87 protein-coding genes and 2 tRNA genes (1 of these 89 cut by a window edge) are annotated in these 93,066 nt (G+C 60.8%); 15 read left to right on the forward strand and 74 right to left on the reverse strand.

Annotation, left to right across the window (positions count from 1 at the left end):
* The 24 genes from era to pyrR all read right to left on the reverse strand — a co-directional run.
* Positions 1-751, reverse strand: the 5' portion of a protein-coding gene (era, locus tag AAAX77_RS01835) for a GTPase Era (protein WP_349104510.1). The gene continues 317 nt to the left of window position 1, outside the view; only the first 751 of its 1,068 coding nucleotides appear in the window; it begins with the start codon at positions 749-751; its stop codon lies beyond the left edge, outside the window.
* A 12-nt stretch (positions 752-763) separates the two neighbouring features.
* Positions 764-1,141, reverse strand: coding sequence for a diacylglycerol kinase family protein (locus AAAX77_RS01840; protein ID WP_035138512.1), 378 nt, complete (start codon positions 1,139-1,141; stop codon positions 764-766).
* A gap of 9 nt (positions 1,142-1,150) precedes the next feature.
* Positions 1,151-1,660, reverse strand: coding sequence for an rRNA maturation RNase YbeY (gene ybeY, locus AAAX77_RS01845; RefSeq protein ID WP_349104511.1), 510 nt, complete (start codon positions 1,658-1,660; stop codon positions 1,151-1,153).
* Positions 1,657-2,643 carry a PhoH family protein gene (locus AAAX77_RS01850; RefSeq protein ID WP_349104512.1) on the reverse strand — a complete coding sequence of 329 codons (987 nt, stop codon included), beginning with the start codon at positions 2,641-2,643 and terminating at the stop codon, positions 1,657-1,659. The genes ybeY and AAAX77_RS01850 overlap by 4 nt, the downstream gene beginning before the upstream one ends.
* Positions 2,624-3,916: a MiaB/RimO family radical SAM methylthiotransferase gene (locus tag AAAX77_RS01855; protein ID WP_349104514.1), complete on the reverse strand. Its 1,293-nt coding sequence runs from the start codon at positions 3,914-3,916 to the stop codon at positions 2,624-2,626. Before AAAX77_RS01855 ends, AAAX77_RS01850 begins: the two co-directional genes overlap by 20 nt.
* Before the next feature lie 9 nt (positions 3,917-3,925).
* On the reverse strand, positions 3,926-5,074 hold the full coding sequence (gene dnaJ, locus AAAX77_RS01860; protein ID WP_349104515.1) for a molecular chaperone DnaJ: 1,149 nt from the start codon (positions 5,072-5,074) through the stop codon (positions 3,926-3,928).
* Between the two features lie 81 nt (positions 5,075-5,155).
* Complete coding sequence (locus tag AAAX77_RS01865; protein WP_349104517.1) at positions 5,156-6,259, reverse strand: DnaJ domain-containing protein; 1,104 nt, start codon at positions 6,257-6,259, stop codon at positions 5,156-5,158.
* A gap of 58 nt (positions 6,260-6,317) precedes the next feature.
* Complete coding sequence (hemW, locus tag AAAX77_RS01870; protein ID WP_349104519.1) at positions 6,318-7,550, reverse strand: radical SAM family heme chaperone HemW; 1,233 nt, start codon at positions 7,548-7,550, stop codon at positions 6,318-6,320.
* Positions 7,551-7,552: 2 nt separating this feature from the next.
* The gene (gene dusB / locus AAAX77_RS01875; RefSeq protein ID WP_349104521.1) at positions 7,553-8,596 is read right to left on the reverse strand and encodes a tRNA dihydrouridine synthase DusB; all 1,044 of its coding nucleotides are present in this window, start codon (positions 8,594-8,596) and stop codon (positions 7,553-7,555) included.
* A gap of 4 nt (positions 8,597-8,600) precedes the next feature.
* Positions 8,601-10,412, reverse strand: coding sequence for a translation elongation factor 4 (gene lepA, locus AAAX77_RS01880; protein WP_349104523.1), 1,812 nt, complete (start codon positions 10,410-10,412; stop codon positions 8,601-8,603).
* Positions 10,413-10,508: 96 nt separating this feature from the next.
* Complete coding sequence (rpsT, locus tag AAAX77_RS01885) at positions 10,509-10,775, reverse strand: 30S ribosomal protein S20 (RefSeq protein ID WP_022094714.1); 267 nt, start codon at positions 10,773-10,775, stop codon at positions 10,509-10,511.
* A 133-nt stretch (positions 10,776-10,908) separates the two neighbouring features.
* Positions 10,909-11,871: a DNA polymerase III subunit delta gene (holA, locus tag AAAX77_RS01890; protein ID WP_349104524.1), complete on the reverse strand. Its 963-nt coding sequence runs from the start codon at positions 11,869-11,871 to the stop codon at positions 10,909-10,911.
* A 78-nt stretch (positions 11,872-11,949) separates the two neighbouring features.
* Positions 11,950-14,253, reverse strand: coding sequence for a DNA internalization-related competence protein ComEC/Rec2 (locus tag AAAX77_RS01895; protein ID WP_349104526.1), 2,304 nt, complete (start codon positions 14,251-14,253; stop codon positions 11,950-11,952).
* Complete coding sequence (locus AAAX77_RS01900) at positions 14,250-14,927, reverse strand: helix-hairpin-helix domain-containing protein (RefSeq protein ID WP_349104528.1); 678 nt, start codon at positions 14,925-14,927, stop codon at positions 14,250-14,252. The genes AAAX77_RS01895 and AAAX77_RS01900 overlap by 4 nt, the downstream gene beginning before the upstream one ends.
* A 249-nt stretch (positions 14,928-15,176) precedes the next feature.
* Entirely contained in the window at positions 15,177-16,421 is a 1,245-nt protein-coding gene (thiI, locus tag AAAX77_RS01905) for a tRNA uracil 4-sulfurtransferase ThiI (RefSeq protein WP_342996325.1), read from the reverse strand.
* Positions 16,422-16,703: a DNA-directed RNA polymerase subunit omega gene (locus AAAX77_RS01910; protein ID WP_035138532.1), complete on the reverse strand. Its 282-nt coding sequence runs from the start codon at positions 16,701-16,703 to the stop codon at positions 16,422-16,424. It lies immediately after the preceding gene.
* A gap of 5 nt (positions 16,704-16,708) precedes the next feature.
* A complete protein-coding gene (gene gmk, locus AAAX77_RS01915; RefSeq protein WP_006236131.1) occupies positions 16,709-17,278 on the reverse strand; it encodes a guanylate kinase in 570 nt (189 codons plus the stop codon).
* On the reverse strand, positions 17,279-17,587 hold the full coding sequence (gene mihF, locus AAAX77_RS01920; protein WP_006236130.1) for an integration host factor, actinobacterial type: 309 nt from the start codon (positions 17,585-17,587) through the stop codon (positions 17,279-17,281).
* A gap of 239 nt (positions 17,588-17,826) precedes the next feature.
* Positions 17,827-18,543 carry an orotidine-5'-phosphate decarboxylase gene (gene pyrF, locus AAAX77_RS01925; RefSeq protein ID WP_035138533.1) on the reverse strand — a complete coding sequence of 239 codons (717 nt, stop codon included), beginning with the start codon at positions 18,541-18,543 and terminating at the stop codon, positions 17,827-17,829.
* Positions 18,537-19,445 carry a dihydroorotate dehydrogenase gene (locus AAAX77_RS01930; protein ID WP_055309933.1) on the reverse strand — a complete coding sequence of 303 codons (909 nt, stop codon included), beginning with the start codon at positions 19,443-19,445 and terminating at the stop codon, positions 18,537-18,539. Before AAAX77_RS01930 ends, pyrF begins: the two co-directional genes overlap by 7 nt.
* A 14-nt stretch (positions 19,446-19,459) precedes the next feature.
* Positions 19,460-20,227: a dihydroorotate dehydrogenase electron transfer subunit gene (locus tag AAAX77_RS01935; protein WP_349104586.1), complete on the reverse strand. Its 768-nt coding sequence runs from the start codon at positions 20,225-20,227 to the stop codon at positions 19,460-19,462.
* Between the two features lie 116 nt (positions 20,228-20,343).
* Positions 20,344-21,633 carry a dihydroorotase gene (locus AAAX77_RS01940; RefSeq protein WP_349104529.1) on the reverse strand — a complete coding sequence of 430 codons (1,290 nt, stop codon included), beginning with the start codon at positions 21,631-21,633 and terminating at the stop codon, positions 20,344-20,346.
* Positions 21,617-22,561 (reverse strand): aspartate carbamoyltransferase catalytic subunit, encoded by a 945-nt coding sequence (locus AAAX77_RS01945; protein WP_055309882.1) that lies wholly within the window; start codon positions 22,559-22,561, stop codon positions 21,617-21,619. Before AAAX77_RS01945 ends, AAAX77_RS01940 begins: the two co-directional genes overlap by 17 nt.
* Before the next feature lie 4 nt (positions 22,562-22,565).
* Positions 22,566-23,150, reverse strand: a complete 585-nt coding sequence (gene pyrR, locus AAAX77_RS01950) for a bifunctional pyr operon transcriptional regulator/uracil phosphoribosyltransferase PyrR (RefSeq protein WP_117770320.1) — start codon at positions 23,148-23,150, stop codon at positions 22,566-22,568.
* Between the two features lie 452 nt (positions 23,151-23,602).
* Between pyrR and rpmB the strand changes: the two genes are divergently transcribed.
* Positions 23,603-23,791, forward strand: a complete 189-nt coding sequence (rpmB, locus tag AAAX77_RS01955; protein WP_022094725.1) for a 50S ribosomal protein L28 — start codon at positions 23,603-23,605, stop codon at positions 23,789-23,791.
* A gap of 195 nt (positions 23,792-23,986) precedes the next feature.
* On the opposite strand, the gene AAAX77_RS01960 is transcribed toward rpmB, so the two are convergent.
* Positions 23,987-24,763 carry a transposase gene (locus tag AAAX77_RS01960; protein WP_349104531.1) on the reverse strand — a complete coding sequence of 259 codons (777 nt, stop codon included), beginning with the start codon at positions 24,761-24,763 and terminating at the stop codon, positions 23,987-23,989.
* A 331-nt stretch (positions 24,764-25,094) separates the two neighbouring features.
* Between AAAX77_RS01960 and adhE the strand changes: the two genes are divergently transcribed.
* Positions 25,095-27,743 (forward strand): bifunctional acetaldehyde-CoA/alcohol dehydrogenase, encoded by a 2,649-nt coding sequence (adhE, locus tag AAAX77_RS01965; protein ID WP_349104533.1) that lies wholly within the window; start codon positions 25,095-25,097, stop codon positions 27,741-27,743.
* A gap of 88 nt (positions 27,744-27,831) precedes the next feature.
* Positions 27,832-28,596, forward strand: a complete 765-nt coding sequence (locus tag AAAX77_RS01970) for an aminoglycoside phosphotransferase family protein (protein ID WP_006236119.1) — start codon at positions 27,832-27,834, stop codon at positions 28,594-28,596.
* Between the two features lie 178 nt (positions 28,597-28,774).
* Here the strand turns inward: AAAX77_RS01970 and AAAX77_RS01975 are convergent, their stop codons facing one another.
* From AAAX77_RS01975 to rpsP, 26 genes are all read right to left on the reverse strand, one after another.
* Complete coding sequence (locus tag AAAX77_RS01975) at positions 28,775-30,496, reverse strand: proline--tRNA ligase (protein ID WP_349104535.1); 1,722 nt, start codon at positions 30,494-30,496, stop codon at positions 28,775-28,777.
* Positions 30,497-31,579, reverse strand: a complete 1,083-nt coding sequence (gene ispG / locus AAAX77_RS01980; protein ID WP_349104537.1) for a flavodoxin-dependent (E)-4-hydroxy-3-methylbut-2-enyl-diphosphate synthase — start codon at positions 31,577-31,579, stop codon at positions 30,497-30,499.
* Positions 31,580-31,592: 13 nt separating this feature from the next.
* Positions 31,593-32,954, reverse strand: a complete 1,362-nt coding sequence (locus AAAX77_RS01985) for a M50 family metallopeptidase (protein WP_349104538.1) — start codon at positions 32,952-32,954, stop codon at positions 31,593-31,595.
* A 25-nt stretch (positions 32,955-32,979) separates the two neighbouring features.
* The gene (gene dxr / locus AAAX77_RS01990; RefSeq protein ID WP_316366182.1) at positions 32,980-34,167 is read right to left on the reverse strand and encodes a 1-deoxy-D-xylulose-5-phosphate reductoisomerase; all 1,188 of its coding nucleotides are present in this window, start codon (positions 34,165-34,167) and stop codon (positions 32,980-32,982) included.
* Complete coding sequence (locus tag AAAX77_RS01995; protein ID WP_349104540.1) at positions 34,167-35,066, reverse strand: phosphatidate cytidylyltransferase; 900 nt, start codon at positions 35,064-35,066, stop codon at positions 34,167-34,169. The genes dxr and AAAX77_RS01995 overlap by 1 nt, the downstream gene beginning before the upstream one ends.
* 2 nt (positions 35,067-35,068) lie before the next feature.
* Entirely contained in the window at positions 35,069-35,863 is a 795-nt protein-coding gene (locus AAAX77_RS02000; RefSeq protein ID WP_349104541.1) for an isoprenyl transferase, read from the reverse strand.
* A 1-nt stretch (position 35,864) separates the two neighbouring features.
* A complete protein-coding gene (frr, locus tag AAAX77_RS02005; RefSeq protein ID WP_006236112.1) occupies positions 35,865-36,401 on the reverse strand; it encodes a ribosome recycling factor in 537 nt (178 codons plus the stop codon).
* 2 nt (positions 36,402-36,403) lie between these two features.
* Positions 36,404-37,126, reverse strand: coding sequence for a UMP kinase (gene pyrH / locus AAAX77_RS02010; RefSeq protein ID WP_349104543.1), 723 nt, complete (start codon positions 37,124-37,126; stop codon positions 36,404-36,406).
* Between the two features lie 118 nt (positions 37,127-37,244).
* Positions 37,245-38,114 carry a translation elongation factor Ts gene (tsf, locus tag AAAX77_RS02015; protein ID WP_022094736.1) on the reverse strand — a complete coding sequence of 290 codons (870 nt, stop codon included), beginning with the start codon at positions 38,112-38,114 and terminating at the stop codon, positions 37,245-37,247.
* A 45-nt stretch (positions 38,115-38,159) separates the two neighbouring features.
* Positions 38,160-38,888, reverse strand: coding sequence for a 30S ribosomal protein S2 (gene rpsB / locus AAAX77_RS02020; RefSeq protein WP_349104545.1), 729 nt, complete (start codon positions 38,886-38,888; stop codon positions 38,160-38,162).
* 219 nt (positions 38,889-39,107) lie between these two features.
* Positions 39,108-40,028: a tyrosine recombinase gene (locus AAAX77_RS02025; protein WP_349104588.1), complete on the reverse strand. Its 921-nt coding sequence runs from the start codon at positions 40,026-40,028 to the stop codon at positions 39,108-39,110.
* Positions 40,025-41,362: a methylenetetrahydrofolate--tRNA-(uracil(54)-C(5))-methyltransferase (FADH(2)-oxidizing) TrmFO gene (trmFO, locus tag AAAX77_RS02030; RefSeq protein ID WP_349104547.1), complete on the reverse strand. Its 1,338-nt coding sequence runs from the start codon at positions 41,360-41,362 to the stop codon at positions 40,025-40,027. The genes AAAX77_RS02025 and trmFO overlap by 4 nt, the downstream gene beginning before the upstream one ends.
* Before the next feature lie 14 nt (positions 41,363-41,376).
* Positions 41,377-42,312 carry a DNA-processing protein DprA gene (locus AAAX77_RS02035; protein WP_349104549.1) on the reverse strand — a complete coding sequence of 312 codons (936 nt, stop codon included), beginning with the start codon at positions 42,310-42,312 and terminating at the stop codon, positions 41,377-41,379.
* Complete coding sequence (locus tag AAAX77_RS02040) at positions 42,309-43,832, reverse strand: YifB family Mg chelatase-like AAA ATPase (RefSeq protein WP_349104550.1); 1,524 nt, start codon at positions 43,830-43,832, stop codon at positions 42,309-42,311. Before AAAX77_RS02040 ends, AAAX77_RS02035 begins: the two co-directional genes overlap by 4 nt.
* Positions 43,832-44,317 carry a YraN family protein gene (locus tag AAAX77_RS02045; RefSeq protein WP_238022474.1) on the reverse strand — a complete coding sequence of 162 codons (486 nt, stop codon included), beginning with the start codon at positions 44,315-44,317 and terminating at the stop codon, positions 43,832-43,834. The genes AAAX77_RS02040 and AAAX77_RS02045 overlap by 1 nt, the downstream gene beginning before the upstream one ends.
* Before the next feature lie 189 nt (positions 44,318-44,506).
* Positions 44,507-45,295, reverse strand: a complete 789-nt coding sequence (locus AAAX77_RS02050) for a ribonuclease HII (RefSeq protein ID WP_349104552.1) — start codon at positions 45,293-45,295, stop codon at positions 44,507-44,509.
* A 93-nt stretch (positions 45,296-45,388) separates the two neighbouring features.
* Positions 45,389-45,730 carry a 50S ribosomal protein L19 gene (gene rplS / locus AAAX77_RS02055; protein ID WP_006236098.1) on the reverse strand — a complete coding sequence of 114 codons (342 nt, stop codon included), beginning with the start codon at positions 45,728-45,730 and terminating at the stop codon, positions 45,389-45,391.
* Positions 45,731-45,940: 210 nt separating this feature from the next.
* Positions 45,941-48,691, reverse strand: coding sequence for a pyruvate, phosphate dikinase (ppdK, locus tag AAAX77_RS02060; protein WP_349104554.1), 2,751 nt, complete (start codon positions 48,689-48,691; stop codon positions 45,941-45,943).
* 249 nt (positions 48,692-48,940) lie between these two features.
* On the reverse strand, positions 48,941-49,807 hold the full coding sequence (locus tag AAAX77_RS02065) for a pyruvate, water dikinase regulatory protein (protein ID WP_349104555.1): 867 nt from the start codon (positions 49,805-49,807) through the stop codon (positions 48,941-48,943).
* A gap of 34 nt (positions 49,808-49,841) precedes the next feature.
* Positions 49,842-51,938 carry a glycine--tRNA ligase subunit beta gene (gene glyS, locus AAAX77_RS02070; protein ID WP_349104556.1) on the reverse strand — a complete coding sequence of 699 codons (2,097 nt, stop codon included), beginning with the start codon at positions 51,936-51,938 and terminating at the stop codon, positions 49,842-49,844.
* Between the two features lie 3 nt (positions 51,939-51,941).
* Entirely contained in the window at positions 51,942-52,853 is a 912-nt protein-coding gene (locus AAAX77_RS02075; RefSeq protein WP_006236091.1) for a glycine--tRNA ligase subunit alpha, read from the reverse strand.
* Positions 52,854-52,912: 59 nt separating this feature from the next.
* On the reverse strand, positions 52,913-53,476 hold the full coding sequence (gene lepB, locus AAAX77_RS02080) for a signal peptidase I (protein ID WP_349104558.1): 564 nt from the start codon (positions 53,474-53,476) through the stop codon (positions 52,913-52,915).
* 2 nt (positions 53,477-53,478) lie between these two features.
* Positions 53,479-54,237, reverse strand: a complete 759-nt coding sequence (gene trmD / locus AAAX77_RS02085) for a tRNA (guanosine(37)-N1)-methyltransferase TrmD (RefSeq protein WP_117654832.1) — start codon at positions 54,235-54,237, stop codon at positions 53,479-53,481.
* A gap of 10 nt (positions 54,238-54,247) precedes the next feature.
* Positions 54,248-54,739, reverse strand: coding sequence for a ribosome maturation factor RimM (gene rimM, locus AAAX77_RS02090; RefSeq protein WP_226812527.1), 492 nt, complete (start codon positions 54,737-54,739; stop codon positions 54,248-54,250).
* A gap of 34 nt (positions 54,740-54,773) precedes the next feature.
* Positions 54,774-55,019 carry a KH domain-containing protein gene (locus AAAX77_RS02095; RefSeq protein WP_171021534.1) on the reverse strand — a complete coding sequence of 82 codons (246 nt, stop codon included), beginning with the start codon at positions 55,017-55,019 and terminating at the stop codon, positions 54,774-54,776.
* Positions 55,020-55,061: 42 nt separating this feature from the next.
* Positions 55,062-55,403 carry a 30S ribosomal protein S16 gene (rpsP, locus tag AAAX77_RS02100; RefSeq protein ID WP_022094749.1) on the reverse strand — a complete coding sequence of 114 codons (342 nt, stop codon included), beginning with the start codon at positions 55,401-55,403 and terminating at the stop codon, positions 55,062-55,064.
* 201 nt (positions 55,404-55,604) lie between these two features.
* Here rpsP and dinB point away from each other — a divergent pair, with 201 nt between their 5' ends.
* Positions 55,605-56,858, forward strand: coding sequence for a DNA polymerase IV (gene dinB / locus AAAX77_RS02105; RefSeq protein WP_349104560.1), 1,254 nt, complete (start codon positions 55,605-55,607; stop codon positions 56,856-56,858).
* A 97-nt stretch (positions 56,859-56,955) separates the two neighbouring features.
* On the opposite strand, the gene rsfS is transcribed toward dinB, so the two are convergent.
* From rsfS to AAAX77_RS02200, 19 genes are all read right to left on the reverse strand, one after another.
* Positions 56,956-57,411: a ribosome silencing factor gene (gene rsfS / locus AAAX77_RS02110; RefSeq protein ID WP_035138582.1), complete on the reverse strand. Its 456-nt coding sequence runs from the start codon at positions 57,409-57,411 to the stop codon at positions 56,956-56,958.
* A 27-nt stretch (positions 57,412-57,438) separates the two neighbouring features.
* Positions 57,439-57,972 (reverse strand): bis(5'-nucleosyl)-tetraphosphatase (symmetrical) YqeK, encoded by a 534-nt coding sequence (yqeK, locus tag AAAX77_RS02115; RefSeq protein ID WP_193221482.1) that lies wholly within the window; start codon positions 57,970-57,972, stop codon positions 57,439-57,441.
* A gap of 87 nt (positions 57,973-58,059) precedes the next feature.
* Positions 58,060-58,737 (reverse strand): nicotinate-nucleotide adenylyltransferase, encoded by a 678-nt coding sequence (nadD, locus tag AAAX77_RS02120; RefSeq protein WP_055285119.1) that lies wholly within the window; start codon positions 58,735-58,737, stop codon positions 58,060-58,062.
* A 3-nt stretch (positions 58,738-58,740) separates the two neighbouring features.
* Entirely contained in the window at positions 58,741-60,216 is a 1,476-nt protein-coding gene (obgE, locus tag AAAX77_RS02125; RefSeq protein ID WP_349104561.1) for a GTPase ObgE, read from the reverse strand.
* 85 nt (positions 60,217-60,301) lie between these two features.
* Positions 60,302-60,559: a 50S ribosomal protein L27 gene (rpmA, locus tag AAAX77_RS02130; RefSeq protein WP_006236075.1), complete on the reverse strand. Its 258-nt coding sequence runs from the start codon at positions 60,557-60,559 to the stop codon at positions 60,302-60,304.
* Between the two features lie 33 nt (positions 60,560-60,592).
* On the reverse strand, positions 60,593-60,967 hold the full coding sequence (gene rplU, locus AAAX77_RS02135; RefSeq protein WP_035138585.1) for a 50S ribosomal protein L21: 375 nt from the start codon (positions 60,965-60,967) through the stop codon (positions 60,593-60,595).
* 67 nt (positions 60,968-61,034) lie between these two features.
* Positions 61,035-61,847: a TIGR03936 family radical SAM-associated protein gene (locus AAAX77_RS02140; protein WP_349104563.1), complete on the reverse strand. Its 813-nt coding sequence runs from the start codon at positions 61,845-61,847 to the stop codon at positions 61,035-61,037.
* Positions 61,844-63,721, reverse strand: a complete 1,878-nt coding sequence (locus tag AAAX77_RS02145; protein WP_349104564.1) for a TIGR03960 family B12-binding radical SAM protein — start codon at positions 63,719-63,721, stop codon at positions 61,844-61,846. The genes AAAX77_RS02140 and AAAX77_RS02145 overlap by 4 nt, the downstream gene beginning before the upstream one ends.
* 10 nt (positions 63,722-63,731) lie before the next feature.
* Entirely contained in the window at positions 63,732-64,661 is a 930-nt protein-coding gene (locus AAAX77_RS02150) for a hypothetical protein (RefSeq protein WP_349104565.1), read from the reverse strand.
* An 18-nt stretch (positions 64,662-64,679) separates the two neighbouring features.
* Positions 64,680-65,906 (reverse strand): FtsW/RodA/SpoVE family cell cycle protein, encoded by a 1,227-nt coding sequence (locus AAAX77_RS02155; RefSeq protein WP_006236069.1) that lies wholly within the window; start codon positions 65,904-65,906, stop codon positions 64,680-64,682.
* 9 nt (positions 65,907-65,915) lie between these two features.
* Complete coding sequence (gene mrdA, locus AAAX77_RS02160; RefSeq protein WP_349104566.1) at positions 65,916-67,985, reverse strand: penicillin-binding protein 2; 2,070 nt, start codon at positions 67,983-67,985, stop codon at positions 65,916-65,918.
* A gap of 13 nt (positions 67,986-67,998) precedes the next feature.
* Entirely contained in the window at positions 67,999-68,565 is a 567-nt protein-coding gene (locus AAAX77_RS02165; protein ID WP_022094761.1) for a rod shape-determining protein MreD, read from the reverse strand.
* Positions 68,566-68,576: 11 nt separating this feature from the next.
* Complete coding sequence (mreC, locus tag AAAX77_RS02170; protein WP_349104590.1) at positions 68,577-69,518, reverse strand: rod shape-determining protein MreC; 942 nt, start codon at positions 69,516-69,518, stop codon at positions 68,577-68,579.
* Between the two features lie 78 nt (positions 69,519-69,596).
* Positions 69,597-70,628, reverse strand: coding sequence for a rod shape-determining protein (locus AAAX77_RS02175; protein ID WP_006236061.1), 1,032 nt, complete (start codon positions 70,626-70,628; stop codon positions 69,597-69,599).
* 127 nt (positions 70,629-70,755) lie between these two features.
* Positions 70,756-72,060 carry a tetratricopeptide repeat protein gene (locus tag AAAX77_RS02180; RefSeq protein WP_349104568.1) on the reverse strand — a complete coding sequence of 435 codons (1,305 nt, stop codon included), beginning with the start codon at positions 72,058-72,060 and terminating at the stop codon, positions 70,756-70,758.
* 11 nt (positions 72,061-72,071) lie between these two features.
* On the reverse strand, positions 72,072-72,614 hold the full coding sequence (locus AAAX77_RS02185; protein WP_006236059.1) for a peptidylprolyl isomerase: 543 nt from the start codon (positions 72,612-72,614) through the stop codon (positions 72,072-72,074).
* 107 nt (positions 72,615-72,721) lie between these two features.
* Positions 72,722-73,864 carry a zinc ribbon domain-containing protein gene (locus tag AAAX77_RS02190; RefSeq protein WP_349104569.1) on the reverse strand — a complete coding sequence of 381 codons (1,143 nt, stop codon included), beginning with the start codon at positions 73,862-73,864 and terminating at the stop codon, positions 72,722-72,724.
* Between the two features lie 103 nt (positions 73,865-73,967).
* Positions 73,968-76,691: an HAD-IC family P-type ATPase gene (locus AAAX77_RS02195; protein ID WP_349104570.1), complete on the reverse strand. Its 2,724-nt coding sequence runs from the start codon at positions 76,689-76,691 to the stop codon at positions 73,968-73,970.
* Positions 76,692-76,767: 76 nt separating this feature from the next.
* A tRNA-Arg gene (locus AAAX77_RS02200) sits at positions 76,768-76,844 on the reverse strand.
* A gap of 202 nt (positions 76,845-77,046) precedes the next feature.
* Between AAAX77_RS02200 and aroF the strand changes: the two genes are divergently transcribed.
* From aroF to aroQ, 8 genes are all read left to right on the forward strand, one after another.
* Complete coding sequence (aroF, locus tag AAAX77_RS02205) at positions 77,047-78,069, forward strand: 3-deoxy-7-phosphoheptulonate synthase (protein ID WP_022094767.1); 1,023 nt, start codon at positions 77,047-77,049, stop codon at positions 78,067-78,069.
* Positions 78,070-78,072: 3 nt separating this feature from the next.
* Positions 78,073-78,987 carry a prephenate dehydrogenase/arogenate dehydrogenase family protein gene (locus tag AAAX77_RS02210; protein WP_349104571.1) on the forward strand — a complete coding sequence of 305 codons (915 nt, stop codon included), beginning with the start codon at positions 78,073-78,075 and terminating at the stop codon, positions 78,985-78,987.
* 36 nt (positions 78,988-79,023) lie between these two features.
* Positions 79,024-80,130: a 3-dehydroquinate synthase gene (gene aroB / locus AAAX77_RS02215; RefSeq protein WP_260698862.1), complete on the forward strand. Its 1,107-nt coding sequence runs from the start codon at positions 79,024-79,026 to the stop codon at positions 80,128-80,130.
* A complete protein-coding gene (aroA, locus tag AAAX77_RS02220) occupies positions 80,124-81,443 on the forward strand; it encodes a 3-phosphoshikimate 1-carboxyvinyltransferase (RefSeq protein ID WP_349104573.1) in 1,320 nt (439 codons plus the stop codon). The genes aroB and aroA overlap by 7 nt, the downstream gene beginning before the upstream one ends.
* A 1-nt stretch (position 81,444) precedes the next feature.
* Positions 81,445-82,542 carry a chorismate synthase gene (aroC, locus tag AAAX77_RS02225; RefSeq protein WP_349104575.1) on the forward strand — a complete coding sequence of 366 codons (1,098 nt, stop codon included), beginning with the start codon at positions 81,445-81,447 and terminating at the stop codon, positions 82,540-82,542.
* Between the two features lie 39 nt (positions 82,543-82,581).
* Positions 82,582-83,727, forward strand: coding sequence for a prephenate dehydratase (gene pheA / locus AAAX77_RS02230; protein WP_349104576.1), 1,146 nt, complete (start codon positions 82,582-82,584; stop codon positions 83,725-83,727).
* Positions 83,728-84,978 carry a shikimate kinase gene (locus tag AAAX77_RS02235; RefSeq protein WP_349104577.1) on the forward strand — a complete coding sequence of 417 codons (1,251 nt, stop codon included), beginning with the start codon at positions 83,728-83,730 and terminating at the stop codon, positions 84,976-84,978. It begins immediately after the preceding gene.
* A gap of 64 nt (positions 84,979-85,042) precedes the next feature.
* Positions 85,043-85,480 carry a type II 3-dehydroquinate dehydratase gene (aroQ, locus tag AAAX77_RS02240; protein ID WP_349104578.1) on the forward strand — a complete coding sequence of 146 codons (438 nt, stop codon included), beginning with the start codon at positions 85,043-85,045 and terminating at the stop codon, positions 85,478-85,480.
* A gap of 61 nt (positions 85,481-85,541) precedes the next feature.
* Here aroQ and AAAX77_RS02245 read toward each other — a convergent pair whose 3' ends face one another.
* The 4 genes from AAAX77_RS02245 to AAAX77_RS02260 form a co-directional block, all read right to left on the reverse strand.
* On the reverse strand, positions 85,542-86,528 hold the full coding sequence (locus tag AAAX77_RS02245; protein ID WP_349104580.1) for an acyltransferase: 987 nt from the start codon (positions 86,526-86,528) through the stop codon (positions 85,542-85,544).
* A 75-nt stretch (positions 86,529-86,603) separates the two neighbouring features.
* Positions 86,604-86,680 (reverse strand) — tRNA-Arg (locus AAAX77_RS02250).
* Positions 86,681-86,734: 54 nt separating this feature from the next.
* Complete coding sequence (locus AAAX77_RS02255) at positions 86,735-87,502, reverse strand: ABC transporter ATP-binding protein (protein ID WP_349104581.1); 768 nt, start codon at positions 87,500-87,502, stop codon at positions 86,735-86,737.
* An 11-nt stretch (positions 87,503-87,513) separates the two neighbouring features.
* Positions 87,514-88,359, reverse strand: a complete 846-nt coding sequence (locus tag AAAX77_RS02260; RefSeq protein ID WP_022094778.1) for an ABC transporter permease — start codon at positions 88,357-88,359, stop codon at positions 87,514-87,516.
* Between the two features lie 160 nt (positions 88,360-88,519).
* Between AAAX77_RS02260 and AAAX77_RS02265 the strand changes: the two genes are divergently transcribed.
* The 3 genes from AAAX77_RS02265 to AAAX77_RS02275 are packed head-to-tail and all read left to right on the forward strand — an operon-like array spanning position 88,520 to position 92,852.
* On the forward strand, positions 88,520-89,482 hold the full coding sequence (locus AAAX77_RS02265; RefSeq protein ID WP_349104582.1) for a glycosyltransferase family 2 protein: 963 nt from the start codon (positions 88,520-88,522) through the stop codon (positions 89,480-89,482).
* A 6-nt stretch (positions 89,483-89,488) separates the two neighbouring features.
* On the forward strand, positions 89,489-90,457 hold the full coding sequence (locus tag AAAX77_RS02270; protein WP_349104583.1) for a glycosyltransferase family 2 protein: 969 nt from the start codon (positions 89,489-89,491) through the stop codon (positions 90,455-90,457).
* The gene (locus tag AAAX77_RS02275) at positions 90,441-92,852 is read left to right on the forward strand and encodes a YfhO family protein (protein WP_349104584.1); all 2,412 of its coding nucleotides are present in this window, start codon (positions 90,441-90,443) and stop codon (positions 92,850-92,852) included. The genes AAAX77_RS02270 and AAAX77_RS02275 overlap by 17 nt, the downstream gene beginning before the upstream one ends.
* The last annotated feature ends 214 nt before the right edge of the window (positions 92,853-93,066 follow it).

Genomic DNA, 93,066 nt, shown 5'->3' on the forward strand with positions numbered 1-93,066 from the left:
CGGCCACAAGGGTCTCGTCGGAAGCGTCGGTACCCATGTCCTCGGGGAACCAACGCGGACCCTCGGGCAAAAAGTGCGCAACGGTATCGATAAAGGCATCGACGTTGAAGTTCTTGACCGACGACGTCACGATCTCGTCGTCATATTCCATGAGCTCGTGGGCGGCCTTGAGCTGTTCCATAACCTGGGCGGGATCGGCCTCATCGGCCTTGGTGAGCACCAGGACCTTTTTGGAACGAGCGTTCTTGACGCGCTCGGCAACCCAAGCGTCTCCCCTGCCGATCGGCTTGGTGGCATCAATCAAAAACGCGACGACATCGACATCGTTCAACTCGAACAGCGCGCTCTTGTTGAGCTCGGATCCCAGACCGTCCTTGGGCTTATGAATACCCGGGGTATCGACAAAGACCAGCTGGTAGCCGGGACGGTTGACGACGGCGCGCATGCGGCGACGGGTCGTCTGGGCCACCGGCGAGGTGATGGCGACCTTTTTGCCATAGCAGGCATTAAGCAATGTGGATTTGCCTGCGTTGGGGCGTCCGACCAGGGCCACGAAGCCGCTGCGGAAACCAGGCTCAACGTCGCCAAAGCCCATAGGACCGTCGTCCTCGTCGCACAGGGCGTCGAGCTCCTCATCGCTCATGCCCTCAAACAGGTCGAACTCCTCGACATCCTCGAGCCCCTCGGTATCCACCGCGTCCAAAGTCTCGTCGTCCAGGATCTCATCGGTAGGCTGCATATTGTCGGACATGGGAATCCCTTTCTAAATAAAGCCGAGCGCGTGGGCAAATACCAGCACGCCCACAATCGCGGCGGTGATGGAAAGAATGTAAACAGAGGCGGCGGCGATGTCCTTCGCACGCTTGGCCAGCGGATGGAGCTCCTGGGTCGCTAGGTCGACGATAGCCTCCATAGCGGTGTTGCACAGCTCGCCGTGAATCACCAGGCCACAACAGATGATAATCGTGGCCCACTCGGCAATGTCGAGGCCCACGATACAGCCGGCAATGACGGTGCACACGCCCGCCACGAGCATGACCTTAATGTTGCGCTCGGTCTTGACGGCGGTGACGAAGCCCTCCATGGCGTAGGAAAACGACTTTAAGAAGGACGGATGGTCCTTGTTAGATCCGGGAATCATAGACGGCTCCTAGTCGTGGGCGTGGTTGGTGATGGGGCCGACGTGGACTAGCTTGGGGTCCTCGCCGCGCTCGAGCGCCAGATCGCACAGGATGGCGTCCTCGCGGGCCTCCATGACCTCGGCCTCGTCGTCCTCGATATGGTCATAGCCCAGCAGGTGCAGCATGCCGTGTACGAGCATCAGACGACACTCGTCAGCGGGGCTATTGCCAAAACCGGGGGCCTGACGGGCAATAACCTGCGGGGCCAAGATGATATCGCCGAGCTCGAGCGTCTCGTCGGCGGGAATATCCTCGTCAAAGGCCGAGTCGCATTCAAACGAGAGCACATCGGTGGTGCAGTCGATACCGCGCCACTCGTGGTTGAGCTCGTGCATCTCGTCCTCGTCGACATACGAAAGGGAAATCTCGACTTCACGCTCAACGCCCTCGGCGGCAAGCACAACCTCGCAGATGTGCTCCACCTCCTGCGCGTCGAGCAGCGTATCGAGCTCGGCATCGTTGCTGATCAATACACTCAACGGGACTCCTTTCGGTCACGTACGCGCTTCTCGCGCACATCATCATAAGTATCGTATGCCTCGACGATACGTCCCACCAAGGCATGGCGCACCACGTCGGCACGCTCGAGGTGCGAAAATGCGACATCATCGACACGGCCCAAAATCTTCTCGACATCCGCCAAGCCGCCACGACGACCCACCAGGTCGCGCTGGCTCAGGTCGCCGGTAATCACGAACTTGGAGTTGAACCCAAGGCGTGTCAGGAACATCTTCATCTGCTCGGGCGTGGTATTTTGCGCCTCGTCGAGCACCACGAAGGCATCACTCAGCGTGCGGCCGCGCATGTAGGCAAGCGGGGCGATCTCGATCACGCCGCGCTCCATAAGCTCATCGGTGCGCTCGCGATCCATCATGTCAAAAAGGGCGTCGTAAAGCGGACGCATGTAGGGATCGATCTTTTCCTCGAGGGTGCCGGGCAAAAAGCCCAGGTTCTCCCCCGCCTCGACAACCGGACGCGTCAAGATCAGACGGCCCACCTCGTGACGCTTGAGCGCGGCAACGGCGAGCGCCATGGCCAGATAGGTCTTACCGGTGCCGGCAGGACCCAGGCCAAACGTGATGGTATGCGTGCGGATGGCATCCACATAGCGCTTTTGCCGGAGCGTCTTGGGGCGAATGACGCGGCCGCGATACGAAAGCAGCACGTCATCGCGAAGCGACGTAGCCTCGTGCTCACCGTCGCGCAAGACGGCCAGGCAGCGAGAGACATCGTCGGCAGAAAGCGTGCGCCCGGCGGCCGCCTCGCGAAAGGCGTGCTCGAAAAAGCGCGCCACGAGTTCGACCTCGTCCGGGTCGCCGCTCACGGAGATGCTATCGCCACGGGCGACCACATGAGCGCGAACCAAGCTCTCGAGCGCACGAAGGACGCCGTCGCCGGCGCCCAAAACGCACGAGGGATCAATCCCCTCGGGAACGGTAAGTCTAATCTTCGAGGCTTCCATGAACCTCCCTGCGTGCATGGACCAAGCCGGAATCATCGACTCCGATGATAGCAACATCGAGCAGGCACGGGGCTGTAAGTCCACAGGTATCGTCAAGACGGGCATGATGGAACGAGCCGAGCGTCAGGTTGTCGCCATACTCGAGCACGGCACGCTCGACCGTGCCCACGCGACGGCGAGCGTCGGCAATAGCGAGCTCCTGTGCAGCGGCCCGCATACGGCGGCTGCGCTCGGCCATAACCTCGGGCGGAACCTGGTCGGGCATGTCGGCAGCAAGGGTACCGGGACGCTTGCTGTAGCGGAACACGTGCATACGCGAGAAACCCACACGGCGGCACAGCGCCAGCGACTCCTCGAACTCCTCGTCCGTCTCGCCAGGGAAGCCGACAATAACGTCGCAAGAAAGTGACGCCTGCGGCAGATTGGCGCGAATCATACGCACCGTGTCCTCAAAGGCCTCCGCACTATAGGGACGGCCCATGCGATGCAGGGTCGCCGTGCAGCCGGACTGCACGGGCAGGTGCAAAAACGGGGCGATACGCTGCGGAAAGCGCGCCATAACCTTAAGCAGGCGCTCAGAGATATCCATGGGCTCGACCGAGGAAATGCGCACATGCGGGATAGACGTGCGCTCCATGATGGCCTCGAGCAGCTCATCGATTTCGACATGCTCGTCGGTCGCGCTCTTGCCATCGTAGGCGCCCAGGTTCACACCGGTCAGCACCACCTCGGGCACGCCGGCCTCCTGGGCCTCGCAAACTTGCTCGAGCACGGACTCAACGGGCACGGAGCGCTCGGGGCCGCGTGCCTTCCACACAATGCAATAGGTGCAGCGATGGTTGCAGCCGTCCTGAATCTTCACGCCCAGGCGAGAGCGACCGAGCGCATCGACCACCTCGCCATCGCTGCAGGCGGGAACGCTATCGGACTCAACGCCCAACACCTCGCAGACACGTTCGGCGACATCGATCTTGGACGGCTCGGCGATCACGCGATCCGAAAGCTCCAACAGCTCCTCGGGATGTAAATTGACCACGCAACCAGTCACAAGCACATAGGGCTCGTTAGGATGGGCCAGCGCATGACGGACGGCCTTACGGGTCTTGGCCTCGGCCTCGCCCGTAACGGCACAGGTGTTAATGACGATCAGATCGGCATCCTGGGGATCCACAATAGCAAAGCCCAGACGCATAAGATCGGCAGTGATACGGTCAGACTCAACCCGGTTGACGCGGCAGCCGAGGTTGACGACGGAAATATGGGGTGCGAGCACGCGGGCTCCTTAATCGAGGATATCGTCGAGGGCACTCTTGATACGGTCGGTCACCGACTTCTTACCAGAAGCGACGTCATCGCCCATCTCATCGGCAAAAGCACGGAGCAGTTCGCGTTGCTTATTGGAAAGATTGGTGGGAACGACCACGCGCAGTTGCACGATCAGGCGGCCACGCGAACCGCCACCGCCAATGCGCGGCATGCCGTAATTATTGACGCTCACGGTGTCGCCGTACTGGGCGCCGGCGGGAACCGTCACCTTAACGACCTCGTCGGGCATAATGCCCTCGACCTCGATCTCGCAGCCGAGCGCAGCCTGCGCAATCGAGATATCGCTCACCAGGTACAGGTCGTCACCGTTGCGCTTAAAGCGCTCATGGTCGGCAACGCGCACGTTGACAATCAGGTCGCCCGAAGGATCGCCGCGAAGGCCGGCCTCCCCAAAGCCGCTCACACGCAGCTGGCGACCGGTCGAAACGCCGGCGGAAATATCGATGTCGATCTTTTCGTGCGAAGGCGTGCGGCCCTGGCCGTCACAGGTCTCGCAGGGATGATCGATGACCGTGCCCTCGCCGTGGCAGTCGGGGCAAGGCGAAGAGGACTGGACCTGGCCCAAAAAAGAGCGCTGGACCGTGGTGACATAGCCCGTGCCGTGGCAGCGGCTGCACTGTTTTTCGGTCGCACCGTCAGCCTTGCCCGTACCGTTGCAATCCTCGCAGGGAGCAAGGCGGTCATAGCTGATCGTCTTTTTGCAGCCGAGCGCCGCCTCCTCGAGCGTCACCGAAAGCGAGATGGCCATGTCACGTCCGCGACGACGCTCACGACGGCTGCGGGCGCCACCGCCGGCACCGCCGCCAAAGAACGACGAGAACAAGTCGTCCATGCCCATACCACCAAAGATATCGTTGATATCGACGTAGCCCGAACCACCAGGGCCGTCGGCGGTGCCGTAACGGTCGTAGTTAGCACGCTTCTGCTCGTCGGAAAGAACGGAATAGGCCTCGTTGAGCTCCTTGAACTTGGCCTCGGCCTCGGGGTCGTCCGAAACATCCGGATGTACGGTACGGGCCTTCTTTAGAAACGCGCGCTTAATCGTCCGCGCGTCGGCATCCTTGTCGACGCCAAGTACCTCGTAGTAATCCCTATTATCCGACACGACCGAATCCTTCCGACTTTCATTATTGTCACAGTGCGTCCTATACCCAAGCTGGGCCGACCGCAAACAGAGGGTTTGATGTTATTGCATTTGGTACGGCGAAAGCATGGCCCGTTGCGAGCAGCTCGCAAACCAAACCGACACGAGCGCGAACATGAAGCCGTTGGCAAAACCGTTGGCAAACTGCATCGCGCCGCGCTTCCACCACAGCAGGCTGCGATGAAGCACACCGTCCGAAAGCACCATGAACAGGCCCATGGCAAACGGAATAAAGCACATCACGGCAAAGGCCGAGAACACGCCCGAGATGGCCGAGAGTACCAAAAACGGCGCCACAATGCCCATCAGGTAAAAACCGGTACGAGCTTTGCCTTCCAAGCGCTCGGCCTCAACATGGGCGCGGCCGACCAGATCGCCACCCGGGGCACCGTTAGTGCCGGCATGACCCATGCCGCTAATGCGGACCTCGTCGCCATCGTGCGTGCCGGCAGGAAACTCAATCGTCTGCTCGGAGGTTACGCGAGTACGACCGCTGCCACCGCAATCGGGGCAGGGGTCGGCCACGACCTTACCGGAACCGCCGCACTCGGGGCAGACCGACTGGAACGTGCCTGCACCAAACAGGAAGGACAGGTCGACGTCGATGTGGCCGCGACCACCGCAGCTCGGGCAGGTATGGGCATGCTCAGACGAAACGGAGCCCGATCCACCGCAATGACCGCAGGTATCGAAGCGCGTGTAGCGGACGGTCTTGCGGGCACCGCCCTTGGCCTCCTTGGCGTCGAGCTTAATATCGACGACCACGTTGGCGCCGTTCTCGGGATTATAGGCAGCCTGCCCGCGACGCGGCTGGCCCCAGGCTCCACCAAAGGGAAAACCACCCTCAAAAGGATTGCCGTACCCGGCGCCGCCGGCATAGCCGCCACCGTAGGGCGAGGCCGAAGGTGCACCCGCAAAGGGATTGCCAGAGCGCATAGCGTCGTAGCGCGCACGTTTTTGCTCATCCGAAAGCACGGCGTAGGCCTCGGAAACCTCTTTAAACTTTTCCTCGGCATCCGGCTCTTTGTTGACGTCCGGATGGAGCTTGCGGGCCTTTTGCTGAAAGGCCTTTTGAATATCACGCGAGGTGGCGTCCTTGGAGACACCCAGAATCTCGTAGTAATCTTTTTCGTTCATCGTCGCCATGCGCGGCAACCTCCTGCTCACAGCAGCGTATATATTCCGGTAATTCTACCCGAGCGGCCTAGGCTAGATCCCAAAACAGCTCGAACAGAACATTTCCATCGAGCCAGCCCAGGTGTGTCGGCGCCAGACGAGCTCGAACATGGCCCGCGAGGACATCTGCCGAAGTGAAGGGTCCCTCATGGACCTCGAGCGTCTCGGGAACCCAAGTGGCAAGACCCAATTCGAGCGCGCGATCGCAGGCAGCTGCCAGCTCGCCCGTTGGGATGACGCAACCCGCACGAACCAACAGGTCGGACACAATACCGCGCGTCATGCGACAAGCGAGCATCAGGTCTTCAGCCGCAGCCTCACGCTGCGACAGATATTCGGCCTCGAACGCCGTCGCGCCATCGTCACGTTGCACCAGTCGCACGCGGTACGCATCGCCGCGAGCAGACACGCCGGGAAACAGCCCGGCCAAGCGATCAAAATCCTCGGCGTCGAGCATACCGGCGGCAGAGCGACCCAGGCCCAAATAGCCCTGGCCGGTCCAGTAGGCAATGTTATGGGCGCACTCATGGCCGTCGAGCGCGTAGCTCGCCACCTCATACGGGTGATAGCCAGCGGCACCCAGGAGCTCGCGTGCCACGTCCATGCACGAAGCTTGAAAATCCTCATCAGGCTCGAGCGACTCGTCGCGGCACGCCATGCGATAGAGGGGCGTCCCCTCCTCGAGCGTGAGCGGGTAAACCGACACATGATGCGGAGCCGCCGCCAGCACGCCATCGAGCGTGCGCTTCCAACTCACTGCGGTCTGCCCGGGAAGTCCACACATAAGGTCGCACGACACGTCAAGCCCAGCGTTCTTGACCATCGCGATAGCGGCGAGCGCCCGATCGGCATCGTGAATACGGCCGATGGCCGCAAGTTCGGTGTTATCGAGCGTTTGCACGCCCAGAGAGACGCGTGTGACACCAACCTTGGCAAGCGCAGCGGCAAGCTCGGCGGTCAGCGACTCAGGATTAGCCTCGCAGGTAAACTCAACGGGGGCGCACGACGCACGAATACGCCGCGCCAGCTCCACCAAGCGCTCCCCCGCCAGCGACGGCGTACCGCCGCCAACATAGACGGTGCGGATCTGGTCAAGGGCCCCAGCTTTGCCAAAAGCATCGAGGCGCGCGAACAACTGCTCAAAATAGGCATCGAGCGCAGCGGTCAGGTCGTACGGAGCAAAACTGCGCGAGTCAAAGTCGCAGTACCGGCACTTTAGGGCGCAAAACGGCACATGCACGTACAGCGCGGTAACGGCCACCCTTAAGCCTCCAGCGGATGAGGGGGCACCGATTCACCGGCGGCAAGGGCAGCCTCGCAGGCCACCACATCGTGCTCGATCTCATCGACCAGCGCCATGAACTCCTCATACGTGGAGCAGCGCACCACATGGGCACGCCAAGCGGCGGCATGGGGCATGCCTTTTAAGTACCAGCTTGCGTACGTGCGGGCACGCGACATGAGCGGCAGGAGCTCATGCGTCAGCGTTAGGTGTTCACGCAGGGCGTCCAGGCGCTCGACGGAGCTGCGCGCCGGCACCGGCGTGCCATCGAGCGCAAGGGCGCGAGCATCACCGAACACCCACGGATTGCCGTAGATGCCGCGCGCGATAAACACCGCGCTGGCACTCGAGCCTTGCAGATGCTCAGTAGCGTCCTCGGCCGAGAACACATCGCCCGAACCGATAACGGGAATCTCGACGGCGTCGGCCACCTCATCGACGACCGACCAATCGGCCTGGCCCGTGTAGAGCTGCGTGGCGCAACGACCGTGCACGGCGACTGCGGCGGCACCGGCGCCTTCGAGCATCTGGGCAAACGTCGCGGCATTACGGTCCTCGGCATAAAAACCCTTGCGGATCTTTACGGTCACGGGCACGTGCGCCGCGCCCACCGTGGCCTCAACGATCTTCTCCGCAAGGTCGGGCGTGCGCATGAGCGCCGAGCCCTCGCCCTTGGTAACAACCTTGCGGGCAGGACAGGCCATGTTGATATCGATGAGCGACAGGCGATCGCCCACACGCTCCTCGACGGCGGCGACGGCACTCGCAAACTGATCGGGCTTGGAGCCAAAGAGCTGCACGCAAATCTGCTGCTCCTCGTCGGCCGGCAGCACCAGGCGCCACGTCTTGTTGCTGGCATAGGCAAGGCCTGCAACGCTCACCATCTCGCTGTAGGCAAGGTTGGCACCGCGGCGGCGGCACATGATGCGATAGGCGGGGTCGGTCACGCCCGCCATGGGAGCCATAAGGAACGGCTGCTCGGCATAGGCGCCCAGCAGCCGCTTGCTGTATTCAGAAAGCGCCATAGACCTACTCGTCCACCTTGAGGATCGCCATAAAGGCCTCCTGCGGGACCTCGACTGAGCCGATGGCCTTCATGCGCTTCTTGCCCTCTTTCTGCTTCTCGAGCAGTTTGCGCTTACGCGAGATATCGCCGCCGTAGCACTTTGCAAGAACGTCCTTGCGACGCGCTTTGACGGTGGAACGGGCAATGATCTTGTTGCCGATAGCACCCTGGATGGGCACCTCGAACAGCTGACGAGGAATAATCTCCTTGAGCTTGTCGCATAGGCCGCGGGCAAGACCGTAGGCCTTGTCCTTGTGGACGATAAACGACAGCGCGTCCACCTCGTCGCCCGAAAGCAAGATATCGAGCTTGACGAGCTCGGAGGGACGATACTCGTTGAACTCGTAGTCGAGCGAGGCATAGCCCTTGGTACGGCTCTTGAGCTGGTCAAAGAAGTCCAAGATGAGCTCGGCGAGCGGCATATCAAAGCGCATCTCGACCGACTTGCTCGTGAAATGAATCATGTCGGTAGTAATGCCGCGGTGCTCGATAGCGAGCTGCATGACGGCACCCGTATACTCGGGCGGGCAGATAATCTTGGCCTTGAGGTAGGGCTCCTCGATGCGCTCGATGCGCGTAGCCTCGGGCAGATCCTGCGGGCTGCGGACATCAATCATCTCGCCGTCAGTCTTGTAGACGTGATAGTCCACCGAGGGGCTCGTAGCAATGAGGTCAAGATTGAACTCACGCTCCAGGCGCTCCTTGACGACCTCCATATGCAGCAGGCCCAGGAAGCCCACGCGGAAACCAAAGCCGAGCGCCACCGAGGTCTCGGGCTCCCACACCAACGACGGGTCGTTGACGTGCAGCTTATCGAGCGCGTCACGCAGGTTCTCGTAGTCCTTGTTATCGATCGGGAACAGGCCCGTATAAACCATGGGCTTGGCCTCGCGGTAGCCGGGAAGCGGCTCGGGGCAGGGATTCGACGCCCACGTGAGGGTATCGCCCACGCGAACGGCCTCGGGGTCCTTCAGGCCCGTGACCACGTATCCGACCTCGCCGACCGTGAGCGCGTCGACCGGGGTCTCGGCGGGACGCTTGACGCCCACGCCATCGACCAAAAAGTCGCCCTTTGCCTGCATCATGCGCAGGGTATCGCCCTTTTTGATGGAACCGTCAAAGACGCGGACCGTGGCGACGACGCCACGATACTCGTCGAAGTATGAATCCAGAATGAGTGCCTTGAGCGGCGCGTTCGCATCGCCCTTGGGCGGAGAGATCAAAAAGACAATGGACTCCAGCAGATCGTGGATGCCCTCGCCGGTCTTGCCCGAGACACACACGGCATCATCGGCAGGGATCGCCAGGTCATCCTCAATCTCGGTCTTAACCTCGTCGGGATGAGCCGAGGGCAGGTCGATCTTGTTGATGGCCGGCACAATGTCCAGATTGGCGTTCATGGCGAGCGTCGCGTTAGAGACGGTCTGCGCCTCAACGCCCTGCGTGGCGTCGACAACGAGCACCGCGCCCTCACAGGCTGCCAGCGAGCGCGAGACCTCATAGGTAAAGTCCACGTGGCCCGGCGTATCGATCAGATTGAACTGATACGTCTCGCCATCGTCGGCGTCATAGGACACGCGAACGGCATTGGACTTGATCGTGATGCCGCGCTCGCGCTCGATATCCATGGTGTCGAGCAGCTGCGACTCCATGTCGCGCTCGTCGACGGTATGGGTGAGCTCGAGAATGCGGTCACTGATCGTGGACTTGCCATGGTCGATATGCGCAACAATCGAGAAGTTGCGGATGTGGGAAATGTCAATTGAAGTATTCATGCGGACTATCTTACCCGAGCGGTACAAAAAATGGAGCCTGTTCCATAAAACAGGCTCCATTTATGCGCGTAATCTGTGTGGTGTGAAATTTACAACTTAAGCGTTGATGCTGTTCACGAGCTTGGCAAGACCGGACTTGCGGTTGGAAGCCTGGTTCTTGTGGATAACATGCTTGGCGGCAGCCATGTCGAGACGCTTGGTGACGGTCTTGAGGGCAGCCTGGGCCTTCTCGGCGTCGCCCTCGGCGACGGCGGACTGGACGTGCTTGGTCAGCGTCTTGAGCTCGGACTTGACAGCCTTGTTACGCATGCGAGCTGCCTCATTGGTGCGGATACGCTTCTTCTGAGACTTGATGTTTGCCACTTCTGGAGTTCCTTTCGAGTTCCTTGCAAAAAATGTATGACACCTCTGAGACACGGTGAGGTCATGCAAGCGCCTACTATAGCACGCTCCCCCTCAAAGGGATAGAACGAATTTGTCAAATAGGCAGGTATCATCACGATTTTCTCAAGATGTTCGTAATCCAGAGCAAAAGCGCGGTCTCAGAATCGGCCGAACCCTTGAGCGCGAGCTCTACATCGACCGCCCCCTCGAGCGCCGCGACGAGCTCTGCCATCGAAAAGCGACGTGCCCAGGTCAAGTGATTCTTGACCTGCCAGGACTGGAGCTTGAGCGTTGCGGCCAGCTCACGACCCTGTCCGCGCGCATCGAGCCCCTTGGCGACGATAAGCTCGCGGATGCGGCCGCACAGCAACGTGTAAGTCCACACGTAGCTCTTGGCGGGCAATAGATTGAAAAGCTCGAGCGAGCGTCGCATGTCACGTGCCGAGACCGCATTGAGAAAGTCCCAGGGCTGGACCTCGGCCGTACGTACAATCCAGCGCTCCACATCGGCAAGCTCAATTTGGGGCGCCTCGACCATCTGGACAAGCTTAGCCAAGTCGTTATCGAGCATGCGCGTGTTTTCACCCGAACGCGAGACGAGCTCCTCGGCGGCCGCCGTCGAGATCGACTTGCCGTGCTGCGTCGCCATCTGTTGCACGCGGCGCGGTAGCTCCCAGCGTTTGGTGCCGGAGCAATCGATCACGGCCTTCTTGTCGATTTTGGCGATCGCCTTATACAGGCGCGTGTTCTTGGCAAGCGAGTCGGCGATGATGAGGCAGACCGTCGTGGGGCTGGGACTCGCCAAATACTCGACAAGCGGCTCCGAGACCGCCTTAGCAAGCTTTGAGCAGCCATCAAGGATTACCAAGCGAAACTCGCTGCCCATCGGAAAGGTGTTAAGCGATCCGATAATCGACTCGATATCGGGGTCTTTGGTCATATCGCGCTCGTCGAGGTTGAACTCGACCATTCCCGACTTTTCCAGACGCGCCTTCATACGCGAGACGGCGTGATCGCGCTTGACGCCGTCGGTACCGACGATCAGATATGCCGGCAGCAGACCGGTTTCGGACATTACGCTCCCCTCCCGCAGGCCTTCGTATTCGTTCCGTGCCATTCTAGCCCAGGGGCCCACCACACGCCAACGACGTCGTCACGGTCGCTGGCATCGCATCGCAAAGCCCTTTGCGGTCGGGCTGATGGTGATATCACCGTGTTCGATGGTGCATGCGAACGCACCGCCCGCTTCCTGAACGGTATCGATGCAGGCATCCGACGGATGACCGTATCGATTCCCCTTGCCGGCGCTCGCGAGGGAAAGCTCGGGTCTCAGGACGTCCAGCAACTCACCATCGACTGAAACCTTGGAGCCGTGATGCCCAAGTTTAAGGACATCGATATCCCCCACCTCCTGCACGAATTCCCGTTCTTGGTCGAGCTCGGCATCACCAGTGAGGAGCATACGCAGGCTCTTGCCTTCCTGAACATAAGAGAGTAGCAGGACAAGCGAGTCCTCATTTCCCTCGCCATCTACGGACTCGAACGGCCACATCACGCGGGCACAAAATGAGCCGATGTCGACCGTATCCCCACGGCGCACCTGCCGATACTCAACGCCAGGTCGATTCAATACCTCGGCAGGAGCATCCTCCAACGCATCCGCCGCCACGGCAATCGTTCCGACCGAAAACTGTTCGAGCACGGCAGGTAGACCACCCCAGTGATCCTCATCCCAATGCGTCACAAAGACGGCATCGATATGGTGCACGTTATTGCGAACCAACGCCGCTACCACGCGCCCATCGAGCCCGCAGTCGACAAGTGCTAATGCGTCGCCCTGGCGGATAAGAATCGCATCCGCCTGGCCCACATCGAGCACCGTCACCGAAGGCGGAGCGAATCGATCCCAGTAGACGTACGGAATCGCAGCCAAGAGCACCAGGCATGCAAGCCCCACCGCCATAGGACGTGCACGGGGACGCGGCCACCAGACCAACAGAACCGCCAGCAAACACGGCACTAGGTAAATCCACATGCTTTCGGGCGGCACACTCACAGATGCACCAGGCACGGCGGCAAACAGCTGCTCGAAGAACAGCGCGCAACGGGCGGCAATCATGGGCACAACGAGCGCCCAAGTCCGCAACGGTCCCACGAGCGAAAAGGGAACCAGCACGATGGACACAGCAAGCAGTACGCTCACCACCGGACCGATGACCGCATTTGCCAACGGAGCAATGAGCGAGAACGTACCGAAGGCGGGAATGGTAATGGGAAGAGTCGCCACTTGCGAGCACAGCGTGACGGAAAGCATGCTGGCAACGCCCGATGGCACACCCAGCTCACCCAAAGCGTAGGTCGCATAGGGGCAAAAGCACAGAATGGCAAAGACGCTGGCACATGAAAGCTGAAAGCCCATATCGAACAGCACCGTCGGTCGCAGTAGCACAAAGATGGACATGGTTACGAAGAGTGCCGATGCGCCGTGCCGGCGACGCTCCGCGCCGTTTACGACAAGCGTCGCGAACACCATGCAGCACGCGCGCACGGCCGAGGGAGACGCGCCCGTAAAGGCAGCGTAGCCCATAAGCGTTATCGCCAATATCGCCCGGTGAAGACCACGTGAGCACCGAGTCTTTTGCAATACACCCTCGATTACAAACCCCACGATAGCCAAATGGCTGCCCGAGACGGCGATAAGATGCGCCGTTCCCGTCACCGAAAACCAGTCGCCCGCCGGCTGGGCGCGCAGCTCGGCCGAACGACCGCAGATGACACCGGCTATGAGCGCACGCGCCGGGTCGGTCGCAGGCGCGATGGACGCAAGCAGCCCATTTCGCAGCCGAAGCAGCGGCCCCGGAGAGCACTCGTCGACCGACACAATCCGAACGGCTTGAACCTTGCGCACCTCGCCTCGGAGCACGCGCGATCGTCCATATGCATCGTTCTCAAAACGTGAAACGCGACCGATAACACGCGCGTGCGCCCCGACCTTGAGCTCGAGGTCGCACGATAGGCGAACCGTTGCCAAGTTCTTACCGTCCGCACGTGCCTCGCAGGTATAGGAATACACGTCGTCGTTTATGGATGGATCGCCCTGCACGACAAACTCGAGGCCGCTTGCCGCTCGAGCGTCGAGCGCCTTCGAGGCGTTGAGCGCGCCCGCAGCCCACCACGCCGAGACGACCGCTCCCGCCACGAGACCGACGGACGCGGCATACAGCCACCGCTTCCAAGGAGCAAGCGGTGCACAAAATTGAGCCAGCACAACGAATACCGCCGCCGCAACGGGAATGGCCCATAGCAGCCCGACCGCCGGCGCCTGCTCCCTCAGCAGCACATCAGCGGCCACGTTGAGCACCAAGGCGCAGCTCATGCACACGCCGGCACACAGGGCCATCGTCCACGGCATCAGGGGCCGCGGAGGCATCACATGCTCGCGCTCGGTCGCACTCATACGCAGATGCAATCTTTGATTTTGGCAAGCTTCTTCTCGCCGATTCCCGACACACGCATCAGATCGTCAACCGAGGCAAAAGCACCGTTCTTTGTCCGCTCATCGATAATCGACTGCGCCATGGAGGGACCGATGCCCGAGAGCGTCTGCAGCTCTGCCGCGCTTGCCGTATTGATGTTGACTAGGCCCGTTGCGCCACTCACGCCCAATGATGCGGAAGCCCCACCATCAACACCGGCTTCCGCAATGGACGCCTGCTGCTCCCCCACCGTTGGAACGTGGATTTTTTGTCCATCAGTGACCTTGGATGCCCGGTTAAGCCCCGTAACGTCTGCCTCGGGCGTAAGCCCGCCGGCGGCATCAATCGCCTGAGCCACCCGCGCGCCGTCCTTGAGACGATATACACCGGGCGACACAACGGCGCCGTCGACATCGACATAGACCTCTGCCGCGGCAGAAGCCTTAGCCGAAGAACCTTCGGATGTCTTTCCGCTCGAGGCATCACCGGATCCCGGCTCCACCAACGAGCCTGAACCGTCAGTGCGCTCAAACGACACGCCACCGGCACCGCCGCCAAGGTTCGCCATCGCCAGTCCACTCGCCATCGCAATGACGACCAGTATCGCCATCACCACTGCCTTATGACCGAACAGCTTGTCCGCCAAGCGGTCCATCCGTTTGACTCGTTCGTGTTGTTCGCGCTGCGCCATAGCAAAACCTCCCAACACCATCGTGTCAGGAAAGGAGCTCCACAACAGCCACGCTCCAAAACCGGTTTTAACGGTCAAACCAAAAACCGACCAAAACCTTGCACAAATCTGTCCATTTATTCAGGCACACGTCAGCAAATGAACACTTAGCCGCAAAATGCCCAGATAGCAAAAGGCCGACGATGCAGGCGCATCGTCGGCCTATGCACAAATTTACTCGTGATCTTGGTAAATCTCACGCGGAGCAAGCTCCGAATGTTTGCGTTTTAAGGTCTTAGGGGCCTTATACGTGTTGCTGGAGAAGTCAATGTACTCGGTCTGCTTAAGCAGACGCTCGATCATCTCCTCGTGGTCGAACAGCTCCCAGGCCTCGTGCACGGCATCGAGTTTGGCGTGCGTCTCGGGACGACGCGGCATAAACAGCGTGCAGCAGTCGGGCGCCGCCTCGGTGGAAATATCGAACGTGCCGATCTCCTGAGCGCGCGCAATGATCTCCTGCTTGTCGGACCCGATGAGCGGACGGAACACGGGAATCTTCACGGCCTCGTTGACGGCCATGATATTCTCGAGCGTCTGGGAGGCAACCTGACCGAGCGACTCGCCGGTCACGATGGCCTTGGCGCCCTCGATATGCGCGATACGCTCGGCAACCGAATACATGATGCGGCGATACATGATCACGCGCAGGTTGCTGGGACAGGTGACCGAAATCTCACGCTGGCAGTCGCCAAACGGCACCACGTACAGGCGGCCGATCTGGACACCCGGCTCAAGCGCACGAATGATGTCCTGCACCAAATACTCGCTCGTGTCGGGCGTCTGCGGACGACCTGAGAAATGTACCGGCACGCACACCGCGCCGCGACGCGCGAGCATCCAGGTTGCCACCGGAGAATCAATACCCGACGACAGCAGCGTCACGACCTTGCCGGCAGAACCCACCGGCAGACCGCCCACGCCGCGCTCGGAGCGCGCGTACACATAAACGCTACCCTGGACCACCAGTACGTGCACCATCGCATCGGGGTCGTGCATTTGAACCTTTTTATCGGGGAAGGCCTCGCACAGCACCTCGCCCACCTGACGATTGATGTCAATCGAGGTGAGCTCATAATCGGTATTGGAGCGCTTGGCGTGCACCTTAAACGAATCGAAGGAACCAAACTCGCGCAGCGCCTTCACGGCGGCGGCACAGTACTCCTGAGGGTCGCGATTGGTGTGATACGCCAAAGACACACGAGCAACGCCGGGAACGGTGCGAATGACACGCGCCGCCTCGTCGGCCTGATGCTCGTTAAAGGTCACGAGGATATAACCGGAAATTCGAGACACGGCATTCACGGAAAAGGCGGCCAAGGCCGCCTTGATGTTATCCATGAGGATATGCTCAAAATGTGCGCGGTTCTTACCCTTCAGTCCAACCTCGTGATAGTGGACCAGGCAGACGCGAGCCGCCATTTAGGCTTCAGCAACCTTGTGGCCGAGCGCCTTCTCGTAACGGGCCTCGTCGTAAGAGATGTCGCCGTCGACAATCTCGTCCATAGCCATCGAGATGGTGTCGGCACCGGAAAGCCCGATGGTGATGTCATCGACATCCTGGACGGCAAGCACGCGGTTGTGCTGGCCACGCAGCATGCTATTGATATCGCAGGCGCGCTTGGAGGCAAGCGAAGCGAGCAGGAAGCGGTTGTGATCGGTCTTCTCCAGAAGATCGTCAATGCAAGGCTTTACAACGGACACGGACCTCAGATCCTTTCATGCATATCGAGAACGCGAACGAGCTCATCGGTCGCGCGGTCGAGATCGTCATTAACCACGACGTCGTCGTAGCGGTCGGCAAGGGCAAGCTCATCGGCGGCGTTTGCCATACGCAGCTCAATCGTCTCGGGCGTCTCGGTACCGCGACCGACTAGACGCTCGCGGAGCACCTCAAGCGAAGGCGGCTTGATAAAGATCAGCACGGCCTCGGGGAAACGCTCCTTCACCTGCAGGGCGCCCTGGACATCGATCTCCAAAATCAGAGATGCGCCAGAGGCGAGCTTGGATGTGACCTCGCTCACCAACGTGCCGTAGCAGTTACCGTGGACCTCGGCCCACTCAACAAACTCACCGTTTGCCACGCGGCGGTCGAACTCCTCGCGCGTCAGAAAAAAGTAGTTGACGCCGTCGACCTCACCTTTGCGTGGTGCTCGCGTGGTAGCCGAAACCGTCAGGCCCAGGTTCGAGCGGCGCTCGCGCACACGAGTGACGAGCGTACCCTTCCCTGCGCCTGACGGTCCAGAAATCACAAAGAGCTTGGAATCCTGAGCGCTCACTTATTTGGTCAGCTGCTCGAGGAGCTGCTCGCGCTGACGGACGCCGAGGCCCTGGACGCGACGGGTAGCGGAGATACCGAGCTCCTCCATGATCTTGGCGGCCTTGGCCTTGCCATAACCAGGAAGAGACTCGATGAGGGTGGAAACCTTCATGCGGGAAGCGATGGGGTCATCGGAGTTGAGCACGGACTCGAGGGACTTCTCGCCCTTCTTGATCTGCTCGCGAAGCTCAGCGCGGGCGTGACGTGCGGCAGCAGCCTTCTCAAGAGCCTGCTTACGCTGCTCATCGGTAAGCTGAGGGAGTGCCATTCGTACCTCCAAATAGTTGGGTTATATCTGATTCAATAATTGGCATTTTAGCACGTAGAACGTACAAAATGCCCAATCGCGGCTCCATAGGTTAGACGATACCCGCAAAAAGTGCAATATACTGCGCCCAAAGTTAAGCCCCTGACCTGCGATTCCACACAAAGGATGGGAAAGTTTACGCAGGCACAGGGGCTATTTTGTGCTAATGAGATCCAAAAGTGGTGACTTAGGGGAATCTTTTACGCGACGTTTTCGACCAGCTCGGCGACGATGGCGTCAAAGGCGGCAACCGGATCGTCGGCGCCGGTGATGGGACGGCCCACCACAATGTGGCTTGCGCCGCGCTCGATAGCCTGGGAAGGCGTCGCCACGCGGGACTGGTCACCAAGGGCGGCACCCACCGGACGCACGCCCGGAGTCACGATCAGGGCATCAGGACCCAGCAGCTCACGCATGTCGTGAGCCTCCATCGGCGAGCACACGATGCCATCGATGCCGTTGGCCTGAGCGAGCTTTGCCAGGCGGGCGGCCTCCTCGGCCACGGGCGACTCGACGCCGATCTCGCTCAAGGCATCCTGATTCATGCTCGTGAGCACGGTGATGGCGACGAGCTTGGCGCGGTCCTCGCGCGCCTCCTCGGCACCCTCGCGGCAGGCAGCGAGCATGGCGCCCGAACCCAAGCCGTGAACCGAGAGCAGGTCGGCACCGGCAAGCGAGGCCGAACGGGCGGCACCGCGAACCTGATGCGGAATATCATGGAACTTAAGGTCAAGGAAGACCTTAAAGCCCAGGTCCTTGAACGTCTTGACGATCTCAGGACCCTCGGCGTAATAGAGCGTCATGCCAACCTTGAGCCAGGCGGCATGGCCCGAAAGCTCGTGGGCAAGCTCGAGCGCACGCTCACGATCGCAGTCGAGAGCGACGATAACGCGGTCGCGGGCATCGGTCTCTAGCATTCGAAAGCACCTACCAGTTCGTTGATGTCCTTCACGCCCTGGGACTCCGCCCAGGCCTCGAGCTCGTGCGCGATCTTGAGCGAAGCGCACGGATCGACGAAGTTGGCCATGCCGACCGACACGCAGGTGGCGCCAGCCAGGATAAACTCGGCCGCATCTTCGCCCGTCATGACACCGCCGACACCGTTGATGGGGATATCGACGGCCTGAGCGACCTCCCAGACCATGCGAACGGCGATGTGGTGGCACAGCGGGCCCGAAAGGCCGCCCTTGGGCTTGGCCACACGGGATTTGCGGGTATGGACGTCGATGGCCATGCCCTGGATGGAGTTAATGACCGAAAGGCCGTCGGCGCCGGCGGCCTCGAGAGCCTTGGCAATCTCGGCAACGTTAACCGGAGCCATCTTTACGAACAGCGGCTTATCGGTCACCTTACGGCAGGCAGCCATAACGGCAGAGGCGCCCTCGGGCGAGGAGCCCATGGCGGCACCGCCGGCGGCAATATTGGGGCAGCTGACGTTGATCTCGTAGCCGGCAGCCCAGGGGCACAGCTCGACATACATCTCGAGCGCGCGGACAAACTCCTCGACGGAGTGACCGGCGACCTGACAGATGACCTGACAACCGTCCTTGGAGAGCTGCTCGAGCCACGGACCGGACTCGCGGGCAAAAGCGGCCACGCCGGGGTTCTGAAGGCCCACGGAGTTAATCATACCGCCGGGAATCTCGGCCATGCGGGGCGCGGGGTTGCCGGGCCAGGGCTCGGCAGCGCAACCCTTGGTGGTGATGGCGCCCAGCTGGGAAACATCAAAGAAGTTCTGGAACTGCCAACCGTAGCCAAAGGTACCGGCTGCGGTGTTGATGGGGTTCTGCATCTTGACGCCGCCGAAATCGACGGCCATGTTCACGGTACCCACTAGAAGACCACCACCTTGGAAGCATCGAACACGGGGCCGCACATGCAGGCGCCCTTCATACCGTCGACCGTCTCTACATTGCAAGTGTTGCAGGCGCCAAAGCCACAGCTCATCATGCGCTCGAGCGACACCTCGCAGTACGCACCGGCCTCGGCGGCAGCGGCGGCGACCTTCTTCATCATGACGGCGGGACCGCAGCTGGCGACGTAGTCATAACCGCCCTCGCCGAGCAGCTCGGCGGCAGGATCGGTGCAGAAGCCGTGCGTGCCCAACGAGCCGTCGTCGGTGCATACGTCGACCGTATCGCACAGCGAGCGGAACTCATCGATGCCCACGGCCTTGGAAGCGGTACCAAAGCCCAGGCACACGTCGACATCCACGCCCTGCCCGGCAAGCATGCCGGCGAGGCAGAGCACGGGCGGAACGCCGATGCCGCCCGCCACGAGCAGCGCCTTCCTAGTGCCCTCGGGAACAAGCCAGCCGCGGCCGCCAGGGCCCAACAGGTTGGACTTGGAGCCGGGGGCCATCTGCGACAGACGACGGGTGTCGTCACCCACGACGGCGTACCACAGCTCGACGGTACCGGCCTGGGCGTCGGCGCGATAGAAGCTCAGGGGCACGCGAAGCAGCGAGGACGCATCGCCGGGCACGGCAATGTTCACAAACTGACCGGGCTTGAGCGCACTTGCAAGCTTGGGGGCCGAGATGACGAGCGAGAAGATGCCGTCGGCGATCTCCTGGTTCGAGACGACCTCGAAGTCGTGCATGCGTGCAGTGGAAGGTGTGGGCATAGACGCTCCAATCCCCCATGCGGTTGCATGGTCAAAACGAACAGAAAGCGCGGCACCGCAAGGGCACCGCGCACAAAAGCGATAAGGCTATGCTAGCAGATGCAGCCGTCGGCGAGCGTCTGCTTACCGCCGACAAACACATCGGTGGCACGACCGGTAAGCGTGCGGCCGGCAAAACCGGAGTTCTCGGCGCGCGACTCGTAACCGTCCTCGCCGACCGTCCAGGTGGCAGAGGGGTCGAATACGGTCAGGTCGGCAACGGAGCCCACCTTGACCTGAACCTGGTCGAGGCCCAGGATCTCACGCGGCTTGATGGCCATGAGCTCGACCATACGGCCCATGCTCATCTTGCCCGTGTTGACCAGCTCGGTGAGCACGAGCGACAGCGAGGTCTCGAGACCGATCATGCCAAAGGGCGCAAGCTCGAACTCGCGGGCCTTCTCCCACGGGGTGTGGGGAGCGTGATCGGTGACGATAACGTCGACGGTGCCGTCGATGACGCCCTGACGGATGGCCTCGGCATCCTCCTCGGTACGCAGCGGCGGATTGACCTTGAGCGAGGTGTTGTAGGTCTCGTCCAGGTCGTTCTCGGTCAGGAACATGTGGTGCGGGGTAGCCTCGCAGGTAACCTGAACGCCAGCGGCCTTACCGGCACGCACGATCTCCAGGCCATGGGCGGTGGAGATGTGCTGGATGTGCAGCTTGGCACCAGTCAGCTTGGCGATCTCGATGTCACGGGCGATCTGGAGCTCCTCGCCGGCAGCCGGCCAACCCTCGAGAGCCAGACGGGTCGAGACCTTGCCCTCGTTGATCTGGCCGTGGCCGACCAGGTCCTCGTCCTGGCAGTGGCTCATAAAGACCTTGCCGAACATCTTGCCGTAGTCCATGCAACGACGGAGCATACCCGCGCCCTGCACGCCGCGACCGTCGTCGGTGAAGGCGACGGCGCCGTGGGCGACCATATCGCCCATCTCGGACATGGCCTCGCCCTTAAGACCGCGGGTCATGGCACCCGACGGATAAACGCGGCAGTGACCGACCTCGGCAGCGCGGGACTTGACGAACTCCACGACGGTGCCGTTATCGGTGGCGGGATCGGTGTTGGGCATGGCGCACACGCCGGTAAAGCCGCCCTTGGCAGCTGCGCGGGTGCCGCTCTCGATGTCCTCTTTGACCTCGTAGCCGGGCTCGCGAAGGTGAACGTGCATATCCACCAGGCCAGGGACGAGGTACTTGCCGGAAAGGTCGCGGACCTCGGCTCCCTCGACGGCGAGATTCTCGCCGACCTCGGCGATCTTGTCGCCGTCAATCAGGACGTCAACGACACCGTCAAGCTCGACGGACGGGTCGACGACGTGGGCATTCTTAAGAAGCAAGGCCATTATCGGCACCTCCAAGCAGCAGATACAGGATAGCCATACGCACGCAGATACCGGCGTAGACCTGCTCCAGGATGACGGAGCGTTGCGGGTGGTCGGCCATATAGGAGTCGAACTCGACGCCGCGGTTGATGGGGCCCGGGTGGCAGATGATCGCATCGGGCTTCATAAGCTTCTCGCGGTCCTTGGTCAGGCCGAAGAGCTTGTGGTACTCACGAATGGTCGGGAACGGTGCGCCCTCGAGGCGCTCCTGCTGCACGCGCAGCATGTAGACGACGTCCAGCTCGGGCAGGACGGAATCGAGGTCGCTCGTCACGTGGTCGCAGCCCAAGACCTCGGGCGACGGCGGCAGCAGCGTGCCGGGGGCGACGGCGTAGGTCTCGCAGCCCATGATCTTAAGGGCGGGGATCAGCGAGCCGCAAACGCGGGAGTGGGCGATATCGCCGACGACGGCGACCTTCAGACCGTGGAAGTCACCCTTGTGCTCCCAGATGGTGTACAGGTCGAGCAGGGCCTGCGTAGGATGGTTGTGCTTGCCGTCACCGGCGCAGATGACGCTTGCGGGCGAGTTCTGAGTGACGATGTAGGGAGCGCCGGCGTGCTTATCGCGCACGACAATGCAGTCGATCTTGTAGGCGTTGAGGGTCTCGACGGTGTCGACGAGGCTCTCGCCCTTGACCGTGGAGGTCGAGGAGCCGCCAAAGTTGAGGCTGTCGGCCGAAAGACGCTTCTCGGCGAGCTCGAAGGAGCTGCGGGTGCGCGTCGAGGGCTCGTTGAACATATTGACGATGGTCTTGCCCTTGAGCGTGGGGACCTTCTTGATCGCACGCTCGTTGACCTCGGAGAACGCCTTGGCGGTCTCGAGGATGAGCTTGATGTCCTCTTCGGAGTACTCGGTAATGTCGATCAGGTGCTTATGGTTGAACGCCACGGTACTACTCACCTCCCAGCGGCGCGGAGCCCACGTGGGAACCCGGCGCGACGTCGTTAATCTCGACGGCGGTGTGGCCGTCGACTTCTTTCATATATAGGTGCACGTTCTCCTCATGCGACGAGGGAACGTTCTTGCCGACAAAGTCCGGCGAGATGGGGAGCTCGCGGTGACCGCGGTCAACGAGAACTGCCAGCTCAATACGGCTCGGACGGCCCAGGTCCATGACGGCGTCCAGAGCAGCGCGGATGGTACGACCCGTGTACAGGATGTCGTCCACCAGCACGACGCGCTTGCCGTCGACGCTAAAGGGAATGTTGGTGGCGTGGATCGCGGGAGCGAAATTGGTCGCATAGTCATCGCGGTAGAAGCTGATGTCCAGGCTGCCGAGCGGAACTTCGACGCCCTCGATCTCCTTGATCTCCTCGGCGAGCTTCTTTGCCAGAAGGTCGCCGCGCGTGACGATGCCGACCAGAGCGAGGTCTTCACAGCCCTCGTTGCGCTCGAGAATCTCGTGCGCGATGCGGGTCATCGCTCGATTGACGGCGGTCTCGTCCATGATGACCGCCTTGGGGGAAGTCGTGCCCATCGATCTCCTTCCTCACATGTCTTGACTGCTGACACAGTCAAAAAAATAGATGCCCGACCGCTTAAAGCGGACCAGACACCCACAGGAAAGGCTGCTCGCATGGCAGCTATGTAATTCCATGTGGGTATCTCGTACCCCTTTAATGGTCAAGGGATAGTGTAGCCAACCTCGAGCTTAATTGCGAGCATAAATACTGAGCAATCCGTAAACGGAGCCCAATGCTCCATAAACCTATATATATTTGTGGGACGAGCTTGAAAACACACGCACGAGCTGGCATAATCCCCTCTGCTGCACGCAAATCGGATCTACGTCCAGGGCCGTGGCGTGGGCACTATCGCCAAAAGAGGAATATCTCTGTGTAGATTGCGCACAGGGAGCGACTTCTGTGCTATAGTTCAGGCTTGTTTGTTAACGCGACATGTTCGTTTGTCGCCCAAGGAGGGTCAGTTATGTCCAAAGTTTGCGAAGTTTGCGGTAAGCACCCCGTTGCCGGTCGCTCCATCAGCCACTCTCACCGCGTCACCAACCGTAAGTTCCGCCCCAACATCCAGCGCGTCTACGTCGTCGTCGATGGTCACCGTCGCAAGATGAACGTTTGCTCCACCTGCCTCAAGTCTGGCAAGGTTGCGCGCTCCTAAATAAGGTCTTACCAACAAGTACCTCGGACTCTCCGGGTCAAAGACCTCGCGTTCACATAGAACTTACCAAAGGCGCCCTCCCCTACGGAGGACGCCTTTTTGCACTCATTGGGGACAGACTTACATGAGTGTTTTCACGCATTGGGGACAGACGTGACGTACACATGCGGCGCCATGATCAAGTCCTGCCCAGCCTCACGCAGCCTCCCTCCAGCCCACAGTGGCCTTGGTCACGCTTGTAGCGCCAATGCCGGTGATACGGGCAATTTGCTTGACCGTGAGATGTGCCCGCCTGAGCCTCAGCAGACAGGCATCGCGATCGGGGCGTGGCAGGGCCTTGAGCAGCGCAGGATCTATGCTCGGCAGGACTTCGTGCGCAATGGAAAGGGCCTCCTCATCGGGGATCCGCCGGCGTGGAAGAACCTCCACTGACCAAGTGCGCCCGGCAACTTCCTCGAGATGCTCGCAATAGCAACGGGAGCCTCCGACGATATCGAGCATAGGGGCCGCATCGCAGATGTCAAAGGGATCGTAGCCCAGCTGGTATGCCCTAAAGCTTGACCAGCGGTATGCTTCGAGAGAGTCGATCGCACCTTTCACAGGATTGAGATGGATATAATCGAGTAGCTGCACCGCCTGTGTGTCCGACTCAACCGCAACACGCGAATAGCGATTGTCAAACAGATGGCCCGTTCTTCCCGTTTTCCCATTGAAATACTTAGCATACGCCGTCAGTGCGCACTGCATTGCCTTTGAAAGGTTGTCATATGGGTCATCAACCATCAAATGGAAGTGGTTGTCCATAAGGCACCAAGCCAACACTGCCACTTTATGGCGTGCAAACCTGTCCGAGATGTCCGATAAGAAACGATATCGGTCAGAGTCATCTTCAAAAATAATCTGTTTGGAGTTGCCACGGTCAAAGACGTGGTAATAGCCGGTGAGCGAAACGGCGCGGGCACATCGGGGCATAATCTCTCCTTTCAAAACTGAACAGGCAACACCTAAAAGGAGAGAAGGAACGCGAAATGCTGAGCCTGTGACCTATTTATATCCAATGATCGGCAAAAACAGGTTCAGAACGGCAAAATGGCAAAACGATGTCTGTCCCAAATGAGTGAAAGCACTCATGTAAGTCTGTCCCCAATAAGTGAGGCAATGCACTGGCAGATAGTTGTTGTTAAAACGCTTCAGTTTATTGAAGCGTTTTAGTGTGCCTTTTACAGGAATCTTACCGTTCGCCGAATAATTTCTTGCTATCATGCAAGGCGTAGGGTAAATCTCCGATCGCAAGGAGACACAAATGGTGAAAAAGTCACCGGAAAACACTACTCCCGCAATTGTGGACAACGTAGAGGCGCTTGAGGCTAAGCTCGCTCAGATGCGAGAGGCCCAGGCGCTTTTTGCTACGTACACGCAGGAGCAGGTCGACAAGATCTTCTATGAGGCCGCCATGGCCGCCAACAAGGCTCGTATCCCGTTGGCGAAGATGGCCATCGAGGAGACCGGCCGCGGCGTTCTTGAGGACAAGGTCATCAAGAACCACTACGCCGCAGAGTACATCTACAACGCTTACAAGAACACCAAGACCTGTGGTGTCCTGGAGCGCGACGAGGCTTACGGCATCACCAAGATCGCCGAGCCCATCGGCATCGTGGGCGCCGTCATCCCGACGACCAACCCCACCTCCACCGCGATCTTCAAGACGCTGATCTGCCTGAAGACCCGCAACGCCATCATCATCTCCCCGCACCCGGCAGCCGCCAAGTGCACCATCGCCGCCGCCAAGCTCGTGCTTGACGCCGCCGTCAAGGCCGGCGCCCCCGAGGGCATCATCGGCTGGGTCGATGTCCCCTCCATCGAGCTGACCAACATGGTCATGCGCGACGTCGACATCATCCTCGCCACCGGTGGCCCGGGCATGGTCAAGGCCGCTTACTCCTCGGGCAAGCCCGCCCTAGGCGTTGGCGCCGGTAACACCCCGGTCGTCATCGACGACACCGCCGACGTGCTGCTCGCCGTCAACTCCATCATCCACTCCAAGACCTTCGACAACGGCATGATCTGCGCTTCCGAGCAGTCCGTGACTGTCATCGACAGCATCTATGACCAGGTTAAGGCCGAGTTCCAGAAGCGCGGCTGCTACTTCGTCAAGCAGGGTGCCGACATGGAGGCCCTGCGTGCCGCCATGTTCAAGAACGGCGCTCTCGATCACCGCATCCCCGGCATGGCTGCTGCCAAGATCGCCGAGCTCGCCGGCATCGAGGTTCCCGCCAAGACCAAGATCCTGATCGCCGAGGTCACCTCCACCGACCCCGCCAAGGAGGAGTTCTCCCACGAGAAGCTCTCCCCGGTCCTGGCCATGTACCACGCCAAGGACTTCCAGGAGGCCGTCGACAAGGCCGAGCACCTCGTGCTCGCCGGTGGCCCGGGCCACACCGCCTCTCTGTACGTGCACCCCGCCCAGGCCGAGAAGATCAGCCTGTTCGAGCACGTCATGAAGGCCTGCCGTATCGTCATCAACACCCCGTCCTCGCACGGCGGCATCGGTGACCTGTACAACTTTGGCATGAAGCCGTCTCTGACCCTGGGCTGCGGCTCCTGGGGCGGCAACTCCGTCTCCGAGAACGTTGGGGTGAAGCACTTGATCAACGTTAAGACTGTGGCCGAGCGCCGTGAGAACATGCTGTGGTTCCGCGCTCCCGAGAAGGTCTACTTCAAGAAGGGTTCCACGCCCGTCGCCCTCGACGAGCTGGGCAACGTCATGGGCAAGAAGCGCGCCTTCATCGTCACCGACCAGTTCCTCTTCAAGAATGGCAACACCCGCGCCATCGAGGCCAAGCTCGACGAGATGGGCATCGCCCACGACTGCTTCTACGACGTCGAGCCCGATCCGTCGCTGCAGTGCGCACGTCGCGGCGCCAAGCAGATGGCCCTCTTTGAGCCGGACGTCATCATCGCCGTCGGCGGTGGCTCCGCTATGGACGCCGGCAAGATCATGTGGATGATGTACGAGCACCCCGAGTGCAAGTTTGAGGACATGGCCATGGACTTCATGGACATCCGCAAGCGTATCTTCACCTTCCCCGAGATGGGCAAGAAGGCCTACTTCGTCGCCGTCCCGACCTCTTCGGGTACCGGCTCCGAGTGCACGCCGTTCGCCATCATCACCGACAAGGAGACCGGCATCAAGTGGCCGCTCGCCGACTACGCGCTGCTCCCCAACATGGCTATCGTCGACGCCGACAACTGCATGACCGCACCGCGCGGCCTGACCGCTGCCTCCGGCATCGACGTCATGACCCACGCCATCGAGTCCTACGTCTCCATCATGGCTTCCGACTACACCAAGGGCCTCTCCGAGCGCGCTGCCAAGCTCGTCTTTGAGAACCTGCCCTCCAGCTTCACGAATGGCGCCAAGGACCCGCACGCCCGCGAGGAGATGCACAACGCCTCCTGCATGGCCGGTATGGCCTTCGCCAATGCCTTCCTGGGCCTCAACCACTCCATGGCCCACAAGCTCGGCGCCTTCCATCACCTGCCCCACGGCCTCGCCAACGCCGTCATCCTGACCCGCGTCATGCGCTACAACGCCGCCGAGGCTCCCGTCAAGATGGGTACCTTCTCCCAGTATCCTTACCCCAACGCGCTGCACAACTACGCCGAGATGGCCAAGTACTGCGGCATCGAGGGCAAGGACGACAAGGAGGTCTTCGAGAACTTCATCACGAAGCTCGAGGAGCTCAAGGACTTCATCGGCGTCAAGAAGACCATCGCCGACTACGGTGTCGACGAGCAGTACTTCCTCGACACCCTCGACGAGATGACCGAGCAGGCATTCAACGACCAGTGCACCGGCGCTAACCCGCGCTACCCGCTCATGAGCGAGATCAAGGAGCTCTACCTGGACGCCTACTACGGCCGCGAGCCCCAGGATTACGCCGTCTGCTAGTTTTAGCACGGTTTTTAACGGCGGGGGTGCACGGGTGTTTCACACACCCCCGCCGTCGCTTCTATCGCATCGTTGAAAGGATGCAACCATGCTGCTACCCGATTCCAAGACCGAGCTCGTCCGCCGTGGCAACAAGGTCGTTTACGACCTGGGCGACAAGATCGTCAAGGTCTTTAACGAGACCAAGCCTGTCTCCGACGTGTTCAACGAGGCTTTGAATCTTGCCCGCATCAATGAGTGCGGCATCCGCAGCCCCAAGGCTCTCGAGGTTTCCCAGCTCGAGAACGCCAACGGCTGGGCGCTCGTGACCGAGAAGGTTCCGGGCACCACCCTTGCCGAGAAGATGACTGCCGAGCCCCAGCGCTTTGGTGAGTACCTCGAGATGTTCGTCGACCTCCAGATCGAGATCCACGGCTACACCTCCCCGCTGCTCAACCGTCAGCGCGACAAGTTCGCCCGCATGATCGACAGCCTTGATCAGCTCAATGCCACCACGCGCTACAACCTTCAGGAGCGTCTGGACGGCATGACCAAGGAGTTCAAGGTCTGCCACGGCGACTTCAACCCCTCCAACGTCATCGTCGGCGACGACGGTCAGCTCTATGTGTGCGACTGGGCACACGCCACCCAGGGCTCCCCTGCTGCCGACGTTGCCACCACCTACCTGCTCTTTGCCCTCAACAGCAAGGACCAGGCCGAGGCCTACCTGGAGCTCTACTGCGACCGTGCCGACATGCCCATGCAGGTCGTGCGTCAGTGGACGAGCATCGTCGCCGCTTCCGAGCTCGCTCGTAAGCGCAACGTGAACGATGAGTTCCTGAAGAACTGGATCGATGTCGTCGATTATCAGTAATATCTGAGCGATTTATTTCGCATCGGAGGCACAATGGAAAACCCCGCAGCTCGCATGGGCTGTGGGGTTTTCCTTTTAGATATCGAGGATGCTACAAGCTAATAGAACGGCCCCGCATCTCCCCGATTGGAGAAATGCGGGGCCGTCCCACATATCGAACTACAAGCGAAATCGTCGATTAACGGCGGGCTGCCTTAACAAGCTCGGCAACCTTGGCAACGACCTCGTCGATCGCCACGTCCTCGCGCTCGCCCGTAGCACGGTCCTTGAGCTCCACAGTACCATTCTTGAGGCCACGCTTACCCAGAACGACCTGATACGGGAAACCCATAAGGTCGTTATCGGCAAACTTAAAGCCGGGACGCTCGTCGCGGTCGTCGACGACGACCTCGATGCCCTCGGCGCACAGGCCATCAACGATCTGCTCGCAGACGGTAGCGCACTCCTCCTTCTTGGGATCGAGCGGAATCACCGCGACCTCGTACGGGGCAACGGAGACCGGCCAGACGATGCCGTGCTCGTCGTTGTGCTGCTCCACGACGGCAGCAAGCGAGCGGGACACGCCCACGCCGTAGCAACCCATGATGAGCGGCTTCTCTTTGCCGTCCTCGTCCATAAAGGTGGCACCCATGGCCTCGGAATACTTGGTGCCCAGCTGGAAGACCTGGGAGACCTCGATGCCGCGAGCAGCAGAGAGCGGCTTGCCGCAGTGCGGGCAGGGATCGCCGGCAACGACGGTGACCAGGTCGGCCCACTCGTCGACGGTAAAGTCGCGTTCGGGACAGGCCCCGGTAAAGTGATAATCGACCTCGTTGGCACCGCAGGCCCACTGCTTGGACTCGCGCAGGCTCTCGTCGCACACCAGATGGATGCCCTCGGGCAGGTTGACCGGTCCGATAAAGCCCTTGTGCAGGCCGTTCGCCTGAAGCTCCTCGTCGGTCATCATGCGATAGCCCTTGCCAAAGACATGCTCGGCCTTGCAGTCATTGAGCTCGTGGTCGCCCGGGACAATGGCCACGACCGGCTTGCCCTCAGCGTCGATGAGTGCCAGCGACTTTCGCGTACCGTTCTCGGGGAAGCCGAAGAACTTTGCAACGGCCTCGATGGTGCCCATACCCGGAGTCTCAACCTTGGTAAGCGTACCGTCGCCGGGGCCCTCGGTCACAACGACCTTGGTGCTTGCAGCCTCGTCATCGGCAGCAAAGCCGCAATCGTCGCAGTAGACCAGCGAAGCCTCGCCGGCGTCGGCCAGAGCCATGTACTCGACGGAAGTGTCGCCGCCGATCTCGCCGGAGTCGGCGACAACGGGCAGAGCCTTGATATAGCAGCGCTCGCAGATGTTAGCGTAGGCCTGCTTCATCTTGTCGTACTCCTCCTGCAGGCTCTCCTGCGTGGCGGAGAAGCTGTAGGCGTCCTTCATGATGAACTCGCGACCGCGCATCAGGCCAAAGCGGGGGCGGAACTCGTCGCGGAACTTATCCTGGATGTGGTAGAGGTTAACGGGCAGCTGCTTGTAGGAGCGCAGCTCATTGCGAACCAGGGCCGTAACGGTCTCCTCGTGCGTGGGGCCCAGGACGAACTCGCGACCATGACGGTCGTCAAAGCGCACAAGCTCCTTGCCATAGGCGTCGATGCGGCCGGACTCACGCCACAACTCGGCGTCGACCATGATAGGCATCATAAGCTCCTGGGCACCGGCGGCATCCATCTCGTCGCGCACGATGTTCTCGATCTTGCGAATCGAGCGCCATGCGAGCGGCAGGTAGGAATACAGACCGGCGGCCTCCTTGCGGATCATGCCGGCACGGAGCAGCAGGCGGTGGCTGGCGAGCTCAGCGTCCGCCGGATCCTCTTTAAGCGTCGGCGCATAGAGCTTAGACATATACATTGCTCGGGTCATTTATTTCTCCTCAATAAGCTTGTCGACCTCTGCCATAAGCGCGTCGACAATTTGATCCTCAGCTACTTTACCAATGATCTGGCCATGCGAAAAGAGCAGGGCCTGACCTCGTCCACAGGCCACGCCTAGGTCGGCGTCGGAAGCCTCGCCGGGGCCATTAACGGCACATCCCATGACGGCAATCGAAAGCGGCGCGGCATAGTTCTTAAGCCGCTCGGTTACTTCCTCGGCGATGGGAATGAGGTTAACCTGGCAGCGGGCGCACGTGGGGCACGAGACAATCTCGGGGCCACGGCGACGCAGGCCCAGCGACTGCAGAATACCCCAGGCAACCGGCGGCTCCTCGACCGGATCGGCCGTGAGCGAGACGCGCATAGTGTCGCCGATGCCCTCGGACAGCAGAATACCCAGTCCCACCGAGCTCTTAATGGTGCCCTGCAGCTTGGTACCGGCCTCCGTCACGCCCAGGTGAAGCGGAACGTGGGGAATCTCGCGCGACAGGGCGCGATAGGTATCAAGCGTCGTCTGTACGCTATGGGCCTTGGCGGAAAGCACGATGTTGGTAAAGCCGCGGTCCTCAAAGTGCTGCACAAAGCGCTCGCTCGACATCACGAGCTTCTCGGGCTGCGTGAGGTCGTCGCGCTCGGCGATGTCCTGCTCAAGCGAACCGGCGTTGACACCGATGCGAATCGCACAACCCGCGGCACCCGCAGCATCGATCACCGCGTCAACCTTAGCCCAATCGCCGATATTGCCGGGATTGATGCGCAGCTTGGCAGCACCGGCCTCAACGGCACCAATGGCGAGCTTATGGTTAAAGTGAATATCAGCGACAATCGGCACCGGAGACTCGGCACAGATGGTGCGGAAACCCTCAAGCGCGGCCTCAGTGGGCACGCTCACACGCACGATATCGCAGCCAGCCTGCGCCAACGCGCACACTTGCGCAAGCGTTGCCTGGGCATCAGCGGTATCGGTGCAGGTCATGGACTGGACCACGACCGGCGCGCCGCCGCCGATCTGCACGCCGCCCACATGCACGGGGCGCGTCAGCTCGCGCGGCAAAGAATGGGATAGAGACAATCCAAACACTCCCCTACAGAATAAATCGAAGGATGTCGGAACGAAGCATATAGACAAACAGCAGTGCGAAGAGCGCGATGCCCACATAGCTCACAATCGTCTGGACCTTGAGCGGCAGCTCGCGACCCGCAATCTTTTGAATGATCTCGATGACCAGCTTGCCGCCGTCGAGCGGGGGGATGGGCAGCAAGTTCATAAAACCCAACGAGAACGAAATGAGGGCGGCAAACGAAAGGAACGTGGCAGGGCCGGCAGCAGCAGCCTGTGAGGACATAACGCTAATACCCACGATCGAAGAGGACTGATCGAGGATCTCCATCGTATGCTGCGGCTGGAGCAGGCGCATCACGCCCTCCGCTGTCTGCACGACATAGGAGAACGAAAGTCGAGCCGACGTGATGGGGTCTAAACGGACCACCTGCGTAGAGGCATACACACCTAGGCGCTCGTCCTCTTTGAGCGCAACCGCGGTCGAATGCTGCTTGCCGTCACGCTCGTACTCGATGGCGATATCGTCCTTACCGGCAGCCTTACCGATGGCATCGTAAACGTCCATCCAGGTAGAGCACGATACTCCGTTAACCGAAAGGATCGCGTCGCCGCCCTCGATACCCGCCTTGGCGGCAATAGACCCCTCGTCAACCTGACCGATCACGTTGGTATCCATCGGCACGGTGACACCCGCAATGGAATAGATACTCATAAGCAGCAAAAAGCCCGTCAGGATATTGACGAGAATGCCCGCGAGCAGCATAAAGGCGCGCTTGAGAAAACCCTGGCCCAGATAGGTATGCGAACGCTCTTGCGCAAGGAACTCGGCTTCGCCGCACGGCAGCTCCCACACATCGCCCTCGGTAGTCGCATGCTCTCGATCGAAACGGCGGCCGTCAAAGGTGGTGTAGCCCGCCACGTCTCGCGGCAGCGTCTGATACTTGGTGGGATAGTAGCTCGGCGAGGGCTTCTCCCCTTCCTCATACCAAGGCGCGATAGAGCCCCAACCCAAGAGCAAGGCGCATGCCTCAAGCACATCCTCCTCGGATAGCTCGAGCTCGGCGGCAAGGTCGGCCACGGTCACGCGACCATGACGATAGATAGCCGCGAGCACGCGATCAGCGCACGAGACGTCGGTCGGATCCATACCGCAGATGGCAGCGTAGCCACCCAGCAGCAGCGGGGTCACGCCAAACTTGGTTCCAATGCGACGCGACGTGTAATGGATGTCAAAGCGGCACGGCAGGCCCAAAAAGAACTCGGTCACACGGACGCCGCAGGCACGCGCCGCCAAAAAGTGGCCGCCCTCGTGCAAAAACACGAGGACGGAAAGCATCAGCAGGCCCCAAAAGACAGATGAGAGAACGCTCAGAACAGTATCCATAAAACGAAAAAGCAATCCTTATGGGTTAGGAACGGGTTGCGGCGAGCACCTGCGCAGCCTTTTCACGCGCCCACGCATCGATGTCGCGAAGCTGCTCAAACGAATCGACCGCCTGCATATCGTGGGCATCCATGCAGGATTCTACAATGCGATCGATATCGGTAAAGCTGCAGCCATCGTGCAGGAAGGCATCGACGGCGACCTCGTTGGCGGCATTGAGCACGCACGGCATGGTGCCACCCGTCTTGCCAGCACGTTCGGCCAGTGCCAGACAGCGAAAGGTATCCATGTCGGCAGCATCAAACGTGAGCTGCCCCAGCTCGCGGAAATCGATACGAGGCGCCGGGGTATCCCAACGCTCGGGATACGAGAACGCGAACTGGATGGGAATACGCATGTCGGAAGCACCGAGATGCGCCATCACGGAGCCGTCGGCAAACTCGACCATAGAGTGAATCTTGGACTGACGCTGCACGACCACGTTAATGAAATCGAGGTCGCAGTTAAACAGATGCATGGCCTCAATGCGCTCCAGGCCCTTGTTCATGAGGGTGGCGGAGTCGATGGTGATCTTGGCACCCATGGCCCACGTGGGATGTGCGAGGGCATCGGCACGCGTCACGCGATTGAGCTCGTCGCGCGTGCGGCCAAAGAACGGACCGCCCGAGCAGGTAAGCCAAATACAATGAGCCTCGCGCGGGTCCTCCCCCAGATAGCACTGGTAGATGGCGGAGTGCTCAGAGTCGACTGGAATAAGCTGGCCCGGTTGTGCCAACGGCATAAGCAAGTCGCCACCGACGACGAGGGACTCCTTGTTGGCAAGGGCAAGGCGCTTATTAGAGGTCAAGGCCGCATGGCTCGCCTCGAGACCGGCAGCGCCCACAATAGCAACGAGCACGCAGTCGACATCGTCGCGACGCGCGAGCTCGCAAACCGCCTGCGCGCCAACGCCGAGCTTCGTTCCCTCGGGCAACTCCTGCAGCACAGCGTCCGCACCGTGGGCGGCGTCGGCCACGGCAACCGCCGGAACCGAGAACTCGCGGGCAGCGGCAACGAGCTCAGAGGTGCTGGAATTAACGGACAGCGCCGTCACCTGCAGGCGATCAGCATGCTGACGGCACACATCGAGTGCCTGGGTGCCGATAGAGCCCGTACAACCCAGGATGGCAACACGGAGGCGTCCATCGGGGCCATACGTCGTCTGGAATGACATTACAGCACGCCTCCGATCATCAAAAGCAGCTGAGCGGTAATGCAGCCAAAGATAAGCGAGTCGCTACGGTCGAGCATGCCGCCATGGCCCGGGATAAGGTTGCCGGAATCCTTGACGCCCACGCCACGCTTGATGCGCGACTCGATAAGGTCGCCGATAACGCCCAGGACGGACACGACCACGCCGCACAGCAGCGCATAGGGCAGGCTGAGCTTGTAGAAGTGCGTCGCCCACAGAATGAGCCAAATCAAAACCGAGCCCAGGATGCCGCCGACAAACCCCTCCCAGCTCTTTTTGGGAGAGATCTTGGGAACCATCTTGTGCTTACCGATACGGCTGCCCACGATGTAGGCAAACGAATCGGAGACCCAAAGGGACGCGCAAACGCCCACCGAAAGCAGGGCGCCGGCAAAACCGGGCACGGCATCGCGCAGCAGCACGATAGCCGACAGCATAAAGCCAGTGTAGATGGGACCCATGAGCGTAACGGCCACATCAGAGATGCGGGTACGCGGCGACCAGACATACCAAATGCCCACAGCGAGCATCAGGGCAAAAAGCAGGGCATTCAGCAACATCGAATCGCCCAACGCCGACAGCGGAAAGAGTACGGCGGCAGCGATACCCATGCGCTCGTTAGCCATCTTGCCATCGAGCCTCGTCATACGGAAAAACTCATAACAGCACAGACCGCTCATGACGGAAACAAAGATGGCCGTGGGCACGATACCCAAAACCAGGCACAGAATAAAGACGACGGCATAGACGATACCGGCGGCGGCACGGGTAATAAAGCCCGACAGCCACGAACCGGTGCCGCTCTTCGCTGCGGGCGCTCCCACAGCGGCAGCTTTGCGCGCAGGCGTCTTGGGAGCAGATGCCTTGGGACGATCGGACACGATTAAGCCTCCTCGGTCTTGCTCAGTCCACCAAACCTACGGTCACGGCCCTGATAGGCCAAAATGGCGTCGACAAGGCCCCAACGATCAAAGTCAGGCCAATAGGTATCGGTGACATAGAACTCGGAATAAGCCACCTGCCACAGCAGATAGTTCGAAAGGCGCAGCTCACCAGAGGTGCGAATCACAAGCTCAGGATCGGGAAGACCGGCGGTATAGAGGTGGGAGGCCACCATGTCGTCATCAATTGCGCCAGGATCGATCTTACCGGCGGCAGCGTCGAGTGCGATCTGACGGACAGCGCGGGTAATCTCGGCACGCGCGCCGTAGTTGACGGCAAGCGCCAGCGTCATCCCGGTGTGATCGGCGCACTCGACAAGACCGCGTTCAAAAACATCGCGGGTCTTCTTGGGCAGCGCGGAAATGTCACCCAAAAAGACAACGCGCACGTTTTCGCGCTTCAGAAGCGGCAGCTCGTCGATAAACGTCTTGGCAAACAGATGCATCAAGACGTTGACCTCATGCTGCGGACGGTTCCAGTTTTCGGTAGAAAACGCATAGGCCGAAAGCACGTCGACGCCCAGACGCACGCAGGCAGTAATAATCTCGCGAAGGGAGACGATACCCGCCTTGTGGCCCTCAGTGCGCGCAAGACCGCGCGACGTGGCCCAACGACCGTTGCCGTCCATGATGCACGAGATATGGTGCGGAATGTTATTGAGGTCAAGGTCGGAAAAACCGACGCCCGCAGGGGCGTCGGCAAAGTACTCGACCAGTTTATGCTCGTCGTATTGCACCTTAGATCTCCATGACCTCGGCTTCTTTTTCCTTCAGAAGCTCCTCGACCTTGGCGACATACTCATCAGTGTGCTTCTGGACCTTGGCCTGCTCGCGACGGACATCGTCCTCGGTGAGCTCCTCATCGCGCTCGAGCTTGTTGTTGAAGTCGCGACGGATGTTACGGATAGACACCTTGGCCTGCTCGGCGTACTCGCGGCACTCCTTGACGAGCTCGCGACGGCGCTCCTCAGTGGGAGCCGGGAACGGAAGACGAACGACGGTGCCATCGGAGTTGGGGGTAATACCCAGATCGGAAGCGCCGATGGCCTTGACGATAGCATTGATGAGTGCCTTGTCCCACGGCTCGATGAGCAGCATGTGGGCCTCGGGGGTCTTGACGGCGGCAACCTGCGTGACCGGCGTGGGAACACCGTAATAATCGACAGTGATGTCGGACAGAATGTTGGCATTGGCGCGGCCGGTACGGACCTTGGAGAAGTTATGCTTGAGGGACTCGAGCGACTTGTCCATATGGGCGGTGATGTTCTCTGCCATGCTTAATCCTCCTGATAGACGAGCGTGCCGACGGGCTCACCCGAAAGCGCGCGCTTGACGGTGTCCTCGCCATCGATGTTGAGGACCAAAATCGGCATACGGTTGTCCTGGCACAGTGCCGTAGCCGTGGAATCCATAACCTGCAGACCGCGGACGAGAACCTCGTGATAGGTAATCTTGTCAAAACGGACGGCATCGGCGCACTTGACGGGATCCTTATCGTAGATGCCGTCAACCTTGGTTGCTTTAATCAGAATCTCGGCGCCGATCTCACACGCGCGAAGAGCCGCGGCGGTGTCGGTCGTAAAGTACGGATTGCCCGAACCGGCGGCAAAAATAACGACGTTGCCCTTGGAAAGGTGGTTGATGGCGCGACGGCGAATATAGGGCTCGCAGATCTCGTTCATCTGGATAGCGCTCATAACGCGGCAGGGAACATCGTTATGCTCGAAGGCATCCTGCAGGGCGAGCGCGTTCATAACGGTTGCCAGCATGCCCATGTAGTCGGCCTGAGCACGCTCCATGCCACCGGCAGCGCCTGCCATGCCGCGGAAAATATTGCCGCCGCCGACAACGACGCCGACCTCATGGCCAGCGGCGAGCAGCTCCTTGACCTGCTTGGCAAGATGGTCGGTAACCTTGGGGTCGATGCCATATTGGCCGTCGCCCATCAGTGCTTCGCCGGAAAGCTTAAGAAGCACGCGTTTATATCGGATGTCGGACAAAGCGATCCTCCTTTAGATTGAACTCTCAACATTCTATCAAAGGCTCTAAGAAGAGCCATGAAAAAGCAGGCTGTGAGTAAAACCCACAGCCTGCTCATTACCAGCTACAAGAGCTTATTTACTCGCCACGGACCAGACGGTCAAAGGCAACGACGGTAATGGTGTCGCCGAGCTCCTTGGAGACCTGCTCAGCGTACTTCTTGATGGTGAGGGAGCTGTCCTTGATGAACTCCTGCTCGGTGAGCACGGACTGCTTGTAGAACTTCTCCAGACGGCCGACAGCCATCTTCTCCTGGATAGCCTCGGGCTTACCGGACTCGGCAGCCTGAGCCATGTAGATCTGCTTCTCGTGCTCGACGGTCTCGGCCGGAACCTGATCGCGAGTAGCGCAGATCGGGGCGACGGCGGCAACCTGAAGGGCAACGTCGTGAGCGAAGGTCTTGAAGGATTCAGCCTGAGCGGTCTCAGCCTTCTCGAAGGCGAACTCGACGAGGACGCCGATCTTACCACCCATGTGGATGTAAGAAGCGAGCGCGCCGTTCTCAGCCTTGCGGGCAGCGAAGCGGGAGATCTTCATGTTCTCGCCCATGATGTGAATCATCTCGGTGAGCTCGGAGGAAACGGTCTCCTCGCCCATCGGCTTCTCGAGCAGAGCGTCGACGTCAGCAGGCTCGGTGGTAGCGACAACCTCAGCGACCTTGGAAGCAAAGCCGGTGAACTTGGCGTTGGAGCCAACGAAGTCGGTCTCGCAGGAGAGCTCGAGCAGAGCGCCGGTCTTGCCATCCTCGGAGACGAACGCGGCGACAGCGCCCTCGTTGGTCTCACGGCCAGCCTTCTTGGCAGCCTTGGCAAGGCCGTTCTTACGCAGAACGTCGACAGCGGCGTCCATGTCGCCGTCAGCCTCGACGAGAGCCTTCTTGCACTCCATCATCGGGGAGTCGGTCATCTCGCGGAGCTGCTTGACCATAGCGGCGGTAATCTGGGCCATTGTGGTTCCTTTCAAAGAGATGAAAAAGAATTAACTAAGACTGATTTACTCGGCCTTGGGCTCAGCGGCCATCTCGGCCTCGGAGACCTGCTCCTTGCCGGAGCCAGCGAGGCAGGCGTCAGCCATGAGCTCGCACATAAGGGTGACAGCGGAGATAGCGTCATCGTTGCAGGGGATGCCGTACTCGACCTCGTCGGGATCGGAGTTGGTGTCGATCAAAGCGACGACGGGGATGTTCAGGCGCTGAGCCTCCTTGATGGCGTTCTCCTCGCGCTTGGTGTCGATGACGAAGAGAGCCTGGGGCAGACCCTTCATGTCGCGGGCGCCACCGAGGTTGGTCTGGAGCTTGGTGAGCTCCTTGCCGAGAACAGCCTGCTCCTTCTTGGGCAGAACAGCCATGCGGCCGTCCTCGACCATGGCCTCGAGCTCCTCCATGCGGTTGATGCGGGAGCGGATGGTGACGAAGTTGGTCAGCATACCGCCGAGCCAACGCTGGTTGATGTAAGGCATGTTGGCGCGCTCAGCAGCGTTCTTGACGGCCTCCTGAGCCTGCTTCTTGGTGCCGACGAACAGCACGTTGCCACCCTTGGCAACGCTCTTGACGAAGGTGTAGGCCTGGTCGGCGTCGAGGATGGTCTGCTTGAGGTCGAGGATGTAGATGCCGTTGCGCTCACCGAAGATGAACGGCTTCATCTTAGGGTTCCAGCGACGGGTCTGGTGACCGAAGTGGCAGCCGGCCTCGAGCAGGGTGCGGATATTAATCTTGGTAGCCATGTTAAACCTCCTGTGGTTTGCCTCCGCGCGGGGTCATCCTCCAAAACCAACCCGGACATGTGCTACCAAAGCCCGGGCACCACGGTATGAAGTAGCCGCGCGTGCGTGATAAAAACATGTTGCCGTGAAGCAACCCGATGAATGATAGCAGGAATGCATCTTCCTGCCAACCCGCAATCAAAACCACACACCTGAGTGCGGCGCGGGACGTCCCAGCCACTATTCGCCGCGGGGATGGGCTTGAGCCACAGCCCGCTTAAGCCGATCGGGTGTGAGATGCGTGTAAATCTGCGTCGTGGACAGGCTCGCATGACCCAGCAGCTCTTGAACCGAGCGCAGGTCCGCACCGCCCTCAAGCAAGTCGGTCGCAAAGGTATGGCGCATCGCATGCGGGGCAATATCGGCCGGAATGCCGGCGAGCGTCGCCAGCGTATGGAACCGCCGCCTGAGCATGGCGGCACTCATGCGATTGCCGCGCGCCGATATAAGCAGCGGATGCGGCCCGGTAGCGAGGTCACGGCGCTTTGTCTGAGCGAGCAACTCCGGCCTCCCCTCCTCAATATAAAGGCGCGTCGCCTCGAGCGCACGACGATACAGGGGGACAATACGTTCTTTGCTCCCCTTGCCCCACAGGCGCAGCGTGCGTTCGGTCCAAGCGATGGACTCCACATTGAGTGCTGCGAGCTCAGAGATACGGGCGCCGGATGCATAGAGCAGCTCGAGCATCGCAGCATCGCGCAGTCCCGCGGGTGTTGAGGTATCAGGCGTCTTGAGCAGCGCCTCGACCTGCTGGGTCGTAAGGACGCCCGGCAGGTCACGCGGCAGCTTGGGCGACGCGATCGCCGAGACCACATCGCCCTCGACAATCCCCTCGGCAGCCATCCAGCGATAGAGAGATCGAATAGCCGACAGGTGCGCCGCAAGCGTTCGGGGAGCCACCTGCTCACGCGAAAGCTCGGCAAGATAGCGACGAATGGTGCGCACGTCGGCAGCGAAAGCATCGATATCCTCGCGCTCGCACCAGGCAGCGAAGCGCTCCAGCCTCGAGCCATAGGCCGTCACCGTGTTGGGAGAAAGTCCCTCAACACGTGCGATATAGGCGATAAACGAGTCGACGGTGTCGTACAGGTCAAAGGCTATGACCGGTCGCCTCCAAACAAGTCGGAGCGCGTGGCCAAGTAGGCATCAAGGGCCTCGAGGGCGCGATCCGCATAAGCCTGATAGCGGTCGCGTTTGCTGCGGCGCTTACCATCCTCGAGTGGCGGCACCAGGCCAAAGTTGACATGCATAGGCTGATAGCCCACGGTGGCAGGATCGGTCGCATAGCCCACGAGCGCACCCAGGGCGCCCACACGCGGCAACTCGACGCCCGCGGCACCGATAGCCTCGGCATAGGTGTTGAGCGCCGCGAGCAGACCTGTCGCCACGGCTTCCATGTACCCCTCGGTGCCGGTGATCTGACCGGCCAGGCGCACGCCGGTACCGGGCACAGCAAAGGTGCCATCGAGCACGTGAGGGGCGTCGACAAAGGTATTGCGGTGCATGACACCGTAGCGGAAGAACTCAGCGTTCTCCAGGCCCGGCACCATATGGAAGACGCGCTTCTGCTCGCCAAAGGTCAAGTTGGTCTGGAAGCCCACCAGGTTATAGGCGGTCTTCTCCTTGTTCTCGGCACGCAGCTGAATCGCCGCCCAGGGGCGACGTCCGGTACGCGGGTCGGTGAGGCCGACGGGCTTCATGGCGCCAAAGCGAATGGCGTCCTTGCCGGTGCGCGCAACTTCCTCGGCAGGCTGGCAGGCCTGGAACAGATCGCCGCCCTCAAAGTCTTTGAGCACCACGCGGTCGGCCGTGGTAAGCGCCTCGATAAAGGCCTCGTACTCCTCCTTATTGAGCGGAGCGTTGAGATAGTCGCCGCTCCCCTGCTCCTCGTAGCGCGACTGCGAGAACAGCACGTCCATATCGAGCGTGGAGGCATCGACGATCGGCGCCGCAGCATCAAAGAATGCCAGGGCATCGCCACCGACGAGCTTCATAACCTCTTCGCTCAGCGCCGGTGAACACAGCGGGCCCGCGGCAATGACCACGTGACCCTCGGGAATCTGCGTGACCTCGCCGTGCACGACCTCGATATTGGGACGGGCGGCAACCTCGGCCTCGACAAGCTCGGAAAACTTGACGCGGTCGACCGCCAAGGCGCCACCGGCGGGAACAGCCGCGCGATGGGCGCAATCGAGCAGGACTGAACCCATGCGCTCAAGCTCGGCCTTCAGCAAACCAGCCGCGGAATCCGGACGAGTCGACTTAAACGAATTGGAGCAGACGAGCTCTGCCAGGTGATCGGTATGGTGGGCCGGGGAGCTCACCTGGGGGCGCATCTCGCACAGCTTTACGGAAAATCCGCGATCCGCCAGCTGGATCGCGCATTCCGAACCCGCCAGACCGCCACCGATAACTGTCACCTGATCGAACCGCATCTGCAAACACCTTTCTAATTGACACGTTTCCCATTGTGACCGAAGGGTGTCTGGGCGTGAAGGGCAAACTTGGAGGGCGCATACCTTCCATCCATCATGCGCTCGATAAGGCCCTCGAGTTCAAGCGAACCCAAGAGTTTGAGCACGCCGACAGCATCGAGCGAGACGAGCGCCGCGATGTCGTCGACCTTGAGCGGAGAGGCGATGAGCGCATGCATCACGGTCTGCTGTGTTGGATCCAGGTCGGCAATGCCGGGAGCATCGGGGCGCGAGTAGCGCAGGGTGCCGTAGATGCGTGAGATAGCCATCTCGATAGATTCCTCGTCGATGATGCAGCAGGCACCGTTCGCAATGAGGTAATTCGTGCCACGCGACTCGGGCGATAGAATCGATCCCGGCACGGCAAGAAGTTCGCGCCCCAAATCCATAGCAGCCTCGGCTGTAGAAAACGTCCCGGAAGGCATACCCGCCTCGGATACAAAGAGGGCTTGCGACAGGGCCGCAATCACGCGATTGCGGCGCGGAAAGGCAAACTTGCGCGGACCCATGCCCCACGGAGAGATCGACACGACCGCGCCACCCGTATCGAGCGTGCGCGTAATAAGCCCCGCGCTCGAACGCGGATAGACCACGTCGGCACCCGTCCCCAGCACCACGACGTGTTTGCCGCCGGCGTTGACCGCAGCCCAACCCGAGGCCTGGTCACAACCGACCGCGCCGCCCGAAACTACCGTCACTCCCGCCTCGACCGCCACCTTTGCCGCAAGCTCTGCAACGGCAAGACCATACGGCGAGGCCTTGCGCGCGCCGATGATGGAGAGCGCGGGCGTCGAAAGCACCTCGGGGTTGCCGTGCACATAAAGCGTCTGGGGTACATCAGAAAGCTCCAAAACGGTCTCGGGATACAACGCATCGCCTGGATGCAGCTCGAAGGTTCCCTCGGCCATCATTGGTCCCTCCTTCCCTGGTACATCGCCGCCTCGAGTACGTGATCCTGCGTCACTTGCTCGCTCTCGGCGACGTCGGCGATTGTACGCGCGATACGCACCAGGCGCACGATGCCGCGGCCCGTGAGATGCGTTCGTTTGGACAGACCGAGCACACACTTCTCCGCCGCATCATCGAGCTCAAAGGTCGAAACGACGCCGTCAATGGACCGTGTCTCGTCATCCTCGGCCTCGGCATCCGCATCGTCCATACGGGACTCGCGCCAGGCGCGAAAGGCGCGACCGCGCACAACGTAGTCACGTAACTCGGCCGACGACATACCCTCCGCGCCCTCGATAATCACCTGAGGGTCGGGACGGGTCACATCGATCATCATATCGATACGGTCGGCCAAGGGACCGCGCAGTTTAGACCGATAGCGCTCGACCATCGCCGCCGAGCAGCGACACGGTACCTCGCGATCGCCCAAAAAGCCGCAGGGGCAGGGATTGCTCGCAGCCAGCAGCTGAAAGCGCGACGGGAAGGAAAAAGCCCCGTCGACGCGCACGATCCTCACGTAGCCGCGCTCGATGGGCTGACGCAGCGTCTGCAGCACGCCAGTGGGAAACTCGGCTAGCTCGTCCAAAAAGAGCACGCCGCCATGAGCAAGGCTGATCTCACCCGGATGCACTGGACGTCCGCCGCCGATGAGGCCCGCGGTCGAAATGCTGTGATGCGGGCTGCGGAAGGGGCGATGCCCCGCAAGCAGTCCATCGATGTTCTCACCCAAGACCGAATGGATGCACAGCGCCTCCTGCTGATCCTCGAGAGAAAGTTCGGGCAAAATGCCCGTCATGCGCCGCGCAAGCATGGTCTTGCCCGAACCGGGCGAGCCGATCATGAGCAGGCCGAGCTCGCCGGCGGCCGCAAGCGCCATGCCACGTTTGGCGACTTCCTGCCCCAGCACGTCGGCATAGTCGAGCTCGGGCTCAAAGGTCGCCTCGACGCCCTCAGAATCCAAGTAGTGCCGCGCGGCATCGCCCATACCATGAGCAAGCTGAGACAAATGATCGATGAATCCACAATCCACGCCCGCGAGTGGCACATGCTGGTCTGACCTGCCGGCGATAAAAGACAGCCCCATGTCGCGAGCCAGCAGCTGAAACGCCACCTCGCCCTTGACGGGAAGCACCGTGCCATCCAGACCGAGCTCGCCGGCAATGAGGCAGCGGTCGAGATTGTCGCGGGGAATCTGCCCGTCGGCTGCCAGAACCGCGATGGCGATGGGCAGATCAAAGCCGCTACCGGTCTTGCGGATATCGCCGGGTGCCAGGTTAACGGTAATGCCCGAGCGTGGGATCTCGAACCCGGCGGAGCGCATCGCGCAGCGAATACGACCGCGTGACTCCATCACCTCCATACTCGGAATGCCGAGCATCTGGATGCCCGGAACGCCACCGGCAAGCGAGACCTCGACCGTGACGGGAATCGCCTCGACACCGCGGATGCAGGCCGCGTGAACGGCAAACGTCTCGAACGCCATCACGACACCTGCCAATCGAACGCGTTGTACTGGTGCTCGATCTCGGCGATATGCCCGCCGCGAATGGTGACGCCCACGGCATCGAAGCGAATCGCCTTGAGCGGATAGTGCTCCATGAGATAGCAGCTTGCGATGCGGCGGTAGCGGCGTTGCTTTTGAGCATCCACGGCCTCCTCGGGAAAGACCCGCGTGGTGCAATCCAGGGCGACGCGTCTCGTCTTGACCTCGGCCATCACCACGACATCGTCGAGCTCATCGAGCAGCACCAGGTCGGCCTCGCCCTCGGTGCAACGATAACCCTGCTCCAGCAAGGTGTAGCCGCGCTCGTTAAAGTAGTCGATGGTGATCAGCTCGCCCAGCATGCCCAGCTCGCGGGGACTGAGTCCCTTGATAAACTCGGGCGTCATCGCCCCGGAGTCGAGCTCGCCGTTTTCCCAACGCTCCTTGAGCTGCTGCGTCTTGCTCTTTTTGCTTGCGGCACTCATGGGGTCTCCTTTCCCGCACACTGCAGTGCCCCGATGATGAGGGCACCTTTCATGCGGGTAAGTACCGGAAGCAAACCAAAAGCTGACCAAATGCCGACAAAAAACGGGCCGTACGCAGCAATGGTGTTGCATACGGCCCGCTACCAGCTGGTTTACAAAACTCCAGAAGTCCCTGTCTCCACAATTGACCTAGAAAAGGCGCTCAGTCTGCAAAAAGTTTCCGCAAAAGCTCACGCGGTGCAGCGGACAAAGTCCATGTTTGCGAATGGCCTCGATATGCTCGGGGCTCGCATAGCCTTTCGATTCGGCCAGATGGTACTCGGGGTACTCGGCGTCGTACTCGACCATCATCTCGTCACGCGTGACCTTGGCCATGATGGACGCCGCGGCGATGCAGGCGATTTTGGCATCGCCCTTCACCACATCGAGCTCGTTAGGAACGGCGCCCAAGGGGTTGCCATCCATGAGGACGCAGTCGGGTTCAAGCCCCGTATCGGCCACGGCGCCCGCAACGGCGGTACGGATAGCACGGGCCATACCCATCTCATCGATATCCTTAGGCGCGATATGGCAAAAACCAATCGCCGTCGCCACCTCGGCAATCTTCACAGAGAGCAACTCGCGGCGCGCGGGCGTGAGCTTTTTGGAATCGTTGATACCCCAGACGCGCGGCTCCATGGGAAGGCACACGGCGCATACCGTCATAGGACCGGCCACCGATCCGCGACCCACCTCGTCGACACCAACGACCACCCCATCGCCGCCAAGCTCATGCATAAGCTCGTACATGTCATTGACGCGCTCGCGCTCGGCAAGCTCTTTGGCATGGCGTTTGAGGGCGCGTTCACAAGCCTTGATCACCTGCTGGCGCGGGTCCTCGCGATAATGCTCCACGAGGGCGGGGATCTCCTCAAACGTTGCGCTCGCCAGCTCTCCGGCAACCTGCGATGCCGAAACCGAGCTCGTCATATTGGCCATACCAGGCCCTCCTTGCATGCAAATCAGATAAAAAGAAGGGCCACCCGAAGGTGGCCCTTGTGTCCAAACGAGTGGACAGACGCTGCGATCTTCTTAGCGCTTCTCGGGGATGCGAGCAGCCTTGCCCACCTTGTCGCGGAGGTAGTACAGCTTGGCGCGACGGACGCGACCATGACGAACGACCTCGAGCTTGGCGATCTTGGGGCTGTGAAGCGGGAAGGTACGCTCAACACCGACACCGAAGGACATCTTGCGGACGGTGAAGGTCTCGCGGGCACCGGCGCCGGCCATGCGGATGACGTCGCCCTGGAAGACCTGGATGCGCTCGCGGTCGCCTTCCTTAATGCGGTAGTGAACCTTGACGTTGTCGGCGACGCGAACCTGAGGAATGTCCTCGCGGATCTGCTGACGCTCGATTGCGCGGATGTAATCCATGTGCAATTCCTTACTCTTCTAGAGGTGCCGTACCACCTTGGCCGGCACGTAGTTGAACAAACGTATTCGAGTATACACGCGCGGGTTTCTGCTGCAAGAACAATTTTTTACGCAGACAAAAAGACAAAACCCGCACATGATAACCGCCCGCCTCACGAATGAGACGGGCGGCATGAAGGGGGGCTACGCTAGGCGTCTAAACCCAAAACGTTAGGCGGAACGCTTGGCCTCGAGCTTGGCCTGGGCGGCAGCCAGGCGTGCGAGGGGCACGCGGTAGGGCGAGCAGGACACGTAGTCCACGTCGGCCACGTTAAACAGGCCCTTGATGGACTTGGGGTCGCCGCCGTGCTCGCCGCACACGCCAAAGTGCATGTCGGGGTTGGTGGCTCGGCCCTTCTCGACGGCCATGCGCACCAGCTCGAGCACCGCCGTATCGATGGTCTCGAAGGGATTGTCCTTCAAGATCTTCTTATGCATGTACAGCGGGATGAACTTAGCCTCGGCATCGTCACGCGAGAAACCGAAGGTCGTCTGGGTAAGGTCGTTGGTGCCAAAGCAGAAGAAATCGGCGTGCTGGGCGATCTCGTCGGCGACCATACAGGCGCGCGGCAGCTCGAGCATCGTGCCCACGGGAATGTTGAGCTCGACGCCCTCCTCGGCGGAAACCTCGGCGATGACGCGCTCGATGACGTCGCGAGTCTGGACATGCTCAGCCGTGATGGAAACGAGCGGAACCATGATCTCGGGATGCGGGTCGACGCCCTCCTTGATAAGGCGGGCAGCGGCCGTGGCGACGGCGCGAACCTGCATGAGCGGCAGATCGCTAAAGACGACGGACAGGCGCACACCACGTAGGCCGAGCATGGGGTTCGACTCGACCATGCCGTCGATACGACGCAGGCGGGCGCGCAGGGCTGCAAGCTCTTCCTCGCTGGCGACGGCGGCTTCCTTCTTGGTGATGGTGACCTCGAGCTCGCGAGGATTATCCAGGAACTCATGAAGCGGCGGATCGAGTAGGCGAACAACCACATCGCGACCAGACATGGTCTTGAACATCGCCAAGAAGTCCTCAGTCTGGACCTTGAGCAGAACGGCCAGGGCCTGCTGCTTCACCGCCTCGTCGTCGGACAGGATGAAGTTCTGGATGATGTTCTTGCGATCGCCCAGGAACATGTGCTCGGTGCGGCACAGACCGATGGCCTCGGCGCCAAACTCGAGCGCGAGCTCGGCATCCTCGGGGTTGTCGGCGTTGACGCGCACGTGGTTGGCGTGACCGTCGGTCTCGTCCAGGCGAATCTCGTCTGCCCAGGACAGAATGGTGTCCAGGTCGTCGGTGAGCTCAGCGGATACCAAATCGACAGCGCCATCGACAACGATACCCTGAGTGCCGTCGATGGAGATGATGTCGCCCTCGTGCAGCACGCGATCGTTGCCCTCGATACGCACGACCTTCTCGGCCGCGTCGATATGGAAACACTCGACACCGCAGACGCAGGGCGTACCCATACCGCGGGCGATAACAGCGGCATGGCTCGTCTTGCCACCGTGGCTGGTCAGGATGCCCTCGGCGGCGACCATGCCCTTCAAGTCGTCGGGGTTGGTCTCCCAACGGACCAAGATAACCTTATGACCCTCGTTTGCGCGCGCGACGGCGTCATCGCTCGAGAACACGACCTCGCCCACGGCGGCGCCGGGGCTGGCGTTTAGACCGCTGGCCAGGACCTCGTACTTCTTGGAGGAGTCGAACTGCGGGTGCAGGAGCTGGTCGAGCTGCGCGGGATCGATGCGGCTCACGGCCTCCTCACGGGTGATGAGGCCCTCCTCGACCATCTCGATAGCGATGCGCAGAGCGGCAGTTGCGGTACGCTTGCCCACGCGGGTCTGGAGCATCCAGAGCTTACCCTGTTCGATGGTGAACTCGATGTCGCACATGTCGCGGTAGTGATCCTCAAGCGTCAGGAATACACGCTCAAGCTCCTCACCTGCGGACTCGAGGCCCGGGGTGATCTTGAGGTCGGCGATGGGCTCGGTGTTGCGGATGCCGGCGACGACGTCCTCGCCCTGGGCGTTGACCAGAAAGTCGCCGTAGAATTCCTTGGTGCCGTCTGCCGGGTTGCGCGTAAAGGCGACACCGGTCGCCGAGGTCTCGCCCTTATTGCCAAAGGCCATGGCCTGGACGTTGACGGCGGTGCCAAGGTCATCGGAAATGCCGTGCTGCTTGCGGTAGATGCAGGCGCGCTCGTTCATCCAGCTGCCAAAGACGGCCTGGATTGCAAGGCGCAGCTGAAGCTCCGGATCGTGCGGGAAGACGGACTTGCCGTTGGCGACCTCGAGCTCGGCGTACAGGGCGGCCTCGACGTTGTCGGAGAAAATGCCCTTGAACGTCTCGACGAGCTCCTGCAGGTCCTCAGCCGAAAGCTCGGAGTCGACGCGAACGCCGGCGACCAGGCGGGCCTGGGTCAGGGCATTCTCGAACAAGTCGGCATCGACACCCATGACGACGTTGGAGAACATCTGGATAAAGCGACGATAGCTATCCCAGGCAAAGCGCGGGTTCTGCGTCTGGGCGATAAGGCCTTGGACGGAGTCGTCATTGAGGCCCAGGTTGAGGACCGTGTCCATCATGCCGGGCATGGAGAACGGAGCGCCCGAGCGCACCGACACGAGCAGCGGATCGGAGGCGTCGCCGAGCTTCTTGCCGCAGCGGGCCTCGAGGTCCGCCTCGGCGGCAACGATCTCGTCGAGCGCGCCCACGGGCCACACGTTGCCGGCACCAGAGTACTCGACGCAGGTCTGGCAGGTAATGGTAAAGCCACCGGGAACCGGCAGGCCGATGCGGCTCATCTCGGCAAGATTAGCGCCTTTGCCACCAAGCACGAAGTTCATGGACTTGTCACCCTCGGTGACACAAGTGCCCTGGGCATCGGTTCCAAAACGGTAAACCCTCTTGCAATCGCTCACGATACTTCCCCTTCCATGCGCTCTCGCGCGCGACCGTGGTAACGAATCGACCCGCCGGATGCGGGCCGTGAGGGAACTATACGGCGGGATTTGAACGGGCTTGAGCAGAGGATACGCGGTTTGGTAAACGTGCTAAAACTGGCGGTAAACGGTAGGTAAAGGTGGTTACCTTATGAAGATACCACTGTAAGAAAGTGCAGGTCAGATGCGATATTTTTGCTAAATCGCTTTATCAAAATGCTGCTACTATTAGGCTCGACGGGCGGCGCGGCGGGCACGGGCTTCTTGGATTTCCTCCAAGTGGCTAATGATCTCGGCAGCGCTTTCCTCGATGGCCTTGCCGTCGGTACGCACCACAAAGCAGCCCAGGCGCTTCATGAGGGCACGGGCTTCCTCGAGCTCGCTGCGAACACTCTCAGGCTCGGCATAGGAGCCGGCGACGGCGCGCGCGTAATCATCGCCTAAGCGGCTATCGCGAATTTCAGAAATAACGTCGACGGTTGAAACCAGGCCGAACAGGCGCATCGGGTCGACCTCGTAAATTGACTTCGGCGGCTCCATGCCATGGGCCAAAGGAACATTGGCAACCTTGTAACCTTGATAGGCCAGATACATCGACAGCGGCGTCTTGGACGTACGGGATACGCCCAGCAGCACGATATCGGCACCCGACAGATCGTCGCAGCCGCGCCCATCATCGTGCTCAACGAAATACTCCATGGCCTCGATACGATGAAAATAGCGGTCATCGGTCTTGTGAATCACGCCCGCGACGCCCTTGGGCGGCACGCCAATGAGCGACGACAGCACGGCGAGCGTCGGGCCGATCAGGTCGACCGAGCGAATATGCAACATACCCAGGTAATCGAGCACACGGGCGCGAAGCGCCGGATCGACAATGGTATGGAACACGGCAATATCGCGATGGTCCGCATCGACACGCGGACCCACAAACGACTTGACCTGCTCCACAGAGTTCACCTTGGGCAGGCGCAAGAGACGAAAAGCCCCTTCATCAAATTGCCCGGACGCCGCAAGCACCACCTCACAAGCGGTATCACCGAGCGAGTCGGAGATAACGATAACGGTGGGACGAGCGGTGACCGGGCAATCCATGCGGGGCTCCTTTTGCGCTTACGCGCAGGCTAGCTTACTTTTTGCGGGCAAGCTCACCGATGTTGGCGATGCCGGAGAAAACGGCCTCGAAGCGGTTGAGCAGCTTAAGGCGATTATCGCGGAGCTGCTCGTCCTTGTCCATGACCATGACCTCATCGAAGAAACGGTCAATGGGCGCACGCAGGGCGGCGAGGGCGGCAAATGCAGCCGGGTAATCCTCGGCAACAAGGGCGGCATCGACGGCGGTCTGAGCGGCCTCGGAGGCATCGGCAAGCGCGAGCTCGGCCTCGCCCATCAGGCTGCGGTCGTACTCCACGCCCAGCTCGGGCTTGGAGATATGCGCGGCGCGAGCATAGGCGGTCGCAAGGTTGTCGAACGTCTCGGCGTCGTTCTTGCGGGCCTCGTCGAGGGCGGCGCAGCGGGCGAAGAAGACGGACGGGGCGATGATGTGCACCGCGGAGACGGCGGCAACGGTATCGGCCGGAACCTTTTCGTCGCGGGCCATGCTCACCAGGCGGCCATGGAAGAAGTCACGAACCTGCCGGGCGACCTCGGCGGCGTCGAACTCAATGCCCTGCTCACTGTAGAGCTCGAGGGCGAAGTCGATGAGCGACGTGGGGTCGATCGGCAGGCGGTCGCGCAGGATGTTGATGATGCCGATAGCGGCACGACGCAGCGCGTAGGGGTCCGAAGAGCCGGTCGGGGGCTCGCCGATGGCAAAGATACCGGCGATGGTATCGAGCTTGTCAGCGCAGGCCACGATGCAGCCAGCGGTGCCCTCGGGCAGCTCATCACCGGCAAAGCGGGGACGGTAGTGATCGCGGATGGCGTGGGCGACCTCGTCGTTCTCCCCCATCGCGGTCGCGTAATAACCGCCCATCACGCCCTGCTGGCTCGTGAACTCGACAACGGCGTTGGATACCAGGTCGGCCTTGCACAGGTGCGCGGCGCGAGCGGCATCGGCTGCCAGGTGAGCACCCAGGTGTGCCTCGCGGGCAATAGCGAGCGCAAGCTGCTCGATGCGCTCGGACTTGGCGAGCACGCTACCGAGCTTCTCCTGGAAGGCGACCTTGGCCAGACGCTCGCGGAACTCGTCGAGGGAGATCTTCAGGTCCTCCTCGTAGAAGAACTTGGCATCGTCCAGACGGGCGCGCACGACGCGCTCGTTGCCGTCGATCACGCGCTCGGCGTTCTCGGGCTTGCTGTTGGAGACGACCACGAACTCACGCGTGAGCTTGCCCTCGCCGTCATAGATCGGGAAGTAGCGCTGGTTGGTGAGCATGGACTCGCAGATGATCTCGTGAGGGACCTTGAGGAACTCCTCATCGAAGGTACCGACGAGCACCGTCGGCCACTCGCAGAGGTTGATGACCTCCTCAAAGACCTTCTTGGGCGTATCGACATGGCAGCCGGGACGGGCAGCCTCGACCTCGGCGATACCGGCAAGGATGGCCTCGCGACGGCGCTCGGCAGAAAGCACGCCGGCGTCCTCGAGCACCTGCTCGTAGACGGCGGGGCTGGCGACCACATGGTCACCGGGGCCAAGCACGCGATGACCACGCGTGGTGTTGCCACTCGTCACGTCGGCAAACGACACGGGCACAACATCCTCGCCCAAAAGGCAGCAGATCCAGCGGACCGGACGAACAAAGGTCGCATGCTCGTGACCCCAGCGCTGGCTGCGGTAGTTGGGCCACTGCAGACCGGCGATGGTCTTCTCGCACAGGGCCGTCAGGATCGGGGTGGCCGGTGCGGAGGGAATATTCTTCTCGGCGAACACATACTCGCGACCGTCGGTGTCCTCGCGACGGACCAGGTCCTCGGCAGCCACACCGCACTTGCGGGCAAAGCCCTGGGCGGCCTTGGTGGCGTTACCGTCAGCGTCGAAGGCAATGCTGGCCGCGGGGCCACGCTTGACCTCGTGAACCTCATCGGTCGCGGTGGCGACGTCGGCAACGAGTGCAGCCAGACGGCGCGGGCTCGAGATCACGCGGACCTCGCCGTGGGCCAGACCGGCCTCGTCGAGACCCTTGGCGATCATGGTGCCAAGCTGCTTGACGGCATTGTTCAGCGGTGCGGAGGGCATTTCCTCCGTACCGATCTCAAACAGGAAATCCTTAGCGTCTGCCATGGCTTACGCCACCTCGCCTTCCTGGTCGGCATTCTCGTTGACTCCGGCGACCTCGGCCATGTAGGCCTCGCAGCACGCCTTGGCGACGGCGCGGACGCGCAGGATGTAGTTGGCACGCTCGACTGCGGACAGGGCGCCGCGGGCATCGAGCAGGTTGAAGGCGTGGCTGCACTTCATGACACAGTCGTACGCCGGCAGCGGCAGCTTTCGTTCCAGGCAGGAATGGCACTCGGCCTCGTAGTCGTCAAACTTCTGACGCATCATCTCGACGTTGGCGACCTCAAAGTTGTAGGCGCTGAACTCGCGCTCGTTCTCCAGGAACACGTCGCCGTAGGTCATGGGCGTGCCGTCGGGCAGGTAGCTCCACACCAGGTCGTAGACCGAGTTGACGCCCTGGGCGTACATGGCGATACGCTCCAGGCCGTAGGTGATCTCAACGGGCACGGGGTCGACCTCGATGCCGCCCACCTGCTGGAAGTACGTAAACTGCGTGACCTCCATGCCATTGAGCCAGACCTCCCAGCCAAGGCCCCAGGCGCCAAGCGTCGGGCTCTCCCAGTCGTCCTCGACAAAGCGGACGTCATGGTCGTTGGGGTCCAGACCGATAGCGGCAAGAGACCCCAGGTAAAGCTCCTGGGCGTTGACCGGTGAGGGCTTGATGAGCACCTGGAACTGATAGTAGTGCTGCATGCGGTTGGGGTTCTCGCCGTAGCGGCCGTCAGCGGGACGGCGGCAAGGCTGCGCATAGCAGGTGCGCCACTCGGCGGGACCGAGCGAGCGCAGCGTGGTCGCGGTATGAAAGGTACCGGCACCGACCTCGGAGTCATAGGGCTGCATAATGACGCAGCCCTGCTCGCCCCAGTACTGCTGGAGGCGCAGGATGATGTCTTGGAAGGAAAGCGATGAAGCGTTCATGCCTCTAATATCCCCTCGTCGAAACGATTACACGGTTAGGTACTGTACTATAGCGGTTTTTAGTCGATAGCGCCGATGCGGTTGAGCGGCCAGTAGCGCACAAGCGCCGCAGCGATCAAATCAGAGCGATCGACGGGACCAAAGTAGCGTGAGTCGGCAGAGTTTTCGCGGTTGTCGCCCATCACCCACACGCACCCGTCGGGAACGGTGTAGGGATAGCTTACCTGAGCGCCAGGCGCTTGGACCGAAAGTGGCCAGCTCATGCCCGTCGTATAGTCCTCGTCGAGCGCTTGGCCGTCAACGACCACCTTGCCATCCTGCAGGTCGACCGTCTGGCCGGCCGTGGCAATAACACGCTTGACAAGAACATCATGCTCGGAGGTGCCATCGGGGTTGTGAAACACCACGATATCGCCCTGCTTGACGGGCTGACCGAGCTCGAGGCTCACCTTTTGTGCCAGGATCTGGTCGCCAATCTCGATCGTGGACTCCATGGAGCCGGTGGGCACCACAAAGGGCTCGACCACAAACGAACGAATCAAGAAGGTGGCGACCAATGCGATCGCGATGACCGCGATCCACTCAAAAGCGCCCCTCAACGCGGAATGCTGCGATGGAACCATTCTCACTCCTCGCTCTGCGAATACGAAGCGTCCAAAATCTCCTGCGCGTACGCACGCTCCTGGGGCGTAAGGCGCGCCGTCTCGATCAGATCGGGACGCCAGCGGCAGGTGCGCTCGATGGCGTTCTTGCGACGCCAGGCATCGACCTTGGCGTGATCGCCACTCACGAGCACCGGCGGCACGCCCTCGCCGTTGAACTCGGCGGGGCGGGTGTACTGCGCGTACTCAAGCAGTCCTCCGTCCTCGGCGGTCGAGAACGACTCGTCGACGTTGCTCATCTCGTCGCCCAGGGCGCCGGGAATCAGGCGTACGACGGCATCGGCAACGACCATAGCGGGAAGCTCGCCGCCCGTGAGCACGTAGTCGCCGATCGACAGACGCTCATCGGCATAAGCATACGCACGCTCGTCGACGCCCTCGTAGCGACTGCACACAAACAACAGGCGCTCACTTTTGAGCAGGCGCTCGGCCACATGCTGCGTAAAGGGCTCGCCACAGGGGGTAAAGAACACCACAGTGGGCTTGGGACCCTCTGCGCTAATGGCCTCGATGGCCTCTGCGATAGGCTCGACCTTCATGAGCATGCCCTGCCCGCCGCCGTACGGCTCGTCATCGACGGTACGATGGCGGTCGTGCGTCCAGTCGCGCAGGTTATACGCCTTAAAATCAAAAAGGCCGGCCTTGCGGGCGCGGCCCAAAATCGACGTGGACATGACGGGCTCAAACATCTCGGGAAAGACCGAAAGGGTCTCAATCAGCATGTTGTCCTCCCTACTTGTCCATATCGATCAGGCCGTCCATAACATGGACGGAAATTGTTCCTGTGTCGGGAAGATCGAGCACAACCTGCTCGATCACGGGAATCAGTACCTCGCCGTACCGATCGCCCTCGACAACCCAAACATCGTTAGCGGGCGTCGACATGATCTCGACGATCGTGCCGAGCGAACCGAAGCGCTCGTCGACCACCTCGCGACCCATCAGATCGGTATAGGCAGCGTCGAGCGAATCGAGCTCAAAGTCGTCACGATTTGCCAGCACGTAGCATCCCGTGATGCCCTCGGCGGCCGTCAAGTCGTCAATGCCCTCAAACGAGACCAGATCGCCATCGCCCGTATCGGTGACGGACACGACCGTGCAAAAGCGGTCGCGCTTGAGCGCCGGCGGCGTCAGGGCGACGCGCATACCAGGCTCTAATACAGAAGGAAGCCCCCGCAGCGGCTGCGCGAGGACCTCCCCCTTCCTTCCGTGCGGCTTGACCACACGGGCGATGTTTTTGTACTGGGACCTCAAGGTCCTAGCCCAGAACCTCTACCTCGACAGCAGTGTCGAGGCGAGCGGCCAGTGCACGGGCGAGCGTGCGAATGGCCTTGATGGTACGGCCACGACGGCCGATGACCTTAGCGACGTCATCCTCGGCGACCGAAACCTCAATCGTAGAGGCGTCGTCACCATCGATGACCTCAAGGCTCACGGAATCCGGGTCGTCGACGATCTGAACAACGAGATATTCGACGAGATCGGCGATGCGATCTGAGAGCATTGCCTCACCCTCGAGCTGTGCAGCGTCAACCTCAGGCACGATTTACTCCTCGGCGCCCTCAGCGGCCTCAGCGGCAGCCTTAGCGGCCTCGGCCTCTTTGGCGAGCTGCTTCTTGGACTTCTTGACGACGGTCTCGGTCTTCTCGCCCTCGTTGGCGGCCTTGACCAGAGCGGCGACGGCGTCGGTGAGCTGAGCGCCCTTGGACTGCCAGTCGGCGATCTTCTCAAGATCGAGGTTGATGGTCTTGGGGGCGGTCATCGGGTTGTAGCGGCCAACCTCCTCGATGATACGACCGTCACGCGGGGCGCGGGAATCGGCGACGACGACACGGTAGTACGGACGCTTCTTAGCGCCGTGACGAGCAAGGCGAATCTTGACTGCCAAAGGAAACTCCTCCAACCAAGCAGCTTTAGGCTGCAACTACAAACAAACAGTTGAACATAATACGCCATCGACGCGGGCAGGTGAAGTCCGTGAGACCAACTTCTTCGGTGTAGTCGAGGGCAAATCCATATCTTAGACAAGAATTCGGGATTTGCAAGCACATACACGCACCCCACATGAGCTGCGCGGTATACTCATGACATGGAAAGACGCGAACATACATACGGTTATGAGGATGCCATGGGCGTCACGCCGCCTCCCTGGACGGGTCCGGCGGTGGGCCTCATGGACCTCGATGCGTTTTTTGCGAGCGTGGAGATGCTCGATCATCCCGAATGGCGCGGAAAGCCGCTCATCGTGGGCGGAGACGCCGATTCGCGTGGCGTCGTGTCCACGTGTTCGTATGAGGCGCGTCGTTTTGGCGTGCACTCTGCCATGGCCTCGGCCGAGGCACGGCGCTTGTGCCCGCAAGCCATTTGGACGCACGGGCACTTTGATCGCTACCGCGAGGTGAGCACGCAGGTCATGGCGATTCTCGCCGACGAGACCCCGCGCGTTGAGCGCGTATCCATCGACGAAGCCTTTATCGATATCACACCGGGTCGCTTTGCGCCCGAAGACCCGCTGCTGGTTGCGCGGCGTATAAGCGACCGCGTGGCAACGCTGGGAGTAACGTGCTCCATTGGCGTGGGCTGCAACAAGACGGTCGCAAAGATCGCAAGCGAGCGGGATAAGCCGTTTGGGATGACCATCGTGCGCCCCGGGACGGAACAGCGCTTTTTGGCCGCGCTACCAGTGTCTGCCATGAGCGGCATCGGGCGCTCGGCCGAGGAGCGACTGCGCCGCATGCGCATCTACACCCTCGGCGAGCTATCACGTGCACCGGAATCCACCTTGGCCTCTATTTTTGGCGTCAACGGCGAACGCATGCGCCAGCGTGCGCTGGGACTCGAAATCTCTGAAGTCACGAGTCTCGATGAAGAGCGCGAGGTCAAGTCTGTCAGCAATGAACGCACCTTTGCTAAAGATTTGACTGAGCGTGGGGATATTGAGGCGGCGATTGCGCTGTTGGGAGAGTCAGTGGGACGCCGCCTGCGCCGTCAGGGGCTGACGGGTGCCACGGTAACGCTCAAGCTTAAGTATTCGTATGGCAGCGGGCGTACGGCACAGCGCCGGCTGCCTCATCCGACCGACGATGAGAACATCTTCGTGGCGGTTGCACTCGAACTGCTCGACAACATCTGGCAGGAAGGAATGCACGTTCGCTTAGCAGGCATCGGCATGAGCGACTTTGACCATCGGGGCGGCATCCAGACCGACCTGTTCTGCGAAGTCGACGACCGCGGAGCCCAATCCAGCGACCGCCGCGACCTCTCCGTCGCCATCGACGCCGTCCGAGACAAATTCGGCGACACCGCCCTTTCCTTCGGCCGCCAATCCCGCTTCAACGATTAACCGCCTTTGGGCAAAAAAGAAAGCCGGGCAGTTACGGAAAACCGCAACTGCCCGGCGATATGCGTGAGGGTAGCTAAACCCCGTCTCAAATGAGCTACTAGAGGAGGTTGAGGGGGAGCTGGGGGGCGTCTCCCCAGAGTTTCTCGAGGCGGTAGAAGTCGCGGGCTTCGGGAGTGAAGACGTGGACGACAACCGAACCGTAGTCCATGAGCATCCAGGTCTTCTGCTCGCGACCCTCGATGGAGAACGGGTGCTCGCCGCAAGCCTCGGCGACCTTCTCCTCGATCTCGTCGACGATAGAATCGACCTGGCGGTTGTTGGTACCGGTGGCAAGCACAAAGTAGTCGCATACATCGGAAAGCTCGGTCAGGTCGAGCACCTGAACGTCCTCGCCCTTCTTGTCGTAGGCGGCCTGCGCGGCGGCGCGGGCGACATCCTCGGCGGCGACACCGCTCGCGGACAGCGAGGCGGCAGTGCGGTCGGACGTGGCGACGAAGCTCTTGTGCTCCACACCTTCAAGAATCTGCTCGTCGGTCATGGTCTCGTCGGCCATGGAATACCTCTTTCTAGACAGCCCGAGCTAGCGCAGCTGGGCGTAATGGTTGTAAATCGTAATAGCTGTGGGATAAAGATAGCGCCCGGACTGGATCACATAGACCAAACCCTGCGCAAAACAGGAGAAGAACAACTCATCGAGCGTCGACTCCCCCACCATCTTGCGCAGCGCATGCGCATAGTCGCCGTGGCGGTTGGGCTCGATGGCATCGGCCACAAAGACCACCATATCGAGCGGCGTCATGTCGCAGGCACCCACGGTGTGACGGTCGACAGCCTGGAAAACGGCCGGCGACAGCTCGGGAAAAAGCTGCGGAAGCTCATAGGCGGCAACAGGGCCATGCAAAAGCGGCGTCGCGGCGGAAGGAGAGCCGGCAATCTTAATGCCGTAATGCAGAGCGCGCGTGACCAGCTCGTCGTCGGAGAGCACTTTGTCCCAGTCATGGATCAGGCCGGCGGCAGCGGCATCAAAGCGGTCAACGCCGTAGACCTCGGCCAGATGAAGTGCGGTCTCGGCAACACCCAGCGAATGCACATAGCGCTTACGCTTATCCTTCATGCGAACATCGAGCAGCTCTCGAATGCGCTTGAGCAGCGCGCGCTCATCGCCCTCAAACTGATCCTCTACCGACAACGTAGACCCCCATCACTCAAAATCTTCTTGGCCCAAATCGGCATATAGCCTGCGTTTGCGAATGTAGCCGAGCACGGACTCGCTCGTAAGATAGCGCACGCTCATGCCGCGGGCAACTCGCTTACGAATGTTCGTCGAGCTGATCGCCAGCGCCGGAATCTGAATATAGCGCACGTCGAACGGCAGCCCCGACTCTTTGATTCGGGCACGCGCCGTATCGATATCAAAGCCCGGTCGCGTCGCCGCAATAAAGGTAGCAAGCTCAGCGATTCGTTCGGCATCATGCCAGGTCACGATATCGATAATCGCGTCGGCGCCCGTAATAAAGTAGAGCTTTACCTGCGGCGGGTAAAAGTCGCGAAGGGCATGAAGCGTATCGGCCGTATAGGTTACGCCCGGGCGGTCGATCTCGAACCGGCTCGCCAAAAAGGCCGGGTTCGCGGCGGTGGCGAGGACCGTCATAGCATAACGGTCCTCGGCAGGCGTCACCGGCTTGTCAAGCTTAAAGGCAGGAGAGCCCGCCGGCATAAAGAGCACAGCATCCAAGTCGAGCGACTCGCGCGCCTGCTCGGCGGTCACCAGGTGCCCGTAATGGATGGGATCAAAGGTGCCACCCATAATGCCGAGCCTAAACTCCTGCCCGTCCTCTAGAGGAAGCTCGGGCAGACCGATTCCACCGCGCAGCGACATGGCTTACTCGCCCTCCGAGGTCTCGGCATCGCCCGCGGCATCCGCCGCATCGACAACCTCGACGCCCTCATCCGCAGCATCGGCCACGTGAATGGTCTCAACGGCAACGTCCTCGCCAGCATCCTCGAGCTCCTCGAGCTCCTCGAACTCCGAGAAGTCCTCGGCGCCCTCAAAGTCAAAGGCGCGCTGGCAAATGCGGACCTCGTCGCCCGCACGACAACCGGCCTTCTCGAGCGCGTCGTCAACACCCATACGCGCAAACTTATGCTGCAGGTAAATGACGGCTTCCTCGTTTTCCCAGTCGGTCTGGATGACCATGCGCTCGATGGCACGACCGACTACGCGGAAGGCACCGGGCTCTTCCTGGACAATGCGGAAACGCTTCTCACGCTGCAGGCGACGGCGCTCCCACTCCTCGTCGCGCAGATCGACCGGCTCATCAGAGACCGCCAGCTCGGCGCGAAGCTTAGCCACCTGCTCGCCCACGGCAAGCATCAGCGTGTTGAGGCCGGCGCCCGTAACAGCAGACACGGCAAAGAACATATGGCCATCGTCGAGCGCCGCACGCTTAAGGTCGGCAATCTTGTCGGCCGTGCCCGGCGCATCGCACTTGTTGGCAACGACGATCTGCGGACGCTCCGAAAGCTCGGCGCCATACTGCTCGAGCTCGCGGTTGATGATGCGATAGTCCTCAACCGGATCGCGATCCTCAAAACCGCCCGTCATGTCGACGACATGCATGATCAGGGCCGTACGCTCAATGTGGCGCAGGAACTGGTGACCCAAGCCCTTGCCCTCGCTCGCGCCTTCGATGAGACCGGGGACGTCGGCAACGACGTAAGAATATTCGCCGGCACGCACCATTCCGAGGTTCGGCACGAGCGTGGTAAACGGGTAGTCGGCAATCTTAGGACGGGCGGCACTCATGCGCGCGATGAGCGATGACTTACCCACCGAGGGGAAGCCCACGAGCGCGGCATCGGCCATAAGCTTCATCTCGAGCTCAATCCAGTGCTCCTCGGCCGGTTCGCCCAGCTGAGCGAACGCGGGCGCGCGGCGCACCGACGTCACAAAGTGCGTGTTGCCCAGGCCGCCGGCACCGCCGGGCGCCACGACGACGCGCTCGCCATCGTGCACCAGGTCGGCAATCTCGAACATCGGGGTCTGCGTCTCGGGGTCGAGCTCCCGCACCACGGTACCCATAGGGACCTTGAGAATCAGGTCCTCGCCGCTCTTACCGTTACGACGGGCACCCTGTCCGTGCGTGCCGCGCTCGGCGCGGAAGTGATGCTTAAAGCGGTAATCGATCAGCGAAGACAGCTGAGCATCGGCCTGGATGACGACATTGCCGCCACGACCGCCGTCGCCGCCATCGGGGCCGCCCTTGGGAACAAATGCCTCGCGCCTAAACGACATGCATCCGGCTCCGCCGTCGCCGCCGCACACGTTAATGCGGCTGATATCGGTGAACTGTGACAACAGAATCGCCTCCTACAAAAAAGAGGGAGACCCTTGAATCCTAAAACTCAAGTGCCTCCCACATATGTGCTCTATGAAGGGTGAATTACGCGTTCGCGAGCGGGCGTACGCTGACCCTGTGCTTGATACCCTTGTGGAACTCAACGGTACCGTCGACCAGCGCGAACAGCGTGTCGTCCTTACCACGGCCAACGTTCTCACCCGGGTGGATGTGCGTGCCGTGCTGACGGACGAGAATCGTGCCCGTGGTTACCGTCTGGCCGGCATAGCGCTTCGTGCCAAGGCGCTGACCGCGGGAGTCACGGCCATTACGGGAGGAACCGAGTCCTTTTTTGTGTGCCATTGTGTATACCTACTCTTTCGTTACGAGTGTAATCTACTCGGCGACGGGAGCCTCGGCAACAGCCTCAGCCTCTGCCTTGACAGCCTTCTTGGCGCGGGAGGTAGCCTGAACCTTCACGATCTTCAGCTTGGTGAGCTGCTGACGGTGACCCTTCAGACGACGATAGCGCTTGCGCTTGTGGAACTTGAAGACCAGCTGCTTCTCGCCCTTGAACTGCTCAACGATCTGAGCGGTAACCTTGGCCTTGGCCAGCTTGTCGGGATCGGTGACGATCTTCTTACCATCGTTGAGGAAGATAACCGGCAGGGTGACCTTGTCGCCCTCATTGCCCTCAATCTTCTCGACGGTGATGACATCGTCGGTGGCGACCTTGTACTGCTTGCCGCCCGTGTTAACGATTGCGTACATGTTTACTTGCCCTTCATGCATCAGTTAGTGCAACAGCCGAATATAGTAGCAGGCGAAAATACCCCCGTCAACGAGTATGTGGAGCAAATCCACAAGTTCGCACAGGTATGGGGCTGACGAGTCGGCCCTCGTCGTCCTCGCATGCTTGATTCTGACGCTCGACATCGTAGGAGCAGATGGTCACGAGGTCTTGCATACCGGTGGAAACAATAGGTGCATCCACGCCCGGGGTCAAGCCCTGCAACAAAACATCAGCAGCAGAAAGCAAAATTTCCGGACGCATGGAGCCCTCGTTGTCGGCATGGGTGTCGAGCATGAGCACCAAATGGTCCGGGCGCTCCCCCGCCGTGAGCTCATAGCCCACGAGCGTGTGATCCAAATCCAAGCGCTTGCTCTTTTTGCCGCGCGCGTAGTCGATGCCGTGGCCCGCGCGCAGCGTGTCGATCGCACGACGCACCTCGTCGGCGCTTACGGGCACCTCGGGATCCAAGTGCAGGTCGATGCGATACGACAGGCGCGTGAGCTGCGCCGTCAAGGCCGGCGTGCGCACGTCGATGTACGCCGCCTCGATGGGCGCCAGATCGGCCGGAGACGCCGCAGCCAGGCGCCCAAACGCCTCGTCGAGCGCCACGAACTCGGTCATAAACAGGTCATACCACTCGCAGGTCGACGACGTACCAACCGGCAGCGCCGAAGAGAAGCCCACGCGCATGTGCGGAGAGAAGCCCTGCGTGACGGCATAGGGAAGTCCCGCACGGCGCACGATGCGCTCAATGGTATGGATTACTTCGAGATGGCCCAGGTACTTAAGGCGATCGCGCTTGCCATAGCGAACACGAAGCCTAAAGAGCGAGGGGTTGTCGGTCAGGCGCTCACTCATGCGCGATCACCCATCAATACATTCTTGGCGTGGAGCGTGGGGCAGATCCCGCAGCCGGTGCACGACGTGCGGGTACAGTCGGGAGTCGTGACGCCCTCGAGCGAGCGACGGTACTCGCGCTCGAGGAAGCCGCGCGTGCAGCCGGGGCTTACGTGCTCCCACGGCAGGCGCCAGTCCAACTCGTAGGGCAGGTGCACGAGCTCATTGAGGTCGATGCCGTTTTTGGCAGCAGCTTCCTTCCAGTTATCGAGCGAGAAATGCTCTACCCAGGCGTCAAAGCGAGAGCCCGAGCGCCAAGCATCGATGATGACGGGCGTCATGTCACGACCGGCGCGGGAAAGCGCGGCCTCGATGAGCGAGGTCTCGGCATCGTGGTAATGCACGCGGACGGCACGGTTGCGAACGCTCGTGATAAGCAGCTTCTGGCGACGCTTGACGTCGTCGTAGTCGAGCTGCGGGCACCACTGGAACGGCGTGGCAGCCTTGGGGATAAAGACCGAAACCGAGATCGACACCGAAATCGAGCCGCGACGAGCCTTGGGCACCACGGAACGACCGAGCTCCAACACGTGATCGGCCAGATTGGCGATGGCCACGATGTCCTCGTCGCGCTCGCCGGGAAGGCCCATCATAAAGTAGAGCTTCATGCGGTTCCAACCGGCCTCGAAGGCCGCCTTGGCCGCACGGTCCAGGTCCTCCTCGGTCACGTTCTTGTTAATGATATCGCGCATGAGCTGGCTGCCGGCCTCGGGCGCGAACGTCAGTCCGCCCTTCTTTTCGCCGGCGACCGACTCGGCCATATCCACGCCAAACGAATCCAGGCGCTGCGACGGAATAGACACGCGAATACCCGTATCCTCCAGGCGACGGTTGAGCCTGCCGAGCACGTCGCGAATGCAGGAGTGGTCGGTCGTGGAGAGCGAGGTCAGCGACACCTCGTCATAGCCGGTCTTTTCCAGACCCTGAATCACCGACGAGACGATCTGGTCGGCCGAGCGCTCGCGCACCGGGCGATACGTCATGCCGGCCTGGCAAAAACGACAGCCGCGGGCGCAGCCGCGCAGGATCTCGATAGACAGGCGGTCGTGGACCAGCTGCGCATAGGGCACACACGACTGCGACAACGGATTCGTGGCGCCGAAATCCTCAACGACGCGCTTGAAGACCACCGTCGGCGCATCCTTGCCTTCACGCGGCACAGTGTAGCCATGCGGCGAGCAGGGCTCGTCGTGACAAACCTCATAGAGCGACGGCACGTAGTTGCCGGCAATGGATGCAAGCTGCTCGACAATCTGCGCGCGCGGGACTCCTTCGTCACGCAGACGGCGATGCAGCTGGCAGGTCTCGAGCAGCGATTCCTCGCCCTCGCCGATGAGGATAACATCGAAGAAGGCCGCGTACGGCTCGGGGTTGTACACCGAGGGGCCGCCGGCGATGATAATGGGGTCGTCCTCGGTGCGGTCGGCCGCCAACAGCGGAATGCCAGCGAGGTCGAGTGCCTCGAGGAAGTTCGTCACCGCCATCTCGTGCGGCACATGCAGACCGACGATATCAAACGAAGCGACCGGCGCTGCACCCTCGAGCGAGAGCAGCGGAATGCCCGCCTCGCGCATAGCGTCACCCATATCGGGCCACGGCACATAGCCACGCTCGCAGGAGATGCCCTCGGCCTGGTTAAGGATGTTGTAGAGGATGGCGATGCCCTGGTTGGGCAGACCGACCTCGTACACATCCGGATAGATCAGGCAGCAACGGTAGTCGGCATCGGCCTTGGAAAGCGTGCCCCACTCGTGATCGATATAGCGACTCGGCTTCTCGACCTTGGCGAGCAACGGCTCGATTAAATGAAAACAATCTTGGTATGCAACGCGCAACGGAAAACCCCTAAGCAGCGAGATCTGATGCGTCCTGATAGGACGCCATAGGACGGGTAGCGCCTGCGACCGTGGTCACCAGATCGTGAACGCGGGAGAACGTGGCAGTGACCACCTCGTTGGCACGGCTGTAGTCGACATCGCGCTCGTAGAGCGAAACGAGCGCACGGCCCATGCCATAGGTGCCCGCGGCAGCAGTGAGCGCCTTGACGGCAAACCCAATATGCGGCGTCTGCTTGACGAGCGCGCGGGTGACCGCGCGGATCACCAAGCCGCCGGCAAGCACGCCCGCGACCTCGTAGCCGCGCTCGGGCTTAATGCCGCGTCCAAAGACGGCAGCGAGCTCAAAGAGCATGCCCACCTGCGCCAGCGCCATAACGGGATAATCGGCGCCCGGCAAAAACACCAGCGCACCGGTCGCCATATTGGTGAGCGCGCACGAGGTGATGATACGATTGGCCGCCGCGATGCGCATGAAGGCAAAGTTCGCCGCAAAGGCCGTTTCCTTGTCGGTGCGATCGAGAATCCAGCGGGCAAGCGTCTCGAGCAGATACGTCTTATCGGTTGCCGCTACCACGCCGAGCATGGGCGTGGACTCCTCGATAAACGGCACCTCCACACCAGACTCGGCAAGCACGCACACGGGCGCACCGGCGATCACGAGCTCCTGCACGGCACTCTCCAAGCGGTCGGAACCACACGAGAGCACCAGTACCACATCGGTATCGGTCTTTGGAGCAATTCGCTCCTCCCCCAGACGCTCGACGCGCACAATGCCCGAGGTCGTCTGCGGCACAAAGGCGTCACGCACCGTCTCGGCCAGAAAGCGCGAGGCGGACGAATCCAGATAGACCGAGACGCGCACCGGCGTATCGGAATCCTTCTTAACGGACGCGCCCATCTTAAAAGCGCGGGTCAGCTTATCTACGGGAATTTTCATAGCAAACCCCTCCAGCGGTTACGCGGCGCCCGAACGATGCCGCCATATGGATTGTACGATACCCACCGTCAGCAGCTGGATCATCATCGAAGACGAACCGAAGCTAATAAACGGTAGCGGAATACCGGTAATCGGCATCATGCCGATGCACATGCCGATGTTTTCGAAGGTCTGGAACGCCCACATGCCAACGATGCCAACACACGAAAGACGCAAAAACAGAGACTCGCACTTAAAGGCAACGCGGATCGTCGAGAAGATGAGCAGCACGTACAAGCACAGCAGCAAAAAGGAGCCGCAGAAGCCAAAGGTCTCGGACAGGAAGGCGAAGACGAAGTCGGTGTGGAACTCAGGCAGAAAGCCGCCGGCCGACTGCGTCGCATGCCCCAGGCCTTTACCAAAGAAGCCGCCCGAGCCAACGGCGATAAGCGACTGCTGCAGGTTGTAGGCATCGTCCGAATCGGCATTATCGGGGTCGATAAAGACCGTCAGACGGTTCATCTGATACTGCTTGATGAGCACATCGTGGCCGAGCAACGAATCAAAGACCGAATCGAGCGCCAGGACGAGGGCCACCAGCCCCACGAGCAGGGCCAAGGTCGACAGCACCCATTCGCGGCGTGCACCGCTCATACAAATGACGATGGCGCCCGAAACCAGCACGACCAGGCCCGAGCCCAGGTCGCCCATGGCAACGACGGCCAAAAATGGAATGGACAGCATGCCGCAGAGCTTGACGTAGTCGCGAACGGTATCGATGCGACCGTTATACTGCGAGCCAAGCGTAGCAATAAAGAAGATGGTGATGAGCTTGGCAAGCTCAACCGGCTGGAATGTCAAGCCGATACCGGGAATCTTGATCCAGCCCGTCATGCCCAGACCGCCCGTATAGGACAGACCCGGAATCTTGGGCGAGAGGATCACGATCAGGTCGATGACGAGCAACGCCGTCGAGAAATTGGAAATACCGCGCAGGTCGGAGCGCCAGACCAGCACCGCCAGCACCGTGCCGATGCCAATTCCCAGCAGATGGCGTGAGAACGAAGCATCGGCCTTAAACTGCGAAGCCGACCAGATAATGATGGCACCGTAGGCGACGAGCGCCACTGTAGCCACGAGCACACCGATATGCACCTTTTGGCGAAACGTGCCGCGCGAAGCCGAAAGTTGTTTGTTGACACGGTCCAGGCTGCTGCGAGAACCGGTCTTGGTTGAACGGAACAGATCCGCCGGAGAAAAATCCATCGCAACCTCCTATCGAACCGAAGAATCGCCCGAGGCCGAAGAGGTATCGGGCTCGTCATAAATCACGCCGAGCACGTCGCGCACGACATGCATCGCGGTATCTGAGCCACCGCCGCCCTGCTCCAGGACGGTAGCGATGACATACTTGGGGTCATCGGCCGGTGCATAGGCGCAGAACCACGCGTATTCGTCCTCGCCGCTTTTCTCGCCCGTGCCCGACTTGCCGTATACCTGCGGCGTCAGGGTGCCAAAGTGCGCCGCCAGGGACGTCGATGCCGTGTAAATCACGTCGTGCATGCCGTTGCGAACAAGAGCCAAATCCGAATCGCTGTTGATCTTGGCCACCAAGCGCTTCTTCTTGCCCTTGCCGTTGTACTTATAGGCATCGCCGTCGCCATCGCGCGACACGGCAGACAAAAACACGTGAGGCACGTACTGTTTGCCGCCGTTGGCAAGACCCATATAGGCACACGCCATCTGCAGGGGCGTCACCAGAATGTCACCCTGACCGATAGCAATGTTGGTCATATCGCCGGCATTCCACTTGCGGTCCTCGGCAGAGGCGTCGGTGAAGTACGACTCTTTCCACTCGGCATCGGGAATACGGCCCGCGCCCTCACTCGGCAGATCGATACCGCAGGTCTTGCCTAGACCCCAGCGACGAAAGACCTCCTGCAGGCCCTCGGGATGTTGCTCGTCATAAAAGAACGCCTTGCCCATGTCGTAGAAGACAGGGTCGCACGAGTTGGCGATACCCGACTGCAGCGTCATGGTGCCGTGGCCAGACGTCAGCCAGCAGCGCTTGCCCCAAGCCTTGCCCAGGCCCGTCCAATAGCCCGTGCAGTTGGTTGTCTGCGTTGAAGTGTAGGTTCCAAACTCAAGACCGGCCAGTGCCGAGAGCGGTTTGATGGTCGAGGCCGACATGTACTGTCCGCTAATGGCGCGGTTGAGCAGCGGGTGCGAACCCTTGTCATCATTGAGCTCGGTCCACACGTCATTTGAGACGCCGCCGATAAAGACGGACGGATCGAACTTGGGCTGGCTCGCCATGCCCAGGATCTCGCCATTGTTGGGATCGAGACACACTACAGCGCCGTTGCCGGCATTGCTGTAGCCAGTGGTCTTGGCAAGCTCGATAGCGCTCGCCAGCGCCGTCTCGCAGGCCTGTTGGATCTTAAGGTCGAGCGTGAGCTTAATGTCAGAGCCGGCCTTCGCGGGCACGGCGCCGGCCTGACCGGTCACATTGCCCGAGGCATCGACCTTGACGGTCTGCTCGCCACGAATACCCTGCAGCAGGTTTTCGTAGTAGCTTTCAACGCCCGCCTGGCCCACGATATCGCCCGACTGGTACGTAATCTTGCCAGCAGAAGCATCATCATCGCCAGAGGTTTTCTTATTCTGGGCCTCGAGCTGCTCGGACGTAATGGTGCCGGTATAGCCCAAGATATGGCATGCCGTCTCGCCATATGGATACTGGCGCTCGGTACGCTCGGCAATCTTGACGCCCGGGAACTCGCCGGCATGTTCCTGAATATAGGCAACCGTGGAGCGACGGACGTCCGTCGCGATGGTATGCAGGCTCTGAGCGCCCTCTGTATTGTCCTGAATATTGCGAAGGACCGCCACGTAAGGCATTCCAAGCACGTTGGCAAGATGGCGAACCAGAACCTCATCCTCGGCAAGATCGCGGTAGGCCACGACAGCAAGTGAGGGACGGTTCTGGACAAGCGCCACGCCATTGCGGTCGAGGATGCGGCCGCGCACAGCGGGAGTGGTAACGGTGCGAGTCTGATTGCTATTAGCCTGCTTCTCGTAATAGTCCGACGAGACCATCTGCATGCCCCACAGCTTGACGGCGAGCGCCGCAAACATCGCGCCCACACCCGTGGTGAGGATGGAAAAGCGGCCCTTAAAGGCGGTCGCCGCGGTATTGCCCTCGCCCTCGGTGGCGCGCGGGGCCGTTCCATGCTGCGTATCGTAGGTAAAACGGGAATCGCCACGACGCATGATGACCAGCGCGACCACGATGGCCACAACCAGCACGATACCGGCGATAATAACCGTCAACTGGGAAGACATCTACGGGCCTCCCCTATTTGAGCTTGCGGGTCTTGGGCTTAAAGCGCATACCCGTCTGGCGTCCGCCACGTGCGGAGAATCCATAGCCGGACTGCGGCACGACGCCGGACATCAAAAACGGAATGGCAACCAGACCCGTCAGGATCGAGGACGGCAGCGCATGGCCGAAGATCGCCACAACAAAGCTCGTCTCCAAACCCATAAACAGCAAGATGATGCTGTAGATCACATTAATGACGAGCGCAAAGGCGCCCACGGTGACGCCGCGCGCACTCGGGGTACCGCCCGTCTGACCGACAGCGCTGTGCACCAGGGCAAAAGAACCCACGGTCAGCAGGAGCGACATAACGCCCACCGGCACGGCAGCGGACAGGTCATAGAACAACCCGCTGCAAAAACCGCACACGACGGCACGGGTCGGGTCGCCCGAGAACACGCTTAGGCACACCAAGATAATCATGAAGTTGACGCGACCGCCCGCAATGGAGATCTGCGGTGCCAGGCCTGCCTGCAGCAGCACGCACACGATGGCGGCAATCACAAACGTGCGGGAGCTCATCCCCTGCTCGTGTAGATCCATGGACATGCCCCCTATTCGCTCGAGCCGGAATCGGTCGTCTCGGACGTGTCGGAACTGTCATCCGAGCCCTCGTCCTTCGTCTTGGTCGCAGCATCGCGCGACGTTCCCTGCGGCGCGCTGTTGGCCGTGCTCACGTCCTCATCCGAGGCCGACTGTTCGTCGGTCAGCGAGGTAATGACCAGCACTTCCTCGTTGTTCTCGGCCGTGGTCTGAGCGCGCACCACAATGGTGTAGTACACGTCGTTTGCCGATTTCTCAACCGACGAGACGGTGCCAAGCGGAAGGCCCTTGGGGAACACGCCACCGATGCCAGAGGTCACGATGATATCGCCAACCTTAACATCGGAGTCGACGCTCACGTACTCAAGACGCAGCGTGCCGTCAGCCTGACCCTGCAGCATACCCTGGGCGCGCGTGTCCTGCACCATGGCGGACACGCCCGAGTTCTCGTCGCCAATCAGGCGCACGGTAGAGGTCTTGGCCGATACCTCGATAATCTGGCCGATAACACCGGCAGAACTCGTCACGGGCATGTTGATGGTAAGGCCGTCGGCAGAGCCCTTGTCGATGGTAACGGTCGAAGTCCAGGCATCGCCGGAGGCACCGACAATACGAGCAGCGGTCGATTTGAGGTTATAGGTCGACTGCAGGCCGACCAGCCCTTCCAGACGCTCAGCAGTCTTTTGAGCCTCGGAGAGCTCGGCAACCTTAGAGGTCAGCTCCTCATTTTGCTTCTTGAGCTCGTCGAGCGTGTCCTGCGACGCCGTAAGGTTAGAGAACACGTTGCCGATCGCATTGAAGGGAGCCGCCACAGCCGAACCCACAAAGCGCACCGGCGAGGTAATCGTCGTTACGCCCGAACGCACGGCATGAATCGGTCCTGCCTCGCCCTCGCGGATGTAAAACGTGAGCAGCAACACCGAAATCAGGCTGAAAACAATCAACGGGCGCATACCCGTTGATTGTCGCTTGGTATTCAGATTTGTGGAGAAACCCGAAGATCGTGCCAAATGGAATCCACCTTTTGGAAATTAAGCATTGGTCTGGACGAAGCCGCCATCAAACGCATTGGCCTCGAGCACGCGGGCGCAGCCGTTAACGACGTTATCGAGCGCCGTGGGGCTGACGTTGACCGAAACACCGGTCTCATCGCGCAGGCGCACGTCGAGACCACGTAGCAGCGCGCCACCACCGGTCAGCAAAATGCCGTAGTACATAAGGTCCGAGGCAAGATCGGGCGGCGTGGCATCGAGTGCGTCCTTGACGGCCTTGGCCATCTCGTCGAGCGGCTTGTTGAGCGCGCGACGAATCTCCTCGCTCTCAATGCGCACGGTCTTGGGCAGACCGGTAATCACGTCGCGGCCGTTGACCTCGACGTCGAGCTCGTCCTTGAGCGGCACGGCGGAGCCGACCTTGATCTTGATGTCCTCTGCCGTACGCTCGCCGATGGCCAAGTTGTAGGCATCACGAACGTGCGTGAGGATGGCCTGATCGAACTCGTCGCCGGCAATACGGATGGACTGCGAGACAACGATGCCGCCCATAGCGATAACAGCAACCTCGGTGGTACCGCCACCGATGTCGATGACCATGGAGCCGGTGGGTTCCTCGACGGGCAGGTCGGCGCCGATAGCGGCGGCCATGGGCTCCTCGATCAAGTAGGCCTGGCGGGCACCGGCCTGGATCGTGGCCTCAAATACGGCACGCTTCTCGACCGACGTGACGCCGGAGGGAACGCAGACGACAACGCGCGGACGCGGGGTCCACGGATAGCGCTTCTCGGAAGCCTTGTCGATAAAGTAGCGAAGCATGGCCTCGGTAACATCGAAGTCGGCGATGACGCCGTCCTTCAGGGGACGAACGGCCACGATGTTGCCGGGCGTACGGCCGAGCATGCGCTTTGCCTCGATACCGACCGCCAGGATGCGCTCGTCGTTCTTGTCGATGGCGACAACAGAGGGCTCGCGAATGACGATGCCCTTGCCGCGCACGGAGACAAGCGTATTTGCGGTACCGAGGTCGATGGCAAGATCGCCCGCATAGCTACCGAAGAACATATCCATCAAAGAAAACAACGCAACTCCTGATGTGTTGGATGATTGCTGGAAAACTACTAGCTCATCATACTAGCGCAAGCCCGGCACCTCACTTGCGGTGAAGCGCCGGGCAAAGCTAAATCCCATAAGGTCACTACTGGTTGTCAGCAGCCGAGAAATCCATATCGAGCGAGGAAACGGCCCAGCCGATATGGTTGTCGGAGCGCACGAATTTGACGGTGTACTCCTGCTCGCCGCCCTTGGACAGCGATGCTTTCACCTTAGCGGTCGTCTCGGTCATGGACTGATCCATGCCCTCGACGGACACGGTGGCACCCTGCGGAATCGAGGAGATGATCATCGACTTAGCGTCCTCGGACAGGCTCGAGGCCAGGCAAGACTCAGCCTTTGCGGTGTCACCGTCGCCGGCAGCCTGGAACAGATCGGAAACGACAGACTCCTGGGACGGGAAACCGAAGCCGCGCGTGTAGGCAAAGCCCAGACCGCCCGCGGCGATCAAAATGAGCAGAAGCAGCACGATGAAGACTTTGAGACCCGTGTGGCGATGGCGACGACGGACCTTGGCCTGCTTACGATCCTGACGGTCCTGCTGGACCATCTCGGACTCGGACAGCGTAAAGAAGCCGGTGTCCGAGGGATCGGGCATAAACTGACCGGTCGCGCCCGTAGGATCGAGCGGATCGACGGCAGGAGCGTCCATCGCGGGCGCCGGAGCCGTGGCCATAGCCGTCTGGGCAGACAGCGCGGCAAGCGAATCGTGCACGCGGGCAAGCTCGTCGGCCTGCTCGGAGGTAAGCTGGTAGATGCCATCGGCAGTAGCGGCGTTAAAGGCGTCGAGTGCGTCGGAGGGACGGCCGGCGGCAGAAAGCGCCTGACCCATGCCGGCGTTGAGCGCACGCGTGTCGTCGCGGGGGCCGGCAAAGTCGATAGCCGTGCGGTAGGTCTCCACGGCATCCGCCGGACGGCCGAGCTTAATGAAGCAACGACCAAGCTCGCCGAGCGCGGCGGCAGGAGCCGGATTGGCGCCGTCGATGGCAGCCTGACGGAAGGCAGTACCCGCGTTGGCATAGTCGCCCGACTGGAACAGCGCATTACCCAGGCCCAGATAGGCCTTGAACGGCGTGGCATAGGAAGCATCCTGCGTAGCAGCAGAGAACGCCTGGGCGGCCGTCGTGTAGTCGCCCACGGCGGCGAGCGCCTTGCCGCGGTTGGTGAGCAGCGCGCCGCGCTTGCCATAGGTGCCGTCGTTGAGGGCGGCGGCATAGGCCTCGGCGGCCTCGGCATACATGCCCAGGTGCATCAAGGCGTTGCCACGAAGGTGATCGGCCTCGCCCATAATCTCATCGGGAGTTTTTGCCGCCCCAAGCATCTGGGCTGCAGCGGAAAAATCACCCGCGCGGTAGGCGGCGCGGCCCTGTTGGATCAGCTGGCTATTCAAGGAAGTCCCCTTTACTCGTGAACGATCTCGACATGGACGATCTCGTCGCCGGCACGCAGCTGCGAAATCACATCGAGACCCTCGACCGTGGTACCAAAGACGGTGTAACCGGAATCGAGGTTATGCTGGGCGCCCAGGCAGAAGTAGAACTGCGAACCCGCGGAATCGGGGTCCATGGAGCGTGCCATGGCAAGGGCACCATCGACATGGCTGTTGCGCGGATTGGTGGCAAACTCGCCCTTGATGCAGTAGCCAGGGCCACCGGTACCGGGCATGCCGTCGGGGCCCTCAAGACCGGCAGCGACGTCGGCGCCGGACATATCGCGGGTATTGGGGTCGCCGCCCTGAATGACAAAACCGGGCACATAGCGATGGAACTTAAGGCCATCATAGAAACCCATCGTGGAAAGCTCGCAGAAGTTCGCGACATGAATGGGAGCGCCCTCGCCGTCAAACTTGACCTTGATGGTACCCTTCGACGTCTCGATAACGGCGCACTCGTCGCCGGCAAGCTGATACTCGGGCGTGTAGAGCTCTTTCTTAAAACCAAACATGTGGTTCCTTCCTCGTGCGTTTAAAGCATATTTGTACGAATTGTAGCAATAAGCATGCGCTTACATCAATTGCGCACGTAGGTTATGCCGGCTATGGCGAACTAATTTTAGGAACGCTGCTGCGGCTTCCAGGAACCCACATTGGCGTCGTACTGATTCAGCGCGCTGTTGCCGCCCTGTGCGATGGGCGCCAGGATCTCGCTTTGGTGGGAACTCATCGACTCGCCATCGGGAATGGCCAGCGAGATGTCCCAGCTCTGGCAGATCACGTCGACGCGCTCGTACATCCACTCGGCAAGCTGCTTTAAGTGGGCGATGTCGTCCGCATAGACCGTATCGTCCTGATACTTAAGGTTGTTAAGCTCATCTTGCGTCTTTTTGATCTGGTCGCGCAGGGCGTAGGCACTCTGCGACAGCTCCTGACGGGTAGACAGCGGCGTTCGAAGATAGCCGTTGTTAAAAGAATCGATGACCTCGCCGATCTGGTCCTCGTCACCGTAGGACACGACGGTCTGATACAGACCGTCGAGCCTGGTATAGAGCTGATCATCAGTCAGCACGGTTTCTTCCTGGACCACCTCGGCAGAATCGTCCTGCTTGGTATCGTCCACAGTCGCCTCGCCCTTTTGGCGCGTGGGGAAGGTGGTCTGCGCAGCCTGGCCAAACTGGTCATAGAAGCCAGGCATGACACCCATGGGATCGGCCGTCACGAACCAATAGGCACCGCCGCAAAGGACGGCAAGGACCGCGATGACGATGAGCGGCTTGGGGATATGACGCTTGTGCTTGTGATAGGCGTCCTCGTCGGGATGCACCTTGCGCTTGGGTTTTTGAGCATCGTCATGCAGGGAAACGGGCGTGGGAATATCGACCTTGGGAATACCGAAATCCTTATCGAAAGCCGGCAGCACGCAGGTCTCATTGGGGTCGGCGGCGTCCGAAAGCACCGCAGCGGCAGAGGCCGGCGCATGAGGCACCTCGGTATCGATCTGCTCTTGCGTTAGGCGCGGAAAGCCCGCCGTGCGGCCCGCTGCCAGGTCGGATGCGGCCGCGTCCTCGGAGAGGATACCCGGAGCGGGGCGTCCGCATTTGGGGCACGTACGATCATGTGGAGAAAGACGGGCACCGCAGCCCTCACAGAACACGAACTCGGTGTGCTCGGGACCATCGCCCGGACCCACATAGGCGTTGCAGTAGGGGCAGAACGAGGCGCCGTCCTCGATAGTCTTAAGGCAATGCGGGCAGATCACGGCATCCTCTTTTCGAAGCAATTCAAACAATCGAGGTTAGAGCATAACATCGCCACGGCCCCACAGGAACAAGGCACCAATTCAACATCGCCAGGGCGCGTAGCTACTTCTTCTTTTTGCTTGGCATCGAGACTTTGATGCCTTGGGCGGACTTGGTCACGCGAGAGCGCTTGGCTCCGGTACTCTTCTTTTTCTTGGGCTGGGCCTGGGCCACGCCCTCAAGTGCGCGGGCCTCGGCCTCGCGAGCGGTGCGATCTTCGCGGCGCTGCGCCATGTCGGCGGCGACGCGCTTGGCAAAACGCTCGGCCGTCGAACCCGTCGAGCTCACCTTGCCGCCACCGCGACCCAGGTGAACGCGCACACCACGGCCAAAACCAGTTGCGGCATGACGACGACGCGGCTTGAGCGAATCCATCATCGTGGCGAGCTTAAAGAACACCGAGCAGGTAAAGATCACGATGACAGCCAAGATAACCATCTGGCCTATCGACAGGTTGGCAATAGACAGCAGCTCCGGGAATCCGATAACGCCCACCAGGATGCCGGCGACTACAAACACAAAAAGCACCACACGTAAGGGCGTGAGAGGCTGCGAGATGCGCCAGATCAGGCTGACGCTCGCCGCGCACGACGTAAGCAGGCACATCGTAGACAGCGTGAGCTGGCTAAAGCCAAACACGCGCGCCACAAAGATATCGAGCGCCGCAGCCAAAATGACTGCAATCGACGCCGGCAGCGCACGCTTGAGTACGTTAGTCAAAAATGACCCCTTCACGCGAGCATTGTTGGGCTCCAAACCCAGCACAAAGCCCGGCGCGCCGATGCAGAAGAAGTTGATGAGTGTCATCTGGATGGGCTCGAAGGGGTACGGCGGCAGTGCAATGCACAGCGCCGCCAGGCCCATCGAGAACAGCGTCTTGGTCAGGAACAGCGAGGCCGAACGCTGCAGGTTGTTGATGGAGCGACGGCCCTCGGCCACCACGGCGGGCATCGAGGCAAAGTCGTTGTCGACGAGTACGATCTCGGCCACGTTACGTGCGGCATCGGAGCCAGCCGCCATGGCCACGGAGCAGTCGGCCTCCTTGAGCGCCAGCACGTCGTTGACGCCGTCGCCCGTCATGGCCACGGTGTGCTCGCGGCGCTTGAGCGCCTGCACGAGCTCGCGCTTCTGCTGCGGGGTCACACGACCAAAGACATGGTAGCGGTCCACTGCGGCATCGAGCTTGGCCGGCGTATCGAGCGTCGTGGCGTCCACATAAGCGTCCGCCCCCGGCACGCCCACCACGCGCGCGATCGACGACACTGTACGCGGGTCGTCGCCGCTGATCACGTTGAGGGTCACGCCCTGCTCGTTAAAGTAGCCGATGGTCTCGGCCGCCGAGGTACGAATCTCGTCGCGGATGGTCACAAAGCCCACGGGCTCGGCCTCGCCCACCATATCGCCATCGGGCGTAAAGCCGTCCACGCGCGCCACCACGAGCACGCGGCAGGTATCGGCAAGCTCGGCGACACGGTTCTCGACCTGGGCAAAAACACGATCAGAGAGCACAAACTGCGCCGCGCCCATCACATAGGAGCCCTGCGCAAACGAAGCGCCACTCCATTTTTTAGACGACGAGAATGGAATGACCGACAGCGGCTCAGACACCTCGACCGGACGATCGGCGTAATAGTTGAGCAGCGCCTGGCAGGTCTCGTTGGCATCGGCCGAAGTCGCACGCGCCACGTTAGCCAGCGCAAAATCGAGCACCGTGGTATCGACGGGAACAGCTGCCTCATCCGAGCCGGCGCCTAGGCTCACGCCCTCAACCGGCAGCGGATACGTGCCCTCGACCTCCATGCGGCCCGACGTGATGGTGCCCGTCTTGTCCAGGCACAGCACGTCGACGCGAGCGAGCGTCTCGATGCAGTAAAGCTGCTGTGCCAGCACCTTGCGGCGGGCCAGGCGCACCGTGGCGATGGCGAGCACCGACGAGGTCAGCAGTACCAGGCCTTGGGGGATCATGCCCAGCAGGGCGCCCACCGTGGACAGCAGCGCCGACGAAGGCACATGACCAGCCAACAACTCGGAGAAGCACCACGAAAGCGCGCTATCACCCGGGGTTCCCGCGGCATCCCACAGCTCGCTCACACTCGAAGCAAACAACGCCAAACCGAGCGGGATCATGATGATGCTCGCAAAGCGCACGATGGCGTTAAGCGCGTTCATGATCTCGGAATTAACCTTTTTGACGTATTTGGCCTCGTTATTGATCTTAGCCACGTAGTTGTCGGCGCCGACATGGATCACGCGGGCGCGCAGCAGGCCCGAGTCGATAAAGCTGCCGCTCATGAGCTCGGAACCGGGCTGTTTCTTGATAAGGTCGCTCTCGCCCGTCAGCAAGCTCTCGTTCACGAGCGCCTCGCCCGAAACCACCACGGCATCAGCGGGAATCTGGTCGCCACGCCCCAAGCGGATGATGTCGTCGAGCACGATCTGGTCCAGGTCGAGCTCCACCTCGGCGCCGTCGCGCACCGCGATGGCCTTCTTGGAGGTCAGCAGCGTGAGCTTATCGACCATCTTCTTGGAACGCATGGACTGAATGACGCCAATAGCGGTATTGAGGAACACCACGAACAGGAACGTCAGATTCTTAAACGAACCGGTCAAAATGACCAGGAACGCCAAGATCACGTTGATCAAATTGAACAGCGTGCAGAGGTTCTCGATGATGAGCTCTTTGACCGACTTGGTCTTGAGCTCCATGTTGCGGTTGATCTTACCGGCGGCGATGCGCTCCTCGACCTCGGCGGTCGAGAGTCCGCGCTCGATATCCGTTGCTGCCATACCACGTCCCATCACGTCGCGTCGGTATAAGAAAAACCGCCCGGACCATGCGAGGTTCGGACGGTCTTACGTTCGATGGTGCCCCATGTTGGATTCGAACCAACGGCCTTCTGCTCCGGAGGCAGACGCTCTAATCCCCTGAGCTAATAGGGCCAACGTTTGGCATTATACCCAAGTGCACCACGGGCTAACAAAAGAAAAGAAAAAGCTTTGCAATTCCGTGGGAGACGAGGCGCAACGGCCCACTTTAGAAGGCAAAAGCGAGTCAGATAGTATAAACTCACATGCACCATATACACGGCTCGCGATGCGGGCCGTTTTTGCAAAAGTTATCCATCGAGGTGAGAGGCACACCATGATTGCAATTTTAAAGCAGAGCGCCAGCGACGAGGCCGTAAGCCATATCGTCAGCTGGATTGAGAAAAAGGGTCTGAAGACCGATGTCTCGCGCGGCGAGAACGAGACGATTATCGGCCTGGTGGGCGATACGACCAAGATCGACCCGTTCCTGCTCGAGTCCATGGATGTCGTCGAGCGCGTGCAGCGCGTCTCCGAGCCGTTCAAGCGCGCCAACCGCAAGTTCCACCCCGAGGACTCCGTCATCGACTGCGGCCACGGCGTCAAGATCGGCGGCGACCAGTTCCAAGTCATCGCCGGCCCCTGCTCCGTCGAGGGCGAGAACCTCATCCGCATCGCACGCCGCGTGAAGGCCGCCGGCGCCACGATGCTGCGCGGTGGCGCTTACAAGCCCCGCACCTCCCCCTACGCCTACCAGGGCATGGGCCCCGCCGGCCTCGACCTGCTGTGCGAGGCGTCTGCCGAGCTCGACATGCCGATCGTCACCGAGATCATGGACCCGCGCGACGTGCAGGTCTTCTTGGACAAGAAGATCGACGTCATGCAGATCGGCGCCCGCAACGCCCAGAACTTCCCCCTGCTCAAGGAGGTCGGCAAGACCCAGACCCCGATCCTGCTCAAGCGCGGCATGTCCGGCACGATCGACGAGCTGCTTATGGCAGCCGAGTACATCATGAGCGAGGGCAACGACAACGTCATCCTGTGCGAGCGCGGCATCCGCACCTTCGAGACCCGCACCCGCAACACCTTCGACCTCAACGCCGTGCCGGTGCTGCACCACCTGTCGCACCTGCCCGTCGTCGCCGACCCCAGCCACGCCACCGGCTACACCCGCTACGTTGAGCCCATGGCGCTCGCGGCGACCGCCTGCGGTGCCAACGGCCTGGAGATCGAGGTCCACGACGAGCCGAGCCGTGCCTGGTCCGACGGCGCCCAGGCCCTCACCCCCGATCAGTTCGACGACACCATGCGCCGCATCCGAGCAATCCGCGAAGTTGTCTGCCAAGAGACCATGGAGTAGCCCATGGGTACGGTGAGAAACGCGCGTGTTAACCAGGGCGGCCCCAAGTGCGCCGGTATCGTGGGCCTGGGCCTCATCGGCGGAAGCTTTGCCCGCGGCTATGCGCAGGCGGGCGTCCGCGTGCTGGCCTGGGACCCCGATGACGACGTCATGACGGCCGCCAGCATGGGCACTGTCGCCGGAGAGCTCAACGACAAGACACTCGGCGAATGCGACATCATCGTCCTGGCTTGCTACCCCGAGGCCTGCATCGAGTGGCTCGAGGAGCATGCCCAGGCACTCGCCGACGCCACCGACACCGAGGCCATTATGGGCCCCGTGGTGATCGACACGGTGGGCGTCAAGGGTATCGTGTGCGAGCGCGCCTTTGAGCTTGCCCGCGAGCACGGCTTTTACTTTGTGGGCGCGCACCCCATGGCGGGCACGCAGTACTCGGGCTATGCGCACTCCCGCGCCGACCTGTTCCAGGGCGCGCCGCTCGTGCTCGTGCCGCCCGCGGTGGACGATGCACTCAAACTGGAGCTTTTGGGCCAGGTGCGCGAGATGGTGCGCCCCTTGGGCTTTGGCAAGTTCAGCGTGACCAGCGCCGCCGAGCACGACCGCGTCATCGCCTTCACGAGCCAACTTGCGCACGTGGTGTCCAACGCCTACGTAAAGAGCCCGACCGCCCAGGTCCACCACGGTTTTTCGGCCGGTAGCTACCGCGATCTCACCCGCGTGGCGCACCTCAACCCGCAAATGTGGTCCGAGCTCATGATCGACGACGCCGACGCGCTTGCCTTCGAGATCGACCACCTGATCGACTCGCTTGGCGCCTACAGCCGTGCGCTCAAGAACCGCGACCAGCGCTATCTGGAGAATCTCCTTGCCGAGGGCGACCGCATTAAGCGCGCACTCGACGACGAGGCCTCCCACTAGACCACCTATCACGCCAGGTCGAAAGGACCGAAGCTTATGGCGATTACCATCGATATCGACACTGCACGCCCCTACCAGGTGCATGTTGGCACGTTTTTGCTGGAGCAGGCGGGACCGCTCGTGCGCGCCACTGCCGGCGGCGCCAAGGCCGTCATCGTAACGGACACCAACGTGGGCCCGCTCTACCAGATGCCCGTTAAGCAGAGCCTGGAGGCGTCTGGCTACGAGGTAAGCATCTGCACCTTCGAGGCCGGCGAGGCCCATAAGCGCGCCGAAACCTATGTTGCCATTTTGGAGTTTGTGGCCGAGCACGAGCTTTCGCGCTCCGACGTGATCGTGGCACTCGGCGGCGGCGTCGTGGGCGACGTGGCGGGCTTTGTGGCCGCCACCTACATGCGCGGCTGTAAGTTTGTGCAGATCCCGACGAGCCTGCTCGCCATGGTGGATTCGTCGGTGGGCGGCAAGACCGCCATCGACCTGGCTGCCGGCAAGAACTTGGCCGGCGCCTTTTGGCAGCCGAGCGTGGTTATCGCCGACGTGGGGTGCCTAGCCACCCTCACGCCCGAGCAGTTCGCCGACGGCTGCGGCGAGGTCGTCAAGCACGCCGTGATCGCCGACCCGGAGCTTTTCGCCGAGCTGGAGAAGACCCCGCTCACGCTGGAGCTGCTCAACCGCGATGTGGCGCGCGTAGCGCTCATCATCGCCCGCAATATCGACATCAAGCGCGCCGTGGTCGTTGCCGACGAGCGCGAGACCAACCAGCGCAAGCTCCTCAACTTTGGACACAGCGCCGGACACGCCGTCGAGGCCTGCGAGCACTTTGAGCTCGGACACGGCAACTGCGTGTCGATCGGCATGGGCATCATCACGCGCGCCGCGGCCCTGCACGGCATTTGCGATGCTGCACTGCCCGGTCGTATCGAGGAGCTCTGCGCCCGCCATGGCCTCAAGACCCGCTGCGACCTAGATGCCGATGCCGTTTTTGCCGAGGCGCTCCACGACAAGAAGCGCGCGGGCGACACCATCGACCTGGTGATTCCGCACGGCATCGGCCGCTGCAGCATCGACCGCACGCCGCTTTCCACTTTCCACGAACTCATTGCCGAGGGCCTCGGCCAGAAGGGAGACGCATTCGCATGCTAGCCCGCATCACCCCGTCCCCGCTTAAGGGCACCGTTCCCGCCATCGCGTCCAAGTCGATGGCGCATCGCCTCATCATCTGCGCTGCGCTTGCCAACGGCGAGACGCACGTTACCTGCAACACTACCTGCGCCGACATCGAGGCCACGGTACGTTGCCTTACGGCCCTGGGCGCTCGCATCGAGACCGTCGAGGACGGCTTCCAGGTCCATCCCACTATGAAGAGTATTGAGTTTGGCCTGCTCAAGGCACTTGCCGGCGGAACGCTTGACTGCGGCGAAAGCGGCTCCACGCTGCGCTTTATGCTGCCCGTCGCCTGCGCGCTGGGCGCAGAAACAACTTTTGTGGGTCAGGGACGCTTGGGCGCCCGTCCGCTGTCCCCGCTCTCGGACGAGATCATCGCCGCCGGCTGCGACCTGCAGGGTCTGGGCGGTTTTCCGCTCAAGACAAGCGGCCGCATGCGCCCGGGCACCTTTGTGCTGCCGGGCAACGTGAGCTCGCAGTATATCTCGGGCCTGCTGTTGGCAGCCCCGCTGCTGGCCAAGCCCTCCTGCGTGCAGGTGACCGGCCTCATCGAGAGCCGCCCCTACATCAACCTGACGATCCAGGCCATGAAGGCCTTTGGCGTCGAGGTCAACGTCGAGCGCATTCCGGCCAAGGACGGCCAGCCCGAGGTCACGAACTTCCGCGTGAGCAGCGGCTCGTACCGTACGCCCGGCAGCGTAGCCGTCGAGGGCGACTGGTCCAACGCCGCCTTTTGGCTGTGTGCCGGTGCCATCGGCACCGACCCCATCACCGTCGAGGGTGTGTCCCTGAGCTCCGCACAGGGCGACCGCAATGTGCTTGCCGCGCTTTCGCGCTTTGGCGCCCGCATCGTGCGCTCCACCAACGCCGCCACCGTGCAGTCCGACAAGCTCGCTGGCTTTGAGATGAGTGCCCACGACATTCCAGACCTGGTGCCCGTCATCTCGGCCGTGGCATCGCTGGCACAGGGCCGCACCTTTATCCGCGATTGTGCCCGCCTGCGCATCAAGGAATCCGACCGCCTGGCCACCACCACCCGCGAGCTCACCGCGCTGGGCGCACAAGTGCGCATTGCCGGTGACGACCTCATCATCAAGGGCGTCGATGCCTTTACCGGCGGCGAGGTCGATTCGCACAACGACCACCGCATCGCCATGATGGCCGCCATCGCCGCGAGCCGTGCCACCGGCGAGGTCGTGATCCACGGCGCCGAGGCCGTCAACAAGTCCTATCCCGATTTCTTCGACCACTACCGCCTGCTGGGCGGCAAAGTCACACTCGAGGAGGAATAGCATGTCCTCGACCTTTGGCAACGTCTTGCATCTGAGCATCTTCGGCCAATCGCACTCCCCCGCTATCGGCTGCTCGCTCGATGGCATCCCGGCGGGCATCGCCGTGGACCAGGAGAAGCTGCAGGCCTTCCTCGACCGTCGCGCCCCCGGTCGCGACGAGACCGCGACCAAACGCCGCGAGGCCGACGCCGCCCACATCATCGCCGGTGTTGTCGATGGACATACCACCGGCGCGCCCATCGCCGCGATTATCGAGAACACCAACACGCGCTCCAATGATTACTCCGAGCTGCGCCGCAAGCCCCGTCCCGGACATGCGGACTTCCCTGCGCGCGTGAAGTATCACAACATGCACGATGTCGCTGGTGGCGGGCATTTTTCCGGCCGCCTAACGGCACCCCTGTGCATCGCCGGCGGCATTGCGCTGCAGGCACTTAAGGCCCGCGGCATTCAGGTCATGGCACACGTCGCGCAAATCGGCGGCATCTCCGACCTGCCGATGGACGATATGGTCTATCGCGAGGCCGACCGCAAGGCGATCCTTACGAACGATCTGCCGTGCATTGACGCCGCCGCAGCCGGCCGCATGCGCGAGGAGATCCTAGCCGCGCGCGACGAACTCGACAGCATCGGCGGCATCGTGGAGTGCGGCATTTACGGGCTTCCCGCGGGCATCGGCGACCCCATGTTCGACGGCATCGAGAACCGCATCGCGCAAATCGCGTTTGGCATTCCCGCCGTAAAGGGCGTGGAGTTTGGCATGGGCTTTGCCGTGGCCGCCATGCGCGGCAGCGAGAACAATGACCCATATCGAATCGACGCCGAGACCGGCGAAATCGAGGTCGAGTCCAACAACGCCGGCGGCATCTTGGGCGGCATCTCCACCGGCGCGCCCGTCATGTGGCGCATGGCCGTAAAGCCGACGCCCTCGATTGGCCGCGAGCAGCAGACCGTGGACATGGACGCCATGGAAAATGTCGAACTCTCGGTCCACGGTCGTCACGATCCCTGCATCGTCCCCCGAGCCGTCCCCGTTGCCGAAGCAGCCGCGGCGCTCGCCATCTGGGACGCCCTCCTCGAGGACGCCGCCCAGCGCTAACCCGCCCACCCCGGGCAATGATTCACGAAAGGGGTCCCTATGGACCTTGCTGACATCCGCCAGGCCATCGATGGCATCGACACCACGCTCCTCAACAGTTTTATCGAGCGCATGGACATTGCCACCGAGGTCGCCAAGTCAAAAATCGAGATGGGCAAGGCCGTCTTCGACCCCGCCCGCGAGCGCTCCAAACTCAACAACCTCGCCAGTCGCGCGCCCGAGCGCTACGAGGCGCAGACCATCACCCTGTTCCGTCTCCTCATGAGCATGAGCAAGGCCGAGCAGCAGCGCTACATCAACGAACTCAAGGGCATCACTGTCTCGCAAAAGGCCCACGCCACGGCTGCAGCCTCCGACACGGCCTTCCCTCAAACGGCCACCGTTGCCTGTCAGGGCGTGGAAGGAGCCTATAGCCAGATCGCCGCGTGCAAACTCTTCGACGTGCCCGACATCGCGTTTTTCGAGACCTTCGAAGGCGTTATGCGCGCTGTGCGCGACGGCTTCTGCGAGTTTGGCGTGCTGCCCATCGAGAACTCCACCGCCGGCTCGGTCAACGCCGTCTACGACCTGCTCGCCCAGTTCGACTTCCACATCGTGCGCTCGCTTCGCCTCAAGATCGACCACAACTTGCTCGTCAAGCCCGGCACCAAGCTCGCCGACGTGCGCGAGGTCTACAGCCACGGCCAAGCCATTGCCCAGTGTGCCGGCTTTATCGAGTCCCACGACCTGCACGCCACCAAGTACCCAAACACGGCCATGTCGGCCGAGATGGTCGCCAACTCCGAGCGCACCGACGTCGCCGCCATCGCCTCGCGCAGCTGTGCCACGCTGTATGGCCTCGAGGTGCTGGAGCCCAATATCCAAGACTCGGACAACAACTACACGCGCTTTGTCGTCATCGGCCGCGAGCCGCGCGTCTACCCCGGCGCTAATCGCACCTCGCTCATGATCACCACGGCCAACGAGCCGGGCGCGCTCTATCGCGTACTCGAGCGCTTCTATGCGCTCAATATCAACCTCATCAAGCTCGAGAGCCGCCCCATCCCCGGGCACGACTTTGAGTTTATGTTCTACTTTGACCTGGACTGCCCCTTTGGCAGCAAGGCCCTCGACGACCTGCTCGATTCCATCGACGACGTGTGCGAGAGCTTCACCTACTTTGGCAGCTACACGGAGGTGCTCTAGATGACCGATACCGCCGCAACCCGCCCCTACGGCGTGCTGGGCCGTGTGCTGGGCCACAGCTACACCCCGACCATCTACAAAGAGCTCGCTGGGCTCGAGTACGTGCGTTTTGAGCGCGAGCCCGAGGACCTCACGGCCTTTATGACGGGCGACGAGTGGGAGGGCACCAACGTGACCATCCCCTACAAGCGCGCCGTCATGGAATATCTTGACGAGCTGAGTCCGCTGGCCGAACGCATGGGCAACGTCAACACCATCACGCGCCTGCCCGACGGCCGCCTGCGCGGCGACAACACCGACTACTTTGGTTTTCAGTGCCTGGTCGAGGAGCTGGGGGTTGAGGTTGCCGGCAAGAAGGCTCTCGTGCTCGGAGCCACCGGCGGCGCCGGCACCACGGCAAGTATGGTGCTGGGAGACCTGGGCGCCATTGTCGTGCCCGTCGGCCGCACGAGCGAGGTCAATTACGACAACATCTCCCAGCAGTCCGATGCAACGTTACTCGTCAACTGCACGCCCGCCGGCATGTTCCCCCACTGCCCCGACGCGCCTTGCACGCTCGAAGGGCTCGATGCGCTCGAAGGCGTTATCGACATTGTCTACAACCCCGCCCGCACGGGACTCATGCTCGAGGCCGAGCGCCGCGGCATCCCTTGCATCGGCGGTCTGCTGATGCTCGTGGCCCAAGCGGCACAGGCCGTCGAGCGCTATACCGGCCAAGCCACCCCGCGCGAGCGCATCCTGGACGTAACGGAGCGCCTGTCGCGCCGTGAGCAGAACATCGCCCTGATTGGCATGCCAGGCTCGGGCAAGACCCGCGTGGGCGAGCAGATCGCTCAGCTCACGGGCCGCGAGCACATCGACCTGGATCGCGCGCTTGAGGAGCGTCTAGGCATGCCCTGCGCCGACTATATCGTCGAGCGCGGCGAGGCGACCTTCCGCGAGCAGGAGACGGCGGCGCTGGCCGACATCTCCAAGCGCAGCGGCCTGGTGCTCTCCACCGGTGGCGGCGTGGTCACACGCGACGAGAACTATCCGCTGCTGCACCAGAACAGCCAGATCGTGATGCTCAACCGCAAGCTCGACGAGCTCGCCCACAAGGGCCGCCCCATCACCGCGCGCGACGGCATCGACAAGCTGGCCGAGCAGCGTATGCCGCGCTACCGCGCCTGGGCCGACTACATCATCGACTCACGCGACTGCGCCGCCAACACCGCCCAGGCCCTCCTCGACACCCTCCCACCCGCTCTCTAACCAAAACCACCACAAAGGGGACAGGCACCTTTGTGGTGGTTTTCCAACCGCAAAGGAAGCAACCATGAAAGCACTCGTCATCAACGGCCCCAACCTCAACATGCTCGGCATTCGCGAGCCGGGCATCTATGGCAGCGACAACTACGACCGCTTAGTGCAGATCTGCCAGGAAGCGGGCGCCGCACAGGGCTTTGACGAGGTCGATGTCTTCCAGTCTAACCACGAGGGCAGCATCGTCGACAAGATCCAGGAGGCCTACGGCAAGGTCGACGGCATCGTCATCAACCCGGCGGCCTACACGCACACGAGCGTGGCAATCCTCGACGCCCTCAAGGCCGTCGCCATCCCTGCCGTCGAGGTTCACATCAGCGCCGTCGAGACCCGCGAGGACTTCCGCCAAGTGAGCTATGCACGCCTAGCCTGCTTCGCCACCATCACCGGCGAGGGCCTGCAGGGCTACGCACATGCGCTAGAGCTGTTGAAAGAGTATCTCGAAAAGTAAGACCGCAACACTACTGAATAAACAACAGCGGGGAGGGCCAAGTTGGTCCTCCCCGCTGTTATTACGCCTTCTTGATCACGTACGCCAATCCAATATCGCATCCGCAGCGTACGAATGACGCGAAGAACCACGATGCTGGCAGCGTCATAAGCAGAGGCATGGTCTGCCAAGGAATAAACCAATCGACTGTATGGATCGCAAAGATCGCCAGACTGGCTAGTCCGCAAAACACGAGTCCTCGCTCAAAAGCCCCCAAAACCGGTACGTCTTTCAGCTTCTCCAGCGCCATGGAAACCCAGCACACGCAATAGCTGCCAGCAAGAGCGGCAGCCGTCGCAACCACAAACCCATCCACGCGGCGGCTCGAAAGCTCAAGCCCACTCAGCGCGGCAAGGATAAGCCAAGCGACACCGGCTCCAATAAATAGCAGAGGCTTGTTCGCGCTCGGCTCCAGCCCCCTTTGGCGGGCCGTATAGCCAACCCACATCAGCAAGACGATGTAGCAGCTCAAATCCAAATCGAGCGGCAGGTAAACACCAAAATAGCGAGACACGCTCAAACCGCAAAAGGCAATCGCGGCACAGACAACCCCTTGCCAAACAACCCCAATCCCGCGGCGATCAAACAGCCGCGTGAGCGCATTAAACAGCAGGCGCGACATAAACAGCGCCGCCAGAAACCATGCCATGCCAACGGCGGTAACGCCAAGCCCAGGCACATCAACGCCCGAGGCAAACACAAGCGTGTTAAGCCCCGCAACCAGCGTACCGCTCGTCAACGGAGTGCCGCTCATCAAGAACGTCGGCACCTGCCACGCCAGCGCAAGAACCACATACGGCGCCAGCAGGCGCGACACCGAACCACTCAGCAGCTCGCGCCACGGCTTCGGCCTAAACGTATACCCGGCAAGAATAAAGAACACCGGCATGTGAAACGAGAAGATCGCGTGCCTCAAGGGAGAGGGATTTGGGACGGTGTGCCCCACAATGACCAGAATAATTGCAATCCCTTTTGCAATATCGATCCAGTCGAGCCCTTTGCTTCCCATGGCGAACCCTTCAAAACCGCAGCACACAAAATGAAAAAAGCCCAGACCACCTAGCGGCCCGGGCTTAATAAACGATGGTGCTCCATGGCGGATTCGAACCGTCGACCTTGGGATTAGAAGTCCCCTGCTCTATCCAACTGAGCTAATGGAGCAAATAACCGCACGCCCAAGCAAGCACAAGCCTGTCAGGCGCAAGTAATTATAACCTAGTTGAACTGCTCGCGGTACGCCTTGCAGACCTCATCGACCGGGCCGTCCATGCGAAGGTCACCCTTCTCAATCCAAACGGCACGCTGGCAGATGCGCTCAACCTGCTCCATAGAGTGCGAAACGAACAGAACCGTCACGTCACCGCTCTGGATAAAGTGCTGGATGCGGTCCTCGCACTTCTGCTGGAAGAACACATCACCGACGGACAGCGTCTCGTCTACGATCAGAATATCGGGCTCGGTAATCGTCGCGATTGCAAAGGCGATACGCGCCACCATGCCCGAGGAGAAGTTCTTAAGCGGCATATCGACAAAGTTCTGCAGCTCAGCGAACTCGATAATGCCGTCAAAGTTGGCATCGATGAACTCCTTGGTATAGCCGAGCAGGGCGCCGTTCAGATAGATGTTCTCGCGGGCGGTCAGCTCGGGGTCAAAGCCGGCGCCAAGCTCAATCAGCGGCGCGATGTTACCGTGCACCTTAACGCTGCCCTCGCTAGGCTCAAGAACGCCAGCGATAATCTTGAGCATCGTAGACTTGCCGGAGCCATTGGTGCCGACCAGACCCACAACCTCGCCGCGATGAATATCAAACGAGATGTGCTTAAGCGCCCTAAACTCCTCAAAGAACAGCTCGTGCTTGGCAAGCTTAATGAAGTACTCCTTGAGGTTGGTCAGCGACTCGGACGCCATGTTAAAGATCATGGTGACGTCGTCGACCTCGACAGCCAGAGGCTGCTCGCTGCAATCAACAACAGATTCAGTCATCACAGCACTCCTTAGATGTAGAGGATAAATTTGCGCTCGGACTTATGGAACACGGTATAGCCAATAATAAGCGCAAGAACCGCCCAAGCGACGCACATACCAAACGTCATAAGCGAGGGCGTAGTCTGGAACAGGAAGATATCGCGCATAAACTGCAGGTAGTTGAACATGGGGTTCGCATACATCAAGATACGCACGAGATGCGGCATTTGCGCAATATAGTCAGTCGTCCAGAAGATGGGCGTAATGTAAGTCCACGCCGTAATGACGACGCTCCACAGATGCATAACGTCGCGGAAGAAGACCGTAAGGGCAGAGAGCATCATGCCCAGGCCCATGCAGAAGCACATAAGCAGCAGCAGGCAAACCGGCAACAGAATCAGGTGCCAAGAAGGCATAACGCGGAACCACAGCATGACGATGGCGACGGCGACCAGCGAGAAGGCAAAGTTGACCAGCGAGAAGAGCACCTTCTGCACCGGGAAGACCCAGCGGTGCACCTTAACCTTCTTGAGCAGAGGGGCAGCGCCCACGATCGACGTCAGGGCCTGGTTAGTAGACTCAGACATGACGGCAAAGGTAATGTTACCCACGATCAAGTACAGCGGGTACATCTCGGGCGTCATTGAGCCATTGCGGCCCTGGCCAAAAATCGTCGAGAACACGATGGCCATGACGATCATCATCAGCAGCGGGTTGAGCACCGACCATGCGACGCCCAGAACGCTACGGCGATACTTGATCTTAAAATCCTTGGTAACCAGCTGACGAAGGATAAACGCGTCCTTCTCAAATTCGTTCTTAGCAAACGTCGCAGGCAGACTGCGAGTTTCTTGTTGCTTTGTCTGATCCGACACGGATGCAACTCCTTTACTCGTAATCGTTGACAAACGAACAGTATAGACCCGACGGCCATGCAAACGATTCGCGCAACAAAACTGGAGAACTAACCCACATCTTAGGATGCCGGGCCCAAACGGCTATACTTTCTAGGATTGAATGTATAAGGAGCATTAAGTGAATTCTGAATCCATCGCCGTCATCATCCCTTGCTACAACGAAGCGCTCACGATCGGCAAAGTCATCGACGACTTTCACCGCGAGCTTCCGCAGGCGACGGTCTATGTCTATGACAACAACTCGTCGGACGATACCTCACGCATTGCCACCGAGCACGGCGCCACAGTCCGCTTTGAGCCCCGTCAGGGAAAGGGCAACGTGTGCCGCCAGATGTTTCGCGATATCGACGCCGATTGCTACCTCATGGTCGATGGCGACGACACCTACCCCGCCGAAGCGGCAAAAGCCCTCTGCGAGCCCATTCTTAATGGCACAGCCGATATGACCGTCGGCGATCGCCTGTCCAACGGCACCTACGCCGAGGAAAACAAGCGCGCCTTCCACGGCTTTGGCAATAATCTGGTCCGTGCCATGATCAAGTGGATCTATGGCTACAGCTTCGATGACGTCATGACCGGCTACCGCGCCATGAGCCGCCCGTTCGTTAAAACCTTCCCTGTGCTTTCCGAGGGCTTCCAGATCGAAACCGAGCTCTCGATCCACGCCGTCGACCACCGCTGGCGCATCAAAGATGTACCCATCGAGTACCGCGACCGTCCCGAGGGTTCCGAGTCCAAACTCAACACCGTAAGCGACGGCATTAAAGTCGTTGCGATGATCGGCACGCTGTTCAAGGACTACCGCCCGCTGAAGTTCTTCAGCCTGGTTGCGCTTCTGTTTGCGGTGATCGGCCTCGCCCTGGGCATGCCCATCGTTGTCGAGTATTTCCAGACCGGCCTCGTTCCGCGCTTCCCCACCGCCATGCTCGCCGCCTCGTTTATGTTCCTGTGCGGTCTGAGCCTCGCGACCGGATTCATCCTGGATTCCGTGGCAAAGGTCGAAAAAAAGCAGTGGGAGGTCAACGTGTACAGCAAATACGCTTTCGATGACTATCGCAGCGACAAAACGAACGAGAGGTAAATCGACATGTCGCTCATCTCCATCGTCGTTCCGTGCTACAACGAGCAGGAATCGCTTCCGATCTTTCTCAAAGAGCTCGATGGCGTCGTTCGCATCATGACTCAGCAAGACCCCAGCATTTCCTTTGAAGCCGTCCTCATCGACGATGGCTCGGCAGACAAAACGCTCGTCTTCATGAAGGCAGAAGCCGCGGCGGCGCATCCATACGTCATCCACTGGCACTCTTTCTCACGCAACTTTGGCAAGGAGGCGGCACTGTTTGCCGGACTCCAGCACGCAAAGGGCGACTATGTCGCCACCATGGACGCCGACATGCAGGACCCGCCCTCGCTGCTGCCGCAGATGTACGAGGTCTTGCAAACCGAAGACTACGACAACGTCGCTACGCGCAGGACCACCCGCAAAGGCGAGCCTCCCATCAGGTCGTTCTGCGCCCGTATGTTCTACAAGATCATCAACCGCATTTCCAAGGCCGACATCGTCGACGGAGCACGCGATTTTAGGCTCATGAAACGACCTATGGTCAACGCCATCATCTCCATGGGCGAATACAATCGATTCTCCAAGGGCATCTACGGCTGGGTCGGCTTCAAGACCAAATGGCTCCCCTACGTAAACGTCAACCGCGTGGCCGGTGAGACCAAATGGAGCTTTTGGTCGTTGCTCCTCTATTCCATCGACGGCATCGTCGCGTTTTCCACGGCGCCACTCTCCCTCGCCGCCCTCACGGGTATCGTCTTCTGCCTCATCGCCATCCTGGGATTTATCGTCATCCTGGTCAAAACGCTTGTTTGGGGCGATCCCGTAGGCGGATGGCCCTCCCTTGCCTGCCTCATTACGCTGTTTGGCGGCATGCAGCTCCTGTGCCTGGGAATCATTGGCGAGTACCTAGCAAAAGCCTACTTGGAGGCCAAGCACCGCCCCATCTATATCATTCGAGAATCCAACGAGGAATCTGATGACACGGCCCAATAACAGCACGCTCAAGAACGTGGCGTTCTACGCCGCCTGCTTCACGTTTTCCATCGCACTTTTTGTCGCACTTGCAGCGGCGGGACATGTCTACCCCTTTGGCGACAACTCGTTTCTCACCAACGATCTCAAATACCAATACATCGACTTCTTCGCGTGGTTTCGCCGCGTCCTTTTAGGCGAGGCAAACCTTCGCTATTCCTTCTCGCAGGGACTCGGCATGAACACATGGGGGCTCTATAGCTACTACCTCGCCAGCCCCTTCAACCTGCTCTGCGTGCTGTTTCCCGCAGACAAGCTGACGCTCTTCGTATTCGTCATCAGCGCACTCAAGCTTGGCTGTATCCACATTAGCAGCGCTTGGTATGTGCAAAAGCGCTTTGACTTATCCAAACCCGCGACATTCCTGCTTTCCGCGTCATTCACGTTTTGCAGCTGGACCGTCAGCAACCTGCGCAACCCGCTCTGGATCGACTGTCTGATTCTGCTTCCCGTTTGCGCCTACGGTTGTTACGAGCTCATCCGCAAGCAGCGCATGATCCGCCTCGTCATCGCAACGGCGCTCAATGTCATGTTCTGCTGGTATACGGCCTACATCAGCCTCCTGTTCCTCTGCATCTTCGTATTGGTCGAATTTGTCGATTATGTTGCAGAAGAAGGATTTAGCTGGAAGCTCATGCTCGATCGGGCCCTACGATTCGCCGGGGCCATCGCGCTTGGGCTGCTCCTGTCCGCCTGGACCTTTTTGCCGACCATCCTTGCCATGTCCAAGGGCGGTCCCGTTCTGGCACTTGGCCCCCTGCTTAAAACCAGCCTCAAGTCGCTCATCAGGGGCTTTCTTCCCTGCATGTGGGTAAACAACGAAAGCACACCGCAGTTCTATTGCGGCATCATCATGATGCTGCTCGCGGCGAGCCTGCTGGTTAACCGCACGGTTTCAATCAAGACGCGCATCGCAACACTCGTCGTCACGATAATCCTGGTCGCAAGCTCCGTTTTGAGCCCGCTCGAGTATATCTGGTGCGGCATGCGCGTTCCCAATGGCTTCTACTCACGCACGGCTTTTTTGCTGAGCTTCTTTGCGCTGTGGGCCGCAGGATACGCGCTGCAGAAACTCAAAGAGCGGTCAACATTACGTCGAGCCCATTGTCCAGCCATTATCCTGCCACTCCTGGCACTCACGGCAATTGAACTATTTGCAAACGCCCATGTCATGTGGAATCAGCTGTACACAGGCTATTCCGAAGAAGCCAACAGCGCCTATGTCGCCACCGCAACCGACACGATCACGACCATTCAAGACCAGACTTCGGCGTCGTTCTATCGCGTTGACCGCACGACCACACGCGTCGACAGTGCCGCCCTCAACGAAGGCCTGGCGCTTGGGTACAACCAGTTGTCTTCGTATTCGTCTGCCAACAACCCGCAGGCCATCGCACTGCTCAACTCCCTTGGATACAGCAGCGCCGGCGAGTTTTCGACCCGTTATGCCGAACCCATTCTTGCCGTCGATGCCCTGCTGGGAGTTAAGTACGCCATTGCCGAAAACGCGCCTGCGGGATACGTTTCGGCCAAGACGAATCAGGCCGACTCCACAAGCGCGGTGTACGAGAACCCCTATGCGCTCAGCATTGGCGTCGCGGCCTCAAGCGATATCCAAAACAGCACGCTAAAGATCGAGAACCCCTTCGAAAAGCAGAACGACCTCTACAGCAAAATCCTAGGCCGCGAGGTCGAGCTCTATACCAAGATCGAGGCCACGAGCACGGAGAATAGCAATAGCTTAAAGCAATGGAGCGTTACTGTACCGGCAAGCTCCATCGGGTATCTATACATCAACAGAGATGCGACCGCCGGCAGTTATTGGCCCGTCACTCTTACCATCGACCAGCGAACAATCAAAAACGAGGCTTGGAGATTCGACAACAATATCCGACAGATTGCAGACGCATCGGACGCCCCGAGCCAACATACGGTGTCAATCGGAGTCGCAGAGGGCTATACAGACATGCCCCAAGACAATGAGCCGGTCTTTTACGCCCTCAATCTGGAAGTCTTTGAGCAGATTATCGACAAGCTCAAGGCAAATGAGTTTGTTCCGACAGTTTTTGAAGACGGCAAGATTGAGGGCGAGTATACCGCCAAGAACGATGGCAACCTGTTGCTGAGTGTCCCGTACGATGACGGCTGGAGCGTAACGATTAACGGAGCCGCCGCAGAACTAACGCCCGCCGCCGATAAGGGCTTGTCGTCCCTGAACATGCAGAAAGGCGCGAATAGGATCGTGATGACCTACAAGACTCCGGGCGCCCTTGCGGGGCTTGCAGTGAGTCTGGCGACCGCCGCCGCCCTTGTTGCAGCGGGGCTATACGCCAGGCACAAGAAAAGCCGCCGTTAACAAGCGGCGGCTTTTGCTCTCGAAAAGTTGATAGCGGCTAGAGCGTCTTGAGGTACTCCCCTAGCTCTTCCTCCCAGTCGGGCATATGGAAGCCCACGGCTTCGAGCCTGGAAAGGTCGAGCGCGGAGTGGACCGGGCGCGGGGCGACGGGGCCGGCGGCGCTCGCGTAGTAGTCGGCAGTCGATACCGGCACGACCCTGTCGCCGTTGCCGTT

This window comes from Collinsella sp. CLA-ER-H6 (assembly GCF_040092305.1).
Taxonomy (GTDB): domain Bacteria; phylum Actinomycetota; class Coriobacteriia; order Coriobacteriales; family Coriobacteriaceae; genus Collinsella.

What these genes read in the sequence shown, in the direction of transcription:
- aroB (WP_260698862.1), top strand. Translation starts at nt 79,024, where the DNA reads ATGGCGATTACCATCGATATCGACACTGCACGCCCCTACCAGGTGCAT.
- aroQ (WP_349104578.1), top strand. Translation starts at nt 85,043, where the DNA reads ATGAAAGCACTCGTCATCAACGGCCCCAACCTCAACATGCTCGGCATT.
- rpmB (WP_022094725.1), top strand. Translation starts at nt 23,603, where the DNA reads ATGTCCAAAGTTTGCGAAGTTTGCGGTAAGCACCCCGTTGCCGGTCGC.
- rplS (WP_006236098.1), bottom strand. Translation starts at nt 45,730, where the DNA reads ATGGATTACATCCGCGCAATCGAGCGTCAGCAGATCCGCGAGGACATT.
- mreC (WP_349104590.1), bottom strand. Translation starts at nt 69,518, where the DNA reads ATGCGCCCGTTGATTGTTTTCAGCCTGATTTCGGTGTTGCTGCTCACG.
- AAAX77_RS02175 (WP_006236061.1), bottom strand. Translation starts at nt 70,628, where the DNA reads ATGGATATGTTCTTCGGTAGCTATGCGGGCGATCTTGCCATCGACCTC.
- AAAX77_RS01975 (WP_349104535.1), bottom strand. Translation starts at nt 30,496, where the DNA reads ATGACCCGAGCAATGTATATGTCTAAGCTCTATGCGCCGACGCTTAAA.
- AAAX77_RS02245 (WP_349104580.1), bottom strand. Translation starts at nt 86,528, where the DNA reads ATGGGAAGCAAAGGGCTCGACTGGATCGATATTGCAAAAGGGATTGCA.
- AAAX77_RS02045 (WP_238022474.1), bottom strand. Translation starts at nt 44,317, where the DNA reads ATGAGTGCCGCAAGCAAAAAGAGCAAGACGCAGCAGCTCAAGGAGCGT.
- frr (WP_006236112.1), bottom strand. Translation starts at nt 36,401, where the DNA reads ATGGCAGAGAACATCACCGCCCATATGGACAAGTCGCTCGAGTCCCTC.
- holA (WP_349104524.1), bottom strand. Translation starts at nt 11,871, where the DNA reads ATGTCCGAAACCGGTCTGCTGCCGGCATATCTGATCGTCGGTACCGAC.
- AAAX77_RS02140 (WP_349104563.1), bottom strand. Translation starts at nt 61,847, where the DNA reads ATGAGTGAGCGCCTGACCGACAACCCCTCGCTCTTTAGGCTTCGTGTT.
- aroC (WP_349104575.1), top strand. Translation starts at nt 81,445, where the DNA reads ATGTCCTCGACCTTTGGCAACGTCTTGCATCTGAGCATCTTCGGCCAA.
- nadD (WP_055285119.1), bottom strand. Translation starts at nt 58,737, where the DNA reads ATGTCGCTGCGCGGTGGAATCGGTCTGCCCGAGCTTCCTCTAGAGGAC.
- AAAX77_RS02255 (WP_349104581.1), bottom strand. Translation starts at nt 87,502, where the DNA reads ATGACTGAATCTGTTGTTGATTGCAGCGAGCAGCCTCTGGCTGTCGAG.
- AAAX77_RS02155 (WP_006236069.1), bottom strand. Translation starts at nt 65,906, where the DNA reads ATGGATTTTTCTCCGGCGGATCTGTTCCGTTCAACCAAGACCGGTTCT.
- rplU (WP_035138585.1), bottom strand. Translation starts at nt 60,967, where the DNA reads ATGTACGCAATCGTTAACACGGGCGGCAAGCAGTACAAGGTCGCCACC.
- AAAX77_RS01850 (WP_349104512.1), bottom strand. Translation starts at nt 2,643, where the DNA reads ATGGAAGCCTCGAAGATTAGACTTACCGTTCCCGAGGGGATTGATCCC.
- mihF (WP_006236130.1), bottom strand. Translation starts at nt 17,587, where the DNA reads ATGGCACTCCCTCAGCTTACCGATGAGCAGCGTAAGCAGGCTCTTGAG.
- AAAX77_RS02150 (WP_349104565.1), bottom strand. Translation starts at nt 64,661, where the DNA reads ATGAAAATTCCCGTAGATAAGCTGACCCGCGCTTTTAAGATGGGCGCG.
- aroF (WP_022094767.1), top strand. Translation starts at nt 77,047, where the DNA reads ATGATTGCAATTTTAAAGCAGAGCGCCAGCGACGAGGCCGTAAGCCAT.
- AAAX77_RS01865 (WP_349104517.1), bottom strand. Translation starts at nt 6,259, where the DNA reads ATGGCGACGATGAACGAAAAAGATTACTACGAGATTCTGGGTGTCTCC.
- adhE (WP_349104533.1), top strand. Translation starts at nt 25,095, where the DNA reads ATGGTGAAAAAGTCACCGGAAAACACTACTCCCGCAATTGTGGACAAC.
- trmFO (WP_349104547.1), bottom strand. Translation starts at nt 41,362, where the DNA reads ATGCGGTTCGATCAGGTGACAGTTATCGGTGGCGGTCTGGCGGGTTCG.
- lepB (WP_349104558.1), bottom strand. Translation starts at nt 53,476, where the DNA reads ATGGTTCCATCGCAGCATTCCGCGTTGAGGGGCGCTTTTGAGTGGATC.
- AAAX77_RS01840 (WP_035138512.1), bottom strand. Translation starts at nt 1,141, where the DNA reads ATGATTCCCGGATCTAACAAGGACCATCCGTCCTTCTTAAAGTCGTTT.
- AAAX77_RS02270 (WP_349104583.1), top strand. Translation starts at nt 89,489, where the DNA reads ATGTCGCTCATCTCCATCGTCGTTCCGTGCTACAACGAGCAGGAATCG.
- AAAX77_RS02195 (WP_349104570.1), bottom strand. Translation starts at nt 76,691, where the DNA reads ATGGCAGCAACGGATATCGAGCGCGGACTCTCGACCGCCGAGGTCGAG.
- AAAX77_RS01940 (WP_349104529.1), bottom strand. Translation starts at nt 21,633, where the DNA reads ATGGCCTTGCTTCTTAAGAATGCCCACGTCGTCGACCCGTCCGTCGAG.
- rpsB (WP_349104545.1), bottom strand. Translation starts at nt 38,888, where the DNA reads ATGGCTACCAAGATTAATATCCGCACCCTGCTCGAGGCCGGCTGCCAC.
- AAAX77_RS02035 (WP_349104549.1), bottom strand. Translation starts at nt 42,312, where the DNA reads ATGATGGCCGAGGGAACCTTCGAGCTGCATCCAGGCGATGCGTTGTAT.
- AAAX77_RS02050 (WP_349104552.1), bottom strand. Translation starts at nt 45,295, where the DNA reads ATGGCCAATATGACGAGCTCGGTTTCGGCATCGCAGGTTGCCGGAGAG.
- dinB (WP_349104560.1), top strand. Translation starts at nt 55,605, where the DNA reads ATGGAAAGACGCGAACATACATACGGTTATGAGGATGCCATGGGCGTC.
- aroA (WP_349104573.1), top strand. Translation starts at nt 80,124, where the DNA reads ATGCTAGCCCGCATCACCCCGTCCCCGCTTAAGGGCACCGTTCCCGCC.
- AAAX77_RS01895 (WP_349104526.1), bottom strand. Translation starts at nt 14,253, where the DNA reads ATGAGTGCGACCGAGCGCGAGCATGTGATGCCTCCGCGGCCCCTGATG.
- mrdA (WP_349104566.1), bottom strand. Translation starts at nt 67,985, where the DNA reads ATGTCTTCCCAGTTGACGGTTATTATCGCCGGTATCGTGCTGGTTGTG.
- AAAX77_RS01970 (WP_006236119.1), top strand. Translation starts at nt 27,832, where the DNA reads ATGCTGCTACCCGATTCCAAGACCGAGCTCGTCCGCCGTGGCAACAAG.
- rpmA (WP_006236075.1), bottom strand. Translation starts at nt 60,559, where the DNA reads ATGGCACACAAAAAAGGACTCGGTTCCTCCCGTAATGGCCGTGACTCC.
- trmD (WP_117654832.1), bottom strand. Translation starts at nt 54,237, where the DNA reads ATGCTGATTGAGACCCTTTCGGTCTTTCCCGAGATGTTTGAGCCCGTC.
- rsfS (WP_035138582.1), bottom strand. Translation starts at nt 57,411, where the DNA reads ATGGCCGACGAGACCATGACCGACGAGCAGATTCTTGAAGGTGTGGAG.
- dusB (WP_349104521.1), bottom strand. Translation starts at nt 8,596, where the DNA reads ATGGCGCTTTCTGAATACAGCAAGCGGCTGCTGGGCGCCTATGCCGAG.
- yqeK (WP_193221482.1), bottom strand. Translation starts at nt 57,972, where the DNA reads ATGAAGGATAAGCGTAAGCGCTATGTGCATTCGCTGGGTGTTGCCGAG.
- lepA (WP_349104523.1), bottom strand. Translation starts at nt 10,412, where the DNA reads ATGAATACTTCAATTGACATTTCCCACATCCGCAACTTCTCGATTGTT.
- AAAX77_RS01900 (WP_349104528.1), bottom strand. Translation starts at nt 14,927, where the DNA reads ATGGACCGCTTGGCGGACAAGCTGTTCGGTCATAAGGCAGTGGTGATG.
- thiI (WP_342996325.1), bottom strand. Translation starts at nt 16,421, where the DNA reads ATGGCGGCTCGCGTCTGCCTGGTCCACTATCACGAGGTTGGACTGAAG.
- AAAX77_RS01935 (WP_349104586.1), bottom strand. Translation starts at nt 20,227, where the DNA reads ATGCACGACTTCGAGGTCGTCTCGAACCAGGAGATCGCCGACGGCATC.
- AAAX77_RS02065 (WP_349104555.1), bottom strand. Translation starts at nt 49,807, where the DNA reads ATGGATTGCCCGGTCACCGCTCGTCCCACCGTTATCGTTATCTCCGAC.
- AAAX77_RS02275 (WP_349104584.1), top strand. Translation starts at nt 90,441, where the DNA reads ATGACACGGCCCAATAACAGCACGCTCAAGAACGTGGCGTTCTACGCC.
- tsf (WP_022094736.1), bottom strand. Translation starts at nt 38,114, where the DNA reads ATGGCCCAGATTACCGCCGCTATGGTCAAGCAGCTCCGCGAGATGACC.
- AAAX77_RS02185 (WP_006236059.1), bottom strand. Translation starts at nt 72,614, where the DNA reads ATGTTTGGTTTTAAGAAAGAGCTCTACACGCCCGAGTATCAGCTTGCC.
- pyrR (WP_117770320.1), bottom strand. Translation starts at nt 23,150, where the DNA reads ATGGGCACGACTTCCCCCAAGGCGGTCATCATGGACGAGACCGCCGTC.
- pyrF (WP_035138533.1), bottom strand. Translation starts at nt 18,543, where the DNA reads ATGCTAGAGACCGATGCCCGCGACCGCGTTATCGTCGCTCTCGACTGC.
- AAAX77_RS02040 (WP_349104550.1), bottom strand. Translation starts at nt 43,832, where the DNA reads ATGGCGTTCGAGACGTTTGCCGTTCACGCGGCCTGCATCCGCGGTGTC.
- AAAX77_RS01930 (WP_055309933.1), bottom strand. Translation starts at nt 19,445, where the DNA reads ATGGCCGTCGATTTCGGCGGCGTCAAGATGCAGAACCCCATCAACACC.
- AAAX77_RS02075 (WP_006236091.1), bottom strand. Translation starts at nt 52,853, where the DNA reads ATGAACGCTTCATCGCTTTCCTTCCAAGACATCATCCTGCGCCTCCAG.
- dxr (WP_316366182.1), bottom strand. Translation starts at nt 34,167, where the DNA reads ATGTCATTCCAGACGACGTATGGCCCCGATGGACGCCTCCGTGTTGCC.
- AAAX77_RS01960 (WP_349104531.1), bottom strand. Translation starts at nt 24,763, where the DNA reads ATGCCCCGATGTGCCCGCGCCGTTTCGCTCACCGGCTATTACCACGTC.
- pheA (WP_349104576.1), top strand. Translation starts at nt 82,582, where the DNA reads ATGGACCTTGCTGACATCCGCCAGGCCATCGATGGCATCGACACCACG.
- AAAX77_RS02095 (WP_171021534.1), bottom strand. Translation starts at nt 55,019, where the DNA reads ATGCTCTCAGATCGCATCGCCGATCTCGTCGAATATCTCGTTGTTCAG.
- AAAX77_RS01985 (WP_349104538.1), bottom strand. Translation starts at nt 32,954, where the DNA reads ATGGATACTGTTCTGAGCGTTCTCTCATCTGTCTTTTGGGGCCTGCTG.
- AAAX77_RS02210 (WP_349104571.1), top strand. Translation starts at nt 78,073, where the DNA reads ATGGGTACGGTGAGAAACGCGCGTGTTAACCAGGGCGGCCCCAAGTGC.
- AAAX77_RS02165 (WP_022094761.1), bottom strand. Translation starts at nt 68,565, where the DNA reads ATGGATCTACACGAGCAGGGGATGAGCTCCCGCACGTTTGTGATTGCC.
- glyS (WP_349104556.1), bottom strand. Translation starts at nt 51,938, where the DNA reads ATGGCAGACGCTAAGGATTTCCTGTTTGAGATCGGTACGGAGGAAATG.
- AAAX77_RS02235 (WP_349104577.1), top strand. Translation starts at nt 83,728, where the DNA reads ATGACCGATACCGCCGCAACCCGCCCCTACGGCGTGCTGGGCCGTGTG.